This is a genomic window from Microbispora hainanensis (genome assembly GCF_036186745.1).
Classification (GTDB): Bacteria; Actinomycetota; Actinomycetes; order Streptosporangiales; family Streptosporangiaceae; genus Microbispora.
This window is the reverse complement of sequence record NZ_CP108086.1, coordinates 7,574,524-7,689,866: the sequence shown is the minus strand read 5'-3', so window position 1 is coordinate 7,689,866 and position 115,343 is coordinate 7,574,524. Positions and strand designations below refer to the sequence as shown.

Sequence of the window (115,343 nt, the reverse complement as noted above, 5' to 3'; positions counted from 1 at the left end):
ACATCGTGATGCTGCTGCGCCGTACGACGGCGGGGCAGCCGGTCACCGCCCAGCAATACTCCGTGCTCGGCTCCCTGGAGGAGGGCGCGCGCCGGATGACCGAGCTGGCCGAGGAGCACGGCGTGCAGCTCCCGACGATGAGCGTGCAGGTCAGCCGCCTGGAGGAGGCCGGTCTCGTCGCGCGGGGCACCGACGCCTCCGACGCGCGGGTGCGCACCGTCGAGCTGACCGGCGAGGGACGCGACCGCCTCCGGGCCGTACGGCGGGCCAGGATCGCCTACCTGTCCGACCGGCTGGACGCGCTGACCGTCGAGGAGCGCACGGCCATAGCCCACGCCCTGCCCGCCCTCGCGAAGCTGGGCCGTGCCTGACGGAACACGCCGGCCTCGTCCGATCCGTCGTTTTGGGCCCGCAAGACCGCGGCCATACCCTGAACACGTCAGCACAGGAAGGGAAACCGTGACGTCCGCACCCAAGATCGGCGTGCTCGCCCTGCAGGGCGACGTGCGCGAGCACATCCGCGCTCTGGAGGAGTCGGGCGCCACCGCCACGCCGGTGCGCAGGCAGGAGGAGCTCGCCGCGGTGGACGCGCTGGTCGTCCCGGGCGGGGAGTCGACCACGATGTGGAAGCTCGCCGTCACCTTCGAGCTGCTCGAACCGCTGCGGCTGCGGATCAAGGAGGGCATGCCCGCCTACGGCTCGTGCGCCGGGATGATCATGCTGGCCGACCGGATCGAGGGCGGCATCGAGGGCCAGGAGACGCTGGGCGGCATCGACATGGTGGTCCGCCGCAACGCCTTCGGCCGCCAGGTCGACTCGTTCGAGGCCGATCTCGACTTCGCCGGACGGGGGACGATCAGGGCCGTGTTCATCCGCGCGCCCTGGGTCGAGTCCGTGGGGCCCGACGTGGAAGTGCTGGGCCGCACCGAAGCTGGGGATAGGATCGTCGCGGTCCGACAGGGACCGCTGCTCGCGACGTCCTTCCATCCGGAGCTGACGGGCGACGCGCGGGTGCACTCGTATTTTGTCGAAATGGTGAGGGAGCTCTAGGCGATGTCCGGCCACTCCAAATGGGCGACGACGAAGCACAAGAAGGCGGCGCTGGACTCCAAGCGCGGCAAGCTTTTCGCCAAGCTCATCAAGAACATCGAGGTCGCGGCCAGGACCGGCGGGCCCGACCCGGACGGCAACCCCACGCTGTTCGACGCCATCACCAAGGCCAGGAAGAACTCGGTCCCGATCGACAACATCGAGCGGGCCCGCAAGCGCGGCGGCGGCCTCGAGGCCGGCGGCGCCGACTGGCAGACGATCATGTACGAGGGCTACGCCCCCGGCGGTGTCGCGGTTCTCATCGAGTGCCTCACCGACAACCGCAACCGTGCGGCGTCCGAGGTGCGCGTGGCGCTGACCCGCAACGGCGGCTCGCTCGCCGACCCCGGCTCGGTGTCGTACATGTTCAACCGCAAGGGCGTCGTGATCGTCCCCAAGGGGTCGCTGACCGAGGACGACGTGCTCATGGCCGTCCTCGACGCGGGCGCCGAGGAGGTCAACGACCTCGGCGAGAGCTTCGAGGTGGTCTCCGAGGCCTCCGACCTGATCCCCGTGCGCAAGGCGCTGCAGGACGCCGGCATCGACTACGAGTCGGCCGAGATGAGCTTCGTCCCCACGCTCAACGTCCCCCTCGACGAGGAGGGCGCCCGCAAGGTCTTCAAGCTCATCGACGCGCTCGAGGACAGCGACGACGTGCAGAACGTCTGGGCGAACTTCGACGTGAGCGACGAGGTCATGGAGAAGGTCGGCGCCTGACGCCGGAGGCGGGCACGGGCCCTCGGCCCACATGGGCACGGGCCCTCGGCCCACATGGGCGCGGGGCCCGGCCCGAGGCCCCCGCGTGAGCGGAAAACCGGTGGCATGGCCGCCGGGGCCCGCATAGCTTGGCCGGTTGTGGACATCCGTCATCTCACGAGCGACGACCTGGACGCCGTCCTCGACACCCGCAGGCGCGCCTTCGGCCCGCTGTCCGGCGGCGACGTGGAGACCTGGCGCAAGCTCGTCACCCCGATGCTGCCCGAGGGCCGTTATCTGGGCGCCTTCGACGGCCCCCGGCTCGTCGGCGCGGCCAGGATCAACCCGTACGTCCAGTGGTGGCACGGCCGCCCGCTGTCCATGGGCGGCGTGGGGGCTGTGACGGTGGCGCCGGAGGACCGCGGCAGGGGCGTGGGCCGGGCGCTCACGCACGCGGTCATCGAGCGCTGCGCCGAGCTGGGCCACGTGGTCTCCGCGCTCTACCCGGCCACCACGCCCATCTACCGGAGCGCGGGCTACGAGCACGCCGGCGTGCTCCAGCGGGTCACCGTGCCCGCCGAGGCGCTGCGTACGCTCGGCGGTCCATCCGGTCTATCCGGCGCGTCCGGCGCGGTCAAGCTGCGCAGGATGGGCCCCGCCGACGCGGCCGAGGTCGTCGCCCTGGTCGGCCGGGTGCACACCGCCGCCCGCGCGAGCGGCCCGCTCTGCTTCGACGAGCGGACCTGGCGGCTGTGGCTGGAGGACGACGACGACTTCTGCTACCTGGCCGAGGACGGGTTCGTCGTCTACCGGTGGAGCGACGGGGACATCGAGGTCGACAACCTGCTCGCGGGGTCGGAGGCGACGGCCAGGGCCCTGTGGTCGCTGGTCGGCAGCTCCTCAAGCGTCGCCAAGTCGGTGAAGGCGTTCGTGGACCCGGCCGACCCGGTGCTCTGGATGCTGCGGGAGCGGTCGAGGGACGAGGTCAGCCAGACCCGGTGGATGTTCCGGCTGATCGATCTGCCCGCCGCTGTCGAGGGGCGCGGCTTCCCCGCCGGAGTCCGCGCCGAGATCCCCGTCGAGGTGACCGACGCCCTGCGCCCGGGCAACGCGGGCGCGTGGCTGCTGCGGGTGGACGGCCGCGCCGGCTCCATGACACGGCGGGACGCGCCGGGCGGTGAGAAGGCCGCCGGCGACGCGACACGGCTCGCGATCGGCGGGATGTCCGCACTTTTCGCCGGCGTCCCCGCGGCCACCCTCCGCCGGGCCGGCCTGCTGAGCGGCGGATCTCCCGACACCGATGACGCGCTGGACGCCGCCTTCGGCTGCACCGCGTACATGATCGACTACTTCTGACGCCCCCGCGCGGCCGCTGATCGCGATAGAGTGACCGACCGAACAGATGTTCGGCGCAGCGGCGGCCGCGCCGCCGGGATCAGGGAGGCGTGCCGGTGCGGATGCCCCAGCTGCGGGTGATGGGCGTGGACCCGGGGTTGACGCGGTGCGGTCTCGGCGCCGTGGAGGGCCGCCCGGGCGCGCCGCTGAGCCTGCTGTCGGTCGGGGTGGTCCGCACCCCGCCCGACGACGACATCGGGTCCCGGCTGGTCGTCATCGAGGCCGAGATCGAGCGCTGGCTCGACGAGATCAGGCCCGACGCGGTCGCCGTCGAGCGGGTCTTCGCCCAGCACAACGTCCGCACGGTGATGGGGACGGCCCAGGCGTCGGCCGTCGCGATCGTCTGCGCGGCCCGGCGGGGGCTGCCGGTCGCGCTGCACACGCCCAGCGAGGTCAAGGCCGCGATCACCGGCAACGGCAACGCCGACAAGAAGCAGGTCGGCACGATGGTCACCCGGTTGCTGCGGCTCGACGCCATGCCCAGGCCCGCGGACGCGGCCGACGCGCTCGCCCTGGCCATCTGCCACGTCTGGCGCGGCGGCGTGCAGCATCGCCTGGCCGACGCCCTGGCCAGGGCCCGTTCCGGCGGTGCCGCCGCCATCGGCACTGGTGGCACCGGGGGCACCGGGGGCTCTGGTAGGACTGGGAGACCCGGCGAAGTCGCGGCCGGGCGTCAGGACCGGGGAGGGAACACGCGGTGATCGCATCCGTTGCGGGGCAGGTGGCGGCGATCGGCGCCGACAGCGCCGTGGTCGAGGTGGGCGGCGTCGGGATGCTCGTCCACTGCACCCCGGGCACCCTGGCCGGGCTGCGGGTCGGTGAGCCCGCCCGGCTGTCCACCTCGCTCGTCGTACGCGAGGACTCCCTCACGCTGTACGGCTTCGCCTCCGACGACGAGCGCACGGTCTTCGAGCTGCTCCAGACGGCCAGCGGGGTCGGGCCGCGCCTGGCCCTGGCCATGCTCGCGGTCCACGCGCCCAACGCGCTGCGGGTCGCGGTGGCGAGCGCCGACATCAAGGCCCTGACGATGGTGCCCGGCATCGGCCAGAAGGGCGCGCAGCGCATCGTGCTGGAACTCAAGGACAAGCTCGGCACCCCGGCGGCGGCCGTCGACGCCGCGCTCAACGGCGCGTCGGCGGCGCCCGTCTGGCGCGACCAGGTCCACTCCGGGCTGGTCGGGCTCGGCTACTCGTCCAGGGACGCCGACGAGGCGGTCGCGGCGGTCACCGCGGAGGCCGAGGCGGAGCTCGCGGCCGGCCGCGCCCCGCAGGTGGCGGCGCTGCTCAAGTCGGCGCTGCGCGTGCTGAGCGTGCGGTGACCCTCGTGGCGGGCTGAAGGTTCCATGAAATTTTCACCGGGAATCGGACGGGTCCCGGCAGGCCGAGCGGATGGTGTCGAGTGAGCTTCGAGCGGGATCTCGTGTCGCCGGAACCGGAGGGCGACGAGCGGGCGATCGAGGCCGCGCTGCGCCCCCGGCGCCTTGACGAGTTCATCGGGCAGGGCCGGGTGCGCGAGCAGCTGTCGCTGGTGCTGGAGAGCGCGCTGCGCCGCAACCGCCCGCCCGACCACGTGCTCATGAGCGGCGGTCCCGGGCTCGGGAAGACGACGCTCGCCATGATCATCGCCTCCGAGCTCGGCGCGCCGCTGCGGATGACCTCGGGCCCGGCGCTGGAGCGCGCGGGCGACCTGGCCGCGATCCTGTCCACGCTGACCGAGGGCGAGGTCCTGTTCATCGACGAGATCCACCGCATGGCCCGCCCGGCGGAGGAGATGCTCTATCTCGCCATGGAGGACTTCCGGGTGGACATCGTCGTCGGCAAGGGCCCCGGCGCCACCTCGATCCCCCTCGACATCGCCCCGTTCACCCTGGTCGGGGCGACCACCAGGGCGGGGCTGCTGCCCGCGCCGCTGCGCGACAGGTTCGGCTTCACCGCCCACATGGACTTCTACGACGTGGCCGAGCTGGAGCAGGTGCTGCGGCGCTCCGCGAAGCTGCTGTCGGTCGAGCTGCCGGACGAGGGCGCCCACGAGATCGCCCGCCGTTCGCGCGGCACGCCCCGCATCGCCAACCGCTTGCTCCGCCGGGTGCGCGACTTCGCCGAGGTCCGCGCGGAGGGCGTGATCGACCGGGAGATCGCGGCGGCGGCGCTCAACCTCTACGAGGTCGACGCCGAGGGGCTCGACCGGCTCGACCGGGCCGTGCTCGACGCGCTGCTGCGCAAGTTCGGCGGCGGCCCGGTGGGCCTGTCGACACTCGCGGTGGCGGTGGGGGAGGAGCCGGAGACCGTCGAGGTCGTGGCCGAGCCCTTCCTGGTGCGGCAGGGGCTGCTGGCCCGCACCCCGAGGGGCCGCGTCGCCACCGCGGCCGCCTGGGCGCACCTCGGCATGACCCCGCCTCCCGACGCGGTCGGCTCGGTGGCGGTGCCCTCGCTCTTCGACGACGCCTGAACGCCGGGCGCCAAGGCGGTAAGCGGAAACCGGGGCAAAGAGGTAACAGACCGATTGCGAAGCCCATGAAACGGGAACTTTCCCGCCCGCCTGCCCGTGGGTTCGTTGCCGGGCTTCTGCGTGCTCGCATACACTGCGTGGCTTGACTGGCCGCACACGCGAGAAGTCGCGGTGGCCCGCGTGTGAAGCGCACAAGACCTCCGGCGTCAGGCCGGTTCATCACGTTACGAAAGGGTGGCCCCCGTGGGTAACAACCCGCTTGGGACGTTCCTGCCACTGATCTTGTTGGTAGTGGTGTTCTACTTCCTCCTGATCCGCCCCCAGCGCAAGCGGCAGCAGGAACAGATCCAGATGCAGAACTCCCTCACCCCGGGCGCCCGGGTCATGACCACGACGGGGTTGTTCGCGACGGTGGTCGCGCTGCAGGACGACGACGTCGTGCTGGAGGTGGCCCCCGGTGTCGAGACCCGCTGGGTCAAGGCGGCGATCGGCCGGGTGATCACCCCCGCGGACGAGGTGACCGAAACCGAGGAGACCGTGACCGAGGGCACCGACACGGGGAACGGCGACGACACGAGCACCAAGCAGTCCTGAGTAGGCTGATCACAACTTTTCGACGAAAGAACTGACCTCCAGTGGCCCCACCGACCAGTAGCCAGAGCAAGCCGGGACGCACACTCCTGCTGCTCCTTGCGCTCATCATCGTCATGGGCGCGACGGTCGCCCTCCAGAAGGCGTTCGTCCCCAAGTTCGGCCTCGACCTCGCGGGCGGCACGACCGTGACGCTCTCGCCGGTCACGGCGGACGGGAAGGCGCCGTCGCAGGAGAGCCTCGACCGAGCCGTGACGATCATCCGGCAGCGCGTCAACGGCACCGGCATCTCCGACGCCCAGGTCGCGAAGTCGAACGACAACATCGTGATCCAGATCCCGGGCGCGGGCCGTGACGAGGCCCTCAAGCTGGTGTCGACCACCGCCGAACTGCGCATGCGGCAGGTGCTCGCGGTGGCCGCCGCGGCGAACCCGCCGGCCGAGGTGCCCACGGCGGCTCCGACGCCCAGCGGCTCGGCCACGGCGACGCCCGCGACCACCGCGGGCACGCCGACGCCGGCCGGGCAGGGCGCGGACAACGGCAACGCGACTCCCGCCGGGCGCGCCCTGTCGAAGGCGCTGACCGCGCCGTCGCCGGACCCGAGCGCCTCGGAGAGGGCCGGGAACCACCGCAAGGCGGGGGCGGGAGCCGCCCGCGCCAACCGGGCGAAGGCGTCGCCCTCGGCGGCCGCTCCCAGCCCCACGCCGACGGCCGCTCCGCAGGACGCGGGCGACCCACTGGCAGGTCAGGACACCAGCGGCATCGACCCGGCGCTGCTGACCGAGTTCCGCAACATCGACTGCACCGCGAAGAACCGCGGTCAGGGCGCCGCGGACGACCCGAACAAGCAGATCGTCGCCTGCAGCGACGACGGCACGGCCCGCTACATCCTGGACAAGGCCGCGGTGCAGGGCACCGAGATCAGCGGCGCCCAGGCGGGCACCGACCCCACCACCGGTGAGTGGATCGTCCAGGTCGACTTCAAGTCGAAGGGCGCCAGCCAGTTCGCCGACATCACCCGGCGCATCACGTCCCTGCCGGCCCCGCGCAACCAGCTCGCCAACGTGCTGGACGGCGTCGTCATCGTCGCTCCGACGATCGAGGAGGCCATCCCCGGCGGCAGCGCCCGGATCTCCGGCAGCTTCACGCAGACGACCGCCACCGAGCTGGCCGACCAGCTCAAGTACGGCGCGCTGCCGCTGAAGTTCCAGCAGAGCTCGGTCGTGTCGGTCTCCTCGACCCTCGGCCAGGACCAGCTCAACGGCGGTCTCATCTCCGGTGCGCTCGGCCTGCTCGTCGTCATGATCTACCTGTTGATCTACTACCGGGGCCTGGGGCTCATCGGCATCGCCAGCCTGTGCGTGGCCACCGTGTTCACGTACCTGACGGTGGACGTGCTGAGCCACAACGCCGGCTTCCGGCTCTCGCTGCCGCACATCATCGGTCTGGTGGTCTCGATCGGCATCACCGCGGACTCGTTCATCGTCTACTTCGAACGGATCCGTGACGAGATCAAGGAGGGCCACCGCACGCTGCGCTCGGCCGTGGAGGTGGCCTGGCGGCGCGCCCGGCGCACCATCCTGGTCGCCGACGCGGTCATGTTCATCGCCGCGGTGGTGCTCTACTTCCTCGCGGTCGGCGACGTGGCCGGCTTCGCGTTCGCGATGGGCCTGACGACGCTCATCGACATCGTGGTGGTGTTCCTGTTCACCAAGCCGCTGATGTCCCTCATGGGGCGGTTGCGGTTCTTCTCCAAGGGCCACAAGCTGTCCGGACTCGACGCGGAGCGCATGGGCCGCACCAGCCCCGCCGAGCAGACCCTGCAGGAGGCGTGATGCCGGGAGTGATCAGCCGCCTCTACCGCGGCGACATCAACATCGACTTCGTCGGCAAGCGCAAGATCTGGTACGGCCTGTCGGTGTTCCTGCTGGCCGTCTCGATCCTCGGCCTGGCGCTGAACGGGCTCAACCTGGGCGTGGAGTTCCGCGGCGGCTCGGTGTTCGACTTCACGCGCACGCCCGGCTCCAGCATCGAGCAGGTCCGCGAGACCGTCTCGGACGCCGGGGTCCACCAGGTCATCGTGCAGCAGGCCGGTCCGAACTGGCGGGTCACCACCGAGAGCCTCAAGGGCGACGAGGTGACCAAGGTCCAGACCACGATCGCCCAGAAGTACGGGATCAAGGAAGACCAGGTCAGCTCCCAGGTCATCGGCGCGACCTGGGGTGGCGAGGTCTCGCAGAAGGCCTGGATCGGCCTCGCGGTCTTCATGATCGCGATCATGCTGTACCTGTCGGTCGCCTTCGAGTGGCGGATGGCCCTCGCGGCGATCGTCGCCCTCGTCCACGACCTCGTGATCACCGCGGGCGTCTACGCCTGGTCGGGCTTCGAGGTCACCCCGGCGACCATGCTCGGCTTCCTCACGATCCTCGGTTACTCGTTGTACGACGCGGTCGTCGTCTTCGACATGATCAAGGAGGTCACGGGCAAGCTCGGCACGAGCGCGAAGATGACCTACACGCAGGCCGCCAACAACGCACTCAGCCACACGCTGATCCGGTCGCTGAACACCTCGCTGGTCGCGATCCTGCCGGTGGCGGCGATCCTGTTCATCGGCACCACGCTGCTCGGCGCCGGCACGCTGAAGGACCTGTCGCTGGCCCTGTTCGTCGGCATGATCGTCGGCACCTACTCGTCCCTGTGCGTGGCCACGCCGATCCTGGTCACGCTGAAGGAGCGGGAGCCCAAGTGGCAGGCGCTGGCCCAGCGGGTGCACGCCAAGCAGGTCTCCGCGGCCAAGGCCGCCGCGAAGGAGCCCGTCTCGGCCGGCACGCAGCAGGCCGCCGGCACGGAGAAGCGCAAGAAGCGCTGACCCCCGGCCCGTCCGACGCAGGCGCCCCCGGAACCCGCCGGTTCCGGGGGCGCCTTCATGTTCCCCTGTCCCGTTAGGCTTGGGCGTCGTGACTGACTGGACGGCTCTCATCAGGGATGTCCCGGACTACCCCAGGCCCGGCATCCTCTTCAAGGACATCACGCCGCTGCTGGCGGACCACGCGGCCTTCACGCAGGTCGTGGACGAGCTCGGCGAAGGCCTGACCTTCGACAAGGTGGTCGGCATCGAGGCGCGGGGCTTCATCCTGGCCGCGCCGGTGGCCTACCGCAGTGGCGCGGGATTCGTCCCAGTACGTAAAAAGGGTAAATTGCCCGCCGATACGTACGAGGAGTCCTACGATCTGGAGTACGGCTCCGCGACGATCGAGGTGCACGCCGACGCCTTCGACCCCGGCGACCGGGTCCTGATCGTGGACGACGTGCTCGCCACGGGCGGCACGGCCAGGGCGGCCGTGGAGCTGGTCAGAAGGACGGGCGCGGAGGTCGTGGCCGCGTCCTTCCTGATGGAGCTGTCCTTCCTCTCGGGCCGCGACCGGCTCCCGGGCCTGGAGGTCCGCACGCTGCTCACCGTCTGAGCCGTACGGGCCGTACGGGCCGGTCAGGGGGCACTCGGCCGAGAGTGCTGTGGCAGCACGGATACACTGTGGAATCTGGACTCGACGTGAGGAGTCTGTGTGCCCCGTGAAGTGGTCGTGCCCGACAGCGCGCGGGTCGATCGCGGAGTGATCTCCCGCGACGCCCCCGAGCCCGTCGCAGACGTGCCCCCCGACGCGGCACGCGACCCCGCGGCGGTCCCGGAGGACAAGCCGGCGTCGCCGGCCACGCGACGGAGGCTCGCCCGTTTCGGGGGGCAGTGGGGTGCTATGAATCCGGTGTTGGAACCGCTCTTCAAGACGGTCCGTGCCACCCATCCCAAAGCAGACCTGCGGCTGATCGAGCGGGCGTACGACGTCGCCGCCTATCACCACCGCGATCAGAAGCGCAAGAGCGGCGACCCGTACATCACCCACCCGCTCGCGGTCGCGACGATCCTGGCGGAGCTGGGCACGGACGACGAGACGCTGTGCGCGGCCCTGCTGCACGACACCGTGGAGGACACCGCCTACAGCCTCGACGAGTTACGAGCCGACTTCGGCGACAACATCGCGTTGCTCGTCGACGGGGTGACCAAGCTCGACAAGGTGAAGTTCGGCGACGCGGCGCAGGCCGAGACCGTGCGCAAGATGGTCGTCGCGATGTCGCGCGACATCCGCGTGCTGGTCATCAAGCTGGCCGACCGGCTGCACAACATGCGCACCATGCGCTACATGCCCGAGCACAAGCGGCAGCAGAAGTCCCGGGAGACGCTGGAGATCTTCGCGCCGCTGGCCCACCGGCTCGGCATGAACACCATCAAGTGGGAGCTGGAGGACCTCGCGTTCGCCATGCTCTACCCGAAGCGATACGACGAGATCGCCCGGATGGTGTCGGAGCGCGCGCCGCGCCGCGACCTGTTCCTGCACGAGGTCATCGAGAAGGTCTCCGCCGACCTGCGCGAGGCGAAGATCAAGGCGACCGTGCGGGGCCGTCCCAAGCACTACTACTCGATCTACCAGAAGATGATCGCCAAGGGCGTGGCCTTCGACGACATCTACGACCTGGTGGGCATCCGCGTACTGGTCGACACGGTCCGCGACTGCTATGCGGCGCTCGGAACGATCCACGCCCAGTGGAAGCCGGTGCCGGGGCGGTTCAAGGACTACATCGCCATGCCCAAGTTCAACATGTACCAGTCGCTGCACACGACGGTCATGGGGCCCGAGGGCAAGGCCATCGAGCTCCAGATCCGCACGCGGGCCATGCACAACCGGGCCGAGTACGGCGTGGCCGCGCACTGGAAGTACAAGGAGGAGATGACCGGCGCCGGGGCCGGCAAGGTCAAGCAGGTCAACGACATGGCCTGGCTGCGCCAGCTGCTCGACTGGCAGAAGGAGACCTCCGACCCGGGGGAGTTCCTCGAGTCGCTGCGCTTCGACCTGTCGGTCTCCGAGGTGTTCGTCTTCACCCCGCGCGGTCAGGTGATCGCGCTGCCCGAGGGCGCAACCCCGGTCGACTTCGCGTACGCCGTGCACACCGAGGTCGGCCACCGATGTATCGGCGCGCGGGTCAACGGCAGGCTGGTGCCGCTGGAGTCCCGCCTCGGCAACGGCGACACCGTCGAGATCTTCACGTCGAAGTCGCCGGACGCGGGGCCGTCGCGAGACTGGCTGAAGTTCGTCAAGAGCGGCCGGGCCCGCAACAAGATCCGTCAGTGGTTCACCAAGGAGCGCCGCGAGACCGCCATCGAGGCGGGCAAGGAGGCGATCGGACGGGCCATGCGCAAGCAGGGCCTGCCGCTGCAGCGGCTGATGTCCGGCGAGGCGCTGCTGGCCCTGGCCAGGGATCTGCGCTACGCCGACGTGTCCGCCCTGTACGCGGCCGTCGGCGAGGGGCACGTCACCGCACAGTCGGTCGTGGACAAGCTCGTACAGGCCCTGGGAGGCGTCGAGGGGGCCGAGGAGGACATCGCCGAGGCCCAGGTCCCGACGCGGCTCAAGGGCCGTCTGAGGGCCAACTCGAACGCCGGGGTGATGGTCGCGGGAGACCCGGACGTGTGGGTCCGCCTGTCGCGCTGCTGCACCCCGGTGCCGGGGGACGAGATCGTCGGGTTCGTCACGCGGGGGCACGGTGTTTCCGTGCACCGCACCAACTGCCCCAACGTGGAGCAGCTCAGCGCCCACCCCGACCGGCTGGTGGAGGTCGCCTGGTCGCCCGGGGACGACTCGGTCTTCCTCGTCGCCATCCAGGTGGAGGCGCTCGACCGGCCCCGCCTGCTGTCGGACGTCACGCGGACCCTGTCCGACCAGCACGTGAACATCCTGTCGGCGTCGGTCACGACCAGCCGCGACCGGGTGGCGATCAGCAAGTTCACCTTCGAGATGGGCGACCCCAAGCACCTCGGCCACGTGCTCAAGGCGGTGCGCAGCGTCGCCGGCGTCTACGACGTCTACCGCGTGACCAGCTGACGGCCCGCCAGGCCACCCGGAATCGGCGACCGGCCGGCCGCCCCTGCCCGGGCGGCCGCCGCACGCGCCCTCAGGGAGCTCTCAGGAAGCCGCCCTCAGGGAGGGGCCTCAGGGAGGGGCCTCATACGGCGCCCCTCGTTCGGCGGCGGACATGCGAATCCCGGCGTGAGGGTCACGCCGGGATTCGTTCGAATCGGTTCAGCGGCCGAAGCCGGTCAGGAGCCGGGTCAGGAGAACTCGGCGAGCGTCCGCTCGGCCTCCTGGAGCCAGGAGCGGCGGGCGGCCAGGGCCTCCTCCGCCTCCTTGACGTCCTTGTCCCGGCCGGCCGCCTGGGCCTTGGCCAGCCGCGTCTCCAGCTGGTCGATCGACCTGCGGAGCTGGTTGACCGTGTCCTGGGCGCGGGCCCTGGCCTCGGGGTTGGAGCGCTTCCACTCGTTCTCCTCGGCCCTGCGGACCGCGTCGTCGACCTTGCGCAGCCCGCCCTCCAGGCGGTCGCGCTGGTCGCGCGGCACCGGCCCCGCGGCCTCCCAGCGCTCCAGGATGCTCCGCAGCGCCGTGCGCGCGGCCCGGGCGTCGGTGACCGGCAGCAGCTTCTCGGCCTCGGCCAGCAGGCCCTCCTTGACCTCCGCGTTGGCCGCGAAGGAGGCGTCCCGCTCCGCGAACACCGCCGAGCGGGCCTGGAAGAACTGGTCCTGGGCGGCCTTGAAGCGCGCCCACAGCTCGTCCTCGACCTCACGGGAGGCGCGCCCGGCGGCCTTCCACTCGCGCATCAGCTCGCGGTAGGCCGCCGCGGTGGCGTTCCAGTCGGTCGAGTCCGCCAGCGCCTCCGCCTCGGTGACGATGCGCTCCTTGGTGCCGCGCACCGCGTCGCGCTGCTGGTCGAGCGAGGAGAAGTACGCCTTGCGCCGTTTGGCGAAGGCCGTACGCGCCGTGGACAGCCGCTTCCACAGCGTCGCCTCGGTGGCCCGGTCGACCCGCTCGGCGGCCTTCCACTCCTCGACGAGCTGCCGCAGCCGCTCGCCGCCTGACTTCCAGTGCGTCGTCTCCTCGGCGATGCGCTCGGCCTCGGCGACGATGCGCTCCTTCACCTCGCGGGCGTGCGCCCGGGCCTGGTCACGTGCCGCCCGCAGCTCCTCGCGGCGCTTGCCGACCAGCTCGGTGAGCGCCGTCAGCCGGTCCTGCAGGGAGCCGAGATCGCCGACCGCGTGCGCCTCGGCCACCGACTCCCGCAGCTTGGCGATGCTCGCCTCGGCCTGGGCCGGCGCGAGGTCGGTGCCGCGCACCCGCTGCTCCAGGAGCTGCACCTGGCCCGCCAGCTCGTCGAACTTCCGGCGGTAGTAGGCCAGCGCCTCCTCCGGCTCACCGGCCTGCCAGGACCCGACGGCCCGTTCTCCCTCAGCCGTACGCACGTAGACGGTGCCGTCCTCGTCTACCCGGCCCCACGGGTCGGTGCTCACCGTGTCCTCCCGCACTTGAATCAGCCTCCAGGGCTCGATGTGCCCTTGGTTGTATTACGTCAGCTCTTGCTGGTGATTGTCACGTCTTTGATGACCACGGGCTGCTTCGGGGCACCAGTGCCGTCCCCGCCCGGACTGGCGATGACGCCCTTCTTGGCGACCTTGTCCACGATTTCGAGTCCTTTGGTCACCGTACCGAAAGGCGTGTAGTCGGGGCTCAGCCCGGTGTCCCCGTACACGATGAAGAACTGGCTTCCGTTGGTGTTCGGGCCGCTGTTCGCCATCGCGAGCACGCCCCGGGTGTACTTCGCGCCCGCCAGGTTCTCGTTGGCGAAGCGGTAGCCGGGGCCGCCCTGGCCGTCGGTCGGGTTCTTGCCGTCCGCCTTGGCCAGCGGGTCGCCGCACTGCAGGATCGGGAAGTCCGTGCCCATCCGGTGGCACTTCGTGTCGTCGAAGTAGTCCTTGGACGCCAGGAACTTGAACGAGTTGACCGTGCAGGGCGCCTTCTCGCTGTCCAGCTTCGCGACGATGTCGCCGAGGTTGGTCTTGATGGTCATGGTCGCCGGGGCGGTGCTCACCTGCTCCGGCGGCATGCCGACGTTCTTGACCTGTCCGCTGCCCTCGTCGGGGACATAGCCGCAGGTGCCCTTGGCCGGGTCGTACGGCTTGGGGTCGTTCGCGAGGGGCTGGCTGCTCGCCGACGCCGACGCGGCCGCCGTGGCGTCGCCGTCGTCGCTGCCGAGCAGGGTCGTCGCCGCGACCACACCGCCGATCACCACCACCACGGCCGCGGTGGTGCCTATGATCGCGGCGCGCCGCGACTTCTGCTCGCGTTCCGCCCGGGCCCGCAGCTGCCGTTCGTAGTGTTCCCGGGCCAGCTGCTTCTGCCGGTCCTTGCCGGTGACCACTTCGACCTCCCGACTCGTCCTGTTTCCCATGGTCGTACGCCCGGACGCGGTCTCGCCGGAGCGTGCCCGCCACACCCGGGAGGTGCTCCGGGAACGGCGGCCCGTTCTATAGCATCCGGCTCGACTGCTCCAAGAATGACTATTGAGGTGGGCGAATCGTATCGGCTGACGGGTATTGGTTCGCAGCCTGCCGACCCGCACCGGTACCCTTCGGTTACATTCGCTCGCGCAATCCTTGATTGATCCGTACAGACGCAGAGGCCGCTTCCGTGCTCGTCGCCGGGTTTCCCGCAGGGTCGTTCCAGACCAACTGTTACATCGTCGCTCCCGCAGCAGGCGAGGAGTGCGTGGTCGTCGACCCAGGTCAGGACGCCGTGGAGGGCCTCGACGCGCTGCTGCGCGAGCACCGGCTGAAGCCGGTCGCGGTGCTGCTCACCCACGGTCACATCGATCACGTGTGGTCTGTGGCCCCGGTGTGCGGCGCCCGCGACGTGCCCGCGTGGATCCATCCCGAGGATCGCGATCTGCTGTCGGACCCGGGAAAGGCGTTCCCGCCGCAGGCGGGCCAGCTCTTCGGCGGCCTGAAACTTTCCGAGCCCGACGACGTGCGGGAGCTGGCCGACGGGGCCGTGCTGTCGCTGGCCGGGCTGGAGCTCACGGTCGAGCACAGGCCGGGCCATACCAGGGGGTCGGTGACGTTCCGGACGCCCGTCGAGGACACCCAGGTCCTGTTCGCGGGCGACCTGCTGTTCGCCGGCTCCATCGGCCGTACCGACCTGCCCGGCGGCGACCACGCCGCCATGCTGCGCAGCCTCGCCAAGACGCTGACGCTGCCGGACGAGACCACGGTCCTGCCCGGCCACGGACCTCAGACGACCATCGGCCGCGAGCGCGCGACCAACCCCTTCCTCAGGGACGTCGCGCCGCACGCAGGCCCGACCAGGGGATTGTGATGACCTTTCAGGCGCCCAAGGGCACCTTCGACTGGATGCCCCCGCGTTCGGAGTGGGCTCTCGCCGTACGGGACGCCCTGGCCGCACCGGCACGCCGCGCCGGCTACGGCTACATCGAGACGCCGGCCTTCGAGGACACGGCGCTGTTCTCGCGCGGCGTCGGCGAGTCGACCGACATCGTGACCAAGGAGATGTACACGTTCACGAGCCGGGGCGGCCAGTCGCTGACGCTGCGCCCCGAGGGCACCGCGAGCGTGATGCGGGCCGTGCTCGAACACGGCCTGTACGGCGGGCCGCTGCCGATCAAGCTCTGGTATTCGGGCAGCTACTTCCGCTACGAGCGGGCCCAGGCGGGGCGCTACCGCCACTTCTCGCAGGTGGGGGCGGAGGCCCTGGGGGCCGAGGACCCCGCGCTCGACGCCGAGCTGATCGTGCTGGCGATGGACGGCTACGCCTCGCTGGGCCTGCGCGGCGTGCGGCTGCTGCTGAACTCGCTCGGCTGCAAGGAGTGCCGACCGGCCTACCGCGCCGCGCTGCAGGACTTCCTGCGCGGCCTGGACCTCGACGAGGCCACCCGCCACCGGATCGAGATCAACCCGCTGCGGGTGCTCGACGACAAGCGTCCCGAGGTGCGCGCGCAGCTGGAGAACGCGCCGCTGGTCACCGATCACCTGTGCGGGGCCTGCAAGGCCTACCACGAGGAGGTCAGGGGCCTGCTGACGGCGGCCGGCGTGACGTACGAGGACGACCCCCGGCTCGTGCGCGGCCTGGACTACTACACGCGCACGACCTTCGAGTTCCTGCACGACGGCCTGGGCGCCCAGTCGGCGGTCGGCGGGGGAGGACGCTACGACGGGCTGAGCGAGCAGATCGGCGGCCCGGCGCTGCCCAGCGTGGGCTGGGCCCTCGGGGTGGACCGCACGGTGCTCGCGATGGAGGCCGAGGGCCTGCTGGCCGAGCGGCCCCGCGGCGTCGAGGTGTTCGCCGTGCCGCTCGGCGAGGAGGCCAGGAGGCGCGTGTTCCCGCTCGTGAGCGAGCTGCGCAGGGCCGGCCTCGCCGTCGACATGGCCTTCGGCGGCCGTGGCGTCAAGGGCGCGATGAAGGCCGCCGACCGCAGCGGCGCGCGGTACGCGCTCATCCTCGGCGACCGAGATATCGAGGCGGGCGCCGTGCAAGTGAAGGACCTGACCACAGCCGACCAGACCGCGGTTCCGTTCGCGGAGGTCGTCCAGTTCTTGAAGGGGAAACTCTCGTGATCCGCACCCACGAGGCAGGCACGCTCCGCAAGGAGCACGCGGGCCAGAAGGTGACGCTGGCCGGATGGGTGGCGCGCAGGCGCGACCACGGCGGCGTGGTCTTCATCGACCTGCGCGACGCCTCCGGCTCGGCCCAGGTGGTCTTCCGCGAGGAGGACCACGCCCACGACCTGCGCGCGGAATACTGCGTCAAGGTCACCGGCGAGGTACGCCTGCGTCCGGCCGGCAACGAGAACCCCGATCTGCCCACGGGCGAGATCGAGGTCGTCGCCTCCGAGGTGGAGGTGCTGAGCGAGTCGGCGCCGCTGCCGTTCCCGATCGAGGGCAGCTCGGGCGTGTCGGAGGAGGCGCGGCTGAAGTACCGCTACCTCGACATCCGCCGCCAGAAGATCGCCGACGCGCTGCGGATCCGCTCCCAGGCGACCTACCTCGCCAACGAGGTCATGCGCGAGCGCGGGTTCGTCTACGTCGAGACCCCGCACCTGACCCGCTCGACGCCCGAGGGCGCCCGCGACTTCCTGGTGCCCGTGCGGCTCCAGCCGGGCAACTGGTACGCCCTGCCGCAGTCGCCGCAGCTGTTCAAGCAGCTCCTCATGGTCTCCGGCCTGGAGCGCTACTACCAGCTCGCCCGCTGCTTCCGCGACGAGGACCTGCGGGCCGACCGGCAGCCCGAGTTCACCCAGATCGACATCGAGATGTCGTTCGTCGACCAGGACGACGTCATCGAGCTGGGCGAGGCGCTCATCGGGCGGATCTGGAAGGAGACGATCGGCTACGAGCTGCCGACGCCGCTGCCCCGGATGACGTACGCCGAGGCGATGGCGCGGTATGGCTCGGACAAGCCGGACCTGCGTTTCGGCGTCGAGCTGACCGACCTCACGGACTACTTCTCCGGCACCTCGTTCCGCGTCTTCCAGGCGCCGTACGTGGGCGCGGTCGTGATGCCCGGCGGCGCCTCGCAGACCCGCAGGGAGCTCGACGCCTGGCAGGAGTGGGCCAAGTCGCGCGGCGCGCGCGGCCTGGCGTACGTGCTGGTGCAGGAGGACGGCACGCTCGGCGGCCCGGTGGCCAAGAACCTCTCGGAGACCGAGCTGGGCGGCCTCGCCGAGGCGACCGGCGCCAAGCCCGGCGACGCGATCTTCTTCGCGGCCGGCGCGCCCGCGGCCTCGCGCGACCTGCTCGGCGCGGCCCGCCTGGAGATCGGCCGCCGCTGCGACCTGATCGACGAGTCGCAGTGGTCGTTCCTGTGGATCGTCGACGCCCCGATGTTCGAGGAGGACGGCGAGGGCGGCTGGACCCCGGTCCACCACCCGTTCACCTCCCCGAAGCCGGAGTGGGCCGACAACTTCCAGGACAACCCGGGCGAGGCCCTGGCGTACGCCTACGACATGGTCTGCAACGGCATGGAGATCGGCGGCGGCTCGATCCGTATCCACCGGGCCGAGATGCAGCAGCGCGTGTTCGACGTGCTCGGCATCTCCAAGGAGGAGGCGGAGAGCAAGTTCGGCTGGCTGCTGGAGGCGTTCAAGTACGGCCCGCCGCCGCACGGAGGCATCGCCTACGGCTGGGACCGCGTCTGCATGCTGCTGGCGGGCGGCGAGTCGATCCGGGACGTCATCGCGTTCCCGAAGACGGCGTCCGGCTACGACCCACTGAGCGGCGCGCCCACCCCGATCAGCCCGGAGCAGCGCAAGGAGGCCGGCGTGGACGCCACGCCGAAGGCCGACAAGCCCGAGCCCGCGCAGTAGGCGGCAGGCGGCAGAACGCGAGACGGCCCCCGCGACATCGGTCGCGGGGGCCGTCTCGTGTCCGGGGCCGGTCAGACGACGGCCACGTCCTTGATCACGACCTTCAGCTTGGGGGCGTTGGAGCCCTCGCCCCGCACGTCGGCCGTGGGGTCGCCGTTGAACGGGATGATGCCGCCCTTGGCGATCTTGTCGATGATGTCCATGCCCTGGGTCACGACGCCGATCATCGTGAAGGCCGCGCCCATGGCGTTGAGCTGGGTGTTCTCGTCCGTGAAGGAGATGAAGAACTGGCTGCCGTTGGAGTTGGCGTCCTCCGTGCCCTGTGCCAGCCCGACCGTGCCGCGGGAGAGCGGCATCCCGTCGAGGTTCTCGTCGTTGAACAGGTATCCGGGGCCGCCCGCGCCGTCGTTCTTGCTCTTGCCGTCGCCCTTGGCCAGCGGGTCGCCGCACTGCAGCATGCCGAGGCCGACGGTCTCCACCGTCGCGAGGCGGTGGCAGACGGTGTTGTCGAAGAAGTTCTTCTTGGCCAGGAACGCGAAGGAGTTCACCGCGCACGGCGCGTCCCTGGTGGCCAGGGTGATGACGATCCGGCCCCGGTTCGTGGTGATGATCATCTTCTTCGCCGCGATGACCGACCTGCTCAGCTTGCTGGGCGGGAAGCCCACGAACTTCGCCGGGGCGCCCGTGTCGTCCTTGCGATACTCGCAGGTGACCTGGCGCAGGCTGGTGGGCCGGGTCGTCGGCGTGGGCGGCGTCAGCTCGGTGTGCTGCACCGTGGGGCCATCGGCGTCGGAGGCCGAGGGCGAGGCCGACGGGGTGGCCTCGGCTGTGCTGGCCGACCCGTCACTGCAGGCCACAAGGCCGCCCGCCAGCGCGAGGAGCCCCAGCCCGGCGCCGAGGGTGCTCCGCAGGCGGCGACGGGGGGTGGTCGCGCGCCCGGCCGTGCTCACGCGCGAAGCCGGTTGCTTCTGCCGATCAGTGTCGGTCACCGCTATGCCTTCCCTTTCCCCTTTTGTTACGACTGAGGCGCCACTCTATCCGTGATCCCGTTGGCTTCGTGTAAAACGGACGTCCCGGGGGTATCACATCGGTTTGCGCTCATCTTGCTCTCAGATCTGCCTGGGAACCTCCTGGCGAGCGAATCCGTACAAACCGGGGGACGGTTCGCGATCCGCGCCCCGGTCGCCGTCTCAGGAGGCGTTGCAACGATGTTCGACCAGGTCTTCGGACTCCCGGCCCACGCCCTCATCGTCCACGCGGCGGTGATCTTCGTGCCGCTGCTCGTGGCGCTGTCGATCGCGTACGCCGTGCTGCCCCGCGTGCGGCACAAGCTCGACTGGGCCCTGGTGGCGACCGCCGTGGTGGCCCTGGGCGCGGCGTTCGCGGCCAAGGAGAGCGGGGAGGCGCTGGAGCAGCGGCTGTTCCAGGGCCGCCCGTCCCCGGCGATCGACGTCCACAGCGGGTTCGCGGACGTCCTGGTGCCGGTGACCGCGGTGCTGACCGTCCTGTCCCTGCTGATGGTGTGGCTCACCCGGGCCCGCCGCGCCCCCGAGGGCGGCGGCGCGCGGGCCGTCACCCTGGTCGTGTCGGCCGCCTCCGTGATCCTCGCCGTGGTCGTCGGCTACTACGTCCTGCGGACCGGGCACACGGGTGCGACGGCCGTGTGGGGCGGCTGACGGTAGTGTCGGCGATGTGGAGAGCCTGTTCGATTCGGCCGCCGAGGAGGCGCATCGGGGCCAGGAGCCGCTGGCCGTGCGGATGCGGCCGCGCTCGCTGGAGGAGGTGATCGGCCAGCGGCACCTGCTGGGGCCCGGCACGCCGCTGCGCCGGCTGGTGGAGAGCGACGCGCCGATGTCGCTGTTCCTGTGGGGCCCCCCGGGCACCGGCAAGACCACGCTGGCCTACGTCGTGGCGGGTGCGACCAAGCGGAGGTTCGTGGAGATCTCGGCCGTCTCCGCCGGGGTCAAGGACGTGCGCGCCGCCATCGACCAGGCCCGCCGCGAGCTCGGCATGACCGGCAGGCAGACCGTGCTGTTCGTGGACGAGGTCCACCGGTTCAACAAGGCGCAGCAGGACGCGCTGCTGCCGGCGGTGGAGAACCGCTGGGTCACGTTCATCGGCGCGACCACCGAGAACCCGTTCTTCTCCGTCATCTCGCCGCTGCTGTCCCGCTCGCTGCTGCTCACCCTCGAACCGCTGGCCGAAGACGACGTCCGCGGCGTCCTGGAGCGGGCGGTGACCGACCCGCGCGGCCTCGGTGGGCGCGTCACCCTGCACCCCGACGCCCTCGACCAGCTCGTACGGCTGGCCGGCGGCGACGCCCGGCGCTCGCTGACCTACCTGGAGGCCGCCGCGATGCTGGCCGACGGGGTCGCCGCCGAGGTCACGGTGGAGGTCGTGGAGAAGGCCGTCGACAAGGCGGCCGTGCGCTACGACCGCCAGGGCGACCAGCACTACGACGTGGTCAGCGCGTTCATCAAGAGCATGCGGGGCTCGGACGCCGACGCGGCGTTGCACTATCTCGCCCGGATGGTGGAGGCGGGGGAGGACCCGCGGTTCATCGCCCGCCGGATCGTGATCTTCGCCAGCGAGGACGTGGGGATGGCCGACCCGACGTGCCTGCAGGTCGCGGTGGCCGCCGCCCAGGCCGTGGAGTTCATCGGCCTGCCTGAAGGGAGGATCAACCTTGCCCAGGCCGTCATCCACTGCGCGCTGGCGCCCAAGTCGAACGCGGTGGTCAAGGCGATCGGCGCGGCCTCCGACGACGTGCGGCGCGGGATGGTGGGCCGCATCCCCGACCACCTGCGCGATGCCCACTATCCGGGCGCGAAGAAGCTCGGCCACGGCAGGGGTTACCAATACCCGCACGACTTCGAGCACGGCCTCGTCCGCCAGGACTACGCGCCCGAGGAGCTGCGGGAGCGCCGCTACTACGAGCCGACCACGCACGGCGCGGAGGCGCGGTTCGCCGAACGCTGGGCGAAGATCAGGAGCTTCCTGCGCGGCGGCTGAGCCCCCGGCACGCGGCCCCGCGTGCGTGATGCGAAGCGGCCCTGGGTGTGTGGTGCGGAACGGCGGGCAGGTCGTTCGCGGTAAGGTCTTGCCATTCCAGCTCCGTTGATCTAGGGAGATCGGCACATGCTTACCGCGGGAGAGCTGGCGGGCCTCGTGGTCGCCATTTTCTGGGTGATCCTGGTCTGCTTCCTGGTCGTCGTGCTGGTCAGGCTGGCCAGACTGCTGACCGAGACCCGCAAGTCGGTGGCCGAGCTGAGCGACCGCATCGCCCCGCTCCTCGACGACATGAGCCAGACCGTCTCCGAGGCCAACCGGCGGCTGGCCGCCGCCGAGGAGATCACGGACAACATGCGTGACGTCAGCGGCAACATGGTCAAGATCACCGGCGTGGCGTCCACGCTGCTCGCCGGCCCGGTGCTCAAGATCTCCGCTTTCCGGGACGGCTTCCGCGTGGCGCTGGCCCGGCATGCCTCCCGCAGGGCTCCGGCCCGGCGGGTCGCCCGCGGCGGTCCCCGCACCGGCCCCCGGACGGCGGAGAGGATCAACGAGCGGCACGCCGCCGAGCGAGCCGTGGAGCGCCGGGCCATCGGGAGGGGACGCTGATGATCCGGCGGCTCTTCTACATGTCCCTGGGCGCGTTCCTCACGGTCTGGACCATGCGTAAGCTTCAGTCGTTGCGGCCTGACCACGTGGCCAGGCGCACCGCCGACCGCGCGGTGACCCTCGCGGATCAGCTCAGGGACTTCGCCGGCGAGGTGCGCCGGGAGTCGGCGAGCAGGGAAACCGAGTTGCGCGCCGAGTTCGGGCTCGACACGGTTGATGGCATAACCACAGGCAAAAACAAAATCTACGACGTAAAGGACGGCCGCTGAAATGGAGTCGGCAGAGATCGCGCGCCGCTTCCTGCGCTTCTTCGAGGAGCGCGGGCACACAGTCGTGCCCTCGGCCAGCCTGGTCGCCGAGGACCCGACACTGCTTCTCGTGAACGCGGGAATGGTCCCGTTCAAGCCCTACTTCCTGGCGCAGCAGACGCCGCCGTACCGGCGGGCGACCAGCGCCCAGAAGGTCATGCGCACCCTCGACATCGACGAGGTCGGCAAGACCACCCGCCACGCCAGCTTCTTCCAGATGCTCGGCAACTTCTCCTTCGGCGACTACTTCAAGGAGCAGGCGATCCCGTTCGCCTGGGAGCTGCTGACGCGGCCCGAGTCCGAGGGCGGCTTCGGCTTCCCCGAGGAGCGCCTGTGGGCGACCGTCTACCTGGACGACGACGAGGCCCAGGACATCTGGCACCGCAAGGTGGGCCTGCCGCTCGACCGCATCCAGCGCCGCGACCTCGCCGACAACTACTGGCACATGGGCGTCCCCGGGCCCGGCGGCCCGTGCTCGGAGATCTACTACGACCGCGGCCCCGAGTACGGCCGCGAGGGCGGGCCGATCGCCGACGAGAACCGCTACCTGGAGGTGTGGAACCTCGTCTTCATGCAGTTCCAGCTCAGCCAGGTCCGCAGCAAGATCGACTTCGACGTCGCGGGCGAGCTGCCGGCGAAGAACATCGACACCGGCATGGGCCTGGAGCGCATGGCGGCCATCCTCCAGGGCGTCGACAACATCTACGAGATCGACACGACGTACAAGATCCTCGACACGGCGGCCGAGCTGACCCGGTCGCGCTACGGGCGCGACAAGCGCGCCGACGTGTCGTTGCGGGTGATCGCCGACCACATGCGGGCGGGCGTCATGCTCGTCGGCGACGGCGTGCTGCCCTCCAACGAGGGCCGCGGCTACGTGCTGCGCCGCATGCTGCGCCGCGCGATCCGCAACCTCCGCCTGCTCGGCGCGGGCGAGGAGCGGCACATGCACGCGCTCACCGCCGTCACCATCGACGTGATGGGCGAGCAGTACCCGGAGCTCAAGGCCGACGCCGCCAACATCCACACGGTCATCGACGCCGAGGAGGCGTCGTTCCTCGGCACGCTCCGCACCGGTACGGCGATCTTCGACGTCGCGGTGGAGGAGACCAAGCGCAAGGGCGCCTCGACGCTCAGCGGCGACCAGGCGTTCCAGCTCCACGACACCTACGGCTTCCCGATCGACCTCACCCTGGAGATGGCGGCCGAGCAGGGCCTTCAGGTGGACGAGGAGGGTTTCCGCCGGCTCATGAAGGAGCAGCGGGACCGCGCCAAGGCCGACGCCGCGGCGAAGAAGACCGGCAACGCCGACATCTCGGTGTTCACCGGCATTCTGGAGAAGTCCGGGAAGGTCGACTTCCTCGGCTATGACCACACCACCGCCGAGGCGAACGTCATCGGCCTGCTCGTCGACGGCGCGTCGGTCCCGGCGGCGGGCGCGGGGACCACGCTGGAGGTCGTGCTCGACCGCACCCCGTTCTACGCGGAGGGCGGTGGCCAGCTCTCCGACCAGGGCCTGATCCGCACCAGCGGCGCGGAGATCGAGATCGTCGACGTCCAGTCGCCGGTGGCGGGTCTCATCGTGCACCGCGGCAAGGTGCGTACGGGCGAGGTGCGGGTCGGCGACCAGGCGCAGGCGGACATCGACCTGGAGCGGCGGCGTGCGATCTCCCGCAGCCACACCGCGACCCACCTGGTCCACCGGGGCTTCCGCAACGCCCTCGGCGAGTCGGCGGCCCAGGCGGGCTCGGAGAACTCCCCGGGCCGCTTCCGCTTCGACTTCACCGCGGCAGGGGCGGTCTCCCCGTCGATGCTGCGCGACGTCGAAGACGAGGTGAACGCCGTCCTGATCAACGACCTCAAGGTCAACGCGTTCTACACCAGCCAGGCGCAGGCCCGCGCGATGGGCGCGCTCGCGCTGTTCGGCGAGAAGTACGGCGACGAGGTCCGCGTGGTCGAGGTCGGCGACTACTCCCGCGAGCTGTGCGGCGGCACGCACGTCGCCAGCTCCGGTCAGCTCGGCCTCGTGAAGGTGCTGGGCGAGTCGTCCATCGGCGCGGGCGTGCGCCGCGTGGAGGCGCTCGTCGGCCTCGACGCGTTCCGGTTCCTGGCCCGCGAGAGCGTGCTGGTCGCCCAGCTCAGCGAGCAGCTCAAGACCCGCCGCGAGGAGCTGCCCGAGCGGATCGAGGGCATCGTCACCCGGCTGCGCACGGCAGAGAAGGAGCTGGAGAAGCTGCGCTCGGCCCAGGTGCTCGCGGTCGCCGGCGAGCTCGCCGCGCAGGCCCGCGACGTGCACGGCGTCTCGGTGGTGACGCACCGCGCGCCTGATGGCACCACCCCCGACGACCTGCGTAAACTCGCCCTCGATGTGCGCGGCAGGTTCCCTGGCGACCGCGCGGCGGTCGTCGTCGTCTCCGGCGTCCCCTCCGACCGGCCGGTCGTCGTCGCCGCGGTCAACGAGGCGGGACGCGAGCGCGGCCTGAAGGCGGGCCGGCTCGTCGGCGTCGCCGCCAAGGCACTCGGGGGTGGCGGTGGCGGCAAGGACGACGTGGCCCAGGGCGGCGGCACGCGGCCCGAGGCGATCGATGACGCGCTTCGCGCGGTCGAGGAGGCCATCTCCTCCGCGGTGGCGTGAGCGGCCGATGAGGCACGGCGTCAGGATCGGGGTCGACGTCGGCTCCGTCCGCATCGGCGTGGCCCGCAGCGACCCGTCGGGTCTGCTGGCCACGCCGGTGGAGACCGTCCGGCGCGGCCGGGGCGACCTCGCGAGGATCGCCGAGATCACGGCCGAGCACGAGGCGATCGAGATCGTGGTCGGGCTGCCCACGTCGCTGTCGGGCAGGGAGAGCCACGCCGCCGGGGCGGCGCGCGAGTTCGCCGCGCGGCTGGCCCCGCGGGTGGCTCCGGTCCCGATCCGGCTGGTGGACGAGCGGCTCACCACCGTCAGCGCCCAGCAGGGCCTGCGTTCCAGTGGCGTGAAGGCCCGCAACCAGCGTGACGTGATCGACCAGGCGGCGGCCGTCGTGCTGCTGCAGGCCGCGCTCGACGGCGAGCGGGCCACCGGCAATCCCCCCGGCAGACCTCTCGAACCACCGCGGCCCGGCGCCGGGCCCGGTGAGGAAGCGAGCGGCGGGACCGCACGGTGAAGCGGACCGTGGCCGCCGTGGCCGGGGGGCTCGCCCTGGTCGCGGCGGCGGTGACGTATGGCGTGCACCAGGTGGTCGGGCAGTCCGACGAGGCCCCCGACTTCTCCGGCGAGGGCACGGGGACGGTCACGATCGAGATCAGGCCGGGGGCGAGCGCCGCCGAGATCGGCAGGACGCTGGAGCGCGCCGGTGTGGTGGCCAGCGCCCAGTCGTTCGTCGAGCAGGTCGTCATGCGCTCCAAGGAGACCGGTCTGCATCCGGGCCGTTACACGATGCGACGGCGCATGGCCGCCGCCAGCGCTCTCGACCTGCTGCTCGCGCCCGCGAGCAGGGTCGTGCGCACGGTCACCGTGCCCGAGGGGCTGCGTACGAGCGAGGTGCTGCGCATCCTCGCGGAGCGCACCGGCATCCCGCTGAAGGACTTCACGGCCGCCGTCGCCGAGCCCCGGAGCCTGCGCCTGCCCGCGTACGCCGAGGGGGAGGCCGAGGGCTTCCTGTTCCCCGCGACGTACGAGATCGAGCCGGACATGACCGCCGCCGACCTGCTCAGGAAGATGGTGGCCCGGTTCCGCGTCGCCGCCGAGAAGGTGCGGCTCAAGGAGCTGGCGCCGCGGGTGAAGCTCAGGCCCAGGCAGGTGGTGACGGTCGCCAGCATCGTGCAGGCCGAGGGCGGCGTCCCGGCCGACTACCCCAAGATCGCCAGAGTGGTGTACAACCGTCTCGCGCGCGGCGCGAAGCTGGAGATGGACAGCACCATCAACTACGCGCTCGACCGCCACACCCTCAAGGTCAGCATCGAGGACACGCGGGTCGACTCGCCTTACAACACCTACGCGCGTCCCGGGCTGCCGCCCGGGCCCATCGGCAACCCGGGGGAGAGCGCGCTCACGGCCGCCCTCCATCCCGCCGAGGGCGCGTGGTACTGGTTCGTGACCACAGATCCTCGTCATAAAATCACCAAATTCACAGACAAAGAGGCGGAGTTCCGGAAATATCGGGAGGAGCTGAACAGGTATCTCGGGACGAACTGATCGCTTCCCGGGGCATCCGCGCGGCTCCGCCTCGCGGGTTCCCTAGCGCGCTCGGTGCGTCCGCACGGCCCCGCCACCCCCGGGCGGGGCTCCATATATCGGGAACGCCCCCCGCGGAACCCCCTGTCCCGAACCCCCTCGGTTTGGCACACTCGCTTGACGGGAGGCCTCTCGTACCGAGAGATTGGCCAGCGCACTATGAATGATCTGGACATGGACTTCCTGCTCGGCGCCGAGGACGACGACGGTCCTCCCCGGCGCCGGCCCCCTGGCAGCCGGACCCAGCAGCGGCGCAGCCGCAAACGCCGCAAGAAACAGCGGCGCAAGGGCAGGGTCGCCACGCTTTTCGCCCTTGTGATCATCGTCGGGGTCCTCGGCGGCCTCGGCTATTTCGGATTCACCTGGGCACGCAGCGTGATGATCCCCAAGGACTTCACCGGGGAGGGACGCGGCGAGGTCGTCGTCGAGATCGAGGAGGGCGCCAGCGCCACCGACGTCGCCCAGATGCTGGAGAACGAGGGCGTGGTGGCGAGCGCGCGGGCGTTCATCAACGCCATCGGCGCGGCCGGGAAGAGCTCCTCGCTCCAGCCGGGCCAGTATGAGATGCGCAAGGGCATGTCCGCAGAGTCGGCCCTGGCCCTGCTCGACCCCAAGAACCGGGTGCTCAACCGGCTGACCATCCGCGAGGGACTGCGGCTCAGCAAGATCTACGAGGAGCTGTCGACGGCCACGGGCAAGCCGGTCTCGGAGTTCAAGAAGGCCGCCCGCTCCGACATCGGACTGCCCAAGTACGCCAAGGGCAACCTGGAGGGCTTCGCGTTCCCCGCGACGTACGAGATCAACAGCAAGCTCACCCCGCAGCAGATCCTCACCAAGATGGTCGACCGGTTCAACCAGACCGCGGACCGGGTCGACCTGGAGGGCCAGGCGAAGCAGCTCGGCTTCACCCCCAAGCAGATCATCACCATCGCCAGCATCGTGCAGGCGGAGTCCGGCAGCGCCGAGGACATGCCGAAGGTCGCCCGGGTCATCTACAACCGGCTGACCTCCAACCCGCAGATGAAGCTCGGCATGGACAGCACGGTCATGTACGGCCTGAACAAGTACGGCATCGCGGCCACGCACGCCGAGACGGAGAGCAACTCGCGCTACAACACCTACAAGTACTACGGCCTGCCGCCGGGCCCGATCAGCAACCCGGGCGACCACGCGATCGAGGCCGCGCTGCACCCGGCGGACGGCAACTGGCTCTACTTCGTGACGGTCGACCCCAAGCGGGGCATCACCAAGTTCACCGACAAGGAGTCGGAGTTCTGGAAGCTCCGCGACGAGTTCAACAGGAACAACAAATGACCGATACCGGTCAGGGGGCCGGCCAGGAGGTTGGTCGCCGGGCCGCCGTGCTGGGCTCCCCGATCGCGCACTCGCTGTCCCCGGTCCTGCACCGGGCGGCGTACGCGGCGATGGGCCTGCACGACTGGCGTTATGCCGCGATCGAATGCCCCGAAGACGGCCTGGCGGGCCTTATCGGTGGGTTCGGCCCGGAGTGGGCCGGTCTGTCGCTCACGATGCCGCTCAAGCGCGTCGTGCTGCCGCTGCTCGACACGGTCTCCGACCTCGCGCTGGCGGTCGGCGGCGCCAACACCGTGGTGTTCCGCGACGGTGCGCGGCACGGCGAGAACACCGACGTCCACGGCATCGTCCAGGCGCTCGCGGAGGCGGGCGTGTCCGCGCCGGCCTCCGCGGTCGTCCTCGGCGGCGGCGCCACCGCGGCCTCGGCCATCGCCGCCCTGCGGGAGACGGGCCTGGCGGAGGTCACACTGGTCGTGCGTGATCCGGGCCGCGCGGAGGAGACCCTGCGGGTCGCCGAGCGCCTCGGCACCACCGTGACCGTGCGCTCCTTCGACGACCTCGATCCCGAGGCCGACCTGGTGATCTCCACGCTGCCGTCCGGCGCGGCCGACGCGCTCGCCGAGCGGGTCGCGGCCCGCCTGCCCGAGAAGGCGGCGCTGTTCGACGTCGTCTACGCGCCCTGGCCGACGCCGCTGGCGACGGCGGTGGAGGCGCGGGGGCGCGCCGTGATCGGCGGCCTGCCGATGCTGCTGCATCAGGCCGTACGGCAGGTCGAGCTGATGACCGGCCGTACGGACGTGCCGGTGGAGGCCATGCGCGCCGCCGGCGAGGCCGAGCTCGCCCGCCGCGCGGCCTCCTGAGCGGCGTCCTGCTGAGCCTGGGGCACCCCACGGGGGCCCCAGGAATACGTCGGAGAAGCTTCGGGTTTGTGGTAGCGTAGGAACTCGATCGGTCCGGCATGAGCTGGACGCGCAAGCGGAGGTCCTCCTCCCACCTGCTCCGCCGAAAGGCGGACGGGTCAAGGATCACACCGGAGTTTTCGGCAGGAGAGCTCAGTGACCCCGCATGCGTGACGTGCGGGGTTTTGTTTTTTACCCCGCACGGTCGAGACAAGCGGAAGTCTTTTGGAGGTCCCATCAGCACCGAGCCCCGCATCAACGACCGTATTCGCGTGCCCGAGGTGCGCCTCGTCGGCCCGAACGGCGAACAGGTCGGCATCGTCTCCATCGGCGACGCACTGAAGCTGGCGCAGGAGAGCGATCTCGACCTGGTGGAGGTCGCGGCCACGGCCCGCCCGCCCGTCTGCAAGCTCATGGACTACGGCAAGTTCAAGTACGAGTCGGCCATGAAGGCACGCGAGGCCCGCCGCAACCAGGCGCACACGATCATCAAGGAGATCAAGCTCCGGCCGAAGATCGACCCGCACGACTACGAGACCAAGAAAGGTCACGTCGTGCGCTTCCTGAAGGCGGGAGACAAGGTCAAGGTCACGATCATGTTCCGAGGCCGCGAGCAGTCCCGGCCAGAGCTGGGATTCCGGCTCCTGCAGCGCCTCGCCGAGGACGTCACCGACCTGGGGTTCGTCGAGTCGCAGCCGAAGCAGGACGGTCGCAACATGATCATGGTGATCGGGCCGCACAAGAAGAAGGCCGAGGCGAAGGCCGAGAAGGCCGCCGCCAAGGCCCGCGGCACCGGCCAGCAGGAGGCGGAGCCCGCCCAGGAGCAGGCCGCGCAGCCGCAGTGACGCCCGCCTGAACCACCAGGCGGGGCGCCGCAGACATTCACGGATACCGAGACCGGGACGGTCTCGCGGAGTAAGGCAGGCCGCCGGCCCGGGTCACCGGCCCGGGCCGTCGGCACGGACGAAAGAGGAGAGACGGCTGAGATGCCGAAGATGAAGACGCACAGCGGTGCGAAGAAGCGGTTCCGGCTCACCGGATCCGGCAAGGTTGTCCGCCGCCGCGCCAACCGGCAGCACCTGTTCGAGCACAAGCCGTCCACTCGCACGCGCCGCCTTGAGGGCGTCGTCGTCATGTCCGACGCCGACACCAAGAAGATCAAGAAGCTGCTCGCGAAGTAACGACCCGGGGAGATAGAACAACATGGCACGCGTGAAGCGGGCGCTCAACGCCAAGAAGAAGCGCCGGGTCGTCCTCGAGCGGGCGAGCGGTTACCGGGGGCAGCGGTCGCGCCTCTACCGCAAGGCCAAGGAGCAGATGCTCCACTCGATGACCTATGCATACCGGGACCGCAAGGACAAGAAGGGCACGTTCCGCCGGCTGTGGATCCAGCGGATCAACGCCGCGGCCCGTGCCAACGGCATCACCTACAACCGGTTCATCCAGGGCCTGCGCCTGGCCGGCATCGAGGTGGACCGCAAGATCCTCGCGGACCTCGCGGTGAACGACACGCAGACCTTCGCCACGCTGGTCGAGTCCGCCCGCAAGGCGCTCCCGTCCGACGTGAACGCGCCGGTCGCCTGAGACCTGCACCTGCGCACACACGAGGGCCCGTCGCCTGCGGCGGGCCCTCATCCACGTCGAGGGGGGACATGCGGGCATGGCGGAGCTCACCAACATCAAGTCGCCGCGCGTCAAGGCGGCCCGCAGGCTGACCAAGCGCGCGTTCCGCGATCGCGACCGGGCGTTCCTGGCGGAAGGGCCGCAGGCGGTCCGTGAGGCACTCGCGCTCAAGGACGTCACGGTCGAGCTGTTCACGACGGTCGAGGCGGAGACGCGGCACGCCGACATCGTGGCCGCCGCCATAGCGGCGGGCGTCCCGGTCCACCGCGCGAGCGGCGAGGTCATGTCGGAGCTGACCCAGACGGTCACCCCGCAGGGCCTGCTCGCCGTGTGCCGGTTCGTGCACGTGCCGCTGGCCGAGGCGGTGCCGCGGGGAGCCCGGCTGGTGGCGATCCTCGCCCACGTACGCGACCCCGGCAACGCGGGGACGGTCCTGCGCACCGCCGACGCCGCGGGCGCCGACGCGGTGGTGTTCACCGACGCGTCGGTCGACCCGTACAACGGCAAGTGCGTGCGGGCCAGCGCGGGGAGCCTTTTCCACCTGCCGGTCGTGACCGGAACTCCCGTGGCCGACGCCGTACGGCACGCGCGGGAGGCGGGGCTGCGCGTGTTCGCGGCAGACGGCGCGGGCACCCGGACGCTCGACGAGGTCGCCCTGGACACGCCCGCCGCCTGGCTGTTCGGCAACGAGGCGTGGGGACTGCCGCCCGAGCTCCTCGCGCTGGCCGACGAGGTGGTGCGCGTCCCGATTTACGGGCGGGCGGAAAGCCTGAATCTCGCCACCGCCGCCGCGGTCTGCCTGTACGCCTCCGCGCGTGCTCAACGGCAGACCTTACATTCCGTGGAAGATCCCACTACCCCGGCGCTCTGAGGCTGCTGCCGAGCCCGGGAAACCCGCTATTGTCGGCGAAGGAGTCGCGCAGGACGTCGGCGGCGCGCGCAGTTCCGGAGCTCGAGGAGGCGGTCTCGTGCGAGGTGACGACACCCCCGGCGGCGCCCTTGCAGGGGACGCCGGAGGGCGGGCGCACATCGACGTCGACGACCTTCCCGACGGCCTCGTCGCCACCGACGCCGACGGCGTGATCCTGATGGTCAACCGGGCCGCCGAGCGGCTGACCGGGGTGACCCGTGAGGCGGCGGTGGGCAGGCCCATCGGCGACGTGCTGCCGATGCGCGACCAGGACGGCCGCGACTGGTGGAAGTGGCTCGACCCGCACGGCGGGCTGGCCATCCGCAGCCGCCAGCCGGAGCGGCCGCTGCACCTGCCCGGCCGCCAGGAGATGCTGGTCGCCGCGCGCTTCGTCCGCACGCCGCCGCGTGGCGGCCGCGTGGAGCGCGTCGTGATCACGCTGCGGGACGCCTCGGCGCGCGCCCGGATCGAGCGCAGCCGCGCCGACCTGGTCTCGACCGTGGCCCACGAGCTGCGCTCGCCGCTGACCAGCGTCAAGGGGTTCACCGCGACGCTGCTGGCCAAGTGGGACCGCTTCACCGACGCCCAGAAGCGCGTGATGCTGGAGACGGTCAACGCGGACGCCGACCGGGTGACGCGGCTGATCACCGAGCTGCTCGACGTCTCGCGCATCGAGTCGGGCCGTTTGGAGATCCACCGCCAGATCGTGGACGTGCCCGCGCGGGCCCGCAGGATCATCGCGGGCCGGGTGGCGGCGGGGGAGCCGGAGGACCGTTTCCGGCTGGAGGTTCTCGGCGAACTGCCGGAGATGTGGCTCGATCAGGACAAGATTGACCAGATTCTCGCGAACCTGGTGGAAAACGCGGTGCGCCACGGACGCGGTACGGTGACCATAGTGGTGGAGCCGGTCGAATGGGGAGTGGCGGTGTCGGTGCGGGACCAGGGTGAGGGCGTGGCGCCCGAGCTGGTCGGCCGTGTCTTCCGCCAGTTCTGGCGGGGCAACGGCCGCCGCCGCGGAGGGACCGGCCTCGGTCTTTTCATCGTCAAGGGCCTCGTGGAGGCCCACGGCGGCACCATCAGCGTGCAGCGCGCGCCCGGCGGCGGCGCGGAGTTCCGATTTACCTTGCCCACCGGCACCCCTGAATTCGCCTGAGCCTTTCCACAGGCCGATCGCGCGGAGGACGGCCCGGTGGGCTGATCGGACTAGACTCGTTGCCGCTGAGCGCAGGGCGCTCGCAGGCCCCTGGATACGGAGCTCTCTCTTGTCGAACACCTATGACCCGGTCGAGGTGACGCCGCTGCACGCCGACGAGGTCGCGCGGGCACAGGCCGACGCTCTCGCCGCGATCGCCGCGGCGCGCGACCTCGACGATCTGAAGCAGGCAAGGCTCGCGCACGCGGGCGACCGCTCGCCCATCGCGCTGGCGAACCGTGAGATCGGCGCACTGCCACCCGCCGCGCGCGCCGAGGCGGGCAAGCGGATCGGCGCCGCGCGCAAGGCGATCGGCGAGGCGCTCGCCGCCCGCCAGGCCGAGCTGGAGGCCGAGCGGGACGCGCGGGTCCTCATCGAGGAGACCGTCGACGTCACGCTGCCCTGGGACCGCGCGCCGCGCGGCGCCCGGCACCCGCTGACCACGCTGCAGGAGCGCATCGCCGACGCGTTCGTGGCGATGGGCTACGAGGTGGCGGAGGGCCCCGAGCTCGAAGGCGAGTGGTTCAACTTCGACGCGCTGAACATCGCCCCCGATCACCCGGCCAGGTCCGACCACGACACGTTCTTCGTGGAGAGCGTCGACTCCGGCAAGGTGCTGCGCACGCAGACCTCGCCGGTGCAGATCAGGGCGCTGCTGTCGCGCCCGCTGCCCGTCTACGTGGTGTCGCCGGGCAAGACCTTCCGCACCGACGAGCTGGACGCCACACACACGCCGGTCTTCCACCAGGTCGAGGGCCTGGCGGTCGACAAGGGGCTGACGATGGCCCACCTGAAGGGCACGCTCGACCGGTTCGCCGAGGTGATGTTCGGCGCGGGGATCACCACCCGGTTCCGGCCGCACTACTTCCCCTTCACCGAGCCGTCGGCCGAGCTCGACCTGCGCTGCTTCGTCTGCCGCGGCTCCTCGGCGGTGCCGGGCAACCCGCCCTGCCGCACCTGCAAGTCGGAGGGCTGGATCGAGTGGGGCGGCTGCGGCATGGTCAACCCGCGCGTGCTGCTGGCCTGCGGCGTCGACCCCGCCGTCTATTCGGGATTCGCCTTCGGCATGGGCGTGGAGCGGACGCTGATGTTCCGCCACAACGCCGAGGACATGCGCGACATGGTCGAGGGCGACATCCGGTTCACCCTGCCGTTCGGGATGGAGGTCTGATGAAGGTCCCGCTTTCATGGCTGCGGGAGTACGTCGATCTCCCCGCGGTCACCGCCCAGGAGGTGGCCGACCAGCTCACCGCCGCCGGCCTCAAGCTGGAGGCCATCCACTCGCACGGCCACGAGATCAAGAACGTCGTGGTCGGCCGGGTCCTCGAGATCGAGGAGCTGACCGGGTTCAAGAAGCCCATCCGGCACTGCAAGGTCGAGGTCGGGGAGGCGACGCCGCGCGAGATCGTCTGCGGCGCGACGAACTTCTCCGTGGGCGCCGTGGTCCCGGTCGCGCTGCCCGGCGCGGTGCTCCCCGGCGGCTTCGAGATCGGCTCCCGCAAGACCTACGGGCGGCTGTCCGACGGCATGATCTGCTCCGAGGCCGAGCTCGGCATCGCCGAGTCGTCCCCGGGCATCCTGCTGCTGCCGGATGACACCCCGATCGGCGCCGACGTGGTCGAGCTGCTCGGCCTGCGTGACGACGTGCTCGAACTGGAGGTCGCCACCGACCGCGGCTACGCCCTGTCGATCCGCGGCGTCGCCCGCGAGGCGGCCATCGCGTTCGGCGTGCCGTTCCGCGACCCGGCCGCGACCGAGGCGGAGTCCGGCGGCGGCGAGTCGTGGCCCGCGGAGATCGCCGACCCTTCCGCCTGCGACCGCTTCGTGCTGCGCTCGGTCACCGGCTTCGACCCGGCCGCCGAGTCGCCGCTGTGGATGCGGGTGCGGCTGGCCCGCGCCGGCATGCGCTCGGTCTCGCTGGCCGTCGACATCACCAACTACGTGATGCTGGAGCTCGGCCAGCCCCTGCACGCCTTCGACCGGTCGCGCCTGTCCGGCCCGATCGTCGTACGGCGGGCCCGGCCGGGGGAGACGCTGGAGACGCTCGACCACGTGGTGCGGACGCTCCACGAGGAGGACATCCTCATCACCGACGACTCGGGCCCGATCTCCATGGCCGGCACGATGGGCGGCCTGCACACGGAGATCTCCGACACCTCGACCGACATCGTCATCGAGGCGGCGCACTTCTCGGCCACCGGCATCGCCCGCGAGTCGCGGCGGCACAACCTGGTTAGCGAGGCGTCCAAGCGGTTCGAGCGCGGCGTCGACCGCGAGCTGCCCCTCGCCGCGTCGTGGCGTGCCGTGCAGCTCCTGGTCGAGCTCGGCGGTGCCGTCGCCGACCCCGGAGTGACCCACACCCAGGTCGACGTCTCGCCGGTGCGGATCACCATCCCGGCCGATCACCCGAGCCGTGTGGCGGGTGTGACGTACGAGCGGGAGACCGTGATCCGCAGGCTGGAGCAGATCGGCTGCACGGTGACGGAGGGCGCCGTCTCCGCAGGCCCGGCCGGGCACGGCGTCGCGGCCACCGGCGTGCTCGCCTCCGGCGACCTCGCCGGCCGGCTGGCCGTCCCCGGCGACGACCTGATCACGGTCACGCCGCCGACGTGGCGCCCCGACCTGACCGATCCGAACGACCTCGCCGAGGAGGTCATCCGGCTTGAGGGGTACGACCGCATCCCGTCGGTCCTGCCCCCCGCCCCGGCCGGGGGCGGGCTGACCGAGGAGCAGCGGCTGCGCCGCCGGGTGGGCCGCGCCCTGGCCCACGCGGGATACGTGGAGGTGCTCGCCTACCCGTTCATGGGGCCGCGCGACCTCGACAACCTCCTGCTGCCCGAGGACGACCCCCGCAGGCGGGCGACCCGGCTGGTCAACCCGCTCAGCGAGGACGAGCCGTTCATGCGGACCACGCTGCTGCCGGGCCTGCTGAAGACCCTGGTGCGCAACGTGGGCCGCGGCCACGCCGACGTGGCGCTGTTCGAGTCCGGGCTGGTCTACCGGCCCGAGCCGCAGGCGCCCGCGACGGCCCCGGTGCTCCCGGTCGACCGCAGGCCCACGGAGGAGGAGCTGGCGGCGATCGAGACGGCGCTGCCGAGGCAGCCGCTGCGGGTGGCCGTGGTGCTGGCCGGGGAGTTCGAGCGCTCCGGCTGGTGGGGCGAGGGCCGGCAGGCGTCCTGGGCGGACGCCGTCGAGGCGGCCCGCACGGTCGCGCGGGCGGCGGGCGTGGAGCTCGGCGTCCGGGCCGACCAGCACGAGCCGTGGCATCCCGGGCGGTGCGCCGCGCTGACCGTCACCGACGCCGAGACCGGTGAGACGGTGCTGGTGGGTCACGCAGGCGAGCTGCACCCGCGGGTCGTCGAGGCGTACGGGCTGCCGCCGCGCACCTGCGCGATGGAGATTGAGCTGTCGCTGCTGACCCCCGCCGGGCCGGTGCAGACGCCCGCCGTGTCCGCCTATCCGGTGGCGACGCAGGACGTCGCGCTGACCGTCGCCGTCTCCACCCCGGTCGCCGAGGTCGAGGCCGCTCTCCGGGAGGGGGCGGGCGAGCTGCTGGAGTCGATCAGGCTGTTCGACGTCTACACGGGCCCGCAGGTGGGCGAGGGCAACAAGTCCCTGGCCTACACGCTGCGGTTCCGGGCGCCCGACCGCACGCTCACGGCCGAGGAGACCACGGCCGCGCGTGACGCCGCCGTCGCCCTCGCCGCCGAGCGCACCGGAGCCCAGCTCCGCGGCGCCTGAGTAGCCGCTGATCACTTGAGCGGGTGCCGGCACGGTGTCTTGTCGACACGGTGCCGGCGCCCGCGGTCGTCTCTCCCGGAGGAGCGGTGCGTCACCTGCTGGTCTTCCCCGAGCGGGACAGCGCGGAGGAGTCCGCGGAGACCGTGGCCGAGCTGTTCCCGGCGCTCGGCGTTCCCGGCGTCGTCCGTGAGCTGCTCGCGGGCGAGGACGACGCCGAGGACGCCCAGTGGGTGGTCGTCGTGGACGACCCGGACGGCGCCCTCGGCCCGGCGGACCTGGCCCGGCTCGACGCCCTCGCCGAGGAGGGCGAGGGCTGGCGCGAGCCGGGCTGACCGCCGCCCTACCTGCCGTACACCTCGAAGGAGTACAGCGAGTAGCCGTAGCCGGTGCCGCGCTTGACGCCCTGCATCCGCACATAGCGCGCCCCGGTCGGGGCGAACGCGACGTTGTCCACGCCGCCGTCGCCCGTGGTCGTCTGCGCGACGGTGGTCCACGTGGAGCCGTCCGCCGAGGCCTGGATCCGGTACGACGAGCCGTAGGCCGTCTCCCAGCGCAGGATCACCCGTCCCACGGACTTCAGCGAGCCGAGATCGACCTGGATGTACTGGTTGTCGCTCCACCCGCTGGCCCACCGGCTCGCCGGGTCGCCGTCCACGGCCTTGGCCGGGGTGTAGGAGTCCTGCGTGCTCGACGCGCTCGCCGTACGGCCCAGGGCGAGGTCGGTCACGTCGTCGCCGCGGTGCGCGGGGAACGAGACCACCTGCTGATAGGTCGGCCGGTTCTGCCAGGAGATCAGCGAGTGCTTGACGCCGCCGAGCGGCGACTGCCGTACCGCGTCGGCGCACCACTGGTCGCCCGCCGAGCAGGAGTCGTCACCCGGATAGGTCGTCGCCGCCGGTTCGGCCAGCGCCGCCGCCAGGCTGTCGAGCAGGACCGTACGGCAGGCCGCCACGGTCGCCCCGCAATACTTGGCCGGCAGGGGAGCGGCCACCGGGTCGCCGAGCACGGCCCGGATGTCCTTGTCCACGTAGCCCCACCAGCCGTACTGGAACGACGACCCCTTGTGGGGCTGCGCCTCGTTGGCCGAGCCGGGCAGCGAGGAGACGTCGCCCTGCTGGTGCCCGGACGGCGACTCGTTGATCTGCAGGGCGTTGACCAGCGCCTGGTAGAGCCCGTCGCCCAGCCCGGGGCGGAACTGGGCCCGCACCAGCTTGGGCCACCAGGCGTCGAAGATCCGGATGGCGTCGGCGTGGGCGTACTTCTTGCTGCCCGTGCTCGTCTCCTCCCGCCTGGCGCCCGCGCCGGCCCAGGCGGACAGCTTGGAGACGGCCGAGGCGAGGGCGGGGTCGGAGACGGACGCGCTGTTGATCACGCGGAGCAGCGCGGGCAGCACCTTCCATCCGCGCAGGTCGGTCGTCGCCGCCGACGCCATGATCTTCACGACTCCGGCGCGGTCGAGGGTGCCCGAGGACAGGGCCGCCTTGACCGGCGCGTCGAGCAGGTCGGCCCGGTGGACCGCCCCGAAGCTGAAGTTGCCGTCGGCCGCGCCGAAGTCCTTGGCCTGCTTGTTGTTCCAGCTCACGAAGTAGTCCTGGTTGACCGCCTGCGGATGCGCCGAGGGCGGGAGATAGGACGCGGTGTTGGCCGCCGGGTCGAAGCCGCTCCACTCGTGCGCGGCGTCGGCCGTCATGGGCAGGTTCGGGTCGGACTCCGGCGACCGCACAGGGACGTTGCCGGACATGAAGTACGCCGCGTCGGTGGAGTTCACGTAGAACCAGTTGAACGCGAAGCCGATGGTGGAGGCCGAGTTGGCGAAGGCCGCCGCCGAGCCCATCTCCGCCGGGTCGTTGAACATCTGGAAGCCGATCGCCGAGTCCGCCTCGTGCTGGTAGGTCGAGCGCAGCGTGGTGAACGCCGTCGGCACGCCGCCGACCGTGCCCCGCCAGGTGACCAGGCCATATTTGGTGCGCTTGATGACCAGATCGTACGACCCGGCGGCGGTGGAGTCGGCCGTGTTGGGCTTCCAGGAGTTGGTCTTCTTCAGCGTCTCCATGGGCGTGCAGACGCCGTGGTAGAGGTAGTGGTCGCTGGAGACCGCGGGCGTGCCGCCGTCCGGGTCGCACAGCGTCACGGCGTAGGTGTCGGTGATGTCCTCGGCGGCCGAGGTGGCGCTCCAGGCGTAGTCGGTGCCGCGTCCGAGCAGCACGTAGAGGTTGAGCCCGGCGAAGGCCGCGCCGCGCGCCCTGATGCCGGGCCCGGACAGCTCCTCCAGCATGAGCAGTTGCGGCGCGAAGTAGCCGGTCTGCGGGCCGAACACGGCGATCGGGTGTCCGCCGGTCGCCTTCGCGGCCGAGACCACGATGGCGTTGGACATCTCCGGCTTGGAGTTGTCCACGGTGAGCCCGGTCAGCGCGCTCTTGACCTGCGTGGTGGCGGTCCTCGCGGTGCCGGTCTCGTTGGCCGTGATGTCGACCGGCGTGGTCGTGCCCGCGTCGGGCAGCACCACTCCGGTCGCGCCGGCCGGTGCCGCGCCGAAGGGGAAGCTCTGGTCGCCGTGCAGGGTCAGCACGGTCTCCGGGTCGTTCTGCGAGCGGAACGCCGCCCACACCTGGTCGCCCTGGGCGGCGCCGTACTTCGCCCGTGCGGCCACGCGTACGAGGGCCGACTGCATCTCGGCGCCGCCGCCCCCGCCGAACAGACCGCCGATCACGCCGGAGATCGCGATCAGGTCGGTCATCCGGAAGTCCTCCGGGCCGCCCTTGTTCGTGATCGCGTCGAGGTGGCCGGTGAGCACGTACTCACCCGGGCAGTCGCGGTTGGCCATGCAGTGGTCGATGTACGAGTTGATCCCGGCGACGTAGTTCTGCACGTCCGAATAGAGCTGGGCGCCCCGGGTGCCGGCCGTCTTCAGCCGGTCGACCTGGGCCTGGAGGTCGGCCTCCGTGTAGGGGGAGTTGCGCCAGACGCTCTGCTCCAGCTCCCTGTTGCCCGCGGCCCCGCCGGCGAACGGCGTCAGCTCGCCCCGGCCGACGTGGCGCATGAGGTCCATCAGCCACAGCCGGTCCTGCGCGCCGGCGTAGCCCGCGCCGAACATCGTGCCCTCGCGGGTGGTGCCGGTGATGTGGGGGACGCCGGTCGCCTTGTCGCGCACGATGGTGACGCCCGAGCGCGGGCTCACCGTGCTCTCGACCTGGTTCGCCGGCACGCCGAACGAGCTGTCGTTGAAGAACGCGGTGATCTGCTCGTCGGTCAGGCCGGTGTAGCCCGAGAGCAGGCCGGAGTATTTGCCGAGCTGGTCCTTGCTGTGGGCCGGATAGGTGCCGAGGAGCTGGTTGCCCAGGATGTCCACGAGGGTGGCGTTGCCGTTCTGGCCGGGCGGCAGGACGTCAGTGCACTGGCCGAGGCAGTAGTCGTCGGGCGGGTAGTAGGGGGCCGCGGCGGCCGGCGCCGCCGGCAGGCCGACGGCGACGAGGGCCAGCGCGGCGGCAGCGGTGATCGCCCGTCGAAGGCGCGCGTGCATGGGGGAACTTCCCTTCGCGATGTCAGGGGGTGAAGGGACCGATGGTGGTGCTGTTCACGCGCGTGAATATGAGCAGTGCTCAACTCTGGACGATACGCGCGGGTAACCAGAGGATCAATGGGGGAAATGCCCGCCGGTGAGTCCGATGCCGCCGGGGGCGGCAGGGACGCCGGCTCGCGTGGGGAAAGTTCAGAGCGTGTCGATCTCGGTGAGGTCGATGTCGATGTCGAACGGCACCGACAGCTTGAGCCGGTCGTGGTAGATCCCGGTCAGCGCGTACGTCGTGGTGGCCGGGTCGAGTTCGTACGTAGACCGTGGGCCGCCCGGCCTGGTTCTCGATCCGCCAGAAGTGGGCGATCCCCGCCTCCGCGTAGAGCTGCGGCTTGCGCTTGCGATCCCGCTCCTCCGAGTCCGGCGAGACGACCTCGACGGCCGGCAGCACGTCACTCGCCTCGTACGCGGTTTCATCCGTCCCCTGCACCGCCTCGGCGTGAAGAACCACCATGTCGGGCTCGGGCCTTTGGCGAAGCCCGAGGACGACACTCATCTCACGGCGCACGCGCAGGTGTGCTGGGCAGAACCGGCGCAGTTCCCGTTCCAGCAGGAACAGCGTCAAGGTGTGAAAGGAGGCTTGGGGGGCTCGCGAAGACCAAGCTTCCATCGATCAACTCTGTGTGTGCGGGAAGTTGCGGCATGTGATCGAGGTCGGCCGCCGTGAAGCCTTCCACCGGAGGGAAGACCCAGCTCGGGAGACCGTGCATGTCACTCAATGGTGCTTCGCTCCATGCCTCTGCCGTCATGCGCTCACCGTAGTAACGCATGAGCGCCTCGCGTTGTGTTTCCCCCCTGGCGTGGTGCCGGGACACCCCGTCCGAAGGCGACGAGCAGACGACAGCGGGTGCGGCGCTTCCGGGAAGCGCCGCACCGTTCCCGGCGGTCAGCCCGTGGGGCAGGAGACCGGCGGCCGGGTTCATACGACAAAGGGGTGGCCGGGTCGTGGCCCGCGGTGCGCCGGGGGTGTTCCGCACCGCGGGCCACAGGTCCGAGCTATCTGTTCCAGGTCCACTTCTGGTTGTTACCGCCGTGGCAGGAGTAGAGCTGGATCTGGGTGCCGTTGCCGGTGCCCTGCCCGACGGCGTCCAGGCACAGCCCGGACTGGACGCCCTGGATGCTGCCGTCGGAGTTCACACGCCACTTCTGGTTGTCGCCACCCCAGCAGCTGTAGATCTGAATCCTCGCGCCGTTGCCGCTGCCGGCCGCGTCCAGGCACTTGTTGCCGTACACCCGGATCTCACCGGCAGAGGTGGAGCTCCAGGTCTGGTTGCTCTGGCCATGGCAGTCCCACAGCTGCACCTGCGTGCCGTCCGAGGTGCTGGCGTTCGGCACGTCCAGGCAGCGGCCCGAGGCGACACCCCTGATCTGCCCACTGCCACCCCCGGAGGTAGGAGTCGCGCTGGGCGACTGGGGGGTCGTCGGCGACGGGGAGGCGGGTCCGCTGCCGTCGGGGGCGACGGCGCGTCCGGTGGTGGGGGAGATCATGCCGGCGCAGAGGTTGCGGCTGCGGAGGTTGGCGGCGATCTGGGGGATGGCCTGGACGGTGGTGGCGTACTGGTCGTGCATGAGGATGATCTGGCCGTTTTGGAGTCGGCTGGCGGCCTGGACGATCTGGGAGGTGCTGGCGCCGTTCCAGTCCTGGGAGTCGACGTCCCAGATGATCTCCTTGAGGCCGAGCTGCTGTTCGATCGACTGGAGGGTGTAGTTGGTTTCGCCGTAGGGCGGGCGGAACAGCTTGGGGGCCTGTCCGGTGGCCTGCTGGATGGCCTGCTGGGTCCGCTGCAGCTCCGACTGGATCTGCGAGCTGCTCATCTGGGTCAGGTGGGGGTGGGTGTAGCTGTGGTTGCCGACCCACATGCCGGCGTCGACCTGGGCGCGTACGAGGGATTGGTTGTTCTGGGCGTTCTGGCCGATGTTGAAGAAGGTGGCGCGCAGGCCGTTGGCCTTCAACGTGTTGAGCAGGTTGGTGGTGTTGCTGGGGTTGGGGCCGTCGTCGTAGGTGAGGCCCACATACCCGGCGCTGCAGTCGGCGGCCTGGGCTGCGGTGGCGGAAAGGGTCACGGTCGCGAGCGCCGCGGTGACCACGCCCGCGAGCGCCGCGGCGAGCATCTTCCGTAAGCCTGCACGTCGTGTGGGGGGTGCGGCGCTGTCGGCCATGTCTGCTCCTCCGATCGGGGAGAGGGCCGGACGGCGCGTGTGTTCGCCGGTAGGGGGTGCGCCGCCCGGCCCCGGGGTTCGCCGGTGCAACATTCTGGGAAGCGCCCTTGAAACATGTCAAAGATCGGCCGAAACGTTTCTATCCGAGACCCCATGAAAGAAGGCCTGTAGTGCCGAAACGCCGATGAACTTTTCAGGCCCGATGAGCACCGCTCCCGGGCATCCGGAGCCGCCCGGGAGCGGACGCCCCGGCCGGGCTCCGGAGCCCCAGGAACACGATCAGGTGGGGACCTTGTCCAGGAAGCCGTACACGTTCCGGATCCGGCCGTCCTCGGCGAAGGCCACGACGTCGAAGCCGATCACCACGGGCTCCGCCGCGCCTTCGGGGGCGAGGTGCCAGGTGAAGCGCGCGATGTCGTGGTGGCCGTCCACCGGCCCGCCCAGGGTGAACACGAACCCGGGGAACATCTCCTGCGCTCCGGCGATCACCGCGGCGACACCCTCGTGCCCGGTGACGGCGGCCAGCGGGTCGGTGTAGCCGCCGTCCTCGGTCCACAGCTCGGCCACCGCCTTCGCCCTGGCCTCGGCGTCGCGCTCGTTCCAGGCGGCGATGTAACGCTCGGCCAGGGTGGTGTAGTCGGTCATTTCCACTCCTTCGGGGATGTCTTCGTGACGACACGTGAACGGTGTCACGCACCCCCGAGGAGCGGCGATTACGCGGCAGGTAACGCTAGAGACCGAGGGTCTCCCTGCGCAGGTGGGTCTTGAGCACCTTGCCGCCGGGGTTGCGCGGCAGCTCGGCCTCCCTGAACCAGAACCGCACCGGCACCTTGAACGCCGCGATACGGCCGCGCAGGAACTCCTGGAGCTCCTCGCCGGTGGCGCTCGCGCCCCGCTTGAGCCGTACGACCGCGCCGACCTGCTCGCCCAGCTCGTCGTCGGGGATGCCGATCACGGCCGCGTCGTCCACCGCGGGGTGCTCGAACAGGGCGGCCTCGACTTCGGCGCAGTAGACGTTCTCGCCGCCCCTGATGACCATGTCCTTGGCCCGGTCGACGATGTAGACGTAGCCGTCCTCGTCGATGCGGGCCAGGTCGCCCGTGTGCAGCCAGCCGTCCACGAACGTCTCCGCCGTGGCGTCCGGGCGGTTCCAGTAGCCCATGATCACGATCGGTCCGCGGATGCACAGCTCGCCGACCATGCCGGGCGGCAGCTCCGCGCCGAGCGGGTCGCAGATCCTGACGTCCACGACGGCGAGCGGCAGTCCGATGCTGTCGGGCCTGGCCAGGTAGTCCCTGCCGCTGTTGTAGATCGCGAGCGCCGTCGTCTCGGTCATGCCGTACCCGTTGGCCGGCGTGCGGTTGGGGAGCGACTCGGTGATCCGCTCCAGCAGCTTCGGCGGGGCCGGAGCGCCGCCGTACGAGACGGAGCCGAGCGAGGAGATGTCGTGCTTGTCCAGATCGGGGTGTGACAGCAGCTGCCAGGCGTTGGTCGGCACGCCGCTCATCACGGTGACCTTCTCGCGCTCGATGAGCTCCAGGGCCCGCTTGGGGTCCCACTTGTACATGAGCACGAGCCCGCCGCCGCTGAACATCGTGGTCATCAGCACGGCGAAGCACCCGGTGACGTGGAAGAGGGGCACGGTCAGCAGGGTGATCCTGCGCTTTTCCGCCGCCGCGGCCACGTCCCTGCCGGCCATCGCCACCGTGCGCATCATCGCGTACGCGACGGTCATCGGCGCCTGGCCGAGGTTGCGGTGGCTGCCGAGTGCGCCCTTGGACCTGCCGGTGGTGCCGGAAGTGTAGAAGATCGTGGCGGGGTCGTCGGGGCCGAGCTCGACCTGCGGCAGCGTCACGTCGGCGCGGACCTCGCCGAGGACCTCGGACCAGTTGGCGCCCTCACCGCGGGTGACGATCATCGGCAGGCCGCTGCCGGCCATCCGCGCGGCGCGCTCGCCGTCGGCGATCACGACCTTGGCGCCCGAGTCGCTCAGGCCATATTCCAGCTCCTGCTCGGTCCACCAGGCGTTGAGCGGTACGGCCACCGCCCCTGCGGCGAGCACGGCGGAGAAGGAGACGATCCATTCGGGGTAGTTGCGCATGGCCACGGCGACGCGGTCGCCCTTGCGTACGCCATAGTCGTTCACCAGGCGGTTGGCGAGGGTCGCGGCCAGCCGGAAATGCTCCTCATAGGTGAGGTGCTCGTCCTCGTAGACGACGAACACCTTGTCCCCATGAAACCGGGTGATTTCCAGGAGGGCCCGGAAGGTCGCGGGAGCGTGCTTCCACGCCCGGATCTTGTGACCGCCGACCTCGACCTCTTCCATTTCGAAGAGCTGCCCGGGCGCCGTGAGCTGGGCCTGGACCTGTTCGTTCGTGATCGTCATGCTGGCGCACTCCCGGACTCGTTCGTTAACCGGATGTTTCACGATACCGACCGGTAGGTACGTCGGCTAGATGTCCATCTCTCGGAACGCCGCTTGCATGCTCATGCTTTACGATGCATACTCTCTACACCAGCAAGAACATGAGGTCCGCTGCATGATCATGCAGTGACCGGGATACAGATCCCTTGAGACAGGGCTCAGTGAAGACAGGGGGCGCGGATGAGGGCGGCCATCGCCGGAGCCAGCGGCTACGCGGGAGGAGAGCTGCTCCGTCTGCTGCTCGGGCATCCCGCTGTCGAGATCGGTGCCCTGACCGCCGCGTCCAGCGCGGGCAGCAGGCTCGGCGCCCACCAGCCCCACCTGCCGTCGCTGGCCGACCGGGTGATCGAAGAGACCACCCCCGACGTGCTCGCCGGTCACGACGTCGTCTTCCTCGCCCTCCCGCACGGTCAGTCGGCCGCGGTCGCCGCCGAGCTCGGCGACGGCGCACTCGTCGTCGACTGCGGCGCCGACTTCCGGCTGACCAGCGCGCAAGAGTGGACCGCATTCTACGGCGGCGTCCACGCCGGCACGTGGCCCTACGGCCTGCCCGAGCTGCCCGGTCAGCGCGAGGTCCTGCGCGGCGCCCGGCGCATCGCCGTCCCCGGCTGTTACCCGACGGCCGCCACGCTCGCGCTGTTCCCCGCCTTCGCGGCCGGGCTGGCCGAGCCCGACGTCGTGGTCGTCGCCGCGAGCGGCACCTCCGGAGCCGGCCGGGCGCCCAAGGCCCATCTGCTCGGCAGCGAGGTGATGGGCTCGGTCAGCGCGTACGGCGTGGGCGGGGTCCACCGGCACACCCCCGAGATGGAGCAGAACCTGTCGGCGGTCGCCGGACGGCCGGTCCGCGTGTCGTTCACGCCGACCCTCGCGCCGATGAGCCGCGGCATCCTCGCCACCTGTACGGCTCCCGCCGTGCCGGGCGTCACCCGCGCCGCGCTCCGGGAGGCGTACGAGACGGCGGTGAAGGACGAGCCGTTCCTCCACCTGCTGCCCGAGGGGACATGGCCGGCGACCGCGATGACGGTCGGGGCCAACACCGCGGTGCTGCAGGTCACCCTCGACGAGCGGGCCGGACGGATCGTCGCCGTCGTCGCCATCGACAACCTCACCAAGGGGACCGCGGGCGGCGCGATCCAGAGCGCCAATCTCGCTCTCGGCCTTCCGGAAGAAGTCGGTCTTCCCACCAATGGAGTCGCCCCGTGATGAACATCGTCCCCTGTGAGGAGCGCGCATGAGTGTGACCGCACCCCTGGGTTTCCGCGCCGCAGGAGTCGCCGCGGGGATCAAGAGCGGCGGCGCCCGCGACCTGGCCCTGGTCGTCAACGACGGCCCCTCGCGTGCCGCGGCCGGCGTCTTCACCAGCAACCGTTTCAAGGCCGCGCCGGTCCTGTGGTCGGCCCAGGTCCTCTCCGGCGGCCGGGTGAGGGCCGTCGTCCTCAACTCCGGCGGCGCCAACGCCTGCACCGGCCCGCTCGGCTTCCAGGACACCCACGCCACCGCCGAGAAGGTGGCGGAGGTCCTCGACGACTCCGCGGCCGAGATCGCGGTCTGCTCCACCGGCCTGATCGGCGAGCGGCTGCCGATGGACGCGCTGCTCGGCGGCGTGGGGACCGCGGCCGCCCAGCTCAGCCGCGACGGCGGCCTGGCGGCGGCCGACGCGATCCGCACCACCGACACCGTCAGCAAGATCTCCTTCCGCCGTGGCGAGACGGGCTACATGGTGGGCGGCATGGCGAAGGGCGCCGGGATGCTCGCGCCCGCGCTCGCCACGATGCTGTGCGTGATCACCACCGACGCCGACCTCACATCCGAGGAACTCGACACGGTGCTGCGCAAGGCGACGTCCGTGACGTTCGACCGGCTCGACACCGACGGCTGCATGTCGACCAACGACACCGTGCTGCTGCTCGCGAGCGGAGCGTCGGGCGTGCGCCCCGACCTCGCCGAGTTCGAGAAGGTCGTCACCGCGGTCTGCGCGGACCTGGCCCGGCAGCTTCTGGTCGACGCCGAGGGCGCCACGAAGGCGATCGCCATCGAGGTCGTCGGCGCGGCGTCGGAGGAGGACGCGGTGGCGGTGGGCCGGGCGGTCGCCCGCTCGAACCTGCTCAAGTGCGCGATCCACGGCGAGGACCCCAACTGGGGCCGCGTGGTCAGCGCGGTCGGCACCACCGACGCCGTGTTCGACGCCGATCGGGTCAACGTGGCGGTCAACGGCATCTGGATCTGCCGTGGCGGCGCGGCGGGAGACGACCGCGACAAGGTCGACCTGCGCCCCCGCGACGTCACCATCACCATCGACCTGTCCGCCGGCCCGCACACCGCGACCGTGCACACCACCGACCTCACGGCGGCGTACGTGCACGAGAACTCGGCGTACTCGTCATGAGCGTCAGGCGGAACGGCGCCCTGGACAAGGCGCACACCCTGATCGAGGCGCTGCCCTGGCTCGCGCGCTTCCACGGCGCGACCGTCGTCATCAAATACGGCGGCAACGCCATGACGGAGGAGCACCTGCGGGCCAAGTTCGCGGCCGACGTGGTGTTCCTCCGCTACGCGGGACTGCGGCCGGTGATCGTGCACGGCGGCGGCCCGCAGATCCAGTCGCACCTCGATCTGCTCGGGATCGACAGCCACTTCGTGTCCGGGCTGCGGGTGACCACACCCGAGGCGATGCAGGTCGTCCGGATGGTGCTGGTCGGCCAGGTCAACCGCGACGTGGTCGGGCTGATCAACGGGCACGGGCCGTTCGCGGTCGGCATGTCCGGCGAGGACGCCCACCTGTTCACGGCCGAGCGCAAGCATGTCGTGGTCGACGGCGTCAAGGTGGACATCGGCCAGGTCGGGGAGATCGTCCGGGTCGAGGCGGGCGCCGTCCGGGCGCTTCTCGACGACGGCCGCATCCCGGTGGTGTCGTCCGTGGCCCGTGGCGAGGACGGCGGGATCTACAACGTCAACGCCGACACCGCCGCCGCGGCCCTCGCCGTGGCGCTCCAGGCGTCGAAGCTCATCGTGCTCACCGACGTCGAAGGGCTGTACGCCGACTGGCCGAACAGCGAAGAGGTCGTCAGCCGGATCGGGGCGTCCGAGCTCGCCGCGCTGCTGCCCTCACTGTCGAGCGGCATGGTGCCGAAGATGGAGGCATGCCTGTCCGCGGTGCGCGGCGGCGTCCCCCAGGCCCACGTGCTCGACGGGCGGGTGCCGCACGCGCTGCTGCTGGAGGTCTTCACCGACGAAGGTATCGGGACGATGGTCGAGCCCGACGACGCCGCTCCGGCGGCGCGAGGCGAGGCCGACGGAGCGGCGGCGGACGGCGCCGTCAACGGGGAGGTTGCCAGGTGACCACCAACGACGAACTGCGCGCACGCTTCGAAGCGGCGTTCATGCGCAACTACGGGGTGCCGCCGGTCGCCATCGCCCGCGGTGAGGGCTGCTCCGTCTGGGATGTGGACGGCCGCCACTACCTCGATCTCATCGGCGGCATCGCGGTGACCTCGCTCGGCCACAACCACCCGGCCCTGGTCGAGGCGGTGTCCCGCCAGGTGGCCACTCTCGCGCACACCTCGAACCTCTACCTGCACGAGCCCGAGGTGCTGCTCGCCGAGAAACTGCTCGGACTGCTCGGAGAGCCCGCGCGGGTCTTCCTCTCCAACTCCGGCACCGAGGCCAACGAGGCGGCCGTCAAGATCGCCATCAAGTACGGCAAGACGCACGGCCGCGGCTACGTCGTAGCGACGGAGAACGGCTTCCATGGCCGCACGCTCGGCGCGCTGTCGCTGACGGGCAAGCCCTCGATCCGCGACCAGTTCGGGCCGTTCCCGCTAGACGTCCGGTTCGTACCGTTCGGGGATGCGGACGCGCTCAAGAGCGCGGTGACCGAAGACTGCGCCGCGGTCTTCCTGGAGCCCGCCCAGGGTGAGGCGGGCGTCATACCGGCGCCCGACGGCTACTTCCGCGCCGCAAGGGAGATCTGCTCCTCGGCGGGGGCACTGTTCGTCGCCGACGAGATCCAGTCGGCCATCGGCCGCACCGGGCACTGGTTCGCCCACCAGGCGGAGGGGGTCGTCCCCGACGTCCTGACGCTGGCCAAGGGCCTCGGCGGAGGACTGCCTATCGGTGCCTGCATCGGCTTCGGCGAGGCCGGCGAGGTCTTCGCGAAGGGCGACCACGGCTCGACCTTCGGCGGCAACCCGGTCTCGTGCGCGGCGGCGCTCGCCGTGCTCGACACGATCGAGAGCGACGGGCTGCTCGGCAACGTCGCGAAGATGGGGGCGCTGCTGTCCGAGGGCATCGCCGCCGTGCGGCATCCGCTGCTCAAGGGGGTCAGGGGGCGCGGGCTCTGGCTGGCCGCCGTGCTCACCGCGCCGAAGTCGGCGCAGGTGCAGGCGGCGGCGCAGGAGGCCGGCTTCCTGGTCAACGCCCTGCAGCCCGACGCGGTACGGCTCGCGCCGCCGCTTGTCATCACCGAGTCCGACGTTCAGACCTTCCTCGACGCGCTGCCCGGGATCCTGGAGGCCGCAGATGCCTGACAACGTTGTGAACCCCGCCACCGGCCCGGCCCCGCACGGCTCCGCGGCGCAGGTGAGGCAGGGCGCGGACCCGGCGCAGGTGAGGCAGGGCGCGGACCCGACGCAAGTTAGACACTTCCTGCGGGACGACGATCTGTCGCCGGAGGAGCAGGCCCAGGTGCTCGACCTCGCCGAGGCGATGAAGAAGGACCGGTTCGGCTACCGGCCCTTCGAGGGCCCTCGCACGGTCGCCGTGCTGTTCGACAAGCCGTCCACCCGCACCCGGTTCTCGTTCGCGGTCGGCGTCGCCGAGCTGGGCGGCCAGCCTCTGATCATGGACCTCGGCACCTCGCAGATGGGGCGCGGGGAGCCGATCGAGGACACCGCGCGGGTGCTGTGCCGCCAGGTCGCGGCGATCGTGTGGCGGACGGCCGGTCAGGAGCGCATCGAGGCGATGGCGGCGTACTCGACGGTGCCGGTGGTGAACGCGCTGACCGACGAGTTCCACCCCTGCCAGATCCTCGCCGACCTCCAGACGATCCGGGAGCACAAGGGCTCGCCGCGGGGCCTCACGCTCGCCTACCTCGGCGACGGCGCCAACAACATGGCCCACTCCTACCTGCTGGGCGGGGCCACGGCCGGCATGCACGTCCGGATCGGGGCGCCGGTGGGCTACCTGCCCGACGCCCTGGTCGTGGAGCGGGCCGCCGAGATCGCGGCGACCACCGGCGGATCGGTCACGGTGGTGAGCGACCCGGAGGCCGCGGTGGCCGGCGCGCATGTCGTCGCGACCGACACCTGGGTGTCCATGGGCCAGGACGGCAAGGACGAGCGGATCGCGGCCTTCGCCTCCTACCAGGTGAGCGCCGCCCTGCTCGGCCTGGCGAATCCTGACGCGATCGTGCTTCACTGTCTCCCGGCATACCGGGGATTGGAAATCGCCGCGGACGTCATCGACGGGCCGCAGAGCGTGGTGTGGGATCAGGCGGAAAACCGGCTGCACGCCCAGAAGGCACTGCTGCACTGGCTGACGACGCGGGGTGCGGAGGGATCGTGACCATCCCGCTGACGAAGGCGGCCCGTCACGCGCGAATCGTGGAACTGCTGACCAGGCACAAGGTCCGCTCGCAACCCGAGCTGGCCAAGCTCCTGGCGGAGCAGGGAGTGGAGGTCACCCAGGCCACGCTCTCCCGCGATCTCGACGAGCTGGGCGCGCTGAAGTTGCGGGCCGACGACGGCACGCTGGTCTACGCGCTGCCAGGCGAGGGCGGGGGACGGATACCGCTCTATCGCACCGGCGCCGTGAACGGCATGCCGGAAAACCCCGACGCGCGGCTGCGGAGGATCGCGGAGGAGCTCCTGGTGTCGGCCGAGGCGTCGGCCAACCTCGTGATACTGCGCACGCCGCCGGGAGCGGCACAGTTTCTCGCCTCGGCGATCGACCACGCGGGCTGGGAGTCCATTCTCGGCACGGTGGCCGGCGACGACACGATCCTCGTCATCAGCCGTGACCCGACCGGGGGGAAGGCGCTGGCGGAGTCCCTGCTGAGCCTGGCCACCCGCCGTGCGCCCGACGTGAGCAGGCCCAAGATCGCCGTGGAGGTCCGCGACCACGGCAGCGGGAAGCGGGAAGCATGACGGACCGGGTCCGTTCGCCGGCGGACTTGGCCCGCCGAAGGGCATTTCCCGGGCAATGGGAAGACCGGCGTGGACACCACCCGAGAAGGGCCCGCCGATCGACGTCAGCGGGAGATCGCCGAACTGATGGATCACAACGAGATCGCGGCCGCGCGGGGCGCCCGCCAGGCCTGATTCACCCGGCATACGCCCCGGTTCCAATGCAGGGACCGGGGCGTACGTCGGCTAAGGTCGCGGATTAGTCCCGCAGAAGGATCCGCGTGAAGGATTTGCGCGCCCGAGATTCGGCAGAGAATCCCGGAGAAGACGCGAAGACCCACATACGACGGCCCCGGGCGGGAACGGCGCGCGGTCATCTTTTCTGCAGGGACTCGAATATCGGAGGGAGAAGACGGTGGCGGACAACAAGCCGATGCGGCTCTGGGGTGGCAGGTTCGAGGGGGGACCCGCGGACGCCCTCACGCGCCTGTCGGTGAGCGTGCAGTTCGACTGGCGGCTCGCGCCGTACGATCTGCTGGCCTCGCGCGCGCACGCGCGCGTGCTGCACCGCGCCGGGCTGCTGACCCAGGAGGAGCTCGACCGCATGCTGGGCGCGCTCGACGACCTCGACCAGGCGTGCCGCAAGGGAGAGTTCCGCCCCACCGTGGCCGACGAGGACGTGCACACCGCGCTGGAGCGCGGCCTGCTCGAACGGCTCGGTTCGCTGGGCGGCAAGCTCCGCGCCGGCCGCAGCCGCAACGACCAGATCGCCACCGACCTGCGCCTCTACCTACGTGACCACGTCCGCGTGATCGTCTCCCGGCTCGTCGAGCTGGAGACGGCGCTGATCAGCCAGGCAGAGGAGAACACCGACGTCGCCGCCCCCGGCATGACACACCTGCAGCACGCCCAGCCCGTGTCGTTCGGCCACCAGCTCCTGGCCCACGTGCACGCGCTCACCCGCGACGTGGACCGCCTCCGCGACTGGGACAGGCGCGCGGCGATCTCGCCGCTCGGCTCGGGCGCGCTGGCCGGGTCCTCCCTGCCGCTCGACCCCGCCGCCGTCGCCGCGGAGCTCGGTTTTGACGCCCCCGCGCCGAACTCGATGGACGCGGTCGCCGACCGCGACTTCGCGGCCGAGTTCCTGTTCTGCGCGGCGCTGATCGGCGTGCACATCTCCCGGCTCGGCGAGGAGATCGTGCTGTGGGCCTCGCAGGAGTTCCGATGGATCGAGGTGGACGACGCCTACTCCACCGGCTCGTCGATCATGCCGCAGAAGAAGAACCCCGACGTCGCCGAGCTGGCGAGGGGCAAGAGCGGCCGGCTGATCGGTTCGCTGATGTCGCTGCTGACGACCCTCAAGGGCCTGCCGCTCACCTACAACCGCGACCTGCAGGAGGACAAGGAGCCGGTGTTCGACGCGGTCGACACCCTGCTCCTCGTGCTCCCCGCCGTGTCGGGCATGGTGTCCACGATGCGCGTCAACAAGGCCAAGCTGGAGGCCAGCGCGCCCGACGGCTTCGCCCTGGCCACCGACCTCGCCGAACTGCTGGTCCGCCGTGGGGTGCCGTTCCGCGAGGCGCACGAGGCCGTCGGCCACCTGGTGGTGTGGTGCCAGGTGAACGACAAGGACCTCGGTGAGCTCACCGACGACGAGCTGGCCAAGGTCTCGCCGCACTTCGCCGTCGACGCATCCGGCGCGAGCGTCCGTGACGTGCTGAACGTGCACGGAGCGCTGGCCGCCCGCAGCGCATTCGGCGGCACCGCGCCCGACCGGGTCCGCGACCAGATCGCGAACCTCCGCGATGTCGTCGACGGTCAGGCGGCATGGGCGAACGAGAGCTGATCGAAGACGTCGCGGGCGCTCCGCTCGGCCGCGACTTCTTCGACCGCCCATCGGACGTGGTCGCGCCCGACCTGCTCGGCCGCGTGGTCGTGCACGGGTCGGTGGCCGTGCGGCTGAGCGAGGTCGAGGCGTACGGCGGGCCGGGGCAGGACCCGGCCGCCCACACCTACCGGGGCCGCACGCCACGCAACGCGGTCATGTTCGGCCCGCCGGGGCACCTCTACGTCTACTTCACGTACGGCATGCACTACTGCGCCAATCTCGTGTGCATGCCCGAGGGCACCGGCTCGGCCGTCCTGTTACGCGCCGGCGAGGTGATCGCGGGCGTGCACAGCGCGCGCATCCGGCGCATGCCGCACGCCGACGGCCCGGACCTTGAGGGATTGGTGCGGCGCGTGCCCGACCGCGACCTCGCACGCGGACCGGCCCGGCTCACGGTCGCGCTCGGCCTGGTCCGGGAGCACAACGGAACGGACTGCTGCTCCGGCGGCCCGATCCGGGTGCACGAGGGCAGGCCCGTGCCGTCCGGCCAGGTCAGGACGGGTCCTCGCACCGGCGTGTCGGCGGGCGCCGAGACGCCCTGGAGGTTCTGGATCGACGGCGACCCCACCGTCTCGCCCTACCGTGCCCACGTTCCCCGGCGTCGCGGCCGTGCCACGAGCTGACGCGCGGGTAAGAAGTGGCGATAAAGTTCCGTGATCAGGCAGGCTTGTACGGAAGCCCCGTACATCCACCATCGATAAGCGAAAGCCACGACCGTGACCGCAACTTCAGGCAACCTCGTGCCGACGTCGGAGATGGCTGACATCCTCGACGAGCTCGAGTGGCGCGACGTGATCGCGCAGACGACCGACATCGACGCGCTGCGCAAGGCGCTGGCCGACGGTCCGATCACCGTGTATGCGGGCTTCGACCCGACCGCACCCTCGCTGCACGTGGGCAACCTGGCCACGCTGCTGATCCTGACCCGCTTTCAGCGGGCGGGGCACCGGCCTATCGGCCTGGTCGGAGGCGCCACCGGTTTGATCGGCGACCCGAGCGGCCGCAGCACCGAGCGGGCACTCAACTCCAGCGACATCGTCGCGGAATGGGTGTCACGAATCCGGGTGCAGGTCGAGAAGTTCCTGTCCTTCGAGGAGGGGCCGACAGCCGCCACGCTGGTCAGCAACCTCGACTGGACCGCGAAACTGTCGGCGATCGACTTCCTGCGGGACGTCGGCAAGCACTTCCCCGTCAACCGCATGCTGGCAAGGGAGTCGGTCTCCGCCCGGCTCTCCGGCGAGGGGCTCAGCTACACCGAGTTCAGCTACCAGATCCTGCAGGCCAACGACTACCTCGAGCTGTACCGGCGGCACGGATGCATGTTGCAGGTCGGCGGCAGCGACCAGTGGGGCAACATCACGGCCGGAGTCGATCTGATCCGCCGGGTCGAGGGCGCGCATGTCCACGCGTTGACCGGCAAGCTGATCACCAAGGCCGACGGCACGAAGTTCGGCAAGACGGCCGGTGGTGCGGTCTGGCTTGATCCCGCGCTCACCTCGCCGTACGCGTTCTACCAATACTGGTTGAACGCCGACGACCGAGACGTGGTGCGGTTCCTCAAGGTCTTCACCTTCCGTACGCGGGAGGAGATCGACGAGCTGGAGAAGGCCGTGGCCGAGCGGCCGGCCGCTCGTGAGGCGCAGCGCGCCCTGGCCGAGGACCTGACCACTCTGGTCCACGGCGCCGATGAGCTCGCCCGGGTGATCGCCGCCTCGCGTGCGCTGTTCGGGCAGGGCTCGCTCGCCGAGCTCGACGCCCGGACACTGGAGTCCGCCCTCGCCGAGGTGCCCAAGGCGGTCGTGCCCGCCCTGGGGGCGCCGTACGTCGAGCTGCTCGCGCAGAGCGGTCTGGTGGAGTCGAAGTCGGCGGCGCGCCGGGCAGTGAAGGAGGGCGGCGCGTACCTGAACAACGTGAAGATCACCGATGAGGAGTACGTGCCCTCGGCGGACGACCTGCTGCACGGCCGGTTCCTCGTGCTGCGCAGGGGCAAGAAGACGGTCGGCGGCATCGAGGTCGCCTGATCTACCGCATTGAACAGCCGCTTCGGTCCGAGACCGGGGCGGCTGTTTCATGCCCAAGAGTCGTTGTGGCGAAGGTAACAGTCGTATGACCTGGAAGGTAGCCGGCGCCGGAAGTTCCCGTCTGACTTGGGGTTTCGGCCATCTCGGCGTGATTTGACGGCAGAGTCGGTGTTGCCTAATGTTTTCTTCGCCCCCGGGGGGTGCGGGACGCCGAGAGGCGGCCGGACCCGGAGGGCAAGCCACTCCGACAGCCACCCAGGCGAGGCGCTTGCGTCAAGTCCGGGTCGCTCGTGGCGCGATCAGACCGAAAGGTTTGACACGAAGCGGGCGAGGGTTTAGTATGGAGTGGTTGCCCCGAAAGGGGCGGTCACTCTAACAAGAGCATCGACCGAGATCGTGTGGCCCTCCAGGTCCGCGACGCGGCGATAGTCGTAGAGTCGGCCGAACGGAAGTCATCGCCCTGGATCTCGGGACTCCTTCGTGGGTTTCGGGTGATGGTGGTCGCGTCCGTTTCTTGAGAACTCAACAGTGTGCTAAAAGCCAGTGCATGAATCATGCATGACCCCGTCTACCGGTGGTTTTCATCGGTGGCGGATTCCTTTGACGGCACCTTTCCTTAGCCGGGGGTGCCGGCCAGAGTGATCTCTTTTCAAGCATTGTTTGGAGAGTTTGATCCTGGCTCAGGACGAACGCTGGCGGCGTGCTTAACACATGCAAGTCGAGCGGAAAGGCCCTTCGGGGTACTCGAGCGGCGAACGGGTGAGTAACACGTGAGTAACCTGCCCCTGACTCTGGGATAAGCCTGGGAAACCGGGTCTAATACCGGATACGACACTCCTCCGCATGGTGTGGGTGTGGAAAGTTTTTTCGGTTGGGGATGGGCTCGCGGCCTATCAGCTTGTTGGTGGGGTGATGGCCTACCAAGGCGACGACGGGTAGCCGGCCTGAGAGGGCGACCGGCCACACTGGGACTGAGACACGGCCCAGACTCCTACGGGAGGCAGCAGTGGGGAATATTGCGCAATGGGCGGAAGCCTGACGCAGCGACGCCGCGTGGGGGATGACGGCCTTCGGGTTGTAAACCTCTTTCAGCAGGGACGAAGTTGACGTGTACCTGTAGAAGAAGCGCCGGCTAACTACGTGCCAGCAGCCGCGGTAATACGTAGGGCGCGAGCGTTGTCCGGAATTATTGGGCGTAAAGAGCTCGTAGGTGGCTTGTTGCGTCTGCCGTGAAAGCCCGTGGCTTAACTACGGGTCTGCGGTGGATACGGGCAGGCTAGAGGCTGGTAGGGGCAAGCGGAATTCCTGGTGTAGCGGTGAAATGCGCAGATATCAGGAGGAACACCGGTGGCGAAGGCGGCTTGCTGGGCCAGTTCTGACGCTGAGGAGCGAAAGCGTGGGGAGCGAACAGGATTAGATACCCTGGTAGTCCACGCTGTAAACGTTGGGCGCTAGGTGTGGGGGTCTTCCACGATTCCTGTGCCGTAGCTAACGCATTAAGCGCCCCGCCTGGGGAGTACGGCCGCAAGGCTAAAACTCAAAGGAATTGACGGGGGCCCGCACAAGCGGCGGAGCATGTTGCTTAATTCGACGCAACGCGAAGAACCTTACCAAGGTTTGACATACACCGGAAACACTCAGAGATGGGTGCCTCCTTTGGACTGGTGTACAGGTGGTGCATGGCTGTCGTCAGCTCGTGTCGTGAGATGTTGGGTTAAGTCCCGCAACGAGCGCAACCCTTGTTCCATGTTGCCAGCACGCCCTTTGGGGTGGTGGGGACTCATGGGAGACTGCCGGGGTCAACTCGGAGGAAGGTGGGGATGACGTCAAGTCATCATGCCCCTTATGTCTTGGGCTGCAAACATGCTACAATGGTCGGTACAGAGGGTTGCGATACCGTGAGGTGGAGCGAATCCCTAAAAGCCGGTCTCAGTTCGGATTGGGGTCTGCAACTCGACCCCATGAAGTCGGAGTCGCTAGTAATCGCAGATCAGCAACGCTGCGGTGAATACGTTCCCGGGCCTTGTACACACCGCCCGTCACGTCACGAAAGTCGGCAACACCCGAAGCCCGTGGCCCAACCACTTGTGGGGGGAGCGGTCGAAGGTGGGGCTGGCGATTGGGACGAAGTCGTAACAAGGTAGCCGTACCGGAAGGTGCGGCTGGATCACCTCCTTTCTAAGGAGCACTCGGCCGGCCTGGTTGGTGCTGCCACACGTTGGTGTGGTGGTCTCGGGTCTGGTCCATGCCGGGTTCAGGGGCGAATGTTCCCTGCCTGGTGCGCTCATTAGTGGAGCACTGGTTATTCAGCCGGTCGTGGTTGCCGGGTCTGCTAGTACCGCCGTGAGTGATCACGGAGTGGGAGCGTGGGCTTTGGGGGTTGTGACTGGTTGGGCACACTGTTGGGTCCTGAGGAAACGGGCCCGTTCGCCTGGCCGCTGCTGGTTGTGGTGGTCGTGGTGGGGTTGGTTTTCTCCAGGGCTGGTCTCCTGCCATACCGGCCGGGGTCCTTGCTTGTGGGTTCGCCTGTTGTGGGTGGGCTTGCGGTGGGGGTTCGGGTGTTTGGTGGTGGGGTGGGCTGGTTGTCTGGTTGTTGTTTGTGAATTGCATAGTGGACGCGAGCATCTTTGTGGCCAAGTTAGTTAGGGCACACGGTGGATGCCTTGGCATCAGGAGCCGATGAAGGACGTGGGAGGCTGCGTTAAGCCTCGGGGAGTCGCCAACCAGACGTTGATCCGGGGATGTCCGAATGGGGAAACCTAGCACCAGTCATGTGGTGTTGCCGCCGTCTGAATGTATAGGGCGGTTGGTGGTAACGCGGGGAAGTGAAACATCTCAGTACCCGTAGGAGAAGAAAACAATAGTGATTCCGTGAGTAGTGGTGAGCGAAAGCGGAGGAGGCTAAACCGTGCGCGTGTGATAGCCGGCGGGCGTTGCGTGTGCGGGGTTGTGGGACCTTCCGGAGGAGACCGCCGTCTCTTCAGGCAGTGAGAAATCGGTGGGGTAGTCGAACGCTCTGGGAAGGGCGGCCGTAGACCGTGATAGCCGGGTAGGCGAAATCTTGCCGACTGCTGGGGGTGTTCCCGAGTAGCACGGGGCTCGAGGAATCCTGTGTGAATCTGCCAGGACCACCTGGTAAGCCTAAATACTTCCTGGTGACCGATAGTGGACGAGTACCGTGAGGGAAAGGTGAAAAGCGCCCCGGTGAGGGGTTGTGAAATAGTACCTGAAACCGTGTGCCTACAAGCCGTAGGAGCGTAGTCGCCTTCGGGCGGCTGTGATGTGACTGCGTGCCTTTTGAAGAATGAGCCTGCGAGTTATGGTGTGTGGCGAGGTTAACCCGTGTGGGGGAGCCGTAGCGAAAGCGAGTCTGAATAGGGCGTTTGAGTCGCATGCTGTAGACCCGAAGCGGGGTGATCTACGCATGGGCAGGTTGAAGCGTGGGTAAGACTGCGTGGAGGACCGAACCCACCAGGGTTGAAAACCTGGGGGATGACCTGTGTGTAGGGGTGAAAGGCCAATCAAACTCCGTGATAGCTGGTTCTCCCCGAAATGCATTTAGGTGCAGCGTTGCGTGTGCTTGCCGGAGGTAGGGCTCTGGATGGCTGATGGGCCCGACAAGGTTACTGACGTCAGCCAAACTTCGAATGCCGGTAAGTTGAGCGTGGCAGTGAGACTGCGGGGGATAAGCTCCGTGGTCGAGAGGGAAACAGCCCAGATCACCGACTAAGGCCCCTAAGCGTGTGCTAAGTGGGAAAGGATGTGGAGTCGCAGTGACAACCAGGAGGTTGGCTTAGAAGCAGCCATCCTTGAAAGAGTGCGTAATAGCTCACTGGTCAAGTGATTCTGCGCCGACAATGTAGCGGGGCTCAAGTACACCGCCGAAGTCGTGGCACCGCTGGCACTTGTGCTGGTGGTGGGTAGGGGAGCGTCGTGCGAGCCGGTGAAGCTGCCGAGTGATCGTGTGGTGGAGGTCGTGCGAGTGAGAATGCAGGCATGAGTAGCGAGTCAGAAGTGAGAATCTTCTGCGCCGGATGACCAAGGGTTCCTGGGGCAGGTTCGTCCGCCCAGGGTAAGTCGGGACCTAAGGCGAGGCCGACAGGCGTAGTCGATGGATAACGGGTTGATATTCCCGTACCCGCTGTGATGCGCCCATATCGAATCCAGTGATACTAAGGGTCCTTAGCCCGGTTGGCTCTTCGGAGCCGGCGTCAGGGTGAACGCCTGGCCTGATCTGGTAGTAGGTAAACGATGGGGTGACGCAGGAAGGTAGCCCAGCCCGGGCGGTGGTTGTCCCGGGGTAAGCATGTAGGGCGTGCTGTAGGCAAATCCGCAGCACACAAGCCTGAGGTGTGATGCCGAGCCGATTGTGGCGAAGTGGGTGATCCTATGCTGCCGAGAAAAGCCTCTAGTGAGTGTCGCGGCGGCCCGTACCCTAAACCGACTCAGGTGGTCAGGTAGAGAATACCAAGGCGGTCGGGTGAACTGTGGTTAAGGAACTCGGCAAATTGCCCCCGTAACTTCGGGAGAAGGGGGACCTCTGCTGGTGATCGGACTTGCTTCGTGAGCTGGTGGGGGTCGCAGTGGCCAGGGGGAAGCGACTGTTTACTAAAAACACAGGTCCGTGCGAAGTCGTAAGACGATGTATACGGACTGACGCCTGCCCGGTGCCGGAACGTTAAGGGGACCGCTTAGCGCCTTTCGGGGTGCGAAGGTGAGAACTTAAGCGCCGGTAAACGGCGGTGGTAACTATAACCATCCTAAGGTAGCGAAATTCCTTGTCGGGTAAGTTCCGACCTGCACGAATGGCGTAACGACTTCCCCGCTGTCTCAACCACAGGCCCGGTGAAATTGCAGTACGAGTAAAGATGCTCGTTTCGCGCAGCAGGACGGAAAGACCCCGGGACCTTCACTACAGCTTGACATTGGCGTTTGGAGCGTCTTGTGTAGGATAGGTGGGAGACTGGGAAGCGGTGACGCTAGTCATCGTGGAGTCATTGGTGAAATACCACTCTGGTCGTTTTGGACGTCTAACCCGCGCCCGTGGATCCGGGTGGGGGACAGTGTCTGGTGGGTAGTTTAACTGGGGCGGTTGCCTCCTAAAGGGTAACGGAGGCGCCCAAAGGTTCCCTCAGCCTGGTTGGCAATCAGGTGTCGAGTGTAAGTGCACAAGGGAGCTTGACTGTGAGACTGACGGGTCGAGCAGGAGCGAAAGCTGGGACTAGTGATCCGGCATCGGCGTGTGGAAGCGGTGTCGCTCAACGGCTAAAAGGTACCCCGGGGATAACAGGCTGATCTTCCCCAAGAGTCCATATCGACGGGATGGTTTGGCACCTCGATGTCGGCTCGTCGCATCCTGGGGCTGGAGTAGGTCCCAAGGGTTGGGCTGTTCGCCCATTAAAGCGGTACGCGAGCTGGGTTTAGAACGTCGCGAGACAGTTCGGTCCCTATCCGCTGCGCGCGCAGGAGACTTGCGAGGGGCTGTCCCTAGTACGAGAGGACCGGGACGGACGAACCTCTGGTGTGCCAGTTGTTCCGCCAGGAGCACGGCTGGTTGGCTACGTTCGGTAGGGATAACCGCTGAAAGCATCTAAGCGGGAAGCTCGCCTCAAGATGAGGTCTCCCACCACCGTGTGTGGGTAAGGCCCCCTAGAGATGATGGGGTTGATAGGCCGGAAGTGGAAGCGCAGTAATGTGTGGAGCTGACCGGTACTAATAGGCCGAGGACTTGACCATAGATGTTCGCGTTCACTATGTGATCTCAGAGACAGCAACCACTAGGTTGTGTGTTTCGTGGGGTTACGGCGGTCATAGCGGCAGGGAAACACCCGGTTACATTCCGAACCCGGAAGTTAAGCCTGTCAGCGCCGATGGTACTGCACCGGGGACGGTGTGGGAGAGTAGGACACCGCCGGACAATCTTTATATGGAGGGGCCACCCGTAGAGGGTGGCCCTTCTGTGTTTACGGGGTCGTGTCATCACCACGCCGTAACCGGCATCGACGGGGAACGAAAGCTCCGGTCGAGGCTCGGGCGGTGGTGATGGCGCGCTAGGCTGGCAGTGCCGGGCCACCCCACGGGTGGCCTTCGTCGCATCGGACGAGAAGCGAAGGCCGCGGTGGACGCGATTGCAGCGGACCTGCGGCGCAAACAACATGTCTTCCCTGGAACTCATCGGGCAGGGGCAGATCCCCAACAGTCAGGACAGCGGGAAGACGGAGCCCTGCGGCCGGCGAACCGGACGCGGTGAGCAAGCAACAGAGGACAGAAGTGAACAGAGAAGACGGGCGCGACGGCGCGGGCCGTGGCGGAGACAACCGCGACGAGAGCAGAAACCGGGGCGAACGCTCCGGGGGATACCGCGGTAATGGAGGAAGCGGCGGCTTCGGCGGTCGTTATGGAGAGCGGCGAGAAGGCTTCCGGAGCGACCGCGGCGAGCGCGGCGAGCGCCCGTTCCAGTCCGACAGGCGCGGCTACCGCGATCAGGGCGGAGCGTCCGGGGGACGCTTCGGTTCGCGTGATCGTGACGACAGGCCGGGCGGCTCCTACGGGGATCGTGACAGGCGCGGCGGCTATGGCGGCAGGGATGACCGCGGTCGCCGTCCCTTCGGCACCGGGGACCGTGCCGGTGGCCGCACCGACGATCGCGGCGGATACCGTGACCGCGACGGGGGACGAAGCTTCGACCGCGGTGGTGACCGGCCGCGCGGCTCCGACGGGCGCAGGGACGCCGGAGGCGGCGAAGGACGCGGGGATCGCGTCTACCAGGACCGTGACTCCTTCCGCACCGATCGGCCGCGCCGCCCCTACGGTGACCGCGACGGCTTCCGGGGCGGACAGGGCCCCCGGGATCGCGACGACCGCGGCGGACGCCCGTTCCGCTCCGACGACCGCGGCAGCCGGCCGTACGGCGAGCGCCGCCCGGAGCGGCGGGAAGGCGGCGGCGGGTACGGAGACCGCCCGCAGCGTCAGGGCGGCGGTTTCGGCGGGCGCTACGGCTTCCGGGAACGCGACGCCCGCGATGGTCGCGAGGGCCGGGAGAACCGGGAGGGCCGGGACAGCCGCTCGTACACGCCCCGGAACGACCGTGACGACCGCGGTGGCTTCGGCAGCCGTCCGCCGCGGCGTACGGACCAGGAGCGCGGCTACGGCCGTGACGACAGAGGCGGCAGTGGGTTCGGGCAGCAGGATCGTCCCCGGCGTCCGTACGGCGATCGAGGCGGCGATCGGGGCTTTGGCGGCCAGGACCGGCCGCGGCGTCCGTTCGGTGACCGCGACAGCAGAGGCGGCGAGGACAGGCCCAGGCGCCCCTACGGCGACCGGCAGGACACCGGCGGCGACCGCTACCGCGATCGGGACTCGTTCCGGGACGGGCCGCGCCGTACGCCGGGGGACCGGCCTGGCGGGTCCTTCCGCGACCGCGACGACAGGCGTCCGGGCCGCGACCGTGAGGAAGGGCCTCGGACGTTCCGTGGGCGTGAGTCGGGCTCCGGCGACCGGCCGCGGCGGCAGTTCGGCGGCGATCGCGGTGCCCGCCCGTTCGGCAGGGACCGTGACGAGTCCAGGCCGTTCAGCGGCGACCGAGGTGCGGCGCGTCCCTTCAGCCGCGACGAGCGGGGCGGCAGCCGCACCCGGTACGGCAGGCCGGACGAGCAGAGCAGGCCGAGGGTTCGCGAGGAGATGCCTCCGCTCGACCCCGACATCACGCCGGACGAGCTGGACCGGGAGGCGCGTGCGGAGCTTCGCTCGCTGCCGAACGACCTGGCGGACCTCGTGGCCAGCCACCTCGTGGCGGCCGCCCGTGCGCTGAGTGCCGAGGATCCGGAGAAGGCGTATGAGCACGCCAAGGTGGCGCGCCGCTTCGCGGGCAGGATCGGCGTAGTGCGCGAGGCCACCGGGATCGCCGCCTATCACGCGGGGCAGTACGCCGAGGCGCTGGGCGACCTGCGGGCGGCCAGGCGGATCACCGGCTCCGACGAGTACCTGCCGATCATGGCGGACTGCGAGCGTGGGCTCGGGCGGCCCGAGCGGGCGCTCGACCTCGTCCGGTCGCGTGAGGCCGAGCGGCTGGACCGCGCGGGCCGGATCGAGCTGGCGATCGTGGAGTCCGGGGCCCGTCGTGACCTCGGGCAGCACGACGCTGCTGTGATCACGCTGCAGAAGGTGCCGGAGCTGCGCGATCCCCAGCCGAAGCCGTGGTCCGCACGCCTCGCCTTCGCGTACGCGGACGCCTTGGCCGACGCGGGACACGAAGAGGCGGCGACCGACTGGTTCGCCCGTGCCATGGGGTTCGACGAGGACGGCGAGACCGATGCGGCCGAACGCTATGCCGAGCTGACCGGCGGCCTGATCGAGGACCTGGAAGAGGATTACGACGAGTCCGGCGAAGAGCCCGGTGACCTCCCGGACGACATCCCGGACGACCTCGCCGACGACGAAGACGAGGTCGGCGACGAGGAAATCCAGGAAGCGGTCAAGGACGAGGACGAAGACGAGGAGGACCTCCCCGTCGGTTCCCGTGACGACGACCAGTCCGACGAGGACGAGCCGACCGGCGAACAGGCGGACGACGGCTCCTCGGGCGAGGTCGTCGCCGAGGTGGCCGCGGCCGACGAGGCACCGGCACCGGTGGCGTCGGTGGCTCCTGTTGCTCCCGCGGCGATGCCGGCACCGGTCGGCGAGGAGACGCGCGACGCTGACGAGGCGGCCGAGCGGCCTTCCGCCACGAGCGCGCCGTCCTACGGCCCCGCGTTCATAGAGCCGAACTTCGGCGACGTGCTCGACGACTCCGAGGACGCCGAGGACCCCGAGGATCGGACGAAGCGCCAGCCTTGATGTTCCGAACGGGCGCCGCCTTGGCGGCGCCCGTTCGTCTTTCCGGGGAAGCTCGCTCCGGGAGAGCCGGGCCGTGACTACGGGCTGACGGTCAGCGCGGGGTGCGATCCAGCCAGTGCATGATCCCCGCGACGTTCGACGGCGCGCCGCTCAACAGCTCGAACTGCTCGGCGGTGGCCTCGTCGGCGCGCAGCGCGGCGTACCGCTCCCGCGTGCGGTCGCGGACCATGGCGATGGCGTGATCGAGATCGAGCCCCTCGGCCCTGGCCCGTCTGGTGAGGTCCACCCAGATCCGGAGCTCCTCGGCCGAGCGTTCGAGGGTCGAGGGCACGTCCTCCACCGGTCCGTAATGACTGAACAGCAGCCGCTGCGGCTTCAGGGCCGTGAACAGCGCGATCGAGCCGAGGGCGACGTCGAGGTCGAAATCCGGCGGCGGTGTGGCGGGCCGCAGGTCCCCGGTCTCGGGCAGATACACACCGGCGGCGTCCCCCACGTACAGGTCACCGGTGAGCGAGTCGAGCAGGCCCACGTGGTGTTTGGCGTGGCCGGGGGAGTAGTGACTCGCCAGGGTGCGGCCGTTGCCCAGATCGATCGTCCCGGTGTCGCCCAGGGCCCTGATGCGGGCCGCGTCGGTCGGCGCCAGAGTGCCGAACAGTACGTCGAGCTTGTCGCCCCAGACCATCTTGGCGCTCGCCATGAGCCGGGAGGGATCGGCGAGATGGCGGGCGCCCTTCTCGTGTACGACGATCTCGGCGGACGGGTAGTAGTTCGCGATGTCGCCCACGCCGCCGGCGTGATCCAGATGGATGTGGGTGACAACGACGGTCGCGAGGTCGTCCGGTCCCACGCCGAGGGAGGACAGGGCGTCCCTGACCACGGGAGCCGAGGTCGAGGTGCCCGTCTCGACGAGGCAGGGGCGGTCGCCGAGGATCAGATAGCCCGCGGTGATGCCGGAGTAACCCGCCATCCGCGTGTCGATCTCGTAGACGTCGCCGCCGAGCGGAGTCACGTTGTCCACAGGCCACTCCCGAAACTAGAACCGGTATTCACAGAATGGCATTCAGGACCGCACCGGCCCAACCTGGTCACGCATAGTGATCTCCACGGTAGAGAGGAGTTCACATGCACCGCAACGAGGTGGTGCTGGCCGGGCGGCTGTCCATGGAGCCGGCACACAGGGAACTGCCGGGCGGAGCCCTGCTGACGCAGTGGCGCCTCGCGGTCCGCAGACCGGGAAGCCGCTCGGGGCGTCAGCGGTCGGACGCGATCGAGTGCGCGACGATCGACGACGGCGTGCGGGCCATGCTGGCCGGCTGGCAACGCGATGATCTGGTCGAGGTGGAGGGCGCGCTGCGCCGCCGCTGGTGGCGCGGCGGCAGTCGCTACGAGATCGAGGTCCGTACGGCACGCCGCGTCGAGACGGCCGCGCCCCGCATCAGGCCATGCAGAAGAACGCCCCAGGCCGACGACGAGAGGGCGGCCACCCGGAACGGGCGGGCCGCCGAGGTAGCCGAGGCGCCCGATCTTGTCATGCCTGAAGCGGCATCCTGCGGTGATGATGCCGGGGCCGGGATCGGGAGGGCCGGTGCCGCCCCAGACGCGCCCGATACGGTCACGCCCGAGGCGGGGCCCTGGGGCGACGGCCCTGCAGCGCGGGTTGGGCAGGCCGGTGATGGCCATGGTGTGCCCGATGCCGCCATGTCCCAGGCGGCACCCAGTGGCGATGTCTCCGGCGCCTCTCCGGCGGCGTCATCCTGCCATCACCAGGACGACGCCGTCTCGGCGGAGTTCGCCGGCGAGGTGGTCAGTCAGTCGCGAAGGTCCGCATGACCAGGCCCGTGCGGGGCTTGGGTCCGAACGAAGTCGACTTGCGCGGCACCCGCTCGCCCTGCGCCGCGACCGTGAGGACGTCCTCCGTGGACAGCGGATTCAGCAGCACCGCCGTCCCGCCGAGCCGGCGCGCCCTCTCCACCGCGTCGAGCGGGTCGTGGTGCACGACCATCACCGACTGTTCGCTGTCGGTGATCCCCCACACCTTCGGCAGGAGGAACGTCGTGAGGACCGAGGTGTCGAGCATCCGCCACCGCGGAGACTGCCCGGCCGGCATGGCGTGCTCGACCTGCAGCGGGTCAGGGTCTGTCAGCAGATGGGCGGGTCCGTCACCGGCGAGCACGAAGGCGGGGCCGGTCGCGGTGGCGAGCCCCGCGAGGGCGTCCTCGACCAGGGGGAACTCCTGCACCTGCCACGCGCCCTTGGCCCGGGCGGCGGCCTCCTGCAGGGGCAGTCCCGGAATGACCCGGTGGATGGCCCGGAGCTCGGGCGGGTATGCCGTGGAATCGACCAGGTAGGCCAGGCCGTAGTCCCAGGGCCCGGGCCCGATGTGGTCCTTCTGCAGCGCCTGATATGTGGCGTAGCGGTGGTGACCGTCGGCGATCAGCGCCTGGCGATCGTGCAGGTCCTCCGCGACGGCTTCGATCTCGTGGGGGTCGGTCACCGCCCAGAGCCGGTGGTGCACGCCCTCGCGCGTCCGGACGTCCATGAGGGGGAAACGCTGGGCGGCCACGTCGTCGACGAGCCGGGAGGCGGTGCCGCCGCCTTCGTACAGCAGGAAGATCGGCTCGAAGTTGGCCTGTGTCGCCCGCATCAGGGCGAGCCGGTCGGCGACGGGCTCCGGCAGGACGTTCTCATGCGGAAGGATCGCGGTCGACCCGACGCCGACGCCTCCGATCAGGCCCCGCTGCAGGAAACCGACCCCGCTCTGCTCGTACACGTAGAGGCCGGGCAGGGAGTCGACCGTCAGCACTCCAGTGGCGAGCCACTCGCTCAACGCCTCGCTCGCCTCACCGTAGTGGCTGATTCCGGGAAGGATCAGGCGCACTACGTTGTTCGGATGACGACTGAGCAAATCTCGCAGCTCTTCAGGGGAGATGAGATCGTACGGCGGTGAGGTGACAGCGGCCAGATCGTCCACCGCGTAACGCACGCCGCGGAACGGACGTAGCACCAGTCCCGCCCGTTCAGAACTCTCCATACCGGGCATGTTGCCATAAGTGCCCGGACTCCCCGACGCTGCGGTGCCCGGTTGCTTGTGAAATCGGAGTGCAGGAGGGCTTACCCCATGTTCGAAGGACGAAACGAGGCCTCTGCTTCTTCCAATGATCCGGGCGGTACGCCTTCCGGCGGTGTCTACGAGTGGTTCAAGCGTGGCATGAAGCTGCTCGAAGAGGGCAGCCCGGCCGCCGCGGCGGCGATCCTGGAGCACGCCGTGCGGGCCGAGCCCGATTCGCGCAGCATCCGCGAGGCCCTCGCCCGGGCCCAGTTCAACTCGAAGCGGTACGACGAGGCCGCCGGCAGTTTCCGGTGGATCGTCGACGCCAACCCCGCCGAGGATTACGCCTACTTCGGTCTCGGCTTGTCACTGTGGCGCAGCGGAGACATCGAGGCGGCTCAGGAGCCCCTCGCGGTGGCGGTGGCGATGCGCCCCGATCTTCGTCACTACGTGTCCGCGCTGAAGCAGGTCAGGGCCACGCTGCGGGCGAGGCAGGCGTGACCGTAGGCCATACTTCCGCCATGCAAGAAACCACCGGCGTGCTCGTGGACGCCTACGACACGTTGCTGCTCGACCTCGACGGCGTCGTCTACCTCGGCAGACAGGCGGTCCCCGGCGCGCCGGAGGCGCTGGTCAAGGCCCAGGACCGGGGCGTGCGGCTCGCGTTCGTGACGAACAACGCGTCCCGCACGCCGGGGGCGATCGCCCAGCACCTCACCAACCTGGGCATTCCGGCGGCCCCGCAGGACGTGGTGACCTCCGCGCAGGCGGCGGCCCGGCTGATCGCCGAGCACGTCCCGGCCGGCTCCGCCGTCCTGGTGGTGGGCGGCATGGGACTGCGGATGGCCCTGCGCGAGCACGGCCTGCGCCCGGTGACCACCGCCCTGGACGCGCCCGCCGCCGTCGTGCAGGGCATCGCCGACAACCTGTCCTACGGGCTGCTCTCCGAAGGGGCGCTCGCCGTACGTCAGGGAGCGTGGTTCGTCGCGGCCAACGGTGACACGACCATGCCGACGGGCCGGGGCAAGCAGCCCGGCAACGGTGCGATGAGCCGCGTGATCGCCACCGCGGCCGGCGTCGAGCCCGTGGTCGCGGGCAAGCCCGAGCCGCCGTTGCACCGCGAGTCGATGATCCGCACTCGCGCCGAGAGGCCGCTGATCGTCGGCGACCGGCTCGACACCGACATCGAGGGCGCGACCCGGGCCGGGGTCGACAGCCTGCTCGTGCTGACCGGTGTCGCCACTCCTCTGGATGTGCTCACCGCCGCGCCCCATCACCGTCCCACCCACATCGCCGCCGACCTGTCCGGTCTGCACACGCCCGTGGTCCCCGTACGGCATGGCTCGGGCGGCTGGACCTGCGGCGGGTGGACGGCCGTGTGGCAGGACGGCGAGCTCGCGCTCACGGGGGACGGCGACCCCGTCGAGGGGCTGCGTGCGGCGTGCGCCGCCACCTGGGAGGCGGTGGGGGACGGCCAGGCGGACGAGGGCGCGGTGAAGGCCGCCCTGACTGCACTCGGCCGCTGACCACGCGTCGGCGGCGTCGCCTCCCGCATCCCGCCGCCTCAGGCAGCCCGTCCCACGCCCCCTGAGTTCCTAGGCCTCATGCCCGCCGGTCTCAGGCACCCCGCCTCAGGCAGCACGTCTCATGCCATGCGCCTCGGTCGAGGGCCCGGCGTCGCGCGGGGCCAGGGCCCTTACCCGGCATGCGGCGTGAGGGTCCTGGTGGGTGTGTTGCGAGATCCGTGCGTGAGGCCCCCGCGTGGCTCGTGGTGAGACCGATGGGTCGCGTGTGGCGATGGCCCAGCCCGGCGCGTGGCACGGGTCCGCGCCGGGGTGCGTTGCCAGTGTGGCGGAAGCGGCCAGCCGGGAGCGGCCGGAATGGAGGAGCGGCCGACTGGACGGGTCAGAGGAGTTTGCGAAGGCGCAGCAGGTCGCCGAGGCTCGCGTCGATCTTGACCCGGCCGCCCAGCAGCGCGCGGCCCATGTCCAGCTCGCCGTTGACCATCGAGACCAGGTCCTCGCTCTTGAGCGTCAGCTTGACCTCGGCGGGCCGACCATCCTCCGGGGGCACTTCCTTGAAGGCGTCGAGCCCGCCCCGGTGAATGCGGCCGTAGAAGGTCACGCCGAGATCGGAGATCCGGCAGGCCAGCCGGCGTTCGACCACGTGCTTGGCACGGTCCTCCTCGCTTATGTCGTCGAACTGCTCGACGAGCTTGTCCAGCGCCGCCCGGCATTCCTCGACGGTCGCCATGCGCCTGCCTTTCTTCTCACGGACCGTGTCGTCTCGCGGACCGGGTCTCCTCGTGAACCGCGCACGGATCATCGGTCGGCGATGTGATTCCCCTCTACCTACCGACAGTAGCTTTCCACGGACCGCCTGCGCGAAATCCGCGTCGGGTCATGGAAACGCAACGGTGCGAGTGCGGTGGTCCGCGCGCCGTAGATTGCACGATCAAGGGGGGCTGAGCGCGCCGTTCGCAGGCCGCGTGCGGCGAGATCATGTGGTGGGAAGGCCCGCGCCCCTCCCGCGGCACCCTGTGGCCCCCTGCGGAACGGCCGGACGGCGCACGACCGTCGGTGGCGTCCGATAGCGTCGAGGCGACCAGTGCCGCAGGGGCTCATACGGGTGGAGCCGCGCGGCGTGGCCGCGTGCGCCCTCCTGCGACGTCCGGGGTTTGGTCCGGTGCGAGCCGGGCCGACGCCCGGACGCGGGCCGGGGGTGCACGGGAAAGCGTGACAGGAAAGCCTGACGGGGCAGCTGATCGGAGCGGGAAGGGACCATGACGGACAGCGGGATCGCGGCCGGGGAGCATCACGCCTCGGGCGCCGACGGCGTGCAGGCCGCGTTGTCGCCTCTCGGACGGTTGGCTCACGCGCCGGTGTCCGAGCACGTGGGCGTCTTCGAACAGGTCCTCGGCGGCCTCGAGGCGGTGCTCGCGTCCGTGGAGGACACCGGCGAGCGGCAGGCCGAAGCACACGGCGACCGGGGGAGCGATCAGTGAGCCCCACGGCGGTAGCGGTGGCCGCCGCGCGCCGGGCGCGGATCCGTAGCGCACAGGACGGCGTGGGCCGGACGTGGGTCCGTACGACAGGGGACGACGCCGCCGGGCGGGCCCGGTGAAGCGCGTCCGGCTGGACAGCGAGCTCGTACGCCGCGGGCTCGCCCGGTCCAGGGAGCAGGCGGTCCAGCTCATCGAGGCGGGCCGGGTCAGCGTCGGAGGCCGGGTGGCGGGCAAGGCGGCCACCCAGGTGGACACCGCCGCCCCCATCGTGGTCGCCGAGACCGCCGAGGGCCCCGATTACGTGTCCAGGGGCGCCCACAAGCTGCTCGGCGCGCTGAGCGCGTTCGAAGGGCTGCGCGTCGAGGGACGCCGGTGCCTCGACGCGGGCGCCTCGACCGGCGGCTTCACCGACGTCCTGCTCAGGCACGGCGCCGCCCATGTGCTCGCGGTCGACGTGGGGTATGGCCAGCTCGCCTGGTCGCTGCGTACGGACGAGCGGGTCACGGTGATGGAGCGGGTCAACGTCCGCGACCTGACCCCGGAGATGGTGGGCGAGCCGCCGACGCTGATCGTCGGGGACCTGTCGTTCATCTCCCTCCGGCTCGTCCTCCCGGCCCTGGTGCGCTGTGCGGCCGAGGTGGCGGAGTTCGCGATGCTGGTCAAACCGCAGTTCGAGGTGGGCAAGGAGCGCGTGGGCTCGGGAGGCGTCGTACGCGACCCGGCTCTGCGGGCGCAGGCGGTGCGGGACGTCGCGGCGGCGGCGGGATCGCTCGGCCTGACGGTGAAGGGCGTGACGGCGAGTCCGTTGCCGGGGCCGTCGGGAAACGTGGAATACGTTCTGTGGCTCGGGAAGGGGCCGGGGCACGATCCCGTTCCCGATGTGGACGCCGCCATCGACACGGCGGTGGCGGAGGGACCGCAGTGAGAGCGGGCGGCGAGGCGTGGAGACGATGAGCACGATGAGCACGGGCGGCGCGGCGGACCGGGCGGATGCCAAGAGGACCGTCCTGGTGACGGCGCACACGGGCCGGGAGGCGGCCGTGCGCAGCGCTCGCCTCGTCATGGAACGGCTGATCGAGGCGGGCATCAACGTGCGGGTGCTCGACGAGGAGGCCGAGGAGCTGGGCTGCGCCCACGTCGAGGTGGTCCCGGAGAACGACGCGGCCCTGGAAGGGGCCGAGCTGATCATCGTCCTGGGCGGTGACGGCACGCTGCTGCGCGCCGCCGAGCTGGCCCGCCCGGCCGCGGTGCCGCTGCTCGGCGTGAACCTGGGGCACGTGGGCTTCCTCGCCGAGGCCGAGGTGGAGGACCTGGCGTCCGTGGTGGACCTGGTGGTCGAGGGCCGCTACGAGGTCGAGGAGCGCATGACGATCGACGTCGTCGTGCGCCTGAACGGGTCGGTTCTCGCGCGGACCTGGGCGCTCAACGAGGCGTCGGTCGAGAAGAAGGACCGCATGCTGGAGGTCGTCGCCGAGATAGACGGCCGCCCGCTGTCGCGCTGGGGGTGCGACGGCGTGATCTGCGCGACCCCCACCGGGTCGACCGCGTACGCCTTCTCGGCCGGTGGGCCCGTCGTCTGGCCCGAGGTGGAGGCGCTGCTCCTGGTGCCCAACAGCGCCCACGCCCTGTTCGCCCGGCCGATGGTGGTGTCGCCGAAGTCCACGCTCGCGCTGGAGATCCTCCCCGACACCAGTGCCGGTGTGCTGTGGTGCGACGGCCGCCGCCGCTTCGACATCCCGCCCGGCGCCCGCGTGGAGGTACGCAGGGGCGAGGTGCCCGTGAGGCTGGCCCGCCTGCTCGGTGTGGAGACCACCGGGGCGCCGTTCACCGACCGCCTGGTCGCGAAGTTCGGCCTGCCGGTGCAGGGCTGGCGAGGCCGCGTACGCTCCGGCTGACCCCCGAGATCCCCCGAGACCCCGCGAGAAGCCGCGATCCACAGCGGGTTGTGGCAGTTGGTGGTGATATGCCGGATGAGCAGGACTTTCGTATCCACAGATTCTCGTTCGGGTCGCGGCCGGGTCACGCTGTCCTCGAAAATCTTGACGAGTTACGCGTAGGATCTCTGGCGAGTTCGGTCGGCAAAACGGGAGGGACCAGTGCGGCCACGGGTCGAGGAGGTCCGCATCCAGGGGCTCGGCGTGATCGACGAAGCCGTTCTGGAGCTGTCACCGGGATTCACCGTCGTCACGGGTGAGACCGGGGCCGGCAAGACGATGGTCGTCACCGGTCTCGGCCTGCTGTTCGGAGGGCGGGCCGACCCCGCCCGGGTCAGGCCGGGCGCCGACAAGGCGCTGATCGAGGGCACGCTCGTGATCGAGCCCGGGGGCCGCGTGGCGCAGCAGGTCGCCGACGTCGGCGGCGAGGTCGAAGACGGGCAGCTCATCATCGCCCGGTCGGTCTCCGCGGAGGGCCGCTCCCGCGCCTGGCTGGGTGGCCGTGCCGTGCCGGTGGGCACGTTGACGTACATCGCCGACGACCTCGTCGCCGTGCACGGGCAGATGGACCAGCAGCGGCTGCTCCAGCCCGGCAGGCAGCGCGCGGCGCTCGACCGCTACGCCGGCGACGAGCTGGTCAAACCCCTTCGGGCCTACGAGCAGGCATACAAGCGGCACAAGCAGGTGGGGGAGCTGCTCCACGAGCTGACCGTCAAGGCCAGGGAGCGGGCGCAGGAGGCCGACGTGCTGCGGTTCGGCCTGGAGGAGATCGAGAAGGTCGAGCCCAGGGCGGGGGAGGACGCCGAGCTGAAGGAGGAGGCCGAGCGGCTCTCCCACGCCGACGCGCTGCGCACCGCCGCCACGACCGCGCACACGGCGCTGCTCGGCGATCCGATGTCGGGCGCGCAGGACGTGCAGGACGCCGTGTCGCTGCTCGGTCACGCGAAGGCGGCCGTGGAGTCCGTACGCGACTTCGATCCCGCGCTCGCCGGGCTCGCCGACCGCCTGGCCGAGGCCGGTTATCTGGTCTCCGACGTGGCGACCGAGCTGGCCGCGTACGCCGAGTCGGTCGAGGCCGACCCGGCCCGGCTCGCCGCGGTGCAGGAGCGCAGGGCGGCGCTGAACGGGCTCATGCGCAAGTACGGCGAGGACGTCTCGGCCGTGCTCGCGTGGGCCCAGCGGGCCGCCGAGAGGCTGACGGAGCTCGATGGCGACGACGAGCGCATCGAGGAGCTGACGCGGGAGCACGGCGAGCTCACCGAGCGGCTGGGCGAGCTGGCCGCCGAGCTGACGGCCATCCGCACCGCCGCCGCCGAGCGGTTCGGCCAGGCGGTGACCGAGGAGCTGACCGCGCTCGCCATGCCGCACGCCCGGGTGAGCGTGGCGATCACCGCCACCGAGGGCTTCGGCCCGCACGGCGTGGACGAGGTGGAGCTCCGGCTGGCCTCCCATCCCGGCGCGCCGCCGCTGCCGCTGACCAAGGGCGCCTCCGGCGGTGAGCTGAGCCGGGTGATGCTCGCCATCGAAGTGGTCTTCGCCGGCGCCGACCCCGTTCCGACGTTCGTGTTCGACGAGGTCGACGCGGGCGTGGGCGGCAAGGCGGCCGTGGAGATCGGCAGGCGGCTGGCCAAGCTCGCCAGGACGGCGCAGGTCATCGTGGTCACCCACCTGCCGCAGGTCGCGGCCTTCGCCGACCAGCACCTCGTGGTCGAGAAGGCGAGCGACGGCCGGGTCGTCCGCAGCGGCGTCGTGACGCTCGACCAGGAGGGACGCGAGCGGGAGCTGTCGCGCATGCTCGCCGGGCTGGAGGACTCCGAGCTCGGCCGGGCGCACGCCGCGGAGCTGCTGTCCATCGCCGCCGCCGACAAGGCCGCCTGGGAGAAGGCGTCGTCGGGAACGGCCAAGCCCTCGGGCCGCCGCGCCGGCTGAGAGCTTCGGGTCCGCCGCGTCTCGGGCCCGCTCGGCCTTGTCCCGGGCGGGGATGCGGCTCTGCGGCGGGCTGAGGGGCTCGGGTCCGCCGCGTCTCGGTCCCGCTCGGCCCTGTCCCGGGCGGGGATGCGGCTCTGCGGCGGGCTGGGGGGCTCGGGCCCGCCCGTGCCGGTTCACGGCCGCGCACTGCGGCTGCAGACGCCGGGTGCCGGTCTTCTCTCGTGCCGCCGGCCGAGGGTTCCGCCGGCCGAGGGTTCCGCCGGCCGAGGGTTCCGCCGGCCGAGGTTCCGATGGCGGAGGGTTCCGCCATCGGGCCGGGGTTGCTGACTTTCGCGGTGTTCGCCTGGTCAGCGCGTACACTCGGCGGGGCGCGCACGGGGGTGACGTTTGGAGCGGGGCGCGCCGGGAAGCAGTCAAGCCCCGGAAACGAGGGGGCGGAGGAACAGGGGGCGACGGCGTCGCGGAAGCAGGGCGTTGACCTGGGGTGTCCCTGGTCGGCGCACCTCGGCAACATCCCTGACTTGCAGTGACAATTCAGACGAGCCGTAAGGTGTGGAAGCGTGGCGGTCGCCGCCTCTGGCAGGATGGTCATGATGAAGGTCCCGAGCTTGAATGTTCCGGGCCTCCGCCGCAGGAAGGCTGACGGCCTTCCCGGGGTGACGGCAGTGGCGAGAATCGACAGACGGACGAAGAGGCTGACCAAGCGCCTCAAGCCCGGAGAAATCGCGATTATCGATCACGTCGACATCGACCGGGTCAGCGGGGAGGCTCTCGTCGCGTGCGGTGTGGCGGCCGTGGTCAACGTCGCCGCGAGCATCAGCGGACGTTACCCCAACCTCGGGCCTCAGATCCTGATCGACGCGGGCATTCCCCTGATCGACAACGCGTCGCCGGAACTGTTCGAACGGATCGCCGACGGCGACGTGATCCGCGTCCACGACGGCATGGTCTACCTCGGCGAGGAACTCGTCGGAAAGGGACAGGCGCAGACCGCCGAGACCGTCGAGGCGGCCATGACCGAGGCCCGCGCGGGCCTCGCCGTCCAGATCGAGGCGTTCGCCGCCAACACGATGGAGTACGTCCGGCGCGAGCGCGACCTTCTGATCGACGGCGTCGGCGTGCCCGACATCCGCACCTCCCTGGAGAACCGCCACGCCCTCATCGTGGTGCGGGGTTACCACTACAAGGAGGACATCGCCACGCTCCGGCCGTACATCCGGGAGTACCGCCCGGTGCTGATCGGCGTGGACGGCGGGGCGGACGCGCTTCTCGACGCCGGGTATGTGCCCGACATCATCGTGGGCGACTTCGACTCCGTCTCGGAGAAGGCGCTGTGCTGCGGCGCCGAACTGGTCGTCCACGCCTACCGCGACGGCCGGGCGCCGGGGCTGGAGCGGGTGCGCAAGCTGGGCCAGGAGGCGGTCGTGTTCCCCGCGACCGGGACGAGCGAGGACATCGCCATGCTCCTGGCCGACGACAAGGGCGCCACGCTGATCGTCGCGGTCGGCACCCACTGGACGCTCGACGAGTTCCTCGACAAGGGCAGGTCGGGGGCGGCGAGCACGTTCCTCACCCGCCTGCGCGTCGGCAGCAAGCTCGTGGACGCCAAGGGCGTGAGCAGGCTCTACCGCAGCCGGATCTCCACGCCCTCCCTGCTGCTGCTCGTCGCCACCACGCTGGTCACGATCGGCGTGGTGCTCTCGGTATCGCCGATCGGCCAGGTGTGGCTGAACGGCCTGCGCGTGGCCTGGAACGGCTTCATCTTCTGGTTGGTCGGACTCTTCTCGTGATCGATTTCCGTTATCACCTCGTCTCGATCGTGGCGATCTTCCTCGCGCTCACGGTCGGCATCGTGCTGGGCAGCACCGTGCTGGAGCCCACGTTCTTCAAGTCGGCCGAGGAGATGACCGCGTCGCTGCGGCAGGCCAACGAGAAGTACCTGACGCAGATCTCGGAGCTGCAGACGCGTGAGGAGGGCGGCGACTCACTGGTCACGACCCACCTGCCCGACCTCGTGCGCGGCCAGCTCGCGGGAGAGCGCGTCGTGCTCGTCGAGGCCCCCGGCGCGTCGGCCGCGCTGCGCGACCCGATCGAGAAGCTCGTCACGAGCGCGGGCGCCTCCTACTCCGGCCGGGTCAGCCTGACCGACAAGTTCATCGACGCGGAGCAGGCGAGCGTGATCGACGGGCTCGCCACCAACCTGGCCCCGGCGGGCACGACCTTCCCCGACGGTGCCACGCCGTACGACAAGGCCGCCACGATGCTCGCCGGCGCCATCGTCACCAACGACCACACGCAGGCGGGCCGGGCCAACCCCGCGGCGACCGGCGTGCTGGAGGCGTTCCAGGCGGGCGACTTCCTCACCATGAACGGCAACCCCGAGCAGCGGGCGACGCTGGCCATCGTGCTCGCGCCGGCCCAGCCGTACGAAGGGGAGGACGCCGACCGGCAGACGAACGCGCTGGTCTCGGTCGCGGCCGGCCTCGACGGCGGCGCTCTCGGCACGGTCCTTGCGGGCACCGTCACCGCCTCCGCCAACGGCGGCGTCATCGCGGCGCTGCACGACACCGGCGGCGTGGCCTCGGCGGTCTCCACCGTCGACACCGTCGATTTCGCCGCGGGCCGTGTCGTGGTGGTCTACGCTCTGCGGGAGCAACTGGCCGGCCGTTCGGGCTCCTACGGAGTCGGCAGCGGCGCGACGGCGTTCGAGCCCGCGGTGACCGCGCCCAGCCAGACCCCCACCCCGGCGGCGAGCCGGGGGTGAGCCGCCGGTCGGCGCATCACGCCTGACGAACACGTAGAGAAGGGCAACAGCCGTGGCCAGACGTCCCCAGGCCGGCACCCGCGCCGCCGCGGTGCTCGGAGCCGCCGTCGGCGCCGCGCTCGGCGCGGTCGCCGCGCGCGCCGCCTTCGCCGCCTTCCGGCGCCGCCCGCCGATCGGCGACGAGAAGACCGCAGACGAATACTGGACCCGGGTCAACCACCGGGGCGAGCCGGTCACGCTGCTGGAGGGCCCCGCGTTCGCCGCGGGCGCCGTCGCCGCCTCGGCCCTCGCCCCCGGCCTGCCCGTACGGGCCCGTGCGGCCGCCGTGCTCGCCGGAGCGGGCAGCGGCGTCCTCGGCGCGTACGACGACCTGTTCGGCACGACCTCGTCGAAGGGGTTCAAGGGCCACCTGGCGGCGCTCGCGCGCGGCGAGGTGACCAGCGGAGCGGTCAAGATCCTCGGCATCGGCGCGACCGGGCTCGCCGCGGCGGCGCTCTCCCCGCGTGACGCCCGAAGCGGGGGCGTGCTGGCTCGGTCCCTCGACACGCTCGTCGACGGGGCGCTGATCGCCGGCAGCGCCAACCTGGCCAACCTGTTCGACCTGCGGCCCGGCCGTGCGATCAAGGTGGGGCTGCTCGCCGGGGCTCCGCTGCTGGCCGCCTCGATCGCCGCGCCGTACGGCCCGCGCTCCCGTCAGGCCGCCGCGCTGACCGCCGTCCCGCTGGGCGCGGCGGCGGCGCTGCTGCCCGAGGACCTGGGCGAGCGGGCGATGCTCGGCGACGCCGGGGCGAACGCCCTGGGCGCGCTGCTCGGCCTGGCGGCCACGGCCCGGCTGGGCAGGCCCGGCCGGATCGCCGCACTCGGCGTCGTCGCCGCCCTCACCGCCGCCTCGGAGAAGGTCAGCTTCACCAAGGTCATCGCCGGCAACCGGGTGCTCAACCGCCTGGACATGCTCGGCCGCCGCGCCCCGCAGACCACCTCCGGCACGCCGGGGTCGCGCGGGTGACCTGGACGACCAGAGCCGTCCGCGGAGCCGTACGGCACCGGCATGGCTGATCGCATGGTTGAGCGGCATGGTTGAGCGGCATGGTTGAGCGGCATGGTTGAGCGGCATGGCTAGACGGCTCGGGGCGGGGATCGCGGGGGCGGCGGTCCTCATCGGGATCATCACGGTCCTGGCGCGGGTGACCGGCTTCGCCAAGCAGCTGGCGTTCGCCCGCACCGTCGGCACGAACTGCCTGGCCACCGCCTACTACACGGCCAACAACGTGCCGAACATCGTGTTCGAGGTCGTGGTCGGCGGCGCGCTCGCCGGGATGGTCGTCCCGGTGCTCGCCGGCGCCGCCGCCAGATCGGACGGCGAGGCGCGCGCGGAGGTCGGCCGGATCGCCTCCGCGCTGCTGACCTGGGTGGTCGTGCTGCTGGTGCCGCTCGCGGCGCTGACCGCGCTGGTCGCGGCGCCGGTGGTGCGGCTGCTGGCGGGCTCCGAGATCGACCACTGCGACGCGGGCCAGGTCGCCGCCGTGGCCGCGCGCATGCTGGTCGTCTTCGCGCCGCAGATCCCGTTGTACGGCATGGCCGTGGTGCTCTACGGCGTGTTGCAGGCCCATCGCCGGTTCTCGGGCCCGGCGCTGGCGCCGCTGGTGTCGAGCGTCGTGGTCATCGTCGCCTACCTGGTCTTCGGGCCGCTCAGCGACGGCCACAAGGACCCCGCCACCGTGCCCGCGCCGGCCGAGATCGCGCTGTCGGCGGGGACGACGCTCGGCGTGCTGGCCCTGGTCGTCACGGTGATCGGGCCCACATGGCGGCTCGGCCTGCGGTGGCGGCCCACGCTCCGCTTTCCCGAGGGCGTCGCCGTACAGGTGCGGCGGCTCGCGCTGGCCGGGCTGAGCGCGCTGGTCGCCCAGCAGGCCGCCGCGGCGATCCTGATCCCCATCGCCAACCGCGTCGGCGGGGGCGCGCTGCCCGCCTACAACTACGCGTGGGCGATCTACCAGGTGCCGTACGCCGTGCTCGCGGTGCCCATCGCGACCAGTGCGTTCCCCGCGCTCGCCGCGCGGGCGCAGGCCACGGGTGCGGACGGGGGCGAGGGCTTCGCGGCGCTGGCGGCGCGGACGACCCGCGCGGTCGTGCTGGTCTGCGGCCTGGCGGCGGGGGCGCTCGCCGCGGTCGCGGCGCCGGTCGCGCACGTCTTCCTCGCCCAGGCCGACACCGAGGTCGCCGCGGCGGAGTTCGCCCGGGGGATCGCGCTGTTCGCGCCGGGGCTCGTCGGATATGGCCTGGTGGCCCACCTCAGCCGGGTGCTGTACGCCACGGGACAGGGCAGGGCGGCGGCCCGGGGACAGGTCGCCGGGTGGCTGGTCGTGGCCGTGGCCCAGGTGGCGTTCGTCCTCGTGCTGCCCGGTGGCTGGGGGCTGGGCGGGCTCGCGCTCGGCCAGGCGGCCGGCATGACGGTGGGGGCCGGGCTGCTGCTGGCCTCCGTCGTACGGGCGCGAGGGACGCGGGCCGCCCAGGGCGTCGCGCGGGCCGGTCTGGCCGCGCTGCTGGGCGGGGGAGCGGGTTTCCTCACGGGCGCGGCGGCCGCCCGGCTTCCCCTGTCGGGCGAGGGCCCGTGGGGTGGTCTCCTGACGGCCGCCATCGCCGGTGCGGCGGCCGTGGTCGCGGGGGTCATCGTCGCCGCGCTCGTGGACCGCCGGGACCTGACCGGCGCCCTGTCCGGGCTGCGACGCGGCAGAGGCGCGAGCCCCGCGGACCAGCCCGCGGAGAAGGCCGTATGAGAGCCGCCGGTGGTGAGGAGAGGGCATGAGTCGCGTAGTTCTCGTGCTGGGATCGAGCGTGGGCGGCGTGGCCCGGCACGTGCGGATGCTCGCCGGCGGGCTCGTCACGCGGGGGCACCGGGTGCTGGTCGCGGGCCCCGGCAGCACCCAGGAGGCGTTCTCCTTCACCACCACAGGCGCGGGCTTCGCCGAAGTCGACATCGCCGACAGGCCGCACCCCGCGCACGACCTGCGGACCGCCCTGCGCCTGCGCGGGCTCGCCCGCGGCGCGGACGTCGTCCACGCCCACGGCCTGCGGGCCGGCGCGCTTGCCGCGCTCGCCCTCGCCGGGGCGCGGGGATGGCCGCGCCTCGTGGTCACCCTGCACAACGCGGTCACGGCGGGCGGCGCGATCGGCGCGGTCTACCGGCTGCTGGAACGGATCGTCGCCCGGCGTGCGGACCGCGTCCTGGCGATCTCGCCGGACGTCGCGGAGCGCATGCGGGCCAGGGGCGCCCGGGGAGTGGACCTCGCGGTGGTGCCCGCGCCGCCGCTCGCCGAACCCGCCCGCCCGGCCGAGGACGTGCGTGCCGAGATCGCCGCCCGGCTGCCCGGCGCCGCGGACGCGCCGCAGGCCGTGGGGGAGCGGCCGATCCTGCTCACGGTCGCCCGGCTGGCCCAGCAGAAGGGCCTGGAGACGCTGCTCGACGCGGCGGCCGGGCCGTACAAGGGGGATCCGGTCTTCGTGATCGCGGGCGACGGGCCGCTGCGCGCGGAGCTTCAGGCCCGCGTCGACGCCGAGGAACTGCCCGTGGTCCTGTACGGCTGGGCCGAGCCGGCCGACCTGCTCCAGGTCGCGACGGCGGTGATCGTGCCCAGCAGGTGGGAGGGACAGCCGCTGAGCGTCCAGGAGGCGCTGAAGGCGGGCAAACCGATCATCGCGACCCGCGTGGGCGGCGTGCCCCGGATGGTGGGCGAGGCGGCCCTGCTGGTGCCGCCGCAGGATCCCGGCGCGCTGAGCCGGGAGATCGGCCGTCTGCTCGGCGATCCCGCCGTGGCCGCACGCCTCGCGGAGGCGTCCGTACGGCGTGGCCGGGAGCTGCCCGACGAGGACGCGGCGCTGCGCGCGGTGCTCGCGGCGTACGGGCTGGCGCTGTAGCCGGGCTCGCGGCTGTACGGGCCGGCGCAGTAAGGCTTGCGGCCTACGGGCCGGCGCAGGAGCGGTGACCACAGTGGCGGGAGGGTGCGACCACCCTCTCGTGCCGGTGACACACGACTGCAGGGCAAGTGAGCCGTCGCCTGTCCTCGCCGAGGAGCGCAGGGGTTCCGGCAAGGATTAGGTGAGGCTAAGTCTGATCCATATACTGGACGGGTTGGGGGGGAGTATCCCTTCGCGGCGGTCTCGTCATCACGGTGTCAGCACCCGGGGCCGTCGGTCCGCCGTGCGCGTTCGGGCGGGAGAGACCTCCGGCAGTGTGTTCAGCGCGCGCCGGAGGTAGTCGTGGTACATGCGCCCCTGTGGTTGTGGGCCCTGGTCATCGTGGGTCTTGTCCTCGTGGTCGCCGTTGATCTGTGGATCGTCGATCGTGGTGAACCACGTGAGTTCTCGATGCGACAAGCGGGCATCTGGGTCGGCTTCTATGTCTGCCTGGCCGTTTTGTTCGGCATCGGGTTAACGCTGTGGGCCGGGGCCGGGACGGGTGGCGAGTTCTTCGCGGGCTATCTGACGGAATACAGCCTCAGCGTCGACAACCTGTTCATCTTCTACATCATCATGACCCGCTTCGGGGTGCCCCGGATCTACCAGCACAAGGTGTTGCTGGTGGGCATCGTCCTGGCGCTCGTCATGCGCGGGATCTTCATCGCCATCGGCGCCGCCGCGCTGAGCCGCTTCGGCTGGCTGCTGTACGCGTTCGGGGCCTTCCTCATCTACACGGCGTACACGCTGGTCCGGGACCACAACAAGGAGGAAGAGGAGTTCAACGAGAACATCCTCCTCCGCTGGGCCCGGCGGGTCTTCCCGACCACTCCCGATTACGTCGGCTCGCGGGTGACCGTGCGGGTGGACGGCAGGCGCATGGTCACGCCCATGCTGATCGTGATGATCGCCATCGGCACCACGGACCTGCTGTTCGCCCTCGACTCGATTCCGGCCATCTTCGGGCTCACGAAGGCGGCCTTCATCGTGTTCTCCGCGAACGCGTTCGCCCTGATGGGCCTGCGTCAGCTCTACTTCCTGCTCGGCGGACTGTTGCAGCGGCTGGTCTACATCAGCTATGGCTTGGCGTTCATTCTCGGTTTCATCGGGGTTAAGCTGATTCTCGAAGCACTTCACGAGAATGACGTCTCGTGGGCCCCGCAGATCCCTATTTGGGTGTCGCTGGCGGTCATCGGCGTGACCATGGCCGTGACGACCGTCGCCAGTCTCATCAAGGCCCGCCGCGACGACAGAGCCATCGCGGAAGCCTCGCAGGCTGAAGCTGCCCAGACGGAGGCATCTCAGGCGGAAGCCCCGCAGGGCTAGCAAAACGGGCACTGACCCTGTTTGCTTGTTCTGGTTGGGCCACGCATTGACTGCCGGATCGGTAATATCGATCGCCAGCTCGCATGCCGGTCCATAGTCGCCAGAAGAGTACAAAGGTCATCTGTGTCCAACGAATCGTTGCCCCACGGCCCTGAAGCCGGGACCGCGGGAACTGCCCGTGGCCGGGTCAGGCTCGCACGCGGGGTGTCCCCGTGGCTCGCTCCGACCGCCGCGGCGGCAGCCGTCACCGCCGTTCTCACCCGCAGGTCGCCCCGGTGGGCGCTGGCCGCGGCGCCGCTCGCCGCCCTCACCGGCGGGATGCTGTGGTTCTTCCGCGACCCCGAGCGCACGCTCGGCGAGGGCAGGCTCATCTCGCCCGCTGACGGCGTCGTGCAGAGCATCGACCCGTGGCCGGACGGCCGCACCCGGGTCGCGATCTTCATGAGCCCGCTCAACGTGCACGTCAACCGCGCGCCCGCCGCCGGCACCGTCACCTCGGTCGAGCATGTGCCCGGCGGCTTCGTGCCCGCGTTCAACAAGGACAGCGACAAGAACGAGCGTGTCGTCTGGCATTTCGACACCGCGCTCGGGGACATCGAGATGGTGCAGATCGCCGGCGCCGTCGCGCGCCGCATCGTGCCGTACCTGTTCGCGGGGGCGAAGGTCGCCCAGGGCGAGCGGGTCGGGCTGATCCGTTTCGGCTCCCGGGTGGACCTCTACCTGCCCGAGGGCATCAGGCCGGCGGTCACCGTCGGCACCCGGACCGTCGCGGGGGTGACGCGCCTTGACCACGTCTGACCTCGGAGCCGAGGCCTCCTGGCCGGTCGAGGAGGTGGATGAGGAGCCGCGCGGGCCCGTTGGCAAGGCCTTCCGCCTGTCGGCCGCCGACTCCCTCTCGCTCGGCAACGCCCTGAGCGGATTCCTCGCCGTCTGCGTGCTCGCCTGGTCGGCGATCAGCAACCTGCAGGCCGGTGTCAAGTTCGTTCCCGACCCGCGCTTCTTCGGCATGGCCGTGGTGCTGCTGTTGATCGGCGCGACCTGTGACCTGTTCGACGGCCTGGTGGCCAGGAGGTTCCGTGCGTCCGCGATGGGCGCCGAGCTGGACAACCTCGCCGACGTGATCAGCTTCGGCTTCGCGCCCGCCTTCATGGTGATGATCTGGGCCGGCTTCTCCGGAAAGCTGCCGCTGTGGCTGGTGCTGTGCGCGGCCGGGTCCGTGCTGCTCGCCGGCGTCGTACGGCTGGCCCGCTTCGCCTGCGTGAAGACGAAGAGCGGCGACTTCATGGGCCTGCCGATCCCGATGGGCGCGATGACCGTGGTGTCGATCGTGCTGCTCTTCCAGCCGAACTACGTCACGCTCGCCGCCATCTTCGGCGTGGCCTGGCTCATGGTCAGCCGCATCGAGTACCCCAAGCCGAAGGGCAATCTGGCCGTCGTCGTGCTGGCCTGGATGCTGATCAACGTGGCCTGCCTGACGATCTGGGCGGCCGGTCTCGCGGGCGGCGACCACCTCATCAAGGTAGGCGCGACCATGCAGATCGCGATCGTGTCCGCCATTCCGCTTCGCGTTCTCATGTTCAAACAGCAGCAGCGCAGGGAACGACGCTCGGAGAACGCGGGCTGACGTCGTCGCACGGACAGGGCCCCGGTCGGCTGGGGCCCTCCATTTCGGGCCCGGGCCATCACGTGGAGAAAACGCCTAGTCCAGATGGAGCCCTGGTCGCCATGCCTCGTGAGCACACCCGGACGTACTTCCTCGGCAAACTGGCCCGGGAGCTCGAGCTGCGCGGGCTTGAGGCGTCCCTGCGCCCCGACCCGCCGTCGCTCAAGGTCCGCGACCCGGACGCGGCGCTGTTCACCGAGACGGTGGACTGCGTCGCGATGTCCGAGGGCTGGTTCTACCGCTGGTCCTGGGGCGACGTGGTGGAGAGCGCGGAAGAGCCCGCTCTCGCCGCCGACCGCATCGTGAAGGTCTTCACCACCGGCGAGCCCCGGCCGCATCCTGCACTCGGCGACGCCTGACGGGTCGCGCCCTGCCTTCGGCGACGCCGGACGCGTCGCGTCCTGCCCTTGGCCACGCCGGACGGGCCGCCCCCGCCCTCGGCATCGGCCGGTCTACCGTGTCCCCGGCGCCGCCTGGCCGGTTCGGAGCGTCACAGCCGGATCCACTCCGTCGCCGTGGTGACCTCGTCCAGGACGTCCGGAATCGGGTCCACGCCCAGCCCCGGGCCGTCCGGCACGTCGAGATGCCCGCCGTTCAGCTCGAACGGCGCGGTCACGTCCGTGTGGAAGTAGCGCCGCGAGGCGGAGGTGTCGCCCGGCAGCGTGAAGCCGGGCAGCGCGGCCAGCGCGACGTTGGCCGCCCGGCCGATCCCGGTCTCCAGCATGCCGCCGCACCAGACCGCGACGCCGTGGGCGCGGCACAGGTCGTGGATGCGCCGGGCCTCCAGATAACCGCCGACCCGCCCCGGCTTGATGTTGACCACCGAGCACGAGCCGAGGCTGATGGCCGCCGCGGCGTGGGCGGCCGACTCGATGGACTCGTCCAGGCAGATCGGGGTGCGGATCGACTGCGCGAGCCGCGCGTGCTGCACGAGGTCGTCGTCGGCCAGCGGCTGCTCGATCAGCAGGAGGTCGAAGTCGTCCAACCGGGCCAGATGCCGGGCGTCCGCGAGCGTGTAGGCCGCGTTGGCGTCCACCTGGAGCAGCAACTCCTCCCCGAACCGCTCCCGCACCGCGCGGACCGGCGCCACGTCCCAGCCCGGACCGATCTTCAGCTTGATCCGTACGTATCCCTCTTCGACGTACGCCTCGACGGTGTCGAGCAGCTCGGCCACCGACCCCATGATGCCGACGGAGACGCCGCAGGGGACGCGGTCGCGGGTGGCGCCCAGGTAGCGGGCGAACGACTCGCCGGTGATCCGGAGCGACGCGTCGAGCACCGCGGCCTCCAGCGCCGCCTTGGCCATGCGGTGGCCCTTGAACGGCGCGAGCGCGGGACCGACGGCCTGGGGGTCCAGCTCGCGGGGCAGCGCGGGGATCAGGAAACGCCGCAGCACGTCGGCCGCCGCGTCCACGTACTCCGAGGAGTACAGCGGCTCGGACATCGCCACGCACTCGCCCCAGCCCTCGGCCTCCGGCGTCACCACCCGCACCAGCAGGACGTCGCGGCTGGTCTCGGTGCCGAACGACGTCCGGAACGGCGCGACGAGCGGCATCGCGATCCGGCGCAGTTCGATTCCAGTGATCTCCATGAGGTGCTCGGGCTCCAGGGGGTGGGACGGTGTGCGCCGACCACTATACGGACGCCCTCATACGGTTCTGAGATCACCGGCCGGGCGGGAGCACCCATCGGCACGACCGGCGGCAGGATCGCGGCCGGGGTGGTCTCCGTTTCCGGGCTCCGTCTCCCCGGCCGCCCTGATCCGCTCAAGTGCCGGGTCTGTTCGCGTACTGGTCTGTTCGCGTACTGGTCTGCTCGTGTACGGGTCTGCTCGTGTACGGGTCTGCTTACATACGAGGCGCTCGGGCGGCGCTGTGCTGGGACGAGCCGGCGCCCCCGCGCTGGGACACCGGCCGTCCGGGTGCGCGTCAGGCGTACGTCACCAGCCGCGGGCCTTCCACTCGGGCAGGTGCGGCCGCTCCGCGCCGAGCGTGGTGTCCCTGCCGTGGCCGGGGTAGACCCAGGTCTCGTCGGGGAGGCGGTCGAAGATCCGTTCCACGACGTCCGTGAACAGCTGCTCGAACCGCGCCGGGTCCTTCTGCGTGTTGCCGACGCCGCCGGGGAACAGGGAGTCGCCGGTGAACAGGTGGCGGTCCTGGTAGAGCAGCGCGATCGAGCCGGGGGTGTGGCCGCGCAGGTGGATGACGTCCAGCGTCACCACGCCGACCGTCACCCGGTCGCCGTGCTCGACCTCCCTGGTGACCTTCACCGGCAGTTCGGGGGCGTCGAGAGGGTGGGCGATCGTCTGCGCGCCGGTGGCGCGGGCGACCTCCTTCAGGGCTCCCCAGTGGTCGGGGTGCCGATGGGTGGTCACGATCGAGCTGATCGGCATGTCGCCGATCAGCTCGAGCAGCCGGTCGGGCTCGGCCGCCGCGTCGATCAGCAGCCCGTCGCCGGTCTCGGTGCACCGGAGCAGGTAGGCGTTGTTGCCGAAGTCGCCGACCTCGATCTTCGAGATCGTCAGCCCGGGCACCTCGCGTACGTCGGCGGGTCCGCCTTTGGTGACGTTTCCGGTATAGGTCATGATCGTTCCTCTCTAGTTCCCGGCGGGCGGCCAGGACGACGGTGGTTCGGCGGGCAGTCCCGCCGGGGACGGCTTCGGCCAGCGAGGCGGGGACGGCGGTTTCCCCGCGGGGTCGTGCCGGAGGCGCGCGTTCGAGGCGTCGTGCCGGAGGCGCGCGTTGGAGGTGTCGTGCCGGAGGCGTGCATCGGCTGCGTCGAGCGGAAGGCGCGCATCGGCGTCATCGGGCCGGGTGGGGCGCCGCGGCGGGGCGAGTCGCAGGCCCGTGCCGTCGGTCCTGCCCGCGAGCCAGGCGAGCAGCTCGCGCGGGGTGCCCTCCACGGCCGGGCCGTCGCCGAGGCCGGTCCACGTCCTCAACACCTCACCGGTGCCCGGGGCGAGGGCGACCACTTCGCTCACCGGGCTCTCGTCGCCGAGCCAGAGCATCGTGTCGTACAGCTCTCGTCTCACGAACGTCTCGGGCCAGTCGGCCCATCCGTAGCCTGCCCCGAGGTCGGCGTGGTGCACCTCGATCTCCCTGAGCCGGCGGATCGGGACGTACCAGGCGGGGTGGTCGGGCGGGAACATCCCCGAGACCGGCGTGGTCCACGCCTCGGCGGGCATCCGCGCGACCGCCGTGGCGAACCGCTCCGCGCTGTCGCGCAGGTCGGCGAGCTGCTCGGCGGCCGGGCGGCCGGCGCCTGCCGCGATGCCGGCCTCGCGGGCCCGCAGCGAGGCGTACTGGGGGGTGCGCACCCCCGTCCGCGCCCAGGTCAGCAGGTTGACGCAGCCGTCGGCGTTGCGGGCGACGTGGGTGAGCACGTGTCCCCTCGTCCAGCCGGGCAGCAGGGACGGCGCACGGAGATCCTCGTCGGTGAGGCGGGCGGCGGTCGCCAGCAGGCGCTCGGTCGCCTCGGCCAGCTCCCGCTCGATCTCGTGGATGACGGACATGAGAAGAATCATGGACCCTGGAGTCCCGGTCCGCCGTGCCCATGACCGCAGGGGAAGAGGACGGCGCGGCGGGCGGTTGTATGAGCAGGGGTTTCGCGCGGATGCCGGGCGCGGGTTTGACGAAGCTCATACCCTGGTTCGCGGAGCGTGTCCCACGGAAGCACGCGGGGCCGCCCCCTCCGGCCGCCGGACGATGCCCCCCGAAATTGTCGGTGGCTCTGGATAGCCTGCCCGTGCACCTCCATTCACCTCATCGACCTATCGGGACCACCGTGGCTGACCGCCTGATCGTGCGTGGCGCACGCGAACACAACCTCAAGGACGTCTCGCTCGACCTCCCGCGAGACGCTCTGATCGTCTTCACGGGGCTTTCGGGCTCCGGCAAGTCCAGCCTGGCCTTCGACACGATCTTCGCCGAGGGACAGCGCCGGTACGTGGAGTCCCTGTCCGCGTACGCCCGGCAGTTCCTGGGTCAGATGGACAAGCCCGACGTGGACTTCATCGAGGGCCTTTCCCCGGCCGTCTCCATCGACCAGAAGTCCACCAGCCGCAACCCTCGCTCGACCGTCGGCACGATCACCGAGGTCTACGACTACCTGCGGCTGCTCTGGGCGCGCATCGGCAAGCCCCACTGCCCGCAGTGCGGGCGCCCGATCGCCCGGCAGACGCCGCAGCAGATCGTCGACCGTGTGCTCGAACTGGAGGAGGGCACCCGCTTCCAGGTCCTCGCCCCGATCATCCGCGGCCGCAAGGGCGAGTACGCCGAGCTGTTCCGCGAGCTGCAGAGCAAGGGCTACGCCCGTGCCCGCGTGGACGGCACGATCGTGCGCCTGGAGGAGCCGCCCACCCTCAAGAAGTACGAGAAGCACGACATCGAAGTGATCGTCGACCGGCTGTCGGTCAAGGAGAGCGCGCGGCGCAGGCTCACCGACTCGGTGGAGACCGCGCTGCAGCTGTCCGGCGGCACGATCACGCTCGACTTCGTCGACCTTCCCGACGACGACCCCAACCGTGAGCGCTTCTACTCCGAGCACCTCTACTGCCCGTACGACGACCTGTCGTTCGAGGAGCTGGAGCCCCGGTCGTTCTCGTTCAACTCGCCCTTCGGCGCCTGCCCCGAGTGCACCGGCCTCGGCACGCGCATGGAGGTCGATCCCGACCTCCTCGTGCCCGATCCCGAGCGCACGCTCGGCGACGGCGCGATCAGCCCGTGGGCGAACGGCCACACGAGCGACTACTTCGTGCGGCTGCTGGAGGCGCTGGGCAACGCGCTCGGCTTCGACCTCGACACCCCGTGGGAGCGGCTGTCGAAGAAGGCGCAGAAGGCGATCCTGCACGGCCACGACGAGCAGGTCCACATCCGCTACAGCAACCGTTATGGCAGGCAGCGGTCCTACTACACCGATTTCGAGGGCGTGATCCCCTGGGTCCAGCGCCGGCACGCCGAGTCGGAGAGCGACGCCAGCCGGGAGCGGTTCGAGGGCTTCATGCGCGAGGTGCCCTGCCCGGCGTGCAAGGGCCGCCGCCTCAAGCCGGTCTCGCTGGCCGTGACCGTGGGGGACGCCTCGATCGCCGAGGTCTCGGGCATGTCGATCGCCGACTGCTCGAAGTTCCTGTCCGGCCTGCGGCTGTCGGAGCGGGACATGCAGATCGCCGAGCGGGTGGTCAAGGAGATCAACGCACGGCTGGGCTTCCTGCTCGACGTCGGCCTCGACTACCTCACGCTCGACCGGGCCGCCGGCACGCTGGCGGGCGGCGAGGCGCAGCGGATCCGGCTGGCCACCCAGATCGGCTCCGGCCTGGTCGGCGTGCTGTACGTGCTCGACGAGCCGTCCATCGGCCTGCACCAGCGGGACAACCAGCGCCTGCTGGAGACGCTGATCCGGCTGCGCGACATGGGCAACACGCTGATCGTGGTCGAGCACGACGAGGACACGATCGCCGCCGCCGACTGGGTTGTCGACATCGGCCCCGGCGCGGGCGAGCACGGCGGCCAGGTCGTCGTGTCCGGCACCGTGCAGGACCTGCTCGCCAGCGAGGAGTCGCTGACCGGCGCCTACCTGTCGGGCCGCAAGGCGATCACCGTGCCGGAGATCCGGCGTCCGCGGGACAAGAAGCGGCAGCTCGTCGTGAAGGGCGCCCGTGAGCACAATCTGAAGGGCGTGGACGTCGAGTTCCCGCTCGGCGTCTTCACCGCGGTCACCGGCGTCTCGGGGTCCGGCAAGTCCACGCTGGTCAACGACATCCTGTACGCCGCGCTGGCCAAGGAGCTGAACGGCGCGAAGACCGTGCCCGGACGGCACTCCCGGGTCGTCGGCACCGACCTGGTCGACAAGGTCGTCCACGTCGACCAGTCGCCGATCGGCCGTACGCCGAGGTCCAACCCGGCGACGTACACCGGAGTGTTCGACCACGTGCGCAAGCTGTTCGCGGCCACGACCGAGGCGAAGGTCCGTGGTTATCTGCAGGGCCGGTTCAGCTTCAACGTCAAGGGCGGGCGCTGCGAGGCGTGCGCCGGCGACGGCACCATCAAGATCGAGATGAACTTCCTGCCGGACGTCTACGTCCCCTGTGAGGTCTGTCACGGGGCCCGGTACAACCGGGAGACGCTTGAGGTCCACTACAAGGGCAAGACGATCTCCGAGGTCCTCGACATGCCGATCGAGGAGGCGCTGGAGTTCTTCGAGGCGATCCCCGCCATCCGCCGTCACCTGCAGACGCTCAACGACGTCGGTCTCGGTTACGTACGGCTGGGCCAGCCCGCGACCACGCTGTCCGGCGGCGAGGCGCAGCGGGTGAAGCTCGCCTCCGAGCTGCAGCGGCGCTCGACCGGCCGCACGGTCTACGTGCTGGACGAGCCCACCACCGGCCTGCACTTCGAGGACATCAGGCGGCTGCTCGGCGTGCTCAACCGCCTCGTGGACGCCGGCAACACCGTGATCGTCATCGAGCACAACCTCGACGTCATCAAGACCGCCGACTGGATCATCGACATGGGACCCGAGGGCGGGTCGGGCGGTGGCAGGGTCATCGCCGCAGGCACGCCCGAGGACGTCGCCCGGGTCGAGGAGAGCCACACCGGCGCGTTCCTGCGCAAGATCTTGGGCGTATGAGTATTCGTCTCATTATTTCTCCCTACTCTTCTCCTTTCGACCGCGTCACTCTGAACCGGCCACGGGGTGATGGCCGTACCTGAGGACACACAGGGTGACGCGTCGCACAGGGGAAGGACCCGGGGCCGTGTGCGTCCCGGGCCGCCGCATCAGGGAAGGATGAGCATGACGGATACGACACGCCGGGCCGTGATCTTCGGTGCCGGAGGCGCCGGGCTGGCCGTGGCGCTGAGCGCGTGCGGCGCCTCCGGTGACACGACGGCGTCGGCGGACCAGGGCGGTGCGCAGGACGGCCAGGACCAGGCGGCGCAGGGCGGGGGCGAGCTCGCGAAGACCTCCGACATCCCCGAGGGGGGCGGCAAGGTCTTCAAGGACCAGGACGTCGTGGTCACGCAGCCTGCGGCCGGCGAGTTCAAGGCGTTCAGCGCGACCTGCACCCATCAGGGCTGCCCGGTCGCCAGCGTCTCGAACAACGAGATCGTCTGCCCGTGCCACGGCAGCAGGTTCAGCGCCAAGGACGGCTCCGTGACGAACGGCCCGGCGGCCAGGCCGCTCGCCGAGCGGAAGATCACGGTGAGCGGCGACAGCATCACCCTCGCCTGACAAGGGCTGCCGGACCCGCTCGTCCGGGTTCGCCTGTCTGGGCTCGGTGCTCACGCTCGATGTCCGGGCTCGATGTCCGGGCTCGATGTCCGGGCCTGCCGTTCGGGCCCGATGTCGGGACCGACTGGTCGGCCTCGTGCCTCGCGGCCGACGGCGAGAGCACTCGCTCGTCTGAGGGTGCCAAGGGACACCGCCGCCCGTCATCGCGCGGAAGCCGGTGCGATGACGGGCGGCACGTCATGCAAGGCGTCAGGGGGCGATTGTGAACGGCTCGCCGACCGGTCGGGTGAGTTTGGCGGCCACGGCGTCGAGAACCCAGTCGAGGCCGGTCGCGAAGGACGCCTCGGGCTCCACCTCCGTGCCGTCGTGCACGAACTTGGTCAGCGCCGGGAAGCGGCCCGTGGCCAGCATCCGCGTCACGTGCGGGCCGGAGGCGTGCTGCCACTCCCGGTCGGACAGGCCCGTGGCGCGCTCGGCCCGCAGGTTCGCGATCTCGCGCCTGATCGCGCCGATGACGTAGGCGTTGACGACTTCCACGGCGCGCATGACGGTGTCGAGGTCGGTGAGGCCGTCGAAGGCGGCCAGCGTGGCCTCGGTCACCGCGAGGGCGTTCGGGCCCAGGGACGGGCGCCCGCCGAGCAGGTCGGCCAGCCATTCGTGACGGAGGCCGGCCTGACGGGTGCGGTGGGCGAGGCCGTGCAGCGCCTCCCGCCAGTCGCCGGGCCGCTCCCCGGGGAGGATCTCGGCGTACACCTCGTCCACCATGAGGTCGAACAGCTCCTCCTTGGTGGAGATGTATCCGTACAGCCGCATCGGGCCGACGTCCAGCCGGGCGGCGACCTTGCGCAACGACACTGCCTCCAGCCCGCCCTCGTCGGCCAGCGCGATGGCGGCGGCGACGATCCGCCCCCGGTCGAGCGGCGCGGGCCGAGTCGGCGGCTCCGGCCGGTCCCACACAGTCATGCGTACATCGTACTATTGCGATACGCCGTCTCGTCAAAATACAGTGTATCGACATGAGACAACGTATCGCCGTTATCGGCGCCGGTCCCGCCGGCCTCACCTTCGCCCGCGTCCTGCACCGTCATGATCACCCCGTCACCGTCTTCGAACGCGATCCCGCCCCCGACGCCCGCCCCCAGGGCGGCACGCTCGACCTGCACAGAAATCTCGGCCAGCTCGCGATGAGCAAGGCGGGACTGCTGGAGGAGTTCCAGGCGCTGTCCCGTCCCGAGGGGCAGGCCATGCGCATCCTGGACACGGACGGGACCGTCCTGCGTGACTGGCCGCACAATCCGGATGACGACGCCAATCCCGAGATCGACCGCGGGCGGCTCCGCGACCTGCTGCTCGGTTCCCTGGACGTCCAGTGGGGACGGGGCGTGACGGAGGTGGTGCCGGGCACCCCGGACGGCGTGCTGGTCCGTTTCGCGGACGGGCGGCAGGAGACGTTCGACCTCGTGGCCGGCGCGGACGGCGCCTGGTCTCGGGTCCGCCCGGCGGTCTCGTCCGTGACGCCGCATTACACCGGCGTCACCACCGTCGAGACCTCGATCGACGACGTCGACGTCCGCCACCCCGGCCTCGCGCGGCTGATCGGCGACGGTTCGGTCGTCGTGTACGGCGTGAACCGCGGCGTCGTCGCCCAGCGCAACAGCGGCGGCCACGTCAAGGTGTACGCCCAGTTCCGTGCGCCGCTGGACTGGCACGCGAACCCGGACGCGAACCCGGACGCGGGTTCGGACGCGGGTTCGGACGCGGGTTCGGACGCGGGTTCGGACGCGGGTTCGGACGCGGGGCCGGACCAGGCCGGCGGCGAGACCCTGCGTTCGCGCGTGCTGGCGCTGTTCGACGGCTGGTCCGCTCCCGTCCTCGACCTTCTCCGTCACGGCACCGCGTTCGTCCACCGACCTCTGTACGTCCTGCCCGTGGGGCACACCTGGGCCCACGTCCGCGGGGTGACGCTGCTGGGCGACGCCGCCCATCTGATGCCCCCGCTGGGTGTGGGCGCGAACCTCGCGATGCTGGAGGGCGCCGAACTCGCCGAGGCCGTCGCCACCGCCTCCGGCCACGACGATCTCGACAGGGTCGTGCGCGCCTTCGAGGAGCAGATGTGGGCGCGGGCCGGCAGGTGGGCGAAGTTCGCGACGGCCGGTCTGGAACGCCTCGTGAGTCCGGATCCTGCCGACGCCATCGCCCTCTTCGACGAGGTCAACGCGTCCTGATCGCCGGCCGATCGCGGGCGGAGGCGCACCGGCACCGCGCACGGCTGCACAGGTGCCCCGCAGCCGGAGCCGGCTGACGTGACATCCGTGATCTACGGCGTAAAGGCCGTGGCCCGGCTCCGCCGGGGACGGCGGGATTGTCGGCGTGGACCAGTAGTCTTTGGGTGTGGCGGATCCGGCAACTTATCGACCGGCGCCCGGATCGATCCCTGAGTCGCCAGGCGTCTATCGCTTCCGCGACCCGGGCGGCCGGGTGATCTACGTAGGCAAGGCGAAGAGCCTGCGGCAACGGCTCAACTCCTACTTCGCGGACTTCGCCGGCCTGCACCCGCGGACGCAGACCATGCTGACGACCGCGGCGTCCGTGGACTGGACGGTGGTCGGCACCGAGGTCGAGGCGCTCCAGCTCGAATACTCCTGGATCAAGGAGTTCGACCCCCGGTTCAACGTCAAGTATCGCGACGACAAGTCGTACCCGTACCTGGCCGTGACGATGGGGGAGGACTTCCCCCGGGTGCAGGTGATGCGCGGGGCCAAGCGGAAGGGCACCCGATATTTCGGGCCCTACTCGCACGCCTGGGCCATCCGGGAGACCGTCGACCTGCTGCTGCGCGTCTTCCCCGTACGGACCTGCTCGGCGGGAGTCTTCAAGCGGGCGGGGCAGATCGGGCGACCCTGCCTGCTGGGATACATCGACAAGTGCTCCGCGCCCTGCGTCGGCCGGGTCACCCCCGAGGAGCATCGGGCCCTCGCCGAGGACTTCTGCGACTTCATGGCCGGCAACACCGGCCGCTTCATCAAGCGGCTGGAGCGCGAGATGCGCGAGGCGGCGGCCGTGGAGGAGTACGAGCGGGCCGCGCGGCTGCGCGACGACATCCAGGCGCTGCAACGGGCCCTGGAGAAGCAGACCGTCGTGCTCGGCGACGACACCGACTGCGACGTGATCGCCCTGGCCGAGGACCCGCTTGAGGCGGCGGTCCAGGTCTTCTACGTGCGTGGCGGCCGGATCCGCGGGCAGCGCGGCTGGGTGGTCGACAAGGTCGAGGAGGCCACCCCCGGCGAGCTGGTGGAGCAGTTCCTGCTGCAGATGTACGGCGAGGCGACGATTCCCCGCGAGATCCTCGTGCCCGCGCGGCCCCCGGACGAGGCCGCGCTGATCGAGCTGCTGAGCGAGCAGCGGGGCTCCCGCGTCGACCTGCGAGTTCCCCAGCGCGGCGACAAGAAGAGCCTCATGGAGACGGTGGAGCGCAACGCCAAGGAGTCACTCGCCCAGCACAAGCTGCGCCGCGCGAGCGACCTGACCACGCGCAGCCGGGCCCTGCAGGAGATCGCCGACGCCCTCGACCTCGACCAGGCGCCGCTGCGCATCGAGTGTTACGACGTGTCGCACATCCAGGGCGAGAACGTCGTGGCCTCGATGGTGGTCTTCGAGGACGGCCTGGCCCGCAAGAGCGAATACCGCCGCTTCTCCATCAGGAGCACGGAAGGCGATGTGGCCTCGATCTACGAGGTCATCTGCCGGCGCTTCAAGCGCTACCTGGAGGAGCGGGCGGCGACCGGCGAGCTGGACGCCGAGACGGACGACGAGGCAGGGCGCGACGTGGCACGGCCCGGCGCGGCGGTGAGCGGCGTGGCCGCGAATGGCGCGGCGCGCGATGGAGCAGGGCCCGCCGCGGCGGCGCGCGATGGAGCAGGGCCCGCCGCGGCAGCGCGCGATGAAGCAGGGGGCGGCGAGGACGAGGACGACGCGGGCGAGCCCGACGCGAACGGATACGGATCGGCCGGGCGCGGTGGCGCGGCGACGCCGATCGACCCGGAGACCGGCCGGCCCCGCAAGTTCGCCTACCCGCCCAACCTCGTTGTGGTGGACGGCGGCCCCGCGCAGGCGGCGGCGGCCCAGCGTGCTCTGGACGAGCTCGGGATCGACGACATCGCCGTGTGCGGGCTGGCCAAGCGGCTGGAGGAGGTCTGGCTGCCCGGTGACGACCAGCCGGTGATCCTTCCGCGCAGCAGCGAGGGGCTTTACCTGTTACAACGCGTCCGTGACGAAGCACACAGGTTCGCTATCACCTACCATCGGACGAAGAGGTCGAAGTCGCTCAAGGAGAGCGCGCTCGACCACGTGCCGGGTCTCGGCCCGGCACGCCGTCAGGCACTGTTGCGGCACTTCGGCTCGGTGAAGCGGCTGCGGGAGGCGAGCGCGGAGGAGATTCGCGAGGTCCCCGGCATCGGCCGTGCGACCGCCGAGGCCATCGTCGCGGCGCTGCGCGGTGAGAGCCCGTCCCCCGCGGGGCAGGGGTCCTGAGGTGCTCGCGCGAGCACCCCGGCGTGTCCCGCGCAAGCCTGAGCAGAAGGCCACGGCGGAAAGCCGGGGCGGAATGCAGGAGGCGCGGCAGGCCGGGCCAGGCCGGGCCAGGCCGGGGCAGACGGCAGGGCCGGCAGGCTCGGGAAGATGGCAGGGCCGGCAGGCTCGGGAAGATGGCAGGGCGCAGCGGGCCAGGCCGGGCAGAGGGCAGGATGCGGCAGGCAGGGCGCGTCGGAGTCGCCCGGCGTGGCGGTGGCGCGATCAGGTGAAGAGGTGTCATGCTCCGGCACCAGAGGTCCCTCCCCCGGGGAGCGGGCCCGGTCCCCGGCGTACGGGCCGGCCATTCCGGCGTGGGCGGCGGACGACGGACGCGGCCGGGCGGCGGACGGGGCTGACGTTGGGCGGGCTGACATGAGCGGGCTGACATGGGCGGCAAGGCGGTGAGCGGGCGATGAGCACGACTGAGCCGGCATTCGTGGTGATCACCGGAATGTCGGGGGCGGGGCGCAGCACCGCTGCGAAGGCCCTGGAGGACCTCGGCTGGTTCGTGATCGACAACCTGCCGCCGGGGCTGCTGTCCTCGCTCGCCGAGGAGGCGGGCCGGGTGAACATGGCGACCGACCGCGTCGCCGCCGTGGTCGACGTGCGCAGCCTCGCCTTCACCACCGACCTGAACGCGGCGATCGAGGAGCTCGACGGGCGCGGTGTCGGCGTCCGCGTGGTGTTCCTCGAGGCCAGCGACGAGGAGCTGGTCCGCAGGTTCGAGAACGTGCGGCGTCCCCACCCCCTCCAGGGCGACGGGCGGCTGGTCGACGGCATCGACCGCGAGCGCGGCATCCTGCGCGAGGTCCGCGCCAACGCCGACCTCGTCATCGACACGTCCCTGCTGAACGTCCACGAGCTCCGCAAGAAGATCGTGTCGTTCTTCGGCGGCGAGGACCGCCCGGGGCTGAAGGTGAACGTGGTGTCCTTCGGCTACAAGTACGGCCTGCCGGTCGACGCCGATCTCGTCGTGGACTGCCGGTTCCTGCCCAATCCCCACTGGGTGCCGGAACTGCGGCACATGACCGGGCTCGACGCCCCCGTGCGCGATTATGTGCTCGGTCAGCCCGGGGCCAAGGAGTTCCTCGACGGGTACGAGGAGGTCTTCGGCATCGTCGCCGCCGGGTATGCGCGTGAGGGCAAGGGGTACGCCACTCTCGCGGTGGGCTGCACCGGAGGCAAGCACCGCAGCGTCGCGATGGCCGAGCAGCTCGGCGCCCGTCTGCGTGAGCGCGGCATGGACGTCCAGGTCAGCCACCGGGACACGGGCCGCGAGTGACGGCCCCCGCCCGGGCCGCCGGCCGGGCCTTCCGCCGGTCCGGGGGCGCGACCGCGTACGGCAAGCTCCGGCCGGCGCCGGGGCCGGGCCGATCAGCACGACATGAGCGCCACGGCTCCGCAGGGCGGTGCTCGTGGCGAGGCGAGGAGGACGATGAAGGATTCCGCCCCGGAAGAACCCGCGGACCCCTCCGTCCCCGATCAGCCAGGGAAATCCCCCACATCCATCCCCACCCCCGGCAGGCCGATGTTTCCCCCGAACCCCGCAACCGCCGTGAGGGGCCCCAAAGTCGTCGCGCTCGGCGGCGGCCATGGCCTGTACGCCTCCCTGTCGGCCCTCAGGACCGTCACGGACGACCTGACGGCGGTGGTGACGGTCGCCGACGACGGCGGCTCCAGCGGCCGTCTCCGGCGCGAGCTGGGGGTCCTGCCGCCCGGTGACCTGCGGATGGCGCTCGCGGCCCTGTGCGGCGACGACGAGTGGGGCCAGACCTGGAGCGAGGTCGTCCAGCACCGTTTCAGGAGCGAGGGGGAGCTGCACGGGCACGCCGTCGGCAACCTCCTCATCGTCGCGCTCTGGGAGCTGCTCGAAGACCCTGTCGTGGGCCTGGAATGGGTGGGCCGGCTGCTCGGCGCGCACGGCCGGGTGCTGCCCATGGCGTCCGTGCCGCTCGACATCCAGGCGGAGGTCGAGCTGGACGGCACGATCACGACGGTGCGCGGGCAGGTCGCCTGCGCGCTGACGCCCGGGCGGGTGCGCTCGATCTCGCTGCTGCCGTCCGACCCGCCCGCCTGCCCCCAGGCGATCGAGGCGATCGAGGCGGCCGACTGGGTGGTGTTCGGGCCGGGCTCATGGTTCACCAGCGTGCTGCCGCACCTGAAGGTGCCCGAGCTCGCCCGGGCGCTGCACGAGACGAGCGCCAGGCGGCTGGTGATCCTCAACCTCGCGCCGCAGGCGGGGGAGACCGACGGCTTCTCTCCGGAACGGCACCTGGAGGTGCTCAGGGAGCACGCCCCCGCACTGGTGGTCGACGCGGTGATCGCCGACGACGATGTGGTCGCCGACCCGGGCGCGCTGGAGAAGGCGGCGGGGTCGATGGGCGGGCGTGTCGTTTTGGCCGATGTGGCCGCCCATGACGGATCTGCGCGGCACGACGGACCACGTCTTGCCGCTGTCCTGGATGAGATTTTCCGTGAGAAGCGGTGATTGCGTGCTCGTCAGGTGCGAGAGACTGACGGGCAGAGTCTGTCTGGGGGAGGACACGAGCTGATGGCCATGACGGGTGTGGTGAAAGACGAGCTGAGCCGCCTTCCGGTGCTCAAGCCCTGCTGCCGCAAGGCGGAGGTTTCGACCCTGCTGCGGTTCGCCAGCGGGCTGCACCTGGTGGGCGGGCGCATCGTGATCGAGGCCGAGCTCGACACCAACGCCACCGCCCGCAGGCTGATCAAGGACATCGGCGAGGTCTTCGGGCACAAGGCCGAGGTGCTGGTCCTGGCCCCCGCCGGTCTCCGCAAGGGCTCGCGCTACGTCGTGCGCGTCTACAAGGACGGCGAGGCGCTGGCCCGGCAGACCGGCCTCATCGACAACCACGGCCGGCCCGTACGCGGTCTGCCCCGGCAGGTCGTGTCCGGGGCCACCTGCGACGCGGAGGCGGCGTGGCGGGGCGCGTTCCTCGCGCACGGCTCGCTGACCGAGCCCGGCCGGTCGATGTCGCTGGAGGTGACCTGCCCCGGGCCGGAGGCGGCGCTGGCCCTGGTCGGCTCGGCCCGGCGGCTGAAGATCCACGCCAAGGCCCGCGAGGTGCGCGGCGTCGACCGCGTGGTCGTGCGCGACGGCGACGCGATCAGCGCGCTGCTGACCCGGCTCGGCGCCCACGACAGCGTGCTGGCCTGGGAGGAGCGGCGGATGCGCCGCGAGGTGCGGGCCACCGCCAACCGCCTGGCCAACTTCGACGACGCCAACCTGCGCAGGTCGGCCAGGGCGGCCGTCGCCGCCGGCGCGAGGGTGCAGCGGGCGCTGGAGATCCTCGGCGACGACGCCCCCGAGCACCTGGTGATCGCCGGGCGGCTGCGGGTGGAGCACAAGCAGGCGTCGCTGGAGGAGCTCGGCCAGATCGCCGACCCGCCGCTGACCAAGGACGCCATCGCCGGGCGCATCCGGCGGCTGCTCGCGATGGCCGACAAGCGAGCCCAGGACCTCGGCATCGCCAACACCGAGGCGAACCTCACCGCCGACATGCTGGCGCAGTAGCCCGCGGAGGGCGTGAGCAGGCCCGGGCGGCCGGGCCGGTGCGCCGTCCCGCCCTTCCCGTCGCACCGCCCCACGCCTGGTTGTGAGCCCTGTTCGTGTGCCCTGTTCGTGTGCCCTGTTCGTGTGCCCCGTTCGGGTGCCCGCTCATGGGCCCCGGGGAGGGGGCGGCGAGGGGGTGTGGCGGGGCCGCCGCGGCGCGGGAAGGGCCCGTTCACCGGCTCGTCCTGCCTGACACGCCGTCAAAGAGCGGCCCGGTGGTCTACACCAATTTGGGTCCGATAAGGTCTGTCATTGAGGTTTAACACAGCCCTGGCGCCGGTACGCCGGCGCACGACGTACGAGGAGATCGGATCCGTGAGCATCCGCGTAGGCGTCAACGGCTTCGGCCGTATCGGCCGTAACTTCTGGCGCGCTGTGGCGGCCAGCGGCAAGGACATCGAGGTCGTCGCCGTCAACGACCTCACCGACAACGCCACGCTGGCCCACCTGCTGAAGTACGACAGCATCCTGGGCCGCCTGCCGTACGAGGTGAAGGCCTCGGCGGACGAGATCACCGTTGACGGCAAGGCGATCAAGGCGTTCGCCGAGCGCGACCCTGCCAAGCTGCCCTGGGGCGACCTGGGCGTGGACGTCGTCGTCGAGTCGACCGGTCTGTTCACCGACGCCACCAAGGCCAAGGTGCACGCCGACAACGGCGCGAAGAAGGTCATCATCTCCGCTCCGGCGAAGAACGAAGACGTGACGATCGTCATGGGCGTCAACCACGAGAAGTACGACGCGGCCGCTCACACGATCATCTCCAACGCCTCCTGCACCACCAACTGCCTGGCCCCGATGGCCAAGGTCATCAACGACACCTTCGGCATCGAGAAGGGTCTGATGACCACCATCCACGCCTACACGCAGGACCAGAACCTGCAGGACGGCCCGCACAAGGACCTGCGCCGCGCCCGCGCCGCCGCGCTGAACATCGTCCCGACCTCCACCGGCGCCGCCAAGGCCATCGGCCTGGTCCTGCCGGAGCTGAAGGGCAAGCTCGACGGTTACGCGCTGCGCGTGCCGATCCCGACGGGCTCGGCCACCGACCTCACGGTCGAGGTCGGCCGCGAGACCACCGTCGAGGAGGTCAACGCCGCGCTCAAGGCCGCCGCCGAGGGCTCGCTCAAGGGCTACCTCAGCTACACCGAGGACGAGATCGTCTCCAGCGACATCGTCACCGACCCGTCGTCCTGCATCTTCGACGCCGGCCTCACCAAGGTCATCGGCAACCAGGTCAAGGTCGTCGGCTGGTACGACAACGAGTGGGGCTACTCCAACCGCCTCGTGGACCTCATCGAGTACGTGGGCGCCTCCCTCTGATGATCGGAATCGACGAGCTCGACGTGAAGGGCCGGCGCGTGTTCGTGCGCGCCGACCTCAACGTCCCCCTCGACGGGGAGACGATCACCGACGACGGTCGCATCCGGGCGTCGGTGCCGACGATCAAGAAGCTGGTCGAGCGCGGCGCGAAGGTCATCGTCGCCGCCCACCTCGGCCGCCCCAAGGGCTCCGTCACGCCGAAGTACTCGCTCGCCCCGGTCTCCCGGCGGCTGGCCGAGCTGCTCGGCCAGGACGTGGCGTTCGCCACCGACGTGGTCGGCGAGTCCGCGCAGAGCGTGGTGGCGGGTCTGCAGGACGGGCAGGTCGCCCTCCTGGAGAACCTGCGCTTCGAGCCGGGTGAGGAGTCCAAGGACGACGCGGTCAGGGGCGAGTTCGCCGACAAGCTGGCCGCCCTCGCCGAGCTGTACGTCGGCGACGGCTTCGGCGCGGTGCACCGCAAGCACGCCAGCGTCTACGACCTGCCCAAGCGGCTGCCGCACGCGGCGGGCGACCTGATCCTCGCCGAGGTCGAGGTGCTACGCAAGCTCACCGAGGACCCGGCCAGGCCGTACGTCGTCGTGCTGGGCGGCGCGAAGGTCTCCGACAAGCTCGGCGTCATCGCGAACCTGCTGTCCAAGGTCGACCGCCTGCTCATCGGCGGCGGCATGGCCTACACGTTCCTGAAGTCCCAGGGACACGAGGTGGGCAAGTCGCTGCTGCAGGAGGACCAGATCGACCAGGTCAAGGGCTTCCTCGAAGAGGCGGCCTCGCGCGGGGTCGAGCTGGTGCTGCCGGTGGACGTGCTGGCCGCCACGGAGTTCGGCCCCGACGCGCCGTACGAGGTCGTGGACGCCACCGCGATCCCGGCCGACCGCGAGGGCCTGGACATCGGCCCCCGCACCCGTGAGCTGTTCGCCTCCAAACTGGCCGACGCGCAGACCGTGTTCTGGAACGGCCCGATGGGCGTGTTCGAGTTCGACGCGTTCTCCGGCGGCACCCGCGCGGTGGCCGAGGCGCTGGTGAACTCCAAGGCGTTCACCGTGGTCGGCGGCGGCGACTCGGCGGCGGCCGTGCGCAGGCTCGGCCTGCCCGAGGACGGCTTCTCGCACATTTCCACCGGTGGCGGCGCGAGCCTCGAGTATCTCGAAGGCAAGACGCTGCCCGGACTCGCGGCGCTGGAGGAGTAGATGGCCCGCAAGCCGCTGTTCGCCGGCAACTGGAAGATGAACCTCAACCACCTTGAGGCCATCAACCTGGTGCAGAAGCTGGCGTTCACGCTCACCGACCGCGACTACGACAAGGCGGACGTCGCGGTCATCCCGCCGTTCACCGCCCTGCGCAGCGTGCAGACGCTCGTGGACGCCGACAAGCTCCGCATCGCCTACGGCGCCCAGGACCTGTCGGCGCACGACTCCGGCGCGTACACCGGGGAGATCTCCGGGGCCATGCTGGCCAAGCTCGGCTGCACGTACGTGCTTGTGGGGCACTCGGAGCGGCGGCAGTACCACGGCGAGGACGAGGCGCTGTGCAACGCCAAGGTCAAGGCCGCCTACCGGCACTCGCTGACGCCCATCCTGTGTGTGGGCGAGGGGCTGCCGGTGCGCCAGGAGGGCCGCCACGTCGAGCACACGCTGGCGCAGCTCGACGGTGCGCTGGAGGGCGTGCCCGCCGAGCAGGTGAAGTCCATCGTGATCGCCTATGAGCCGGTCTGGGCGATCGGCACCGGCGAGGTCGCCACGCCGAAGGACGCCCAGGAGGTGTGCGGCGCCATCAGGACGCGACTCGCCGAGCTTTACGGTGACGATGTGGCCTCTGTTGTCCGTATCCTTTACGGTGGCTCGGTGAAGTCGGACAACGTCGCCGGCATCATGGCGGAGACCGACATCGACGGCGCCCTCGTGGGAGGGGCCAGCCTCGACGCGGGAGAATTCGCCAAGATCTGCCGATTTGGCGAGTCCGCCGGTTAGCTGAGCCGTTTGGGGGGTGCGACTTGACATCAGGACGTACCCTCGAAGAACACAATTGAATCGTCACGCCGATGGCACATCGTGCATCCGCACGTCGGTGACATCGTGCACACGCGTCGTGCACGCCCGGACATAGGAACAGGTCTACGGTGACAATCGGAATCTCCATCGCCCTCATCCTGTCGAGCGCTCTGATGGTGCTGCTCGTCCTGCTCCACAAGGGCAAGGGCGGCGGCCTGTCCGACCTGTTCGGAGGCGGGTTCTCGTCCTCCTTCGGCGGTTCGTCGGTGGTGGAGCGTAACCTGGACCGTCTCACCATCATCACCGGCATCGTCTGGTTCGTCTGCATCATCGCGCTGGGCCTGCTGCTCAAGCCGTAGCGGACGGCCTCCGGCCACGCGTGACAGAGATTCACCTCCCCCCGTCCGCGGGGCGATCGAGCAAGGAGTTCATCGGTGGGTAGTGGCAACGCGATCCGTGGCAGCCGAGTCGGCGCCGGCCCCATGGGAGAGGCCGAACGCGGCGAGGCCGCCCCCCGTGTGCGGGTCTCGTTCTGGTGCGCGAACATGCACGAGACGCGCCCGAGCTTCGCCAGCGACGCGGCCGTTCCCGAGTTCTGGGACTGCCCGCGGTGCGGCCTGCCGGCCGGGCAGGACCAGTCGAACCCGCCTGCTCCGCCGAAGAACGAGCCGTACAAGACGCACCTCGCGTACGTGAAGGAGCGCCGCAGCGACAAGGACGGCGCGCAGATCCTCGCCGAGGCGCTGGAGCGGCTGCGCTCCTCCTCCCGCCCGATCTACTGATCCGGACACCCGTGTAGGCCCTTTCCGCTCAGGCGGGGAGGGCCTTTCACATGTCCGCGGGCTCCCGCTCGGCGGCGCGGTAAGCGGCCGTGGCGATGTGGGCGGATGTGGGCGGATGTGGGCGAACGAGTGGTCGAGCGGGCCGGCGTCGCCGGTGGTCCAGGCCGGCCCGCTCGTTCCGGTCATCCGCCGTGCACGGGCTCGCCGTCGAGGAACGTCATGACGACCTTGGTGGTCCAGATGTCCTTCGGGTCGAGGGCGAACGGGTCGCGGTCGAGCACGACGAGGTCGGCCGGGCGGCCCTCCTCGATCACCCCGGCGGGCGAGCGGTTGATCCAGGCCGATCCCTCGGTATAGGCCGTCATGATGGTCCGCAGGTCGAGGCTCTGCTCGGGGAGGAACGGGGTCTGGGCGGTGGGGTAGGTCGCGTGGACGGAACCGCCCGGCTCGGTGCGGTTGACCGCCACGTGCATGGCCTCCAGGGGGTTCGCCGAGGAGACCGGCCAGTCCGAGCCCCCGGCGAACCGGGTGCCGTGCCGTACGAGGTCGGCGAAGGGATACTGCCAAGAGGACCGCTCCTCGCCGAGGAAGGGGATGCACAGCTCGTCCATCTGCAGGTGGTGGGTGGCCCACAGCGCCTGGAGGTTGGCCGTCACCCCGAGCTCGGCGAAGCGCGGCACGTCCTGCGGCGTGATGATCTGCACGTGTGCGACGTGGTGCCGGTTGGCGGGGTCGGTGCCGGTCAGCGCGTCGAGCGCCTCGCGCACGGCCCGCTCACCGATGGCGTGGAAGTGCACCTGGAAGCCCAGGGAGTCGAGCTCCTTGACGTACCCGCCGAGCAGCGCCGGGTCGATGTACGACAGGCCGGTGCCGCCGCAGCGGCAGTAGGGCTCGATGACGGCGGCGGTGAAGTTCTCCGGGATGCCGTCCTGCATGATCTTGACCGAGGTCGCGCGGAACCGGTCCAGGCCCGCGGCGGACGCGCGCCGCTCCACCAGGCTCGGGATCTGCTCGGCGCCCTGCGCGCGGTCCCACCACAGGGCGCCGACCACGCGCGCCTTCAGCCGCCCGGAGGAGGCCGCGGAGATGTAGGTGGGCAGCTGGTCGTCCGACCCGGCGTACGACCCGACGATGGCGTCCTGCCAGCCGGTGATGCCCAGCGAGAACAGGTGGGCCTGCGCGTCCATCAGGGCGGCGTCGACGTCGGCCGGCGTGGGGCGGGGCGTGAGCAGGCCGACGAGGTCCATGGCGCCCTCGTGCAGCACGCCGCTCGGCGTGCCGTCCGGGTCGCGCTCGATGCGGCCGTCCGCGGGGTCGGGGGTGTCCTTCGTGATGCCGGCGAGCTCCAGGGCCCGCGTGTTGACCCAGGCGGCGTGGTGGTCGCGCTGCACGAAGTACGCCGGGCGGTCGAGGAAGTCGAGCTGCGACCGGTGGGGGAGGCCGCCGGGGAAGGCCGACATGTCCCAGCCGCCGCCGTCGATCCACGCCTTCTCCGGATTTCTCGTGGCATAGTCGGCGATCTTCGCGGTGTAGGCGTCGAGTCCGTACACCTCGGCCAGGTCGCACTTGGCCCGCTCGAGCCCGGCCTGCACGGGGTGGATGTGAGCGTCGGTGAACCCCGGCGTCAGCAGGCCGCCGCCGAGGTCCACCGGCTCGGCGTCCGGCGCGAGCCGTACGAGGTCGGACTCGGCGCCGACGGCGGCGATGACGCCGTCGCGGACGAGGACCGCCTCGGCGAAACCGCCGGGGACGAAGACACGGCCGCCGCGGAACAGGAGGGAGGAGCTCACAAATCAGCCTTTCAGTGCCCGGTGATCTTGTCGGCGATCCTGGCCAGTACGGACGTCCTGGTCATGCCCCTGCGTTCGCGGGCGTCGGCCAGGCGGTAGAGACGGTACATCGAATGGACGCCGAGCCAGCGCAGGGGCTCGGGCTCCCAGGCGCGCACCCGCCGGTCCACCCACGGCATCCGGGTCAGGTCGGTGTCGCGGCGCAGCACCAGGTCGCACAGCGTGCGCCCGGCGAGGTTGGTGGTGGTCACGCCGTGACCCGTGTAGCCGCCCGCCCAGCCGAGGCCGGTGGCCGGGTCCACGTGCACGGCCGAGCACCAGTCACGCGGCACGCCGAGCACGCCCGACCAGGCGTGCTCCACCCGCGACCCGGCGACGGCCGGGAAGAAGGAGACCAGCAGGTCCCACAGGGCGTCCACGGTCCAGTCGTGCGTGTGCCCCCGCTCGTCGACCCTCGATCCGTACAGGTAGGGCCTGCCGCGCCCGCCGAAGGCGATGCGGTCGTCGGCCGTCCGCTGGGCGTACATGTAGTAGTGCGCCATGTCGCCGAGCAGCTCGCGGCCCTGCCAGCCGAGCTCCGCCCAGACCTCCTCGGGCAGCGGCTCGGTGACGATCATGGAGCTGTTCATGGGCAGCCAGTCGCGGCGATGACCGGCGATGGTGGCGGTGAACCCCTCGGTGCAGCGCAGCACGTGGTCCGCCCGCACCGTGCCGTACGGCGTGACCGCCCGGCCCGGCGCGATCTCGGTGACGGGGGTCCGTTCGTAGATCTCGACGCCCAGGTCGCGTACGGCCCGCGCCAGGCCGCGGACGAGCTTGGCCGGCTGGATCCTGGCGCAGTGCGGGCTCCAGGTGGCCCCGGTGGCTCCCGCGATGCGCAGCCGGTCGTTCATCTCGTCGCTGGTCAGCAGCCGGACGTCGCCGGCGTCCCAGCCCCAGGCGCGCTGGCTCGTCAGCTCCTCGCGCAGCCGCAGGTCCTGCGCCGGGCCGCGCGCGACGGTGAGCAGGCCGCCCTTGACGATGTCGGCGTCGATGCCCTCCTCGCGGGCGATACGGATGACCTCGTCGATGGCCTCGAACATCGCGCGCTGCAGCCGCCGGGCGCCGTCCCGTCCGTGGGTCTTCGCGTACCGCTCGGGGGAGCCGGCCAGCGCGCCGGTCAGCCAGCCGCCGTTGCGTCCCGACGCGCCGAACCCGGCGAACTCCTTCTCGAGCACGACGATCCGCAGCGACGGGTCGGCCTTCTTCAGGTAGTAGGCGGTCCACAGCCCCGTGTAGCCCGCGCCGATCACGGCCACGTCGGCCTGCAGGTCGCCGCCCAGGGGCTCTCCGGGGGTGGGCACTCCCGGCGACCGATACCAGAAGGACACCTCGCCGTTGACGAAGCCGGGGGACAGGGGAGCTGTCATGGTGCACATCCTGCTATATCCGTGCTGATCTCGCTATTCGGCGACGGATGCCGTGGAGATCCAGCGGAACACATGCGGATAACCGTAGCTGTAACGTGGCACACCGACAGGAAACGACCGGCTCACCGCTGTGTAGCAAAGGTGTAACAGCGCTCCTGCACCCTGAAGACCAGCACAACGGAGGGGAGCGGGTAGCGATGGGGTTCTTCCGGATCCGTACGACCGTGGACGAGCGGCCCGGGCGGCTGGCGTCGCTGGCGACCGCCCTGGCCGACAAGGGCGGCAACATCCTCGGCCTTTCGGTGCAGCCCGACACGGACGGCACGGTCGACGAGTTCGTCACGGACATCCCCGCCTCCCCCGAGGCCGTACGCGAGGCGCTGGAGGCCGCGGGCGGGCGGCGGGTGCGGATCGTGCCCGCCACCGCGCACGAACTGACCGACGAGCCGACGCGCACACTGCTGCTCGCCGCCCGGCTGCGCACGGCCCCCTGGCGCCTGCCGGAGATCCTGGGCGAGCTGCTGCGCGCCGACGACGCCCGCTGGGTGTACGGCGCGAGCGCCGCGCTCGCGCGCAGCGAGGACGGCGACGGCGACGAGGGGGAGGCTGTCGAACTGCCCGACCCGGGCCTGCTCGTGGTGCCCGTGGCGCCCCGGCGGTCGATCCGGCTGCGCCGCTCCGGGCTCCCGTTCACCCTGACCGAGGCGGCCCGTGCCGCCGCGATGGTGAGGCTGGCGCAGCCGCCGGCCGAACCGTCCGCGGCCGAGGGGCCGGTGCGGCTCGCCGACGGCGCGGAGGTGCAGGTCAAGCCGCTGACCTCGCTCTACCGCGAGGCGCTGCGCGACCTGCACGAGCGCTGCTCGCCCGAGACGCGCAGGTTCCGCTACTTCACCGCCAACCCCACCCTGCCGCCCCGCACGTTCGACCGGCTGTGCGACCGGTCCCGCGGCCAGTCGCTCGTCGCGGGGCACGACGGCCAGGTCGTGGCGCTCGCGTCGCTGATGTTCACCGCGGACCCGGGCATCGCGGAGATCGCCTTCCTCGTGGAGGACCGCTGGCAGGGCCGCGGGCTCGGCGGCCGCCTGGCCCGCATGCTCCTCGCCCAGGCCAGGGACCTCGGCTTCGCCGAAGTGCGGGCGACCCTCCTGTACGACAACACGCGCATGCGCAGGCTCTTGAGCTCCCTCGGCGCGACGCTCGCCCACACCGAGGACCCTGGTGTGATGGAGGCGCGGATCGCCGTGGGCGTGATGGCGACAGCGTCCCCGAGCTGACGCCCTCACGGGTGGTCCTCCTGGTCCGGCGTAGCTCAGGGCGCCGGACCAGGACGGATCGCCCCGGTCTACCGCCGCCCGCCGAACTCCCAGTCGTGCACCTCGATGGCGGCGTACCGGTCCCGGGTCAGGACGGCGCGTGCCGCGTCCATGTCCGGTGCCCGGACCAGCGCCGCCGTACCCAGCCAGGCGGCGCCGTCGTCGGACAGCAGCGGCCCGTACGCGATCAGTTCGTCCCGATCGGTCGGCGGAACGAGATCGGCGGCCTCCCCGGAGCCCAGACCCAGCACCAGATATCGGTTGCCGCCGTCCCGGCCGCCGGGAAAGTCCCACATGGTGCGTCCGAGCGCGTTGCGCCACCGCCGTATCATCACGTCCCGATACACCCCGGCCTGATAGTTGGGCTCGTCGAAGGCGAACGCACGCGCGGCGGCGGGATCGGGCAGGTCGACGATGTGCACGCTGCCGGTGGCGATGCCCGCGGCGCGGTCCAGAGTCGGGCCACGGGCGATCAACTCCGCGTCGAACCGGTCCATGTAGGACCAGTGGGCCTCCACCAGCTCCTCGCGCAGCGGGTCCGAGCCGGGCCGATCACGGTGATAACAGAAGAACTCCACGCGACGAGTGCCTATCACAGGGGAACGTCAGGGGGTACACGTGGTCTGTGGACTTCGACGAGGCGGCCGACCGGCTCTACGGCATGGTGCCCGAGGAGTTCACCTCGGCGCGTGACGCGCTGGCCAAGGAAGCGAAGGCGGCGGGGGACGCCGCGCTGGCCAAGCGGATCAAGGCGTTGCGCAAGCCCACCGTGGTCGCCTGGGCCGTCAACCGGACCGCCCGCGAACGGAGCCGGGAGCTCGGGCGGCTGCTCGACCTCGGACGGCGGCTGCGGGACGCCTGGCGCGCCCAGGACGCCGAGGCCCTGGCCGAGGCCGGTCGCGAACGGACCCCACTCGTCGCCCGTCTCGTCCGGTCCGTACGGGAGGAGGCGGAGGCGGCCGGGCATCCGCTGGCTCCGGCGGCCGACCTGGAGATCGAGCAGACCCTCGACGCCGCGGTGGTGGACGAGGACGCGGCCGAGCAGGTGCGCCTGGGCCGGCTGACCCGCCCTCTGAGCTACAGCGGCTTCACTCCCGCCCCTGTCGTGCGACCCGCCCCCGAACCGGCGGCGCGCAGGCAGGCGGCGCCTAAGGCCGGAGGCGACGAAGCGGAGCGGGAACGGCGGGAAGCCGAGCACGAGCGCCGCGTGAAGGAGCTGGAAGACGCCCTCGCCGAGGCCGAGCGGGCCGCCCGGGAGGCGGAGCGGGGCCGCGCCGACTGGGCGGCCGAACGGACGGAGGCCGAGCGCGAGCACGAGCGGCGTACGGCCAAGGTCGAGGCGCTCACGGACAAGCTGGCCAAGGCCAAGGAGAAGCTGAAGTCGGCCGAACACCGGCTGGAAGTCGTCCGCCGCGAGGAGACGAAGGCCGAACGCGCCGCCAGGTCCGCCCGCCAGCGCGCCGACCAGGCCCGTGCCGCCCTCGACGAGGCCCGATCAGGCCCCCCGTAGGGGGTTCTCCCTGCCCTCTTGTCGCCCATCTGTCCACACCTGCCCCTGCTTTGGTCCACAAGCGACACATCCGTCCCTGCCTCTCTTCTCCCGCTGGTGCGATGTGAGGTGCGGTTACTGATGCCTTCTTGTGCTGTGTCCTCAAGGCGAGGCTGCGCTCTCAGGGCGAGGCTGTTGAACGGGCCGGTGTCCGCCGGGCGGCGCCGCACCGCACCACCGCGCCCCGCCCGGCGCCGCGCCGCGCCGCCCCGCGCCGCGCCGCGCCGCGCCGCGTCGACTAGGATCACCGGCACGCGACCGGCCACGCTCCCGAGTTTCGCCAAGCGCAACGCTACGTCTGGCGTCGGCAGACGGTGTGACCGGCCGCGCCGCCGCACCACCGCGCCGCCGCACCACCGCGCCGCCACACCACCGGGCCCACGCCACAGCTCCGCCGCGTCCCAGTCGTTCGCGGCGCTCACCCCCGCACCTCCGGCCTCATTCATGTAGTCGTCGGGCTTGTCCGAGGCGGTGGTAGGTGAAGGCCCAGCGGTCTTCGCCGACTTTGCGGCGGGTGTAGCGGTCGGGGTGCTGGTAGCGGTCGCGGTTGTGGAACTGGCAGGCCGGGCCCAGCAGCTTCAGGTCCGTGAGGCCGCCGGTGCTCCAGTTGTCGGCGTGGTCGATCTGGCACATGGTCGCCGGGAGTGGGCAGCCGTCGATCCAGCAGGTGGCGTAGCGGGCGTAGATGGCCCGGCGTTGGGCGGGGGTGGCGAGGCGGACTTTTCGGCCCATGTCGAGAACCTGTCCCTCGGCGTTCATGACGATCCGGACCAGTGTCGAGGTCCGGGCGAGGCGGTGCACGCTGGAGAGGGGCAGCACCTGCCCGGTCGCCAGCAGCAACCCCGGCGCTGTCCCCGGTGCCATTCCCAACGACGCCCCCAACGACGCCCCCAGCGATGCCCCCAATGCTGATCCCAGCAGTCCCCCTGGCGGCATGCCTGCTGACGCTCCCAGCGCCGTCCCCAGCGACGCCCCGGGCATCGTGCCCGCCGACGCACCCCGTGACGCACCCTGCCCTGCTCCAGGTGACGCCCCTTCCGACGTCCCTGGCGTGCCCTGGCCATGCCGGCAGTCCCCCGTAGGCCGAGGCCCGGCGTGGGTGTGACGTGCGGAGGCGTCCTCGGGAGGAGGATCCGGCCACGCCGCCTCCGAAGACACCGCCGCCGAAGACGCCGCCTGAGATGGCGCTGCCTCCGAGTGCTCTGCCTGCGATGGCGACGCGCCCCAAGACCCCGCGCCCCAAGACGCCGTGTCCCAAGACGCCGTGTCCGAAGGCGCCGTGTCCGAAGGCGCCGTGTCCGAATGCCCTCCACGGTCGGCTGGCCATGCTGCCCCGCGCCGTGTGGTGTGCGGTGCTCCAGACGGGGCCGCAGCGCGGTCGCCGTCGCCGCCTGTGGCGGGCGCGGTCTCGTGGCGCTCGGCAGAGCTGGTGCTGACGGTCTCTCCGCCCTCGGCGGAGGCGGTGCTTGCGGTGTGGTCGCCCTCGGCAACGGCGGTGCTTGCGGTGTCGGACGGCTCGCACTCGCCGGGCCGCCGCTCACCGGCATCGCTACCCGTACCGGCACCTGCCTCGGCCTCGGCAGTGTCGAACTCGTCGGCTTCGGCGGGCGCAGGGTCGCCAGCGTTGTCGGCGTCGGGGCAGTCGGTGCCGCCCGCAGTGGGGTCGCCCATCACGCCGGAGGCGGCGCCCTCGGCCCCGGTGGGGTCGTCGGCGCTTTCGGCGTCGCTGTCGCAGTCGCCGGTGGCAACGGCCTCGCTCGGGGCCTCGGAGCTTCCCGTGGCGTCGGGGGTGTAGTCGCTGGTGACGTCGGCCTCGGGAGTGTCGAAGCCGTCGGGGCCGTCCGCGCCGCTCGCGTGACCGGGGCCGCTCATCGCGTCGGAGGCATTGTCGGCGGCCTCGACAGGCGCAGGGGCTACGGTGTCGGCGGCGCTCTCGGTGCAGGCGTCAGCGGCTCCGTCGGCATCGGCATTGCTCCCCGCACCGGCACCTGCCTCGGCCTCGGCCGAGTCGAGGTCGTCGGACTCGCCGGGAGCAAAGTCGCCCGTGTGCTCCCGGCCTTCCTCGAAGTCCTCGGCGTCCCGCGCGTCCTCGACATGGTCGGCGGGGTCGTCGGTGGCCGGGTCAGCGGGGTCTTGGGTGGCCGGGTCGGTGTCGTCGGTAGCCGGGTCGGCGGGGTCTTGGGTGGCCGGGTCGGCGGGGTATGGGTTGTCGTCGGTGGGGTCGGTGGGGTCGGTGGGGTCGGTGGTTTCGGGGTCGGTGGTTTCGGGGTCGGTGGGGAGGGATTCGGCGCTGACCACGACGAGGAGCTCGGTGACGATCTTCTGCTCCAGCAGGGCGATCAGCGCGTCCGCCTGACGTACCGTCAGCGGGCGGTCATCCCCCTGCGCCCTCAGCTTGGCGTACGCCTGCAACAACGCCATCAACCGGGCGCCGGCCTCACGCGGCAGGTAGAACTCCCCTTCCACGCCGCCGCCCTTGCCCGGGCGGACCCGCAGGAACCGCCGCCCGTAATCGGCCCGCTCATCCCGCTCATCCCCATCAGGGTCCAGCACCGCCCGCAGATGGCGGCCGGCCTTGGCGACCTCCGCCGCCCCGGCCTTGCCCGCCAGGTCCACCAAGATCGGCTCCGCCAGGCCGGCCTGCTCATCCGATAGCCCGGCCACAGCGGCGCAGATGGCCTCCACCACCCCCGCCGCCAACTCACCCGCAGCGAACTTCTCCCGCACGGTAGGGAGGCGCGGCAGTTCCGCCCCCAACGTGAGCAGGCGGCCCGCACCCCCCACCGTCATCCCCCCACTCGTGCGCAGCCAGCACCGGGTGGAGGCATGCCCATGCTGCCTGGCCTGCCCCGCACGATGCACCCGCCCCACCCGGTCGGCCAGGGCGCTGGTGATCCGGTCGCGGGCGAACAGCAACTCCTCCGCCTCGGCCAGGCACATGTCCACGTCATCGGGAAGCGGGGTCAGCGCCAGCTCTTGGGCCACCTCACGAACCGACCCCACCACCACCCACGACGACCGCACACGACGCTGGTCACGACCACGATCACGACCACCCACACCGCCGGAAGCACCCGCACCCGGGCCCGTCGCGCTAGCAGCGTCCGGGCCAGTGGTATCTGCGCCGTCGTCGGCAGCTCCACGCTCGGCGTTCGCGTCAGCGCCGTCCGTGTCAGCACCGCTCATGCCAGCGGCATTCGCACCGGTGGCAGCCCCGCTCGCGGCGTTCGCGCCGTCGTTATCTGCGCTGTCGGTATCGGTGCCTGGGACGTCCATGCCCGGGGCGTCCGCGCTTGCGGCGCGGGGCGCGTCGGCGGGCTGCCGGGGCCCAAAGTTGATGATCGGGAAGGGCGCGCGGGCGGACGAACCGTCGGACGACCACAGTGGGGAATTGGCGATCAGGCGATCCCACCAGCCGTCGCTCCAGTCGCTATCGACGTTGTTCGAACGACGAAGGTGCTCAGGATCGATGTCGGACAGATCCATCGCACTCTCCTAGCTTGATTCGAAATACTGTTTGAATTATCTCCTGGTCGTGTCACTCTTAGCAACCGGGCGACGCCTACCAGTTGGGGTTACAGGCTTGCGGCGCAAGCGGGCAGGGGAGAGCCCGACCGCGATGGGGACAGGAGCAGAGCAGGCCGGAGGCGCAGGGAGAAGCAGGGGGATGCGCAGGGAGAAGCAGGGGAGATCCCGGGCGTGATGAGGGCTGGGAGCAGAGCGCGCGGGAGACACAGGGAGAGAAGCAGAGAGAGATCAGGGGATGAGGATGGGGCACCAGCCGCGGGCCACCAGGTGCGGGCCACCAGGTGCGGGCCACCGGCCGCGGACCACCGGCTGTGGACCACCGGCCGAGGCAGAGAGCCGGCGCGTGTCTCGCCCTGGCGCAATTGCTAGATGCGGCATGGAATAGGGCCCGTGGCTCCGGCCCACGCCGGCTACGGCTCGTACCACATGATCGGGGTTTGAGGAGCGGCGGCGCGGCTCGGGAGACCGAACGACCGGGAGATGGCCGTGGCCGGGGAGACGGAACGACCGGGAGATGGCCGTGGCCGGGGAGACGGAACGACCGGGAGACGGCAACGGCAGGAGAGACGGAGCGGCCGGGAGATGGAACGAGCGGGATGGCTATGGCAGGAGAGACGGCGCGGCGGGGAGATGGCCGTGGCCGGGGAGACGGAACGACCGGGAGATGGCCGTGGCGGGGAGACGGCGCGGCTGGGAGATGACAAGAGCCGGGCAGATGGAAACGGCCGGGCGCGGGCATCATGCCCGCGCCCGGCCGTCCTGCCGTGAGCTCAGGGGGAGGCGATCCGCCCCAGCGATGGCGGGATCTTGTGCGCGGCGGCACGGTCGAGCAGGAACAGCGTGCGCTGCCGCCCGCGCGCGCCGGCGGCCGGCACCTGGAACGGTCCGGCGTCGGACAGCGCCATCCTGACCGCCTGGGCCTTTTCCTCGCCCGCCGCGACGACCCAGATCTCCCTGGCGGCCCGCAGGGCGGGGAACGTCAGCGACACCCGGGTGGGCGGCGGCTTGGGCGAGCCGTGCACGGCCACGACCGGCCGCTCCTCCTCGTAGACGGCCGGCTGGCCGGGGAACAGCGAGGCCACGTGGCCGTCGGGCCCCATGCCGAGCAGCAGCACGTCGAACGAGGGCACCGGCCCGTGGTCCTCCGGCCTGGCCGCCTTGGCCAGCTCGACCGCGTACGCGTCGGCGGCCTCCTCGGCGGTCATCCCCGAGTCGGGGCCGGGCATCGGGTGCACCCGGGCCGGGTCGACGTCGACGTGGTCGAGCAGGGCCTGACGCGCCCCGGTCTCGTTGCGCTCGGGGTGACCGGTCGGCAGGAACCGCTCGTCGCCCCACCAGATGTCCAGTGCCCGCCAGTCGATGGCGTCGCGCGCCGCTGTGCCCGCGAGGGCGGCCAGCGTCGCGATGCCCACGGTGCCGCCGGTCAGCACCAGGTGCGCCGAACCGCGGGCCGCCTGCGTGTCCACCAGCCGCGTGATGAGACGGGCGGCCACGGCCTGGGCCAGCAGTTCGGCGTCACGGTGGACGATGACGGTGGGAACGCCGGTCACGACCGTCCCTGCCCCTTCATCTCCGCAAGCCGGCGGATCGCGGCGGCGTAGATCTCGTCGGGGTCGAGCCGGCGCAGCTCCTCGGCGAGCAGTTCCGAGGCCGGCCTGCGGGCCAGGGCGACCCGCCGGTCGGGGTGGCCGGGCCGTGACAGAGTGGCGAGCCTGGCATCGGTCCTGCTCACCGTCAGCTCGCCGCCGCTCGCGATCGACAGCCGTACGCCCGTCAGGCCGGGGCCGCCGGACTCGGCGACCTCGATCGGCGCCTCCAGGCGGTCGCACAGCCAGGCGGCCAGCAGCGGCGCACTGGGGTTGCCCGGCGCGGCCTCCACCACACCACCGGTGACCTTCCCGACGGGCTGGTCGAAGGCGGCGGCCAGCAGGCTGCGCCACGGCGTGAGCCGGGTCCAGGCCAGGTCGGTGTCGCCGGGGACGTAGCTGGCGGCCCGCGAGGAGATCGCGGCGACCGCGTCCGGGGCCGACCTGGCGTCCAGGATCCGGCGGCTGCCGAGATGCCCGACCGGGTCCTTGGCGGGGATCTCCGGGCAGTCGCCCGGCCACCACACCACCACCGGCGTGTCGGTGAGCAGCAGCGGCGTGATCACCGAGTCGGCGTGCTCGGTCAGCTCGCCGTACAGGCGCAGCAGCACGACCTCGCCCGGCGCCGACTCGCCCACGCGGATCTCCGCGTCCAGCCGGTTGGGCTCGGCCGGGTCGCGGTTGATCACCATCAGGATGCGCGAGGGGTGCTCGCGCGCCGCCTCGGTGGCCGCGCGCAGGGCGTCGTACTGTCCCGCCTCGTCCACCACCACGACGAGGGTGAGCACCATGCCGACGGCGGGCGCGCCCATCTGGTGCCGCAGGCGGGTCAGCGTCGAAGAGATCTTCGACGCGGTCGTCTCGGTCAGGTTGAAGGTCGTCACACCGCTCTCCGCTCACTCCACCCCGGACACGGCGCGCTGACAGCGCTCACAGCCGCCTCCAGGCGCGTCCGTCCCTGGCCAGCATCGCGTCGGCCGAGGCGGGACCCCAGGAGCCGGACGCGTACCCCTCGGGCCTGCCCTGGGTGGCCCAGAACTCCTCGATCGGGTCCAGGATCTGCCAGGACAGCTCCACCTCCCGCTGGTGCGGGAACAGGGGCGGGTCGCCGATGAGCACGTCGAGCAGCAGCCGCTCGTACGCCTCGGGGGAGGACTCCATGAACGACTCGCCGTAGGCGAAGTCCATGTTGACGTCCCTGACCTCCATGGCCGTGCCCGGCACCTTGGAGCCGAAGCGCACCGTGATGCCCTCGTCCGGCTGGACACGGATGACCAGCGCGTTGTGCCCGAGGATCTCGGTGTCGTCCTTGCTGAACGGCAGGTGCGGCGCCTTCTGGAAGACGACGGCCACCTCGGTCATGCGGCGGCTGAGCCGCTTGCCCGTACGCAGGTAGAACGGCACCCCGGCCCACCGGCGGTTGGCCACCTCCAGCTTCACCGCGGCGTACGTCTCGGTGGTGGAGTCGGGGGAGATGCCCTGCTCCTCCAGGTAGCCGACGACGGGCTCGCCGCCCTGCCAGCCCCGGACGTACTGGCCGCGGGCGGTGCCGGTGGCCAGGTCGGCGGGCAGCTTGACGGCCCGCAGCACCTTCTCCTTCTCCCGGCGCAGCGCGTCGGCGTCGAAGGACGTGGGGTCCTCCATCGCGACCAGCGCGAGGAGCTGGAGCAGGTGGTTCTGGATCACGTCACGGGCCGCGCCGATGCCGTCGTAGTAGCCGGCCCGGCCGCCGATGCCGATGTCCTCGGCCATCGTGATCTGCACGTGGTCG

At 70.8% G+C, this 115,343-nt stretch carries 95 protein-coding genes and 3 rRNA genes (2 of these 98 only partly in view); 75 read left to right on the top strand and 23 right to left on the bottom strand.

Going from position 1 to position 115,343, the window contains the following annotated elements:
- The 12 genes from OHB01_RS35065 to OHB01_RS35010 form a co-directional block, all read left to right on the top strand.
- On the top strand, nt 1-371 hold the 3' portion of the coding sequence (locus OHB01_RS35065) for a MarR family winged helix-turn-helix transcriptional regulator (protein ID WP_147944780.1). It extends 55 nt beyond the left edge of the window; only the last 371 of its 426 coding nucleotides appear in the window; its start codon lies off the left edge, out of view; its stop codon occupies nt 369-371.
- An 88-nt stretch (nt 372-459) separates the two neighbouring features.
- Entirely contained in the window at nt 460-1,050 is a 591-nt protein-coding gene (pdxT, locus tag OHB01_RS35060) for a pyridoxal 5'-phosphate synthase glutaminase subunit PdxT (protein ID WP_142648932.1), read from the top strand.
- A 3-nt stretch (nt 1,051-1,053) separates the two neighbouring features.
- Nucleotides 1,054-1,806, top strand: coding sequence for a YebC/PmpR family DNA-binding transcriptional regulator (locus OHB01_RS35055; protein WP_142648933.1), 753 nt, complete (start codon nt 1,054-1,056; stop codon nt 1,804-1,806).
- Nucleotides 1,807-1,944: 138 nt separating this feature from the next.
- Nucleotides 1,945-3,141: a GNAT family N-acetyltransferase gene (locus OHB01_RS35050; RefSeq protein ID WP_147944779.1), complete on the top strand. Its 1,197-nt coding sequence runs from the start codon at nt 1,945-1,947 to the stop codon at nt 3,139-3,141.
- 110 nt (nt 3,142-3,251) lie between these two features.
- A complete protein-coding gene (ruvC, locus tag OHB01_RS35045; RefSeq protein ID WP_328710898.1) occupies nt 3,252-3,881 on the top strand; it encodes a crossover junction endodeoxyribonuclease RuvC in 630 nt (209 codons plus the stop codon).
- On the top strand, nt 3,878-4,498 hold the full coding sequence (ruvA, locus tag OHB01_RS35040; protein ID WP_328710391.1) for a Holliday junction branch migration protein RuvA: 621 nt from the start codon (nt 3,878-3,880) through the stop codon (nt 4,496-4,498). The genes ruvC and ruvA overlap by 4 nt, the downstream gene beginning before the upstream one ends.
- Before the next feature lie 80 nt (nt 4,499-4,578).
- Nucleotides 4,579-5,628, top strand: coding sequence for a Holliday junction branch migration DNA helicase RuvB (ruvB, locus tag OHB01_RS35035; RefSeq protein WP_142648936.1), 1,050 nt, complete (start codon nt 4,579-4,581; stop codon nt 5,626-5,628).
- A 243-nt stretch (nt 5,629-5,871) separates the two neighbouring features.
- Nucleotides 5,872-6,222: a preprotein translocase subunit YajC gene (yajC, locus tag OHB01_RS35030; protein WP_142648937.1), complete on the top strand. Its 351-nt coding sequence runs from the start codon at nt 5,872-5,874 to the stop codon at nt 6,220-6,222.
- A 41-nt stretch (nt 6,223-6,263) separates the two neighbouring features.
- Nucleotides 6,264-8,054: a protein translocase subunit SecD gene (gene secD, locus OHB01_RS35025; RefSeq protein WP_312845752.1), complete on the top strand. Its 1,791-nt coding sequence runs from the start codon at nt 6,264-6,266 to the stop codon at nt 8,052-8,054.
- A complete protein-coding gene (secF, locus tag OHB01_RS35020) occupies nt 8,054-9,088 on the top strand; it encodes a protein translocase subunit SecF (protein ID WP_142648938.1) in 1,035 nt (344 codons plus the stop codon). The genes secD and secF overlap by 1 nt, the downstream gene beginning before the upstream one ends.
- Nucleotides 9,089-9,176: 88 nt before the next feature.
- A complete protein-coding gene (locus tag OHB01_RS35015) occupies nt 9,177-9,683 on the top strand; it encodes an adenine phosphoribosyltransferase (RefSeq protein WP_142648939.1) in 507 nt (168 codons plus the stop codon).
- 288 nt (nt 9,684-9,971) lie between these two features.
- Nucleotides 9,972-12,152 carry a RelA/SpoT family protein gene (locus OHB01_RS35010; RefSeq protein ID WP_142648980.1) on the top strand — a complete coding sequence of 727 codons (2,181 nt, stop codon included), beginning with the start codon at nt 9,972-9,974 and terminating at the stop codon, nt 12,150-12,152.
- Between the two features lie 227 nt (nt 12,153-12,379).
- Here the strand turns inward: OHB01_RS35010 and OHB01_RS35005 are convergent, their stop codons facing one another.
- Nucleotides 12,380-13,609, bottom strand: a complete 1,230-nt coding sequence (locus OHB01_RS35005; protein ID WP_142648940.1) for a DUF349 domain-containing protein — start codon at nt 13,607-13,609, stop codon at nt 12,380-12,382.
- Nucleotides 13,610-13,668: 59 nt separating this feature from the next.
- A complete protein-coding gene (locus OHB01_RS35000; protein ID WP_142648941.1) occupies nt 13,669-14,517 on the bottom strand; it encodes a peptidylprolyl isomerase in 849 nt (282 codons plus the stop codon).
- A 269-nt stretch (nt 14,518-14,786) separates the two neighbouring features.
- Here OHB01_RS35000 and OHB01_RS34995 point away from each other — a divergent pair, with 269 nt between their 5' ends.
- The 3 genes from OHB01_RS34995 to aspS are packed head-to-tail and all read left to right on the top strand — an operon-like array spanning nt 14,787 to nt 18,474.
- On the top strand, nt 14,787-15,470 hold the full coding sequence (locus OHB01_RS34995; RefSeq protein WP_147944782.1) for an MBL fold metallo-hydrolase: 684 nt from the start codon (nt 14,787-14,789) through the stop codon (nt 15,468-15,470).
- Nucleotides 15,470-16,726, top strand: a complete 1,257-nt coding sequence (gene hisS / locus OHB01_RS34990; protein WP_142648942.1) for a histidine--tRNA ligase — start codon at nt 15,470-15,472, stop codon at nt 16,724-16,726. Before OHB01_RS34995 ends, hisS begins: the two co-directional genes overlap by 1 nt.
- Nucleotides 16,723-18,474 (top strand): aspartate--tRNA ligase, encoded by a 1,752-nt coding sequence (aspS, locus tag OHB01_RS34985; protein WP_142648943.1) that lies wholly within the window; start codon nt 16,723-16,725, stop codon nt 18,472-18,474. Before hisS ends, aspS begins: the two co-directional genes overlap by 4 nt.
- 71 nt (nt 18,475-18,545) lie before the next feature.
- Here aspS and OHB01_RS34980 read toward each other — a convergent pair whose 3' ends face one another.
- The gene (locus tag OHB01_RS34980) at nt 18,546-19,463 is read right to left on the bottom strand and encodes a peptidylprolyl isomerase (protein ID WP_142648944.1); all 918 of its coding nucleotides are present in this window, start codon (nt 19,461-19,463) and stop codon (nt 18,546-18,548) included.
- Between the two features lie 219 nt (nt 19,464-19,682).
- Between OHB01_RS34980 and OHB01_RS34975 the strand changes: the two genes are divergently transcribed.
- The 17 genes from OHB01_RS34975 to OHB01_RS34895 all read left to right on the top strand — a co-directional run bounded on the left by OHB01_RS34975 (nt 19,683) and on the right by OHB01_RS34895 (nt 36,627).
- Nucleotides 19,683-20,150: a DUF2231 domain-containing protein gene (locus OHB01_RS34975; protein ID WP_142648945.1), complete on the top strand. Its 468-nt coding sequence runs from the start codon at nt 19,683-19,685 to the stop codon at nt 20,148-20,150.
- Between the two features lie 16 nt (nt 20,151-20,166).
- Nucleotides 20,167-21,486 (top strand): replication-associated recombination protein A, encoded by a 1,320-nt coding sequence (locus tag OHB01_RS34970; RefSeq protein ID WP_147944777.1) that lies wholly within the window; start codon nt 20,167-20,169, stop codon nt 21,484-21,486.
- Nucleotides 21,487-21,612: 126 nt separating this feature from the next.
- Nucleotides 21,613-22,092, top strand: a complete 480-nt coding sequence (locus OHB01_RS34965; RefSeq protein WP_328854557.1) for a DUF948 domain-containing protein — start codon at nt 21,613-21,615, stop codon at nt 22,090-22,092.
- Entirely contained in the window at nt 22,092-22,361 is a 270-nt protein-coding gene (locus OHB01_RS34960) for a hypothetical protein (RefSeq protein WP_142648948.1), read from the top strand. The genes OHB01_RS34965 and OHB01_RS34960 overlap by 1 nt, the downstream gene beginning before the upstream one ends.
- Before the next feature lies 1 nt (nt 22,362).
- Nucleotides 22,363-25,035, top strand: coding sequence for an alanine--tRNA ligase (alaS, locus tag OHB01_RS34955; RefSeq protein ID WP_142648949.1), 2,673 nt, complete (start codon nt 22,363-22,365; stop codon nt 25,033-25,035).
- 7 nt (nt 25,036-25,042) lie between these two features.
- Nucleotides 25,043-25,546 carry a Holliday junction resolvase RuvX gene (gene ruvX / locus OHB01_RS34950; RefSeq protein WP_142620615.1) on the top strand — a complete coding sequence of 168 codons (504 nt, stop codon included), beginning with the start codon at nt 25,043-25,045 and terminating at the stop codon, nt 25,544-25,546.
- Nucleotides 25,543-26,577 (top strand): endolytic transglycosylase MltG, encoded by a 1,035-nt coding sequence (mltG, locus tag OHB01_RS34945; protein ID WP_168066096.1) that lies wholly within the window; start codon nt 25,543-25,545, stop codon nt 26,575-26,577. The genes ruvX and mltG (OHB01_RS34945) overlap by 4 nt, the downstream gene beginning before the upstream one ends.
- Before the next feature lie 198 nt (nt 26,578-26,775).
- Nucleotides 26,776-27,930 carry an endolytic transglycosylase MltG gene (gene mltG / locus OHB01_RS34940; protein WP_147944776.1) on the top strand — a complete coding sequence of 385 codons (1,155 nt, stop codon included), beginning with the start codon at nt 26,776-26,778 and terminating at the stop codon, nt 27,928-27,930.
- Entirely contained in the window at nt 27,927-28,790 is an 864-nt protein-coding gene (locus OHB01_RS34935; protein WP_147944775.1) for a shikimate dehydrogenase, read from the top strand. Before mltG (OHB01_RS34940) ends, OHB01_RS34935 begins: the two co-directional genes overlap by 4 nt.
- Before the next feature lie 275 nt (nt 28,791-29,065).
- The gene (infC, locus tag OHB01_RS34930) at nt 29,066-29,674 is read left to right on the top strand and encodes a translation initiation factor IF-3 (RefSeq protein WP_221889944.1); all 609 of its coding nucleotides are present in this window, start codon (nt 29,066-29,068) and stop codon (nt 29,672-29,674) included.
- A gap of 141 nt (nt 29,675-29,815) precedes the next feature.
- Nucleotides 29,816-30,010 (top strand): 50S ribosomal protein L35, encoded by a 195-nt coding sequence (gene rpmI, locus OHB01_RS34925; RefSeq protein WP_030504936.1) that lies wholly within the window; start codon nt 29,816-29,818, stop codon nt 30,008-30,010.
- Nucleotides 30,011-30,032: 22 nt separating this feature from the next.
- Nucleotides 30,033-30,413 carry a 50S ribosomal protein L20 gene (gene rplT / locus OHB01_RS34920; protein ID WP_139575007.1) on the top strand — a complete coding sequence of 127 codons (381 nt, stop codon included), beginning with the start codon at nt 30,033-30,035 and terminating at the stop codon, nt 30,411-30,413.
- A gap of 76 nt (nt 30,414-30,489) precedes the next feature.
- Nucleotides 30,490-31,323 carry an RNA methyltransferase gene (locus OHB01_RS34915; protein ID WP_328854556.1) on the top strand — a complete coding sequence of 278 codons (834 nt, stop codon included), beginning with the start codon at nt 30,490-30,492 and terminating at the stop codon, nt 31,321-31,323.
- 97 nt (nt 31,324-31,420) lie between these two features.
- Nucleotides 31,421-32,515: a sensor histidine kinase gene (locus tag OHB01_RS34910; RefSeq protein ID WP_142648953.1), complete on the top strand. Its 1,095-nt coding sequence runs from the start codon at nt 31,421-31,423 to the stop codon at nt 32,513-32,515.
- A 109-nt stretch (nt 32,516-32,624) separates the two neighbouring features.
- Nucleotides 32,625-33,725 carry a phenylalanine--tRNA ligase subunit alpha gene (gene pheS / locus OHB01_RS34905; RefSeq protein WP_142648954.1) on the top strand — a complete coding sequence of 367 codons (1,101 nt, stop codon included), beginning with the start codon at nt 32,625-32,627 and terminating at the stop codon, nt 33,723-33,725.
- A complete protein-coding gene (locus OHB01_RS34900; RefSeq protein ID WP_328854555.1) occupies nt 33,725-36,295 on the top strand; it encodes a phenylalanine--tRNA ligase subunit beta in 2,571 nt (856 codons plus the stop codon). Before pheS ends, OHB01_RS34900 begins: the two co-directional genes overlap by 1 nt.
- 86 nt (nt 36,296-36,381) lie before the next feature.
- A complete protein-coding gene (locus OHB01_RS34895; protein ID WP_142648956.1) occupies nt 36,382-36,627 on the top strand; it encodes a hypothetical protein in 246 nt (81 codons plus the stop codon).
- An 8-nt stretch (nt 36,628-36,635) separates the two neighbouring features.
- Here OHB01_RS34895 and OHB01_RS34890 read toward each other — a convergent pair whose 3' ends face one another.
- The 5 genes from OHB01_RS34890 to OHB01_RS34870 all read right to left on the bottom strand — a co-directional run bounded on the left by OHB01_RS34890 (nt 36,636) and on the right by OHB01_RS34870 (nt 44,412).
- Nucleotides 36,636-39,815, bottom strand: coding sequence for a penicillin acylase family protein (locus OHB01_RS34890; RefSeq protein ID WP_142648957.1), 3,180 nt, complete (start codon nt 39,813-39,815; stop codon nt 36,636-36,638).
- Between the two features lie 79 nt (nt 39,816-39,894).
- Entirely contained in the window at nt 39,895-40,476 is a 582-nt protein-coding gene (locus OHB01_RS34885; protein ID WP_419197556.1) for a Uma2 family endonuclease, read from the bottom strand.
- Nucleotides 40,477-40,862: 386 nt separating this feature from the next.
- Complete coding sequence (locus OHB01_RS34880; protein WP_168066102.1) at nt 40,863-41,978, bottom strand: polysaccharide deacetylase family protein; 1,116 nt, start codon at nt 41,976-41,978, stop codon at nt 40,863-40,865.
- Nucleotides 41,979-42,305: 327 nt separating this feature from the next.
- Nucleotides 42,306-42,671 carry a nuclear transport factor 2 family protein gene (locus OHB01_RS34875; RefSeq protein ID WP_328854554.1) on the bottom strand — a complete coding sequence of 122 codons (366 nt, stop codon included), beginning with the start codon at nt 42,669-42,671 and terminating at the stop codon, nt 42,306-42,308.
- Between the two features lie 85 nt (nt 42,672-42,756).
- Nucleotides 42,757-44,412: a class I adenylate-forming enzyme family protein gene (locus tag OHB01_RS34870; RefSeq protein ID WP_147944769.1), complete on the bottom strand. Its 1,656-nt coding sequence runs from the start codon at nt 44,410-44,412 to the stop codon at nt 42,757-42,759.
- Nucleotides 44,413-44,631: 219 nt separating this feature from the next.
- On the opposite strand from OHB01_RS34870, the gene argC reads away from it, so the two are divergent.
- From argC to OHB01_RS34805, 13 genes are all read left to right on the top strand, one after another.
- Entirely contained in the window at nt 44,632-45,654 is a 1,023-nt protein-coding gene (gene argC / locus OHB01_RS34865; protein WP_142648962.1) for an N-acetyl-gamma-glutamyl-phosphate reductase, read from the top strand.
- Between the two features lie 28 nt (nt 45,655-45,682).
- On the top strand, nt 45,683-46,837 hold the full coding sequence (gene argJ / locus OHB01_RS34860; protein ID WP_142648963.1) for a bifunctional glutamate N-acetyltransferase/amino-acid acetyltransferase ArgJ: 1,155 nt from the start codon (nt 45,683-45,685) through the stop codon (nt 46,835-46,837).
- On the top strand, nt 46,834-47,790 hold the full coding sequence (gene argB, locus OHB01_RS34855) for an acetylglutamate kinase (RefSeq protein WP_142648964.1): 957 nt from the start codon (nt 46,834-46,836) through the stop codon (nt 47,788-47,790). Before argJ ends, argB begins: the two co-directional genes overlap by 4 nt.
- Before the next feature lie 41 nt (nt 47,791-47,831).
- Nucleotides 47,832-48,977 (top strand): acetylornithine transaminase, encoded by a 1,146-nt coding sequence (locus OHB01_RS34850; protein ID WP_205830496.1) that lies wholly within the window; start codon nt 47,832-47,834, stop codon nt 48,975-48,977.
- Nucleotides 48,970-50,013, top strand: coding sequence for an ornithine carbamoyltransferase (gene argF / locus OHB01_RS34845; RefSeq protein WP_328710382.1), 1,044 nt, complete (start codon nt 48,970-48,972; stop codon nt 50,011-50,013). Before OHB01_RS34850 ends, argF begins: the two co-directional genes overlap by 8 nt.
- Nucleotides 50,010-50,594: an arginine repressor gene (locus OHB01_RS34840; protein ID WP_260617345.1), complete on the top strand. Its 585-nt coding sequence runs from the start codon at nt 50,010-50,012 to the stop codon at nt 50,592-50,594. The genes argF and OHB01_RS34840 overlap by 4 nt, the downstream gene beginning before the upstream one ends.
- A gap of 412 nt (nt 50,595-51,006) precedes the next feature.
- Complete coding sequence (gene argH / locus OHB01_RS34835) at nt 51,007-52,419, top strand: argininosuccinate lyase (RefSeq protein WP_142648984.1); 1,413 nt, start codon at nt 51,007-51,009, stop codon at nt 52,417-52,419.
- Nucleotides 52,401-53,084 (top strand): DNA-3-methyladenine glycosylase, encoded by a 684-nt coding sequence (locus tag OHB01_RS34830; RefSeq protein ID WP_142648967.1) that lies wholly within the window; start codon nt 52,401-52,403, stop codon nt 53,082-53,084. Before argH ends, OHB01_RS34830 begins: the two co-directional genes overlap by 19 nt.
- A 132-nt stretch (nt 53,085-53,216) precedes the next feature.
- Entirely contained in the window at nt 53,217-54,482 is a 1,266-nt protein-coding gene (tyrS, locus tag OHB01_RS34825) for a tyrosine--tRNA ligase (RefSeq protein WP_142648985.1), read from the top strand.
- A gap of 657 nt (nt 54,483-55,139) precedes the next feature.
- Nucleotides 55,140-56,660: ribosomal RNA gene (locus OHB01_RS34820) — 16S ribosomal RNA — on the top strand.
- 453 nt (nt 56,661-57,113) lie between these two features.
- A 23S ribosomal RNA gene (locus OHB01_RS34815) occupies nt 57,114-60,218 on the top strand.
- Nucleotides 60,219-60,282: 64 nt separating this feature from the next.
- Nucleotides 60,283-60,399, top strand: a 5S ribosomal RNA gene (rrf, locus tag OHB01_RS34810).
- The 16S, 23S and 5S rRNA genes sit together here, the layout of an rRNA operon.
- Nucleotides 60,400-60,752: 353 nt before the next feature.
- On the top strand, nt 60,753-63,317 hold the full coding sequence (locus OHB01_RS34805; RefSeq protein ID WP_240972140.1) for a hypothetical protein: 2,565 nt from the start codon (nt 60,753-60,755) through the stop codon (nt 63,315-63,317).
- A 91-nt stretch (nt 63,318-63,408) separates the two neighbouring features.
- Here OHB01_RS34805 and OHB01_RS34800 read toward each other — a convergent pair whose 3' ends face one another.
- On the bottom strand, nt 63,409-64,335 hold the full coding sequence (locus tag OHB01_RS34800; RefSeq protein ID WP_328854553.1) for an MBL fold metallo-hydrolase: 927 nt from the start codon (nt 64,333-64,335) through the stop codon (nt 63,409-63,411).
- Between the two features lie 104 nt (nt 64,336-64,439).
- Here OHB01_RS34800 and OHB01_RS34795 point away from each other — a divergent pair, with 104 nt between their 5' ends.
- Entirely contained in the window at nt 64,440-65,147 is a 708-nt protein-coding gene (locus OHB01_RS34795) for a single-stranded DNA-binding protein (protein WP_142651789.1), read from the top strand.
- Here the strand turns inward: OHB01_RS34795 and OHB01_RS34790 are convergent.
- Nucleotides 65,122-66,348, bottom strand: coding sequence for a DUF1015 family protein (locus OHB01_RS34790; protein ID WP_240972141.1), 1,227 nt, complete (start codon nt 66,346-66,348; stop codon nt 65,122-65,124). The two genes, OHB01_RS34795 and OHB01_RS34790, sit on opposite strands and share 26 nt — an antisense overlap.
- Before the next feature lie 87 nt (nt 66,349-66,435).
- On the opposite strand from OHB01_RS34790, the gene OHB01_RS34785 reads away from it, so the two are divergent.
- Together OHB01_RS34785 and OHB01_RS34780 are read left to right on the top strand one after the other, a co-directional pair.
- Nucleotides 66,436-66,867: a tetratricopeptide repeat protein gene (locus OHB01_RS34785; RefSeq protein WP_142651791.1), complete on the top strand. Its 432-nt coding sequence runs from the start codon at nt 66,436-66,438 to the stop codon at nt 66,865-66,867.
- Between the two features lie 20 nt (nt 66,868-66,887).
- Nucleotides 66,888-67,892 (top strand): HAD-IIA family hydrolase, encoded by a 1,005-nt coding sequence (locus OHB01_RS34780; RefSeq protein WP_142651792.1) that lies wholly within the window; start codon nt 66,888-66,890, stop codon nt 67,890-67,892.
- Between the two features lie 379 nt (nt 67,893-68,271).
- Here the strand turns inward: OHB01_RS34780 and OHB01_RS34775 are convergent, their stop codons facing one another.
- Nucleotides 68,272-68,619 carry an SCP2 sterol-binding domain-containing protein gene (locus OHB01_RS34775; protein ID WP_142651793.1) on the bottom strand — a complete coding sequence of 116 codons (348 nt, stop codon included), beginning with the start codon at nt 68,617-68,619 and terminating at the stop codon, nt 68,272-68,274.
- A 529-nt stretch (nt 68,620-69,148) separates the two neighbouring features.
- On the opposite strand from OHB01_RS34775, the gene OHB01_RS34770 reads away from it, so the two are divergent.
- The 13 genes from OHB01_RS34770 to OHB01_RS34710 all read left to right on the top strand — a co-directional run bounded on the left by OHB01_RS34770 (nt 69,149) and on the right by OHB01_RS34710 (nt 83,299).
- Nucleotides 69,149-69,370 carry a hypothetical protein gene (locus tag OHB01_RS34770; RefSeq protein ID WP_142651794.1) on the top strand — a complete coding sequence of 74 codons (222 nt, stop codon included), beginning with the start codon at nt 69,149-69,151 and terminating at the stop codon, nt 69,368-69,370.
- Nucleotides 69,371-69,485: 115 nt separating this feature from the next.
- On the top strand, nt 69,486-70,295 hold the full coding sequence (locus tag OHB01_RS34765) for a TlyA family RNA methyltransferase (protein ID WP_142651795.1): 810 nt from the start codon (nt 69,486-69,488) through the stop codon (nt 70,293-70,295).
- A gap of 25 nt (nt 70,296-70,320) precedes the next feature.
- A complete protein-coding gene (locus tag OHB01_RS34760) occupies nt 70,321-71,265 on the top strand; it encodes an NAD kinase (RefSeq protein ID WP_142651796.1) in 945 nt (314 codons plus the stop codon).
- 201 nt (nt 71,266-71,466) lie between these two features.
- Nucleotides 71,467-73,233 (top strand): DNA repair protein RecN, encoded by a 1,767-nt coding sequence (recN, locus tag OHB01_RS34755; RefSeq protein WP_142651797.1) that lies wholly within the window; start codon nt 71,467-71,469, stop codon nt 73,231-73,233.
- 593 nt (nt 73,234-73,826) lie between these two features.
- Complete coding sequence (gene steA / locus OHB01_RS34750) at nt 73,827-75,023, top strand: putative cytokinetic ring protein SteA (protein ID WP_168066539.1); 1,197 nt, start codon at nt 73,827-73,829, stop codon at nt 75,021-75,023.
- Nucleotides 75,020-75,997 carry a copper transporter gene (locus OHB01_RS34745; protein ID WP_142651798.1) on the top strand — a complete coding sequence of 326 codons (978 nt, stop codon included), beginning with the start codon at nt 75,020-75,022 and terminating at the stop codon, nt 75,995-75,997. The genes steA and OHB01_RS34745 overlap by 4 nt, the downstream gene beginning before the upstream one ends.
- 52 nt (nt 75,998-76,049) lie before the next feature.
- Nucleotides 76,050-77,003, top strand: a complete 954-nt coding sequence (locus OHB01_RS34740; RefSeq protein ID WP_260617528.1) for a hypothetical protein — start codon at nt 76,050-76,052, stop codon at nt 77,001-77,003.
- 106 nt (nt 77,004-77,109) lie between these two features.
- A complete protein-coding gene (murJ, locus tag OHB01_RS34735) occupies nt 77,110-78,774 on the top strand; it encodes a murein biosynthesis integral membrane protein MurJ (RefSeq protein ID WP_328854552.1) in 1,665 nt (554 codons plus the stop codon).
- A gap of 25 nt (nt 78,775-78,799) precedes the next feature.
- Nucleotides 78,800-79,912: a glycosyltransferase family 4 protein gene (locus tag OHB01_RS34730; RefSeq protein ID WP_142651800.1), complete on the top strand. Its 1,113-nt coding sequence runs from the start codon at nt 78,800-78,802 to the stop codon at nt 79,910-79,912.
- 342 nt (nt 79,913-80,254) lie between these two features.
- Complete coding sequence (locus tag OHB01_RS34725) at nt 80,255-81,277, top strand: TerC/Alx family metal homeostasis membrane protein (RefSeq protein WP_396691524.1); 1,023 nt, start codon at nt 80,255-80,257, stop codon at nt 81,275-81,277.
- Nucleotides 81,278-81,415: 138 nt separating this feature from the next.
- Nucleotides 81,416-82,075, top strand: coding sequence for a phosphatidylserine decarboxylase (locus OHB01_RS34720; protein WP_142651824.1), 660 nt, complete (start codon nt 81,416-81,418; stop codon nt 82,073-82,075).
- Complete coding sequence (pssA, locus tag OHB01_RS34715) at nt 82,062-82,901, top strand: CDP-diacylglycerol--serine O-phosphatidyltransferase (RefSeq protein ID WP_142651801.1); 840 nt, start codon at nt 82,062-82,064, stop codon at nt 82,899-82,901. Before OHB01_RS34720 ends, pssA begins: the two co-directional genes overlap by 14 nt.
- A gap of 101 nt (nt 82,902-83,002) precedes the next feature.
- Nucleotides 83,003-83,299, top strand: a complete 297-nt coding sequence (locus OHB01_RS34710) for a hypothetical protein (RefSeq protein WP_142621711.1) — start codon at nt 83,003-83,005, stop codon at nt 83,297-83,299.
- A 131-nt stretch (nt 83,300-83,430) separates the two neighbouring features.
- On the opposite strand, the gene menC is transcribed toward OHB01_RS34710, so the two are convergent.
- From menC to OHB01_RS34695, 3 genes are all read right to left on the bottom strand, one after another.
- Nucleotides 83,431-84,531, bottom strand: coding sequence for an o-succinylbenzoate synthase (gene menC, locus OHB01_RS34705; RefSeq protein ID WP_142651802.1), 1,101 nt, complete (start codon nt 84,529-84,531; stop codon nt 83,431-83,433).
- Nucleotides 84,532-84,879: 348 nt separating this feature from the next.
- On the bottom strand, nt 84,880-85,524 hold the full coding sequence (locus OHB01_RS34700) for an MBL fold metallo-hydrolase (RefSeq protein WP_142651803.1): 645 nt from the start codon (nt 85,522-85,524) through the stop codon (nt 84,880-84,882).
- A 12-nt stretch (nt 85,525-85,536) separates the two neighbouring features.
- Entirely contained in the window at nt 85,537-86,451 is a 915-nt protein-coding gene (locus OHB01_RS34695) for a maleylpyruvate isomerase family mycothiol-dependent enzyme (protein WP_328854551.1), read from the bottom strand.
- A 272-nt stretch (nt 86,452-86,723) separates the two neighbouring features.
- On the opposite strand from OHB01_RS34695, the gene uvrA reads away from it, so the two are divergent.
- Both uvrA and OHB01_RS34685 read left to right on the top strand, forming a co-directional pair.
- The gene (gene uvrA, locus OHB01_RS34690) at nt 86,724-89,564 is read left to right on the top strand and encodes an excinuclease ABC subunit UvrA (protein ID WP_328854550.1); all 2,841 of its coding nucleotides are present in this window, start codon (nt 86,724-86,726) and stop codon (nt 89,562-89,564) included.
- A gap of 165 nt (nt 89,565-89,729) precedes the next feature.
- On the top strand, nt 89,730-90,167 hold the full coding sequence (locus OHB01_RS34685; protein ID WP_142651806.1) for a Rieske (2Fe-2S) protein: 438 nt from the start codon (nt 89,730-89,732) through the stop codon (nt 90,165-90,167).
- Nucleotides 90,168-90,416: 249 nt separating this feature from the next.
- On the opposite strand, the gene OHB01_RS34680 is transcribed toward OHB01_RS34685, so the two are convergent.
- A complete protein-coding gene (locus tag OHB01_RS34680) occupies nt 90,417-91,130 on the bottom strand; it encodes a TetR/AcrR family transcriptional regulator (protein WP_328710377.1) in 714 nt (237 codons plus the stop codon).
- 53 nt (nt 91,131-91,183) lie between these two features.
- Here OHB01_RS34680 and OHB01_RS34675 point away from each other — a divergent pair, with 53 nt between their 5' ends.
- From OHB01_RS34675 to OHB01_RS34630, 10 genes are all read left to right on the top strand, one after another.
- Nucleotides 91,184-92,392, top strand: coding sequence for an NAD(P)/FAD-dependent oxidoreductase (locus tag OHB01_RS34675; protein ID WP_328854549.1), 1,209 nt, complete (start codon nt 91,184-91,186; stop codon nt 92,390-92,392).
- Between the two features lie 166 nt (nt 92,393-92,558).
- Complete coding sequence (gene uvrC / locus OHB01_RS34670) at nt 92,559-94,697, top strand: excinuclease ABC subunit UvrC (RefSeq protein ID WP_328854548.1); 2,139 nt, start codon at nt 92,559-92,561, stop codon at nt 94,695-94,697.
- Nucleotides 94,698-95,148: 451 nt separating this feature from the next.
- Entirely contained in the window at nt 95,149-96,018 is an 870-nt protein-coding gene (gene rapZ, locus OHB01_RS34665; protein ID WP_142651810.1) for an RNase adapter RapZ, read from the top strand.
- Nucleotides 96,019-96,264: 246 nt separating this feature from the next.
- On the top strand, nt 96,265-97,224 hold the full coding sequence (locus OHB01_RS34660) for a gluconeogenesis factor YvcK family protein (RefSeq protein ID WP_142651825.1): 960 nt from the start codon (nt 96,265-96,267) through the stop codon (nt 97,222-97,224).
- Between the two features lie 63 nt (nt 97,225-97,287).
- Nucleotides 97,288-98,268, top strand: coding sequence for a DNA-binding protein WhiA (whiA, locus tag OHB01_RS34655; protein ID WP_079319876.1), 981 nt, complete (start codon nt 97,288-97,290; stop codon nt 98,266-98,268).
- A 354-nt stretch (nt 98,269-98,622) separates the two neighbouring features.
- Nucleotides 98,623-99,627, top strand: coding sequence for a type I glyceraldehyde-3-phosphate dehydrogenase (gene gap / locus OHB01_RS34650; protein WP_142651811.1), 1,005 nt, complete (start codon nt 98,623-98,625; stop codon nt 99,625-99,627).
- A complete protein-coding gene (locus OHB01_RS34645; protein ID WP_142651812.1) occupies nt 99,627-100,814 on the top strand; it encodes a phosphoglycerate kinase in 1,188 nt (395 codons plus the stop codon). Before gap ends, OHB01_RS34645 begins: the two co-directional genes overlap by 1 nt.
- Nucleotides 100,815-101,594 carry a triose-phosphate isomerase gene (gene tpiA, locus OHB01_RS34640; protein WP_142651813.1) on the top strand — a complete coding sequence of 260 codons (780 nt, stop codon included), beginning with the start codon at nt 100,815-100,817 and terminating at the stop codon, nt 101,592-101,594.
- 149 nt (nt 101,595-101,743) lie between these two features.
- Complete coding sequence (gene secG, locus OHB01_RS34635) at nt 101,744-101,974, top strand: preprotein translocase subunit SecG (protein ID WP_076441471.1); 231 nt, start codon at nt 101,744-101,746, stop codon at nt 101,972-101,974.
- A 75-nt stretch (nt 101,975-102,049) separates the two neighbouring features.
- Nucleotides 102,050-102,397, top strand: coding sequence for an RNA polymerase-binding protein RbpA (locus OHB01_RS34630; protein WP_079319880.1), 348 nt, complete (start codon nt 102,050-102,052; stop codon nt 102,395-102,397).
- Between the two features lie 182 nt (nt 102,398-102,579).
- Here OHB01_RS34630 and OHB01_RS34625 read toward each other — a convergent pair whose 3' ends face one another.
- Both OHB01_RS34625 and OHB01_RS34620 read right to left on the bottom strand, forming a co-directional pair.
- Entirely contained in the window at nt 102,580-104,187 is a 1,608-nt protein-coding gene (locus tag OHB01_RS34625) for an amidohydrolase (RefSeq protein WP_142651814.1), read from the bottom strand.
- 11 nt (nt 104,188-104,198) lie between these two features.
- The gene (locus OHB01_RS34620) at nt 104,199-105,596 is read right to left on the bottom strand and encodes an FAD-dependent oxidoreductase (protein WP_328854547.1); all 1,398 of its coding nucleotides are present in this window, start codon (nt 105,594-105,596) and stop codon (nt 104,199-104,201) included.
- Between the two features lie 197 nt (nt 105,597-105,793).
- Between OHB01_RS34620 and OHB01_RS34615 the strand changes: the two genes are divergently transcribed.
- Nucleotides 105,794-106,870: a GNAT family N-acetyltransferase gene (locus OHB01_RS34615; RefSeq protein WP_328854546.1), complete on the top strand. Its 1,077-nt coding sequence runs from the start codon at nt 105,794-105,796 to the stop codon at nt 106,868-106,870.
- Nucleotides 106,871-106,938: 68 nt separating this feature from the next.
- On the opposite strand, the gene OHB01_RS34610 is transcribed toward OHB01_RS34615, so the two are convergent.
- The gene (locus tag OHB01_RS34610) at nt 106,939-107,487 is read right to left on the bottom strand and encodes a YciI family protein (protein ID WP_328854545.1); all 549 of its coding nucleotides are present in this window, start codon (nt 107,485-107,487) and stop codon (nt 106,939-106,941) included.
- A 47-nt stretch (nt 107,488-107,534) separates the two neighbouring features.
- On the opposite strand from OHB01_RS34610, the gene OHB01_RS34605 reads away from it, so the two are divergent.
- Nucleotides 107,535-108,419 (top strand): hypothetical protein, encoded by an 885-nt coding sequence (locus OHB01_RS34605; protein ID WP_147944940.1) that lies wholly within the window; start codon nt 107,535-107,537, stop codon nt 108,417-108,419.
- Nucleotides 108,420-108,896: 477 nt separating this feature from the next.
- On the opposite strand, the gene OHB01_RS34600 is transcribed toward OHB01_RS34605, so the two are convergent.
- From OHB01_RS34600 to zwf, 5 genes are all read right to left on the bottom strand, one after another.
- The gene (locus OHB01_RS34600) at nt 108,897-111,443 is read right to left on the bottom strand and encodes a DUF222 domain-containing protein (RefSeq protein ID WP_328854544.1); all 2,547 of its coding nucleotides are present in this window, start codon (nt 111,441-111,443) and stop codon (nt 108,897-108,899) included.
- The gene (locus tag OHB01_RS34595; RefSeq protein WP_328710371.1) at nt 111,422-111,637 is read right to left on the bottom strand and encodes a hypothetical protein; all 216 of its coding nucleotides are present in this window, start codon (nt 111,635-111,637) and stop codon (nt 111,422-111,424) included. Before OHB01_RS34595 ends, OHB01_RS34600 begins: the two co-directional genes overlap by 22 nt.
- Nucleotides 111,638-112,756: 1,119 nt before the next feature.
- On the bottom strand, nt 112,757-113,536 hold the full coding sequence (gene pgl / locus OHB01_RS34590) for a 6-phosphogluconolactonase (RefSeq protein ID WP_142647481.1): 780 nt from the start codon (nt 113,534-113,536) through the stop codon (nt 112,757-112,759).
- Complete coding sequence (locus OHB01_RS34585; protein ID WP_260617242.1) at nt 113,533-114,456, bottom strand: glucose-6-phosphate dehydrogenase assembly protein OpcA; 924 nt, start codon at nt 114,454-114,456, stop codon at nt 113,533-113,535. Before OHB01_RS34585 ends, pgl begins: the two co-directional genes overlap by 4 nt.
- A gap of 46 nt (nt 114,457-114,502) precedes the next feature.
- Nucleotides 114,503-115,343, bottom strand: partial view of a glucose-6-phosphate dehydrogenase gene (gene zwf / locus OHB01_RS34580; RefSeq protein WP_205830170.1) — the 3' portion only. It continues 854 nt past the right edge of the window; the window shows 841 of its 1,695 coding nt (coding positions 855-1,695); its start codon lies off the right edge, out of view; its stop codon occupies nt 114,503-114,505.

What these genes read in the sequence shown, in the direction of transcription:
- menC (WP_142651802.1), bottom strand. Translation starts at nt 84,531, where the DNA reads ATGGAGATCACTGGAATCGAACTGCGCCGGATCGCGATGCCGCTCGTC.
- OHB01_RS34830 (WP_142648967.1), top strand. Translation starts at nt 52,401, where the DNA reads ATGGGCGAACGAGAGCTGATCGAAGACGTCGCGGGCGCTCCGCTCGGC.
- OHB01_RS34890 (WP_142648957.1), bottom strand. Translation starts at nt 39,815, where the DNA reads ATGCACGCGCGCCTTCGACGGGCGATCACCGCTGCCGCCGCGCTGGCC.
- OHB01_RS34975 (WP_142648945.1), top strand. Translation starts at nt 19,683, where the DNA reads ATGTTCGACCAGGTCTTCGGACTCCCGGCCCACGCCCTCATCGTCCAC.
- OHB01_RS34700 (WP_142651803.1), bottom strand. Translation starts at nt 85,524, where the DNA reads ATGACCTATACCGGAAACGTCACCAAAGGCGGACCCGCCGACGTACGC.
- ruvX (WP_142620615.1), top strand. Translation starts at nt 25,043, where the DNA reads ATGAGGCACGGCGTCAGGATCGGGGTCGACGTCGGCTCCGTCCGCATC.
- OHB01_RS34880 (WP_168066102.1), bottom strand. Translation starts at nt 41,978, where the DNA reads ATGCTCGCCGCGGCGCTCGCGGGCGTGGTCACCGCGGCGCTCGCGACC.
- OHB01_RS34885 (WP_419197556.1), bottom strand. Translation starts at nt 40,476, where the DNA reads ATGGAAGCTTGGTCTTCGCGAGCCCCCCAAGCCTCCTTTCACACCTTG.
- argC (WP_142648962.1), top strand. Translation starts at nt 44,632, where the DNA reads ATGAGGGCGGCCATCGCCGGAGCCAGCGGCTACGCGGGAGGAGAGCTG.
- rplT (WP_139575007.1), top strand. Translation starts at nt 30,033, where the DNA reads ATGGCACGCGTGAAGCGGGCGCTCAACGCCAAGAAGAAGCGCCGGGTC.
- OHB01_RS34675 (WP_328854549.1), top strand. Translation starts at nt 91,184, where the DNA reads ATGAGACAACGTATCGCCGTTATCGGCGCCGGTCCCGCCGGCCTCACC.
- argF (WP_328710382.1), top strand. Translation starts at nt 48,970, where the DNA reads ATGCCTGACAACGTTGTGAACCCCGCCACCGGCCCGGCCCCGCACGGC.
- OHB01_RS34870 (WP_147944769.1), bottom strand. Translation starts at nt 44,412, where the DNA reads ATGACGATCACGAACGAACAGGTCCAGGCCCAGCTCACGGCGCCCGGG.
- OHB01_RS34645 (WP_142651812.1), top strand. Translation starts at nt 99,627, where the DNA reads ATGATCGGAATCGACGAGCTCGACGTGAAGGGCCGGCGCGTGTTCGTG.
- rpmI (WP_030504936.1), top strand. Translation starts at nt 29,816, where the DNA reads ATGCCGAAGATGAAGACGCACAGCGGTGCGAAGAAGCGGTTCCGGCTC.
- whiA (WP_079319876.1), top strand. Translation starts at nt 97,288, where the DNA reads ATGGCCATGACGGGTGTGGTGAAAGACGAGCTGAGCCGCCTTCCGGTG.
- argB (WP_142648964.1), top strand. Translation starts at nt 46,834, where the DNA reads ATGAGCGTCAGGCGGAACGGCGCCCTGGACAAGGCGCACACCCTGATC.
- tpiA (WP_142651813.1), top strand. Translation starts at nt 100,815, where the DNA reads ATGGCCCGCAAGCCGCTGTTCGCCGGCAACTGGAAGATGAACCTCAAC.
- OHB01_RS34965 (WP_328854557.1), top strand. Translation starts at nt 21,613, where the DNA reads ATGCTTACCGCGGGAGAGCTGGCGGGCCTCGTGGTCGCCATTTTCTGG.
- OHB01_RS34850 (WP_205830496.1), top strand. Translation starts at nt 47,832, where the DNA reads ATGCGCAACTACGGGGTGCCGCCGGTCGCCATCGCCCGCGGTGAGGGC.
- alaS (WP_142648949.1), top strand. Translation starts at nt 22,363, where the DNA reads ATGGAGTCGGCAGAGATCGCGCGCCGCTTCCTGCGCTTCTTCGAGGAG.
- OHB01_RS34615 (WP_328854546.1), top strand. Translation starts at nt 105,794, where the DNA reads ATGGGGTTCTTCCGGATCCGTACGACCGTGGACGAGCGGCCCGGGCGG.
- OHB01_RS34900 (WP_328854555.1), top strand. Translation starts at nt 33,725, where the DNA reads ATGAAGGTCCCGCTTTCATGGCTGCGGGAGTACGTCGATCTCCCCGCG.
- OHB01_RS34780 (WP_142651792.1), top strand. Translation starts at nt 66,888, where the DNA reads ATGCAAGAAACCACCGGCGTGCTCGTGGACGCCTACGACACGTTGCTG.
- OHB01_RS34935 (WP_147944775.1), top strand. Translation starts at nt 27,927, where the DNA reads ATGACCGATACCGGTCAGGGGGCCGGCCAGGAGGTTGGTCGCCGGGCC.
- argJ (WP_142648963.1), top strand. Translation starts at nt 45,683, where the DNA reads ATGAGTGTGACCGCACCCCTGGGTTTCCGCGCCGCAGGAGTCGCCGCG.
- steA (WP_168066539.1), top strand. Translation starts at nt 73,827, where the DNA reads ATGAAGGTCCCGAGCTTGAATGTTCCGGGCCTCCGCCGCAGGAAGGCT.
- OHB01_RS34695 (WP_328854551.1), bottom strand. Translation starts at nt 86,451, where the DNA reads ATGTCCGTCATCCACGAGATCGAGCGGGAGCTGGCCGAGGCGACCGAG.
- OHB01_RS34875 (WP_328854554.1), bottom strand. Translation starts at nt 42,671, where the DNA reads ATGACCGACTACACCACCCTGGCCGAGCGTTACATCGCCGCCTGGAAC.
- OHB01_RS34790 (WP_240972141.1), bottom strand. Translation starts at nt 66,348, where the DNA reads ATGGAGAGTTCTGAACGGGCGGGACTGGTGCTACGTCCGTTCCGCGGC.
- OHB01_RS35010 (WP_142648980.1), top strand. Translation starts at nt 9,972, where the DNA reads ATGAATCCGGTGTTGGAACCGCTCTTCAAGACGGTCCGTGCCACCCAT.
- tyrS (WP_142648985.1), top strand. Translation starts at nt 53,217, where the DNA reads ATGGCTGACATCCTCGACGAGCTCGAGTGGCGCGACGTGATCGCGCAG.
- murJ (WP_328854552.1), top strand. Translation starts at nt 77,110, where the DNA reads ATGGCTAGACGGCTCGGGGCGGGGATCGCGGGGGCGGCGGTCCTCATC.
- OHB01_RS34785 (WP_142651791.1), top strand. Translation starts at nt 66,436, where the DNA reads ATGTTCGAAGGACGAAACGAGGCCTCTGCTTCTTCCAATGATCCGGGC.
- hisS (WP_142648942.1), top strand. Translation starts at nt 15,470, where the DNA reads ATGACCTTTCAGGCGCCCAAGGGCACCTTCGACTGGATGCCCCCGCGT.
- secF (WP_142648938.1), top strand. Translation starts at nt 8,054, where the DNA reads ATGCCGGGAGTGATCAGCCGCCTCTACCGCGGCGACATCAACATCGAC.
- OHB01_RS34795 (WP_142651789.1), top strand. Translation starts at nt 64,440, where the DNA reads ATGCACCGCAACGAGGTGGTGCTGGCCGGGCGGCTGTCCATGGAGCCG.
- mltG (WP_147944776.1), top strand. Translation starts at nt 26,776, where the DNA reads ATGAATGATCTGGACATGGACTTCCTGCTCGGCGCCGAGGACGACGAC.
- OHB01_RS34685 (WP_142651806.1), top strand. Translation starts at nt 89,730, where the DNA reads ATGACGGATACGACACGCCGGGCCGTGATCTTCGGTGCCGGAGGCGCC.
- OHB01_RS34960 (WP_142648948.1), top strand. Translation starts at nt 22,092, where the DNA reads ATGATCCGGCGGCTCTTCTACATGTCCCTGGGCGCGTTCCTCACGGTC.
- OHB01_RS34760 (WP_142651796.1), top strand. Translation starts at nt 70,321, where the DNA reads ATGAGCACGATGAGCACGGGCGGCGCGGCGGACCGGGCGGATGCCAAG.
- rapZ (WP_142651810.1), top strand. Translation starts at nt 95,149, where the DNA reads ATGAGCACGACTGAGCCGGCATTCGTGGTGATCACCGGAATGTCGGGG.
- OHB01_RS34775 (WP_142651793.1), bottom strand. Translation starts at nt 68,619, where the DNA reads ATGGCGACCGTCGAGGAATGCCGGGCGGCGCTGGACAAGCTCGTCGAG.
- OHB01_RS34915 (WP_328854556.1), top strand. Translation starts at nt 30,490, where the DNA reads ATGGCGGAGCTCACCAACATCAAGTCGCCGCGCGTCAAGGCGGCCCGC.
- OHB01_RS34730 (WP_142651800.1), top strand. Translation starts at nt 78,800, where the DNA reads ATGAGTCGCGTAGTTCTCGTGCTGGGATCGAGCGTGGGCGGCGTGGCC.
- argH (WP_142648984.1), top strand. Translation starts at nt 51,007, where the DNA reads ATGCGGCTCTGGGGTGGCAGGTTCGAGGGGGGACCCGCGGACGCCCTC.
- OHB01_RS35055 (WP_142648933.1), top strand. Translation starts at nt 1,054, where the DNA reads ATGTCCGGCCACTCCAAATGGGCGACGACGAAGCACAAGAAGGCGGCG.
- OHB01_RS34620 (WP_328854547.1), bottom strand. Translation starts at nt 105,596, where the DNA reads ATGACAGCTCCCCTGTCCCCCGGCTTCGTCAACGGCGAGGTGTCCTTC.
- OHB01_RS34770 (WP_142651794.1), top strand. Translation starts at nt 69,149, where the DNA reads ATGACGGACAGCGGGATCGCGGCCGGGGAGCATCACGCCTCGGGCGCC.
- OHB01_RS34710 (WP_142621711.1), top strand. Translation starts at nt 83,003, where the DNA reads ATGCCTCGTGAGCACACCCGGACGTACTTCCTCGGCAAACTGGCCCGG.
- OHB01_RS34660 (WP_142651825.1), top strand. Translation starts at nt 96,265, where the DNA reads ATGTTTCCCCCGAACCCCGCAACCGCCGTGAGGGGCCCCAAAGTCGTC.
- OHB01_RS34680 (WP_328710377.1), bottom strand. Translation starts at nt 91,130, where the DNA reads ATGACTGTGTGGGACCGGCCGGAGCCGCCGACTCGGCCCGCGCCGCTC.